This window comes from Paenibacillus sp. FSL R10-2734, from assembly GCF_037963865.1.
Classification (GTDB): domain Bacteria; phylum Bacillota; class Bacilli; order Paenibacillales; family Paenibacillaceae; genus Paenibacillus_AQ.
Window position 1 is genome coordinate 1,211,100 of record NZ_CP150170.1, and the last position, 115,343, is coordinate 1,326,442.

Sequence of the window (115,343 nt, forward strand, 5' to 3'; positions counted from 1 at the left end):
TTACCTTGATCCTTGAAAACTGGATACCGAAACGAATTTGCGTTTTAGAACATCTTTTAGCTAAAACTTGTGTAAACAAGTACGTTAGTTATTAGCTGGAAGCGAAGATTTTCGATTGTGCGAACAAGCGAAACATCGGAGCGAAGGTTAAGCTAATAAGAGCACACGGAGGATGCCTAGGCGCCAGGAGCCGACGAAGGACGTGGCGAACAACGAAACTGCCTCGGGGAGCTGTAAGCAAGCTTTGATCCGGGGGTGTCCGAATGGGGAAACCCAGCTGTGGTAATTCGCAGTTACTCACACCTGAACACATAGGGTGTGTAGAGGCAGACCAGGGGAACTGAAACATCTAAGTACCCTGAGGAAGAGAAAACAATAGTGATTCCGTCAGTAGCGGCGAGCGAACGCGGAACAGCCTAAACCTAAGAGCTTGCTCTTAGGGGTTGTGGGACGTCTCACATGGAGTTACAAAGGAATATGGTAGGTGAAGAGGTCTGGAAAGGCCCGCGATAGAGGTAAAAGCCCTGTAACCTAAACTGTGCTCTCTCCGAGACGGATCCCGAGTAGTGCGGGGCACGTGAAACCCCGTATGAATCCAGCAGGACCATCTGCTAAGGCTAAATACTACCTGGCGACCGATAGTGAAACAGTACCGTGAGGGAAAGGTGAAAAGCACCCCGGAAGGGGAGTGAAATAGAACCTGAAACCGTGTGCTTACAAAAAGTCAGAGCCCTATCTATGGGTGATGGCGTGCCTTTTGTAGAATGAACCGGCGAGTTACGTTTAACATGCAAGGTTAAGTCGAGAAGACGGAGCCGCAGCGAAAGCGAGTCTGAATAGGGCGATTGAGTATGTGGACGTAGACCCGAAACCGTGTGATCTACCCCTGTCCAGGGTGAAGGTGCGGTAACACGCACTGGAGGCCCGAACCCACGTACGTTGAAAAGTGCGGGGATGAGGTGGGGGTAGCGGAGAAATTCCAATCGAACTCGGAGATAGCTGGTTCTCCCCGAAATAGCTTTAGGGCTAGCCTCGGTATAAGAGTAGTGGAGGTAGAGCACTGATTGGTTGCGGGGTCCGCAAGGATTACCAAGATCAGTCAAACTCCGAATGCCATATACTTATTGCCGGGAGTCAGACAGTGAGTGCTAAGATCCATTGTCAAAAGGGAAACAGCCCAGACCATCAGCTAAGGTCCCCAAGTGTGTGTTAAGTGGGAAAGGATGTGGAGTTGCACAGACAACCAGGATGTTGGCTTAGAAGCAGCCACCATTGAAAGAGTGCGTAATAGCTCACTGGTCGAGTGACTCTGCGCCGAAAATGTAACGGGGCTAAACACACCACCGAAGCTATGGCTAGATACGTATGTATCTGGGGTAGGGGAGCGTTGTATGTAGGTTGAAGGTGTACCGTAAGGAGCGCTGGACAGCATACAAGTGAGAATGCCGGTATGAGTAACGAAAAGATCAGTGAGAATCTGATCCGCCGAAAGCCCAAGGTTTCCTGAGGAAGGCTCGTCCGCTCAGGGTAAGTCGGGACCTAAGGCGAGGCCGAAAGGCGTAGTCGAAGGACAACAGTTTGAAATTACTGTACCACCGTAATCCGCTATGAGCGATGGGGTGACGCAGGAGGGTAGTGACGCGGACTGATGGATATGTCCGTCTAAGCAGTGAGGCTGATGTGTAGGCAAATCCGCACATCGTTAAGGCTGGGCTGTGATGGGGAGCGAAAATTGTAGTAGCGAAGGTCATGATCTCACACTGCCAAGAAAAGCCTCTAGCCAGGAGAAGGTGCCCGTACCGCAAACCGACACAGGTAGGCGAGAAGAGAATTCTAAGGCGCGCGGAAGAACTCTCGTTAAGGAACTCGGCAAAATGACCCCGTAACTTCGGGAGAAGGGGTGCCCCGGTAGTGTGAATAGCACGAGGGGGCCGCAGTGAAAAGGCCCAAGCGACTGTTTAGCAAAAACACAGGTCTGTGCGAAGCCGCAAGGCGAAGTATACGGGCTGACGCCTGCCCGGTGCTGGAAGGTTAAGGGGAGTGGTTAGGGGTAACCCGAAGCTATGAACCGAAGCCCCAGTAAACGGCGGCCGTAACTATAACGGTCCTAAGGTAGCGAAATTCCTTGTCAGGTAAATTCTGACCCGCACGAATGGCGTAACGACTTGGGCGCTGTCTCAACGAGAGATCCGGTGAAATTTTAATACCTGTGAAGATGCAGGTTACCCGCGACAAGACGGAAAGACCCCATGGAGCTTTACTGCAGCTTGATATTGAATTTGGGTACGATCTGTACAGGATAGGTGGGAGCCGTAGAAATCGGAGCGCAAGCTTCGGTGGAGGCGCCGTTGGGATACCACCCTGATCGTATCTAGGTTCTAACCTAGTACCGTAAACCGGTACGGGGACCGTGTCAGGCGGGCAGTTTGACTGGGGCGGTCGCCTCCTAAAGAGTAACGGAGGCGTTCCAAGGTTCCCTCAGAATGGTTGGAAATCATTCGAAGAGTGCAAAGGCATAAGGGAGCTTGACTGCGAGACCTACAAGTCGAGCAGGGACGAAAGTCGGACTTAGTGATCCGGTGGTACCGCATGGAAGGGCCATCGCTCAACGGATAAAAGCTACCCTGGGGATAACAGGCTTATCTCCCCCAAGAGTCCACATCGACGGGGAGGTTTGGCACCTCGATGTCGGCTCATCGCATCCTGGGGCTGAAGTAGGTCCCAAGGGTTGGGCTGTTCGCCCATTAAAGCGGTACGCGAGCTGGGTTCAGAACGTCGTGAGACAGTTCGGTCCCTATCTGTCGTGGGCGCAGGAAATTTGAGAGGAGCTGTCCTTAGTACGAGAGGACCGGGATGGACGTACCGCTGGTGCACCAGTTGTTTCGCCAGAAGCATGGCTGGGTAGCTACGTACGGACGGGATAAGCGCTGAAAGCATCTAAGCGTGAAGCCCCCTCAAGATGAGATTTCCCAATTAGTAAGACCCCTTGAAGACGACGAGGTAGATAGGTTGGAGGTGGAAGTGCAGTAATGCATGGAGCTGACCAATACTAATCGGTCGAGGGCTTATCCTATACTTAAATAAAATGCAAATTCAATTCGGATTCAGTTTTCAGGCGATTAAGCCTGTAACACGCTTAGAAATTCATTGTCACTTCTGGTGATGAATGAAATTTCACGCGGCAGCGTCTGTTTCACAGACGCATGTTTGGTGGCGATAGCGGAGGGGTTCCACGCGTACCCATCCCGAACACGACCGTTAAGCCCTCCAGCGCCGATGGTACTTGGACCGAAGGGTCCTGGGAGAGTAGGACGTTGCCAAGCACAATTAGACCACTGTTGAGTAATCGACAGTGGCTTTTTTGCGTCTAATATAGTCTGTGGAGAACTTGTGGATAAATTATTAAATTTGCGGAAAAGTTACGCACATGTGGATAAGAGATTGGAAGGGATTTAATCACTAAATAGTGTGGATTAAATACATAATTATGTGGATCTGTCAACAAAAAACCTAAGTAATACACGGGTTGCTGTGGATATAGCCGGGATTATGTGGATAGAGCTATTGATAAGTGGATAACAATTTTAACTTGGATGGGACAAGATTTCAAGACTATTTTTAAAGCTGCATAAAGCTGTGGATAACTAAAATTAAAGTTATAAATAATGCAATAGATTAGCGCACAATAGATGCTCTTGTTATACTTATCCTAAATGTAATTTTATAAAGGATGAGGTGAGTTTGTGGTAATAAGACAGTTGCGTTCAGAAGAGTTCGATGCAAGCATGAACTTGTCAGAATATGCTTTTCAATACAAGTTAGCTAGTGAAAAGCGGGCAAGTGCTAAGAAAAGTTTCAAGCCAGAACGGGTATGGGGTGCTTTTGAGGATGGGACATTGGAAGCTAAATTGACGATTATTCCTTTCCAAGTATACATACAGGGCAGAGTGGTACCTATGGGTGGAATAGCAGGAGTAGCTACATGGCCAGAGAACCGTAGACAAGGACATGTGGCAAAACTTCTGTCTCATGCGCTGCATACGATGAATGAGGCGGGGCAAACGCTCTCTTTTCTACACCCATTCTTGATTCCGTTTTATCGTAAATTTGGCTGGGAAATTTATTGTGAATTTAAGAAATACTCCATTCCAGTTGCTAAGTTTCCCAAGAAGGTTGAAGTTGAGGGCAAAGTTAAACGGGACATAAAAGACATCGAAGTATTGGATAGCTTATACAATCGATTCGCTGTTAAATATAACGGGACACTTAAGCGCGATTTGGACTGGTGGGAGAACTCTGTTTTAGATGATGAAGGAAAGATTGCAGTGTTTTACTCCAAGAGTGCTGAACCAGAGGGATACGTGCTGTATAAGGTAGAGAACAGAGAACTGGTCATAGATGAATTTGTATTTTTGAACGAACAAGCTCGGCAGGGGCTGTGGACATTTCTGGCGAACCATGATTCGATGGTGACCGGTGCATCGTTAAAGCTGGTGCCTTCGGATGACATGTTACCCTTCTTGCTGCCAGATCCGCGTATAGGACAGGAGAATTATCCTTATTTTATGGGGCGCATTGTTAACGCCAAAGCATTCATTGAAAGTTACGATTTCAGACGCAGTAGCCAGAAGAAGCAGGTTATATATATCGAAGATAAATATGCACCTTGGAATGATGGATTGTGGGAATGGTATATCTCTAATGAGGGATCGGCTACTTTGATACGAATTGAAGGGGAACGGACAGAAGCAGACTTAAGCTGTGACATCGGCACATTGACGGCTTTAATGCTTGGATACAAACGTCCGGTAGAGATGGCTCGTTATGGACATGTGACAGGTCAACAGTCGGCACTCGAATGGTTCGAAGAAATCCTACCGCAAGCACAGACCGCATTATTTGATTATTTCTAGATAAAAATTAGGCTCTCCCCTTCGCAAGATGTTGGGAGAGTTCTTTATTTCCGAATACATTCGCTGAAAAAAGTGAAAAATAAGAGAATCCACTTGGAATTAGCACAAAATATGTTATAATATTAAAAAGTCAAAGAAAGTCAAAGTCAACGCAACGTAATGACATAGATCCGATCTACTGAACGCGTGGAATGATCCACAAATGTTTAAGTTCGATTAAAGATTATTGTCATTATGAATGCAAGCCGCAAGCGATATAATAAAGCTTTAAGCACTGGAGGATGAGTGATGCGCAATATCTCTGATATTATCGAACAATATCTGAAGAATATTTTGCATGAAAGTCCCGAAGGTACGGTGGAAATCCAGCGAAATGACCTGGCGGACCAGTTCTCATGCGTACCGTCACAGATCAATTATGTCATCAGTACACGCTTTACATTAGAAAAAGGTTATGTAGTGGAAAGCAAACGTGGTGGCGGAGGATATATTCGTATACAACGTTTTGAATTGCCACCAAATGTGGCACTGCATGCCCATCTAAACCATACTATAGGTGGCGGGATTGATCAGAACGCTGCTGAAGGGTTGATTTATCAGCTGGAAGAAGCTGGTTTTCTAAGTAAGCGTGAAGCGTGTCTTATGCGCGCTGCTGTTTCTCGGGAATGCCTAACGGTTAAGATTCCATACCGGGATGAGATTCGTGCCAAGATTATGAAGGCGATGTTAATCTCTTTGTTAGGCAAATAATTGTCAATCATAAGGGGGGGGGGCTTTCGCTTATGCAATGCCAGGAATGCGGCGTCAAGCCGGCAACACTCCACTTCACTAAGATCGTGAATGGGGAGAAGACGGAATTTCATATCTGCGAGAGCTGTGCACGGGAGAAGGGTGAACTGATTCCCGGAACGGCTGGGGGATTCTCCATCCACAGTCTGCTGTCAGGACTGCTTGATCTTGAAGGCGCCGGCAAGGAGAAGTCGGCTGCTACAAAGACTACGCAGAGTCTGCAATGCGAGAATTGTGGTATGACATACTCCCAGTTTAGTAAATTAGGCCGTTTTGGCTGTAGCTCCTGTTATAAATATTTTAACAGCGCACTGGACCCGCTTTTTAAGCGAGTACATGGCAGTACCTCACATGTAGGTAAGATTCCAAAACGTGCAGGAGCACAGATTGTGTTTAGACGCCAAATTGATGAACTCAAGCAGGAATTACAGCTAAGTATTGCCCAGGAAGAATTTGAAAAAGCAGCAGAATTGCGGGATCAGATTCGCCGACTTGAAAAAGAAATAGTACAAGAGTAAAGTCTTTGATATATAGGGGGGATATGACATGTCAAGTCTCCGATTTACTGAACAAGCGCTTAGTGATTGGATGCGCTCAGGAGGTAGTCACTCCGAGATTGTAATTAGCAGTCGTATGCGTATTGCCCGTAATCTAGAGCATCTTCCGTTTCCTATGCTCGCTTCCTTAGAGCAATCGGAAGAAGTATTAGAGCTGCTGGCTCCTGTGTTTCATGAGGAAGCAGCTGCAGATTTCGGATCTTTTCAACTCCTAAAGCTTGATGATGTGAATGAACTGGACAAAAAGGTACTGGTTGAGAAGCATCTGATCAGTCCCAACTTGGCTAATGATTCGCGTGGTGCGGCTGTATTATTAAATGAAGATGAGTCGGTCAGCATCATGATTAACGAAGAGGATCACCTGCGAATCCAATGTCTGTTTCCTGGTCTTCAAGTAAGAGAAGCATGGGAACGTGCGACGGCGATCGATGATATATTCGAGGCGACTGTCAATTACGCTTTTGATGATAAAAGAGGATACTTGACCAGTTGTCCCACCAATGTTGGTACTGGGCTCCGTGCCTCGGTAATGCTGCATCTACCAGCACTTGTAATGACTCATCAGATCAATCGGATCCTGTCCGCAGTGAATCAAGTGGGATTGACTGTAAGAGGAATTTACGGTGAGGGTAGCGAAGCAGTAGGGAACATCTTTCAAATTTCAAATCAGATTACCCTCGGTCAAACGGAAAGTGAAATTATAGAGAACCTTCACAGTGTAGTTACCCAGATTATTGAACATGAACGAAATGCACGTGAACGGTTGCTTGTTGATTCTGCACTGAGAATTACGGACCGAGTGAAGCGTTCTTATGGGATCTTATGCTATGCAGCTCTTATGGAGCTTAAAGAATCGGCACAACGGCTGTCTGATGTGAGACTTGGGGTTGACCTTGGCATTCTGGAAGGCCCTTCGATTTCAGTGCTTAATGAACTTAACGTTAAGACACAGCCAGGATTCCTGCAAAAGATGTTCGGTGACGAGTTGAACGCCACTGAAAGAGATATGTATCGGGCGAAATTGCTCCGAGAAACATTGGGAACACAACATTAATATAGATATTTACTATTCATGGAGGTGCAGGAGATATGATGTTTGGAAGATTTACGGAACGCGCACAAAAAGTGCTAGCGCTGGCGCAGGAAGAAGCTGTTCGTTTAGGACACAACAATATTGGCACGGAACATATTTTGCTCGGACTCATTCGTGAAGGAGACGGCATTGCTGCTAAGGCATTAATTGCTTTAGGGCTAGGTCTTGAAAAAATCCAGGACGAAGTGGAGACACTAATTGGTAGAGGCCAAGAACAGCCTACGAACATTGCTTATACTCCTCGCGCTAAAAAAGTAATTGAGTTGTCGATGGACGAAGCTCGCAAGCTGGGTCATACGTATGTCGGCACTGAGCATATTTTGCTTGGACTTATCCGTGAAGGGGAAGGTGTCGCGGCTCGTGTGCTTAATAACCTCGGCATCAGCTTGAACAAAGCTCGTCAACAGGTGTTACAGCTCCTGGGAAGCAGCGAGGCTGCCTCTAGTCATAGTGGAACTCCGGCTAACGTCAGCACACCGACCCTAGATGGTCTTGCGCGCGATTTAACCGCCTATGCTAAAGAGGGCAATCTAGACCCGGTTATCGGCCGTAGCAAGGAAATTGAACGTGTTATTCAGGTGCTGAGTCGCCGGACTAAGAATAACCCGGTACTGATCGGTGAACCTGGGGTTGGTAAAACAGCGATTGCTGAAGGACTTGCACAAAAGATTATCAACAATGAAATCCCAGAAACGCTACGCGACAAACGTGTAATGACGCTCGATATGGGCTCTGTAGTGGCTGGTACGAAATATCGCGGTGAGTTTGAAGACCGCCTCAAGAAAATTATGGATGAGATTCGCCAAGCAGGTAATATCGTGCTCTTTATCGATGAACTTCATACGCTGATCGGTGCTGGTGGCGCGGAAGGTGCGATTGACGCTTCTAACATTCTGAAGCCGGCTTTAGCCCGTGGAGAACTTCAGTGCATAGGCGCGACTACGCTTGACGAATATCGTAAATATATTGAAAAAGATGCAGCCTTGGAGCGTCGTTTCCAACCGATTACGGTGGATCAGCCATCTCCAGAGGAAGCAGTCCAAATTCTATTCGGACTTCGCGATCGTTATGAAGCGCATCACCGTGTGAAGATTACGGATGAAGCCATTGTAGAAGCAGTGAAGCTGTCTGATCGGTACATTCCGGATCGTTTCTTGCCAGATAAAGCGATTGACCTTATCGATGAAGCGGGATCCAAAGTAAGGCTTCACTCTTACACTATTCCGCCAAATCTGAAGGAACTCGAAATGCGCTTGGATGATATCCGCAAGGAGAAAGATTCCGCGGTGCAGAGTCAAGAGTTTGAAAAAGCAGCTGCCCTGCGTGATACAGAACAAAAGATCCGTGAAGAACTTGATACGACGAAGAACCAATGGAAAGAAAAACAGGGTCGCACGGATTCGGAGGTTACGCCTGAAGATATCGCACAGGTCGTAGCTAGCTGGACGGGGATACCTGTAAGCAAGCTGAAGGAAGAGGAGACCGACCGTCTGCTTAACATGGAAGCTCTGCTGCATGAACGAGTGATCGGTCAGGACGAAGCTGTTAAGGCTGTTAGCCGGGCACTACGCCGTGCACGTGCGGGTCTTAAAGATCCGAAACGTCCAATGGGTTCCTTTATCTTCCTCGGTCCTACTGGTGTAGGTAAAACTGAGCTGGCTCGTGCATTGGCTGAAGCCATGTTCGGCGATGAGAATGCGGTCATCCGTATCGATATGTCGGAATACATGGAGAAGCACTCCACGTCCCGTTTAGTCGGAGCTCCCCCTGGATATGTTGGCTATGAAGAAGGTGGCCAATTAACCGAGAAGGTACGCCGTAAACCATATTCTGTAGTGCTGCTTGATGAAATTGAAAAAGCGCACCCAGAAGTGTTCAATATTCTGCTGCAAGTTCTTGAAGATGGTCGTTTGACTGACTCTAAAGGACGTGTAGTCGATTTCCGCAATACATTAATTATTCTGACTTCTAACGTAGGGGCACAGGCAATCAAGAAGAATTCGACACTTGGATTCACAGCTGTGCAAGATGCCGGAGCAGAATACGGTAATATGAAGGGCAAGGTAATGGAAGAGCTCAAGAAGAGCTTCCGTCCTGAGTTCTTGAACCGGATCGACGAAATTATTGTCTTCCACTCCCTTGATGAGAAGCATATTGCTGAAATCGTCACGCTGATGTCTGATGAACTGCGCAAGCGGCTTCGTGAATACGATGTTGATTTCGTGCTCACAGATACAGCGAAGGCTTTCTTAGCTAAGGAAGGATACGACCCTGCCTTTGGTGCACGTCCACTGCGTCGTGCGATTCAGAAGCATATTGAAGATCGTCTCTCTGAGGAACTATTGAGAGGAAATATTCAAAAGGGTGATTCGCTCAACATTGATGAGGTTGGCGGAGAGCTTGTAGTGAAAAAGGTGGATGCTCCTGTAGCACCAATGCTTGAAAAAGAAGTAGGATCCGAATAAAGAAATGGAATAAAAAAAGCTTCCGCTCCTCAGTTTATAGAGGGGCGGAAGCTTTTTTTAACATCGAATAATTCACCGAAATCAGAAGCGGAGTTAATGAACCCTCTGATCCAGAGGATAATGAAATAAGCGGCCGCACGGGTGTTTTTCCGAGCGACCGCTTATTTATTTGAGCTGACCTTAAAGTAATCAATAATTAGGGAAATCCTCCCTGAAATTAACGTGTTTTACTTGATATCATCGATAATTAGGGAAATCCCCCCTAAAATTTTGCGGAAATCGCCCGTTTTGCCTATAATCCATTAGTTTTTAGGGAGAAATTCCGCAATCAGTTCAATGCATGCTTAAAAAGTTCGATAATTAGGGAGGATTTCCCTATTTACACTTATAGTAGCCGCAGTTTTTCCCCATAAGCGCCCTCCTGATATAACCAACGCCCATATCGCCATCGCTCCATCACAATTTCATAGACTGGGTGCAGAAGGTGGGGGAGTTAGGGGTATGAAATCCTGCACAATGTACAACAGTGATTGCCTCGTGCCTCGTACACTCCGATGTTAAGTTAAGTGAAGCTTATTCACCCGCGAGGGTGATTGTGCTCATAGATCAGAATTTATATGCTTGTGCAAATCATTTCTTCTTGTTGCGAAATCCATCTCCTCATTGTTGTAAATTTATCACTTAAAAATATACATTTAGTACAAATTCCGAATGACCTTTCGTTAAGGGGGCAGAAATGGTAAACTTTCATTAGAAGAAAATATCCGCAATTTAAAAGTTCGGACCGTAAGGAGAACAAATGGCTAAACCAAAAACTAAATTTTTTTGCACCGATTGTGGATACGAAACACCAAAATGGTTCGGTAAATGTCCCGGGTGCCAAGCTTGGAACTCCATGGTGGAGGAAACAGAAAGCGTAGTCAAAACACAGGGAATGAATGCCCCTATTTTTCATAGTAAAGAAAAGGCACAATCGATCATAAGTATAGAAAGTGACAAGGAACCGCGCATACTGACAGGTATAGGTGAGCTTAACCGTGTTCTCGGTGGGGGGATCGTGCCAGGATCGCTGGTACTAGTAGGGGGAGACCCAGGAATCGGTAAATCTACGCTCTTATTACAGACATCACATGCTCTGACTACTCAGGGATTGCGAGTACTGTACATTTCGGGCGAAGAATCGGTAAGGCAAACTAAGCTACGTGCGGATCGCCTCGGTGCGTTGTCAGCTGAGCTATATGTACTATGTGAGACGAATATGGAAAGCATAGAAGAAGCGATTGAACAAATTCAGCCGCAATTTCTTGTCATCGATTCGATTCAGACTGTATTTATGCCAGAAGTAACCAGTGCGCCAGGCAGTGTGACCCAGGTTCGGGAATGTACGACAAGATTTATGCGTATCGCTAAGATTCGTGGAATTGCTACAGTTCTCGTCGGGCATGTCACCAAGGAGGGAGCTATTGCAGGCCCACGGATGCTTGAACATATGGTGGATTGTGTGCTGTATTTTGAGGGAGAGCGGCATCATACGTATAGACTTCTACGGGCTGTAAAGAACCGCTTCGGTTCTACGAATGAAATCGGCATTTTCGAAATGGGTGAAGTGGGGCTAACAGAAGTAGAGAATCCTTCTGAACTCTTCTTGTCGGAACGTCCACTCGGCGTAGCCGGATCTACAGTTGTGGCCAGCATGGAAGGAACTAGACCGGTGCTTGTAGAGCTTCAGGCTCTTGTCGCTGCTACTCATTTTCCCTCCCCGCGCCGAGTGTGTACAGGTATGGATCACCAGCGGATGGCACTCATTATCGCTGTACTGGAGAAGCGGATGGGCATGTTCCTGCAGAATCAGGATGCTTACCTTAATGTTGCTGGAGGCGTAAAGCTGGATGAACCGGCGATTGATTTAGCAGTAGCTATTAGTATCGCTTCCAGCTTCCGTGATATTTCAACAAAACCTTACGATGTTTTCTTCGGTGAAGTAGGGCTTACAGGTGAGGTAAGAGGTGTTTCGCGCGCGGAAATGCGTGTAAAGGAAGCCGCTAAGCTAGGCTTCCGGCGGGTGATCATGCCAGAGAAAAGTTTGAAAGGCTGGAAGCACCCGCAAGATATCCAGATTATTGGCGTCAGTACCGTAGCAGATGCACTATCGGTCGCGTTAGATTAGGGGGCACAAGGATTATGAAAGAATATAACCAATTAGAGAATATGAATGATCTGCTCAGACTGGCGGCACCGGGAACACCTTTTCGGGAAGGTCTGGAGAATGTGCTGCGCGCTAAGACGGGAGCACTTATCGTCGTTGGGTATAGTCCTGAGGTGATGGAAGTAGTGGATGGAGGATTCTCCATTAACTGCGATTTTTCACCCAATTATTTATATGAGCTCGCCAAAATGGACGGTGCCATTATTCTTAGCGAGGATTTGAAACGCATTTTGTATGCAAATACACAGCTAATTCCGGATTCCTCCATCTCATCAATCGAGACAGGCATTCGTCACCGGACGGCCGAGCGTGTAGCGAAGCAAACAGGCAAACTGGTCGTTTCCATTTCACAGCGCCGCAATATCATTACTTTGTATCAAGGTTCAATCCGCTATGCTTTAAAAGAAATTGGCTCTATTTTGGCTAAGGCGAACCAAGCGATTCAGACCCTAGAAAAGTACAAAGCGGTTCTTACACAAGGACTGACGAATTTGTCTGCTTCGGAGTATGAGGGAATCGTAACGGTCGCCGAAGTGGTCGGAGTGATTCAGCGGGTAGAGATGGTTCTGCGTATTAAGATGGAGATCAAACGATACATCAATGAACTGGGTAACGAAGGACGCTTAATCAGCATGCAGATGGAAGAACTGGTTGGAAATACAGAGGAAGAAGCATGGCTCCTATACAGAGACTATGCTAAGGAAGAGCAAGAAGATAAAATTCGTGAAATTATTGCCGGTCTCAAACGTATTAGTGATGATGATCTAATGGATGATAACCATATCGCTCGTTTGCTGGGCTATTCTTCTACGGCAATTTCTTCCGAAGAAGTGGTTACACCGCGCGGATATCGTCTGCTTAACAAGATTCCGCGGCTTCCAAATGTGATCATTCATAATCTGGTGGAGCGGTTTGAAATGCTGCCTAATTTGATGTCAGCCAGCATAGCTGAACTGGATGAAGTGGACGGAATTGGGGAGGTGCGGGCTCGCAATATTCAGGATGGGCTCAAACGTTTACAGAAGCAAGTTCTTATTGACAGGCAAATGTAAATAACATACAATCACGTAATATTGGAGCTATTGAAGGCCAATGTGAGAAAATTGAGGTGAAGAAATGATACAAAAATCAATTCCGAGTCTTTTTACCATAGGTAACCTGATGCTCGGGATGTTTGGTATCATGATGGCGTTTGACGGTAAAGTTAGCATGGCCGCTATCATGGTTATTATTGCTATGCTGTTAGACGGATTGGATGGCCGAGTTGCTCGTGCACTTAAATGTGAGAGTGAATTTGGTAAGGAACTGGACTCTTTGTCTGACGTCGTTTCTTTTGGAGTAGCGCCGGCTGTTATTATGTACGTCTCAAGTCTGCATGATTTAAATTCTGCATTAGCCTGGACAGTAACTGCAATTTTCCCAGTGTTTGGTGCATTGCGCCTTGCTCGTTTTAATGTTCACCCAGGGGTTCCTGGTTATTTCATTGGATTGCCAATTCCTGCTGCTGGTGGTGTACTTGCCACATTAGCTCTTTTTAATAAAGATGTTTCCGCTCCGTTTATGATTGTGGCTACATTGCTCTTATCTTATTTGATGGTCAGCACGGTTAAATACCCTAATTTTAAGAAGGTCGGCTTGCCTAAAAAAGTGGTTGTCGGAGCGCCAGTAGTTATTATTGTTGCTGTGGCAGTTGCCGTTGTGTTCCCAGAGCAGATTGCTAAACTTATCTTCGTCTTACTCGGGATTTATGCGTTGTATGGCTTTAAACAAAACATCGATCGATTGACAGCCAGACGCCGTCACCGCCGTAGAAGACGTTCAGAAGATAAGGTGTATCAATCGAAGAATGGTTAAAGCAGTTTCTTATCATAAGATTAAACCAATATAATTACAGCTAAAGGCTTTGTCGTCCAATGAGGATGGCAAAGCCTTTTTGCAATTACAGCACTATTCCAAGTTTATCGTCTTGAAAATTGGAACATACTGGTGAGGTATAGATCATTCAAGGATGAATAAAAAGGAGGTGCGTTAGGTTATGTGGAAAAAAGTGATATTGTCTTTTGCTTTAATATGTGGAGCTTGGTCTGGTTTTTCGCTATACCATGCGCTTGAAAGAGGATTCCCCAAGGGAATGGAAAAGCTAGCTGAAAGTTTGCCTGTAGAGGGAAGCATTTTATTTACGGTGCTGGGTGCCATTATTTTTTTGTTTGCGGGGTCTTTATGCGCGGAATGGGGAGGTTCAAAACTGCGGGAGGCGGTTCTGTATTGTTCGCGTATACCAATGAATGAATTGGCTGCAGGTGCAGCTGGGCTTACAGGGGGGCTTCTGCTATCTCTTCTGTTATATCCTGCGATGATTTGGCTTGGTAAAGCTGGGCAGCTACTGCAGGTACCAGTTACGTTAGCTTTCGGATATATGGGGCTGCGGATCGGTTTGGAGAAAAAAGAGGAGCTTGCTGCACTTTGGACAACTGGGCGCTGGGGACAAGCGGCTGAGCCGGAAGGACGCGGGCTGGAGGAGCATAAAATCCTCGATACTAGCGTTATTATTGATGGTCGGATCGCTGACATTTGTAAAACTGGATTTATTGAAGGAACGATTGTCATACCGGAATTCGTACTAGAGGAGCTCCAGCATATCGCAGATTCCTCGGATCTACTGAAACGGAATCGCGGACGGCGAGGACTTGATATTCTCAATAAAATTCAAAAAGAGCTCGATGTGAAGGTATTGATCTATGAGGGAGATTTTGAAGAAATCTCTGAGGTGGATAGTAAGCTCGTGAAGTTAGCGAAGGTACTGCGAGGTAAAGTAGTTACCAATGACTTCAACTTGAATAAGGTATGCGAATTGCAGGGAGTCTCTGTTCTTAACATTAATGATCTGGCAAATGCCGTGAAGCCCGTAGTGCTGCCTGGTGAGGAAATTGTAGTACAGGTCATCAAGGATGGTAAAGAGCATGGACAAGGCGTAGCCTATTTAGACGATGGAACAATGATCGTTGTGGAAGGCGGGCGGGAATACATCGGGACTACGATGGAGGTTCTGGTCACTAGCGTGCTACAAACTTCGGCTGGACGGATGATATTTGCTAAGCCAAAGCTCTTGGAAAAAGCACAATAAGCAAAGATAAAGTATTCTGCAACTGTCCTATGGGTTGGAAATGCCCGCTAAACACGTTATGATGGGAATATACGTGAAGACAGGAGCTTGAGTAATGTCAAACAGTGTGGGTGTCGTCATTGTGGCGGCAGGCAGAGGAACACGAATGGGGACTGCGGAGAGCAAGCAATATTTGTTGCTGCAGGGTAAACCGATTATCGTCCATACGCTGGAGGTATTTCAGCAGCACGAATTGATTTCCGAAATCGTGCTCGTAACCGGTGAAGAGGATGTTGAGCGCTGCCGGGAATGGATACAGCTCTATAAGCTGGACAAGGTGAAGGCTATAGTGCCTGGTGGATCTGAGCGTCAGCATTCCGTACATAGAGGATTGTTGAAACTTACGACACAGTGGGTAATGGTACATGATGGTGTTCGTCCGTTTGTGCACCCGAATGAAATTGAGGCGTGTTACGGGCGAGCGATGCAGATCGGTGCTTCAGTTCTTGCTGTACCAGTCAAAGATACGATCAAACAGGTGGATAACGAAGGAAAAGTACTGTCTACGCCGGATAGGCGAAGTCTGTGGGCGATTCAAACCCCGCAGACTTTTCGTCTTTCTGAATTGCTGGAAGCCTATGCGGCAGCGGAGCGGGACGGCTTTCTAGGTACCGATGATGCCAGCTTGGCGGAGCGTGCCGGTATTCCGGTTTCTGTGGTGGAGGGAAGCTACAGAAATATTAAGATTACGACGCCAGATGATTTGGATTTTGCAGAATTCACAGAAAGAAACAGGGGAGAGGGACAATCATGATCGCTGTAGGACAAGGATTTGATGTACATCAACTGGTTGAGGGAAGGCCTTGTATTATTGGGGGAGTAACGATTCCTTATGAAAAAGGATTGCTGGGACATTCCGATGCAGACGTACTACTGCACGCTGTTAGTGACGCCATTCTAGGCGCACTTGGACTTGGTGATATTGGCAGACATTTTCCGGACACAGATCCAGCGTTTAAGGACGCGGATAGCTTGAAGTTATTAGAACAAGTGTGGGCGCTTGCTAGCGAGCGTGGTTATAAGCTTGGAAATATCGATTCAACGATTATTGCCCAGAAACCTAAGATGGCACCATACATTCCTCAAATGACGGAGATTATCGCTCGTGCGCTTCACGCGGACCCGTCCAAGGTGAACGTTAAAGCTACCACTACTGAGCAGCTTGGTTTTGCCGGTCGTGGTGAAGGAATTGCCGCACAATCTATTGTCTGTCTACTCCAAGATGTGATATCATCTTGAGATGGTCTAAGTAGTAAACTGAAGTTTAACCATATGAAGCGGAGGGAATATAATGACGGATCAAGTCCGGGTGCGTTATGCACCGAGCCCTACGGGACATTTACATATAGGTAACGCCAGAACGGCGCTGTTTAACTATCTGTTCGCCCGTAATAAAGGCGGTAAATTCATTATCAGAATTGAAGATACAGACGTGAAGCGCAATGTCGCAGGCGGCGAAGAGAGTCAGCTTAAGTATTTAAAATGGCTGGGTATGGAATGGGATGAGAGCGTTGATGTTGGCGGAGAGTACGGACCTTACCGCCAGACTGAACGTCTTGATCTTTATCGTGTATACTGGCAGGATTTGCTGGATAGAGGTCTAGCTTACCGCTGTTATTGCACAGAGGAAGAACTAGAAGCGGAACGTGAAGAACAGACCGCTCGTGGGGAAACCCCTCGTTATTCCGGCAAACACCGTGATCTGACAGAAGAGCAGCGCCTTGCTTTTGAAGCTGAGGGACGGGTAGCCAGCATTCGCTTCCGGGTACCAGAAGATCGTACGTATGCGTTCGATGATATCGTGAAGGGCAACATTTCTTTTGACACGAAGGAAATGGGTGACTTTGTTATTGTGAAGAAGGATGGAATTCCTACTTACAACTTTGCAGTAGCTGTTGATGATCATCTGATGGCTATAACCCATGTATTGCGTGGAGAAGATCATATTTCCAACACTCCGCGTCAGCTTATGATCTTTGAAGCACTCGGTTGGGAACCGCCTTTATTTGGTCACATGACACTTATTGTTGGCGACAACCATAAGAAGCTCAGCAAACGGGATGAATCCGTAATTCAGTTTATCGAGCAGTATGATGAATTGGGTTATTTGCCTGAGGCTTTGGTTAATTTCATTTCTCTCCTAGGCTGGTCGCCAGAGGGTGAAGAAGAAATTTTCAGTAAAGAAGAACTTATTTCTATTTTTGATGCGGACCGTTTGTCCAAAAGCCCCGCTGTTTTTGATAAGAACAAGCTGGCCCATCTGAATAATCATTATATTAAGCATGCTGATCCTAAACGGATCTCTGCACTAGCTATTCCACATCTGCAGAAGGCAGGAAGAATACCGGCCGAACTGACTGAAGAACAGCAAGCTTGGGCTGAAAGCCTTGTGGCACTGTATCAAGAGCAGATGACCTCTGCTTCCGATATCGTGGAACTTTCTGAGCTATTTTTCCGCAGTCATTTGGAATTAGAAACGGAAGCTGCGCAGGTTCTGGCTGAAAGCCAAGTGCCTGAGGTCTTGTCTGCTTTCCTAGCTAAGGTTGAAGCCTGTCAGGATTTCAGCGCTAGCAACATGGCTGTTCTGATTAAAGAGGTGCAGAAGGAAACAGGGCACAAAGGTAAAGCGCTCTTTATGCCAATACGTGTGGCTTTGACCGGACAAACGCACGGACGTGACCTTAATATAACGATTGCTTTGCTCGGCCAAAACCGAGTGATCGAACGTTTGAAATCACAAATTAAGGGAGCTTAGTGTAGGAATACTTGCAACTAAGCCTCTTGTCAGTCCCTTAGCTTTTGCGCTAAGATATAACCATACGATAATAGCTGTGATCAGGAGAAGTACGTCCATTAAAGACAATTGCCAGAGAGAATAACCGAGAAAGGGACACCCTTTCGGGCTGGGAGTTATTCATTTGTCCGGGGCAGAACATGCGCCTGTGAGCTGCACGGTTGAACGATCCTTACGGCTCGTTAGATCGCGCCGGGTACATCGCCGTTAATGATGCCAAGTGGAACGAAGGAACTCTGCCAGTTGTAACAACAGCAGTCCGTTTGATTCGTTCAAGCAGAGTGGAACCGCGGTTAAACGTCTCTGCAGCTTTATGCTGCAGGGGCTTTTTTTGTTGCCGAAGGCGTTTATGCTTGGGAGAGACAGCTACATTATCTTTTCTTATATAACAAACCAAGCAAACACCCACAGCATATGTATGATAAGAATGATGGGCCTGGAGACAATACCTTCCTTGTGGACCTGTAAACAGGAGATAGGGAAGTTAAGAAGAGAGGAACCGTGATGTTTAAGCATATCAAGTCGGACATTCGGGCGGTATTTGATAACGATCCCGCTGCCCGTAGCTGGTTCGAGGTTGTCTTCACATACGCAGGCTTGCACGCCATTTGGGGTCATCGGATTGCCCATTCTTTTTTCAAACGGCGCTGGTATACAATGGCCCGTATGGTTTCACAGTTTAGTAGATTTATGACCGGTGTCGAGATCCATCCTGGAGCGGTCATTGGAAATAGGCTATTTATCGACCATGGTATGGGGATTGTTATTGGAGAAACCTGTGAAATCGGTGATGATGTTATTATCTATCAAGGCGTTACACTTGGGGGAACAGGGAAAGAAAAAGGTAAGCGCCATCCCACAGTTGGCAACAATGTAGTTATTGGTTCTGGTGCGAAGGTATTAGGATCGTTTCGTATCGGCGACAATTCAAATATAGGCTCTAATGCGGTTGTGTTACGTGAGGTTCCGAATAACAGTACGGTAGTTGGAAATCCGGGCCGTGTAGTAAAACGTAACGGTGAACGTGTATCCGATCGCTTGGATCATACCAAGATGCCAGACCCGCTTGTGGATTCACTTCGCTTTCTGCAGAAAGAAATCGAAGAGATCAGAGAGAGGCTTGGCGAAGAAGATAAGCAAAAGACCGCACAACGGCTGGTCGAGACTCAGCAGTATATTGGTGACTACGAAATTTAAGTATATCCGGGTCTTAAGGAATCGGGACAACAGAAAGGGTTGGAATAGGATGGCTTTACAAATTTACAACACAATGACACGCAGCAAGGAGCAGTTTGTGCCCCAGGAGTCGGGCAAAGTGAAAATGTATGTATGTGGTCCAACCGTTTATGGATATATGCATATCGGAAATGCTAGACCTATTATTGTCTTTGATATGGTCCGGAATTATTTGGAGCAACTCGGCAATGAGGTACGGTATGTTACGAACTTCACGGATGTAGATGATAAACTGATACGCAAAGCAGAGGAAATGAAAACTTCAGTAGCAGAGGTTGCGGAGATTTTCATTGAGGCCTATCGTGAGGATCTCGAAGGGCTTGGAGTGAAACCGGCGACATTGAATCCGCGAGTAACAGAAAGTATGGATCTGATCATTGAATTCATTAAAGACCTTGAGGAAAAAGGGTACGCATATGAGAGCGGTGGTGATGTATTCTATCGCACTTCAAAATTTGAAGACTATGGTAAGTTGTCTCGTCAGAATCTAGATGAATTGCAATTTGGTATTCGCGTGGAGGTTGATTCACGTAAAGAGAAACCTGAGGATTTTGTACTGTGGAAAGCAGCGAAGCCAGGAGAAGTGCATTGGCAGAGCCCTTGGGGGGATGGACGCCCGGGTTGGCATATTGAATGCTCAGCCATGGCAAGAGAATTCTTGGGAGACACGATGGACATCCATGGTGGCGGACAGGATTTGCAGTTCCCGCATCATGAATGCGAATGCGCTCAGACAGAAGCTCTGACAGGTAAGCCGCTCTCTAATTACTGGATGCATAATGGATTTATCAACATCGGTGATGAGAAAATGTCAAAATCACTCGGCAACGGTTGGCTTGTAAAAGATATTCGTAAGCAATTTAAAGCGGGAACCATTCGTTATTTCATGCTATCGACACATTACCGTAATCCGTTGAACTTCTCGGTGGATTCGATGACTTCAGCCGAGAAGAGTGCAGAACGGATCTCCCTTGCAGAGAGTAACGTTAAGTACCGTCTTGAACTTGCTGCAGATACTTCTCAAGGTGAGGTTAGCTTAGAGATTAATGATAAGTTGTCTGCAATTGTGGCCAATTTCCATGCTAAAATGCAGGATGACTTTAATACTCCTGATGCGATCACCGCTATGTTCGATTGGGTGAGCCTGGCAAACCATACGCTTGCGAATAACGATGTAGCCCCTGCTAATTTCGCTGCGCTGCTGCAAGCTTTTGGCGAAATGAATGCTGTGCTGCGTTTGACACCTGAGCTTGAAGAAGAAGAGATAGCGAGTGAAGAGGTTGAACGTTTGATCGCGGAGCGGGTTGAAGCGCGTAAGAATAAAAACTGGAGCCGGTCCGATGAGATTCGTGATGAATTAGGTCGCTTGGGCATATTGCTAGAAGATACTCCGCAAGGAATGCGGTGGCGTCGTAAATGAGCGAAGAACGCAAGTTTGATAACGGATGGTTTCCCTACGAGCCTTCCAAACCTGCGCGACTCCTCTCACCAATCGTGCTTGCCTATGTAGGAGATGCTATTTATGAGGTGTCAGTTCGCCAGTATTTAGTATCTCTTCCGAATTTGCGCCCAAACCACTTGCATCGCTCTGCAACAGGACTTGTATCCGCTAAGGCGCAGAGTGCAATTCTGGGGTTTTTGGAGCCAAGTCTCACAGATGAGGAAAAGGATGTCGCCCGTCAGGGGAGAAATGCGAAATCGGGAAGTATTCCTAAGAATGCGGATGTGCTTGAATACCGTCATGCAACTGCTTTTGAGTGCCTGATTGGTTACTTATACTACACAGGCCAACAGGAGAGAATACAAGAAATTGTGCAGAGTGGTATACAGTTTATGTTGAATCAGCAGTGATAAGGCTTTTGTGAAATAGAGAATAGGAGAAGTGAACATGGAAGAAGATTTGAAGACAGAAGAAGAAATATTGGCTGGGAAACATTCAGTGCTTGAGGCGCTTCGTGCGGGTCGTACATTAAATAAAATATGGATTGCAGAAACAGCTCAGAAGCATCTGACAGCACCAATCGTCGCTGAAGCACGCAAAGCGGGGATTGTCATTCAACATGTGGACAAGCGTAAGCTGGATCAACTAGCTCCAGGGGTTCAGCATCAGGGGGTAGTTGCTCAAGCGGCACCTTTTGCTTATGTTGAGGTAGACGATCTACTGGCTGTAGCAGAAGCTAAAGGAGAACCTGCATTCCTGATTTTGCTGGATGAGATCGAAGATCCACATAACCTGGGATCCATTCTGCGGACAGCAGATTGTACTGGAGTGCATGGAGTAATCGTACCTAAACGTCGTTCGGCTCAGATTACTGCTACCGTCTCCAAAACATCGGCGGGTGCCGTGGAATATGTTCCGGTTGCACGGGTCACTAACCTGGGTCAGACCATTGATCGTCTGAAAGAGCAGGGAGTCTGGGTAGTAGGTACGGATGTGGATACAGATCAGAATCTGTTTGGATCTAACATTTTCACAGGACCGGTAGCTGTTGTAATCGGTAATGAGAATAAAGGGATGGGACGTCTGATTCGTGAAAAATGTGATGTATTACTCAAGCTGCCGATGGCCGGAAAGATCAATTCATTAAATGCCTCTGTCGCCGCAGGAGTCATTATGTATGAAGTGGTACGCCTTCGGCAACAGCAGGGATAACTATGGCCGACTGGCGCGATGTGCTGCTTGTGGACGGATATAATATGATCGGTGGCTGGCCGGAACTTGCGGCATTGTCCCAGATTGGTATGCAGGAAGCACGCGACCGCTTGATGGATTTGCTGGCTGATTACCAGGCTTACTCAGGACGACGAGTTATTGCTGTCTTTGATGCATACCGCGTTCCAGGATTGGGACGGTCATTTGTCCAGGGCAAAGTCCAGGTGTTTTTCACGAAGGAAAAAGAAACCGCAGATGAATGCATCGAGCGCCTAGTTGGGGAATTTAGCAACCGGCGCCGGCAGATCTATGTTGCAACTAGTGACTTTGTGGAGCAGCATATTATTTTTGCCCAAGGTGCATTGCGGATTTCTGCAAGAGAACTGCATTTAGAAATTGTAGAGAATCAGAAACAAGTGAAAAAGGCTATCGAACCAGGGAGTATCAGTTCTACACGGCATTCTTTGGGAGACAAACTGCCTCCTGATGTGCGGAGTAAACTGGAAAATTGGCGTAGGCAGTGACAAGTGGGAAGATTTAGGTAATATTTTTATTCCATTTTATGCTATTCTAGATTGTTTTTGGACAAATCCGGTTGACGGTGTAAGGTAACATAATATATACTGATCCTATATTTCGCGAAGTAACGATGTGTCTTGCGTTGCAGCCGGGGGGATTCTTGGTGAGTGTCGACCTCAAGGAAATAATGCTATCTGAGTATGATTTCATAAGTGATGAAGAGATTGTCGAGGCTTTCCGTGGTGGCGACAGTGGCGCATTGGAACACTTAATTAATAAATACCGTAATTTTGTACGTGCTAAGGCCCGCTCTTATTTTTTGATCGGGGCAGACCGTGAAGATATTGTACAAGAAGGAATGATTGGTCTATATAAGGCTATTCGTGACTTTAAAGGTGACAAGCTCTCTTCATTCAAGGCTTTTGCTGAGCTCTGCATTACACGTCAGATTATAACCGCTATAAAGACGGCCACTCGTCAGAAGCATATTCCACTCAATTCTTATGTTTCTTTGGACAAGCCCATTTATGATGAAGATTCCGACCGGACGCTTATGGATGTCATTTGTGGAACTCAGGTTCTTGATCCAGAAGAGCTAATTATCAATCAAGAAGAATTCATTGGACTTGAAGATAAGATGGCGGAGATTTTAAGTGACCTAGAGCGTAAGGTTCTAATGTTATATTTAGACGGACGGTCCTATCAGGAAATTGCTGAAGACCTAAAACGGCATGTGAAGTCTATTGACAACGCTTTACAACGAGTGAAGCGGAAATTAGAAAGATATCTAGAAGTGCGTGACAATTAATGATATAATGTAGACAAGAGGGCTCGTACATCGAGTTCTTTTTTTTAGTCTCATGAAATTGCTCAGGTAGAATTTAGAGCTAACACCATAAATTCCTATTTGAGTCGATTTTAGTTGTTGCCGTTGAGGGTAGGTTTATACACAGTCGGAATACCCCATAATGATAAGGAAGACAGCGAAGTGTGAGGAAGAGATAGACCCAAAGACAGGGTACGGCCATATGACTATAACACCCGAAATTACCCAGTGCAGAACGGAATTCTTTCGTTGACACAGACCTTGACGTTATGCTAAAGTGTTTTAGGTAGGCCTAAATTCGCGGCTTTTTTTAGGATCAATATTTACGTCTTCTAATTATATAGTTAGAAGGACGTCTCGGGAGGTGCACATCATGCGGGTAATTATCACTTTGGCTTGTACAAGTTGCAAACAAAGAAACTATGCGACTACCAAAAACAAGCGAAATCACCCCGACCGCATGGAGATGAAGAAATTTTGCAAGTATTGTAACTCGCAAACTCCTCATCGCGAAACCAGATAGTCTGTGGAGGTGTAGTCGGCATGAAACGTAGTTTCAAGTCTATGTTTTCCTTTTTCACTGAGAGCTGGAGTGAACTCAAAAAAGTTCGCTGGCCAAGTCGTAAAGAATTGACCAACTATACATTGATCGTTCTCGGTACAATTGTAGTTGTCGCTATTTACTTCTGGGTTCTGGACATCGGTATTTCCGCTGTGATTGAAGCGATTATTTAGAGAGGTCCCAGGTGGCTTGATATGGAAAAAAGATGGTATGTCGTTCATACCTATTCTGGGTATGAGAATAAGGTCAAAGCCAATTTGGAGAAGCGCGTTGAGTCCATGGGCATGGAAGACAAAATATTCCGCGTTCTTGTTCCTATGGAAGAAGAAATCGTAAACAAAGACGGTAAGAAAAAAACCGTTATGCGTAAAGTTTACCCGGGTTATGTTTTGGTGGAAATGGTTCAGACTGATGATTCCTGGTATGTTGTCCGCAATACTCCGGGCGTTACTGGATTTGTTGGTTCGACAGGCTCAGGGTCTAAACCAACAGCTTTGCTTCCGGAAGAGGTAGAACAAATTCTGAAGCATATGGGCATGGTTGAACCTAAAGCGAAGATTGATTTCGAAATCAAGGAATCCGTACGTATTATGGTTGGTCCGTTTGCGAATTTTGTGGGTTCCGTGGAAGAAATTTTGGCTGACAAGAGCAAGATCAAAGTGCATGTGAACATGTTTGGACGGGAAACCCCGCTAGAGTTGGATTTCACTCAAGTGGAGAAAATATAACATAAGCTAAGGGTTTCTTGTGGGAGAGCGCTAATGGCGTTCGAAGACCACTATTTTTGCAAGGAGGTGTCACTCATGGCTAAAAAAGTTATTAAAATGGTGAAACTGCAGATTCCTGCAGGGAAAGCGAATCCAGCGCCTCCAGTAGGTCCGGCGTTAGGTCAAGCAGGTGTCAACATCATGGCATTCTGTAAGGAATTTAATGCTCGTACTGCCGACCAGGCTGGCTTGATCATTCCGGTTGAAATTACAGTATTTGAAGACCGTTCCTTTACGTTCATCACTAAAACTCCTCCGGCTGCTGTTCTGCTTCGCATCGCTGCTAAAGTAGAAAAAGGATCCGGCGAACCAAACAAGAAAAAAGTAGCAAAACTCGGCCGCGCTGCGGTTCGTGAAATTGCTGAAACAAAAATGCCCGACCTTAACGCTGCAACTGTAGAAGCTGCAATGCGTATGGTTGAAGGTACTGCTCGCAGTATGGGTATCACAATCGAAGACTAGTAGTTTTCGAAGAATCGGTCATTCGTGACCCGCAAGTATGTGGGAGGAATTTCCGCTAACACCACAAAGGAGGAACATTTTCATGGCTAAACATGGTAAGAAATACCAAGAAGCTGCTAAGCTGATCAACAGCGAAGCGACTTACGAGCCTTCAGAAGCTGTAGAGCTTGTGAAAAAGGCAGCGACTGCAAAATTCGACGAAACCGTTGAAGCAGCAGTTCGTCTGGGTGTAGACCCGCGTAAACAAGACCAAGCAGTTCGTGGTGTTGTTGTCCTGCCTCACGGCACTGGTAAAACACAACGCGTGCTTGTATTTGCAAAAGGTGAAAAAGCGAAAGAGGCAGAAGCTGCTGGCGCTGATTTTGTTGGTGATGCTGATATGATCAACAAAATTCAACAAGGCTGGTTTGAATTTGATGTCTGCGTAGCTACACCTGACATGATGAGTGAAGTCGGTAAACTGGGTCGTCTGCTTGGTGGTAAAGGTCTTATGCCTAACCCTAAAGCTGGCACAGTTACATTTGATGTTACCAAGGCTGTGCAAGAAATCAAAGCCGGTAAAATCGAATACCGTCTCGACAAAGCAGGTCAAATCCACGCGCCAATCGGCAAAGTGTCCTTTGATGCTGCACAATTGAACGATAACCTTAAAGCTCTTATCGACGCTTTGAACCGTGCGAAACCAGCTGCTGCTAAAGGTGTATACCTTAAAGGCATCTCGATTTCTTCCACAATGGGACCTAGCGCTCGTGTGAACACAACCGTCTTCAGATAAATAAAGGTTGACTCTTTGAGTCAATTTTGATAATCTATAACAGTTGTGAAACTTAAGGTATCAATCTTAACCTTGAATATGCTTACCGTAGACAGTAGGTGCCTTAGTGCTTAATTCCCTACCGAGGTGTTGTGATAGAAACAAGAAGTAACGAGCTCGCTCGTACAACTTTCGTTTTATCAAGCCTTCGTGATTCTGCGGAGGCTTTTCTAATGCCTGCGTAGGAGCGGTTGTGCTTTCCTTGGGAAGAACGCCGACACATAAATTTTCAGGAGGTGTATACATTGGCAAATGCAAAAGTAATTCAAGCAAAACAGGATGCGGTTGACGTCGTTACTGCTAAACTGCAAAACAGTCTTTCGACTGTTGTAGCGGACTACCGTGGATTGAACGTTTCCCAAGTGACTGAACTGCGTAAGCAGCTTCGTGAAGCTGGCGTTGAGTTTCAAGTCCTGAAGAACACATTGCTACGTCGCGCAACTGCTGCGGCTGAGTTGAGTGAGTTGGATGCAGTTTTGACTGGTCCAACAGCTATCGCATTCAGTACTACTGATGCAGTAGCTCCAGCTAAAATTTTGAACGATTTCGCCAAGAAAAACGACGCTTTGAAATTGAAAGGCGGCGTAGTAGAAGGTCGTGTCATTGACGCTGACCAACTGAAAGCATTGGCTGAGCTTCCATCCCGCGATGGTTTGCTGTCCATGCTGCTTAGCGTACTTCAAGCTCCAATGCGCAACTTCGCGCTTGCAGTTAAAGCTGTTGCTGAAAAAGAAGAACAAAGCGCGTAAGCCTTTGACTCTTGCAGCATAAATCAATACCACAAACAAATTTAAATTATAAATGGAGGTTCAATCATGAGTAAAGAAGCAATCTTGGAAGCAATTAAAGGCATGAGCGTATTGGAACTGAACGACCTGGTTAAAGCAATTGAAGAAGAATTCGGCGTAACAGCAGCAGCTCCAGTAGCAGCTGGCGGTGCGGTAGCAGCAGTTGCTGAAGAGCAATCCGAATTTGACGTAATTTTGACAGGCGCTGGCGCTTCCAAAATCAACGTTATCAAAATCGTTCGCGAAATCACAGGCCTTGGCTTGAAAGAAGCTAAAGACCTTGTAGACAACGCACCAAAAGCAATCAAAGAAAAAGTAAGCAAAGAAGAAGCCGAAGCTACTAAAGCGAAATTGGAAGAAGCAGGCGCAGCTGTAGAAGTGAAGTAATTCCTTCTATACTGAAAACCCCTTGAACTTGTTCAAGGGGTTTATTTTATAAAAATATAAGAAAGTATAAGTTTCACACTATACTTTATCTTTATATTTCTCTCGCTTGAACGCTTACCGTCCTTATAAGGACACCAAAGGCGTTTATGCTTGATAGAGTTAGTAGGGTTGTGTGAATACAAACTATTAACATAAAGGAAAGGGAGGATAGAGATGTCGCAACATTATTATTCGCAGCAACCGGAAGTGCGTCATGACAGACGTACCATCGACACCGTTCTAAGAGGCAAAAGCTTTCGTTTTACAAGCGATGCGGGTGTGTTCTCTAAAGGAGACATTGATTACGGTAGCCGAGTTCTCATTGAAGCTATGATTATTCCGGACGGTTCGGCAGTGCTTGATGTGGGTTGCGGATATGGACCGATTGGCATAAGTGCAGCATACCTAGCCCCCAAAGGGCAAGTGACGATGATTGATATTAATAGTCGTGCGGTAGAACTTGCGCGTGAGAATGCTCAGAACAATGGAATCCGGAATGTTACGGTAATGGAAAGCGATGTGCTCGGCGCATTGAATGAACAGCAAAAGTTCGATGTGATTCTCACCAATCCTCCGATACGTGCGGGAAAAGCTGTCGTGCATCAGATTTTTGAAGAAGCTTATAATCATTTAAATGAGGGTGGCTTTCTGTGGATTGTAATTCAGAAGAAGCAGGGTGCTCCGTCAGCGGTAGCTAAACTTGTAAGCTTGTTCTCGGAAGTGGAAGAAGTGGGGAAAGATAAGGGTTATCGCATTATTAAAGCTCAAAAATAAAATTCAATAGGTTATTGACATGTGATAGTGATAATGGTATTATTATAAAATGTCAGTATTAAGATAGGCTCCATGTCTTTAGTTTGCTGAAATGTCAAGCGATATATTGTCGCCGGCTAGCGCATGCCGTACGGCAAGTTTTTTGCGAATTGGTTCTCTATGCTCTGGCGTAGCAGGTGCTACGCAGTAATAGATAATAGCGCATAAACTGTTGCTTGGTGACGTATAATATGTACGTTTTGGGCAAATCTACTGGATAAGGAGTATTTTGGTCATGGATAATAGCGCTCTTTTTTCGAAGATTTCGATAAGGGCTTTTCTTTTATTTATGACTGAATCCTTGTAGTATGGTTCCATTATACGGTTCCAAACAAGGGTTCGCAATCAATTTTTAAGTGAGTAGACATGAGGGGTGAGTAAAGTTGGCAGGACATCTTGTTCAGTATGGTCGACGCACTCGGCGGAGCTATGCGAGAATTAACGAGGTACTCGAGGTCCCGAACCTGATCGAGATCCAACAAAAATCGTATGATTGGTTTTTGGAGGAAGGATTACGGGAAATGTTTCAGGACATCTCGCCGATCCAGGATTTCACAGGTAATTTGGTACTAGAGTTCATTGATTACAGCCTGGGTGAACCAAAATATACGGTTGACGACGCTAAAGAGCGGGACGTAACGTATGCGGCTCCTCTGCGTGTAAAGGTGCGGCTCATTAATAAGGAGACCGGTGAGGTCAAAGAGCAGGAAGTGTTCATGGGAGATTTCCCGCTGATGACGGAGACCGGCACTTTTATTATTAACGGTGCGGAACGGGTTATTGTCAGCCAGTTGGTTCGCTCTCCAAGCGTCTATTTCAGCACAAAAGTGGATAAGAACGGCAAAAAAACCTACACCGCCACAGTAATCCCAAACCGCGGAGCGTGGTTGGAACTTGAGACCGACGCTAAGGATATTATGTATGTTCGTATCGATCGTACTCGTAAAATTCCTGTTACCGTACTTTTGCGTGCTCTCGGTTTCGGTAGTGATGCCGAAATTCTGGAATTGCTTGGCAATGATGAATATATTCGCAATACGCTGGATAAAGACAACACGGACTCCACGGAGAAGGCGCTTATTGAAATTTACGAGCGACTCCGTCCGGGCGAACCGCCGACACTTGACAATGCCAAAAGTTTGCTGGTCGCGCGTTTCTTTGATCCAAAACGCTACGACCTAGCTAATGTAGGCCGTTACAAAATTAATAAGAAATTGCACATCAAGAATCGTCTCTTCAATCAGCGTTTGGCACAACCTTTGGTTGATGATTCTACAGGAGAAATTCTGGCTGAATCAGGTCAAATGGTTGACCGCAGACTGCTTGATGAATTGATTCCTTATTTTGAAAAGAATGTTGCCTTTAAAAACTACCGTGTTACTGGTGGTGTTATGGACAGTGAAGATATTCCACTTCAAACGATTGACGTGTTCTCGCCAATTGAAGAAGGTCGGGTTATCAAGCTGATCGCTAACGGCAACATCGATAAGTCTGTTAAGCATATTACTCAAGCTGATATTATATCCTCGATCAGCTACTTTATTAATTTGCTTCACGGAATTGGTAATACCGATGATATTGACCACTTGGGTAACCGTCGTCTGCGTTCTGTAGGTGAACTTCTGCAGAATCAGTTCCGTATCGGTTTGTCCCGTATGGAACGCGTTGTACGTGAAAGAATGTCGATTCAGGATGCTAATGCAATTACGCCGCAGGCTCTGATCAATATTCGTCCAGTTATCGCGTCCATTAAAGAGTTCTTCGGTAGCTCCCAGTTGTCTCAGTTTATGGACCAGACGAACCCACTTGCGGAACTTACGCATAAACGTCGTCTGTCTGCACTAGGACCCGGTGGTTTGACACGTGAGCGCGCGGGATTTGAAGTTCGTGACGTCCATCACAGTCACTACGGTCGGATGTGTCCAATTGAAACACCAGAAGGTCCGAACATCGGATTGATCAACTCCTTGTCCACCTTTGCCCGCATCAATGAATACGGCTTTATTGAAGCTCCGTATCGTTGGGTGGATCCGAAGACAGGTAAGGTAACCGAGCAAATTGATTATCTGACTGCTGATGAAGAAGATAATTATGTAGTTGCTCAGGCTAACGTGTTGATCGAAGAAGATGGCACCTTTAAGGAAGACATGGTAATCGTTCGTTACAACAAAGACTCAGACAACATCACAACGATGCCAAGTAATCGTGTAGATTACATGGATGTTTCGCCTAAACAGGTCGTATCGGTCGCTACGGCGCTCATTCCGTTCCTTGAGAACGATGACTCCAACCGCGCTCTGATGGGATCTAACATGCAGCGTCAAGCTGTTCCGCTTCTAATTCCGAAAGCTCCACTGGTCGGAACAGGAATGGAACATAAATCCGCTAAGGATTCTGGCGTATGTGTTGTTTCCAAGTATGACGGTGTTATCGAACGCTCCTCAGCTAATGAAATTTGGCTGCGCCGTGTTGAGACTGTCGAAGGCAAGGAAGTTAAAGGCGACATCGTTAAATATAAATTACACAAATTTATGCGTTCTAACCAAGGTACCTGTATTAACCAACGTCCTCTAGCTAAAAGAGGGGACATTGTTAAGAAGGGTGATATCCTGGCAGATGGTCCTTCCACAGAAATGGGCGAACTTGCTCTTGGTCGCAACGTAGTCGTTGCGTTCATGACTTGGGAAGGTTACAACTACGAGGATGCGATCCTGTTAAGTGAGAAACTTGTTAAGGAAGATGTATACACTTCGATTCATATCGAGGAATACGAATCCGAAGCTCGTGACACTAAACTGGGACCTGAAGAAATTACACGTGATATTCCGAACGTAGGCGAAGAGGCTCTGCGCAATCTTGATGAGCGTGGAATCATCCGTATCGGTGCGGAAATTAGCGCTGGTGACATTCTGGTTGGTAAGGTTACTCCGAAGGGTGTAACTGAATTGACCGCAGAAGAACGTCTCCTACACGCTATCTTTGGTGAGAAGGCTCGTGAAGTACGGGATACATCCTTACGCGTTCCTCATGGTAGTGATGGTATTATCGTGGACGTTAAAGTATTTACGCGTGAGAACGGTGATGAGCTGCCTCCTGGCGTAAATCAATTGGTTCGTGTCTACATCGCTCAGAAACGTAAGATCTCTGAAGGTGACAAAATGGCCGGACGTCACGGTAACAAGGGTGTCGTTGCTCGTATCCTACCAGAAGAAGATATGCCGTTCCTTCCGGACGGTACGCCAGTTCAGGTTGTTCTTAACCCTCTAGGCGTTCCTTCTCGTATGAACATCGGACAGGTGCTCGAGGTCCATATTGGTATGGCTGCATTGCGTCTGGGTATTCACATTGCAACACCGGTATTCGACGGAGCACGTGAGTATGACGTGTTTGATACGATGGAAGAAGCTGGTATGCAACGCAATGGTAAGACTATATTGTACGATGGTCGGACAGGTGAACGCTTCGAACGTGAAGTTACTGTCGGCGTCATGCATATGATCAAACTGGCGCACATGGTTGATGATAAGATTCATGCCCGTTCAACAGGTCCTTACTCACTAGTTACGCAACAGCCGCTGGGTGGTAAAGCTCAGTTTGGTGGACAGCGTTTCGGGGAGATGGAAGTGTGGGCGCTTGAAGCTTACGGTGCTGCATATACATTGCAAGAAATCTTGACGGTTAAATCCGATGACGTGGTTGGTCGTGTGAAGACTTACGAATCCATCGTCAAAGGTGAGAATGTACCGGAACCAGGTGTTCCTGAATCGTTCAAAGTATTGATCAAAGAACTGCAGTCCCTGGGTATGGATGTTAAGATCCTTAGCGGTGACGAGCAGGAAATTGAGATGAGAGAATTGGATGATGAGGACGAGACGTCAGGCGACAAACTTAGCCTCAATTTGGAAGGCGCAGAAGTCGGAGCAGAATAATCACGTTAGGAACTTTAGTGTTCCATTTTATAAAGGACCGCGCCCTCTTTTGATGTAACAGTCAGAGGGGGGGCAAAGCGGTACTAAATCAGGATTAGGTTAAGGAGGGTTGCTCCTTGTTGGACGTTAACAATTTTGAATTTATGAAAATCGGACTCGCTTCTCCGGAGAAGATTCGTTCATGGTCCCGCGGAGAAGTTAAGAAACCGGAAACCATTAACTATCGTACATTGAAACCGGAAAAAGAGGGTCTTTTCTGCGAGCGTATCTTTGGACCGCAAAAAGACTGGGAATGTCATTGCGGTAAATACAAACGTGTCCGTTATAAGGGCGTAGTCTGCGACCGTTGTGGCGTTGAAGTTACCCGTGCTAAAGTTCGTCGTGAGCGTATGGGTCACATTGAATTGGCTGCTCCGGTATCTCATATCTGGTACTTCAAAGGTATCCCAAGCCGTATGGGTTTGGCGCTGGATATGTCTCCAAGATCTCTTGAAGAGATTATTTACTTCGCTTCGTACGTTGTAACTGACCCAGGTGAAACACCACTGGAGAAGAAACAACTTCTGTCCGAGAAAGAATACCGCAGCTACCGTGAAAAATACGGTTACGGATTCCAAGCCGGCATGGGCGCTGAGGCTGTTAAGAAGCTTCTTCAAGACATCGATATTGAAAAAGAGCTGGAATTCCTCAAAGAAGAACTGCGTACGGCTCAAGGCCAACGTCGTAACCGGGCGATCAAACGTCTGGAAGTCATTGAAGCATTCCGTAACTCAGGCAACAAACCTGATTGGATGATCATGGATGTTCTACCGGTAATTCCTCCGGAGCTTCGTCCAATGGTTCAATTGGATGGTGGCCGTTTTGCTACGTCTGATTTGAATGATCTATATCGTCGCGTTATTAACCGGAACAACCGTCTGAAAAGACTGCTTGATCTCGGTGCTCCTGACATTATCGTGCAGAACGAGAAACGGATGCTACAGGAAGCTGTCGATGCTCTCATCGATAACGGCCGTAGAGGACGTCCGGTAACGGGTCCTGGTAACCGTCCACTTAAATCGCTCAGCCATATGCTGAAAGGTAAACAAGGACGTTTCCGCCAGAACTTGCTCGGTAAACGGGTTGACTATTCTGGACGTTCCGTTATCGTAGTAGGACCGTACCTCAAAATGTATCAGTGCGGACTTCCTAAGAAAATGGCGCTAGAATTGTTCAAGCCTTTTGTCATGAAAGAATTGGTTAACAAGGGCCTTGCCCACAACATAAAGAGCGCGAAACGTAAAGTTGAGCGTGTAAGTCCTGAGGTATGGGATGTACTTGAAGAAGTAATTAGAGAACACCCAGTACTTCTAAACCGCGCACCTACACTTCACCGTCTTGGTATTCAAGCATTTGAACCAATTTTGGTGGAAGGTCATGCTATTCGTCTTCACCCACTCGTATGTACGGCTTATAACGCCGACTTTGACGGTGACCAAATGGCGGTGCACGTTCCTCTGTCCGCAGAAGCTCAAGCGGAAGCACGTATTCTCATGCTTGCATCCGGTAATATCTTGAACCCTAAAGACGGAAAGCCGGTTGTAACACCTTCCCAGGATATGGTCCTTGGTACTTTCTACCTGACTATGGACAACAAGGAAGAAAAGGGTACTGGTATGATTCTGCGTACCGTAAATGAAGCTGTATCAGCTTACCAACGCGGAACTGCAGGTCTTCATGCTCGTGTGGCTATTCCAGTTAAAGCACTAGGCAAAACTTGCTTTACGGAAAAACAACAAGGTGCAATGTTGATTACTACAGTCGGTAAAATTATCTTTAACGAAATTTACCCAAGTAGTTTCCCTTATATCAATGAGGCGACTAAGACTAACTTGCTGCATGGCACGCCAGAGAAATACTTTATCTATGAAAAAGGCGCAGATATTCGCGAGTTGATTGAATCCGCTCCAGAAGCCAGCGCTGTAGGTAAAGAATATCTGGGTCTGATTATCGCTCGTTGCTTTGAAACTTATCACACAACCAAAACCTCTATGATTTTGGATAAAATTAAACAACTCGGCTTTACTTATTCCACACGTTCTGGTGTTACTGTAGCCGTGTCGGATGTTATCGTGCCTGAGGAAAAAGTTACGATCTTGAAAGAGTCCGAAGCTAAGGTTGATGTGGTAGCTAACCAATATCGCCGTGGTCTGATCACCAATGACGAGCGGTACGACCGTGTTATTGAGATCTGGTCGAAGACTAAGGATGATCTTACGAACATCCTGCTTAAATCGATGGATCGTTTCAACTCTATCATGCTCATGGTTGACTCTAAGGCGCGTGGTAACAAATCGCAGATCACTCAGCTGGGTGGTATGCGTGGTCTGATGGCAACACCATCGGGTCGGATTTTCGAATTGCCAATTAAAGCGAACTTCCGTGAAGGTCTTACGGTCTTGGAGTACTTTATCTCCACTCACGGAGCGCGTAAAGGTCTTGCCGATACCGCACTTCGTACTGCTGACTCAGGTTACTTGACTCGTCGTCTCGTTGACGTGGCGCAGGACGTTATCGTCCGTGAAGAAGATTGCGGAACGGATAAAGGGTTCACAGTTAGTCGTATTCAGGATGGTAAAGAGGTTATCGAGGATCTGTATGACCGTATTGAAGGTCGTTACTGCTTCGAAACTGTTCGTCATCCAGAAACGAACGAAATCATTGTTCACCGGAACGATTTGATTGACTCTGATAAAGCAGAGGCGATTGTAAACGCTGGTGTAACTAAGCTGCAAATTCGTTCTGTACTCAGCTGCCGTGCTCGTCACGGTGTTTGTAAGAAGTGCTACGGACGTAACTTGGCAACTGGTAAACACGTTGAGATCGGTGAAGCAGTTGGTATTATCGCCGCACAATCCATCGGTGAACCAGGAACCCAGCTTACAATGCGTACGTTCCATACCGGCGGTGTTGCCGGTGATGACATCACGCAAGGTTTGCCGCGTATTCAGGAGTTGTTTGAAGCCCGTAACCCTAAAGGTCAGGCTACAATCAGTGAGATCGATGGTGTAATCAAGGAAATCCGTGAAACTAAGGACCGTCGCGAAATCGAGGTTCAAGGCGAAGCAGAATCCAAGACTTATTCCATTACTTATGGATCACGTCTACGTGTCAGCGAAGGCCAAGAGATTGAAGCTGGCGATGAGTTGACAGACGGTTCGATTGACCCTAAAGAAATGCTGCGTATCAAAGGGATCCGTGGGGTACAAAACTACATTCTGCAAGAAGTTCAGCGTGTATATCGTAACCAGGGCGTTGAGATCAATGATAAGCACATTGAAGTAATGATCAAACAAATGCTTCGGAAGATCCGTATCATTGACGCGGGCGACACAAGTCTGCTACCAGGCGCGTTTGCGGATATTCATGAATACGAAGCTGCTAACAAGGAAGCCATCTTGTCTGGTAAAGAGCCTGCAGTTGCTAAACCGGTTCTACTCGGTATTACTAAGGCGTCTCTTGAGACAGATTCCTTCTTGTCTGCTGCTTCTTTCCAAGAAACTACTCGTGTCTTAACAGATGCTGCTATCAAAGGCAAAGTAGATAAGTTGCTTGGACTTAAAGAAAATGTTATTATCGGTAAGTTGATTCCTGCAGGTACTGGCATGAATCGCTACCGTAATGTTAAACTTAGTGATCCAAATGCAGAAAGCGCACTTGAGTCTTTAGAGACGGTTCCTGCTGAATAAATTAGCAATCATAGTAGTGTACTCGTGTCATACCTATTCATAGATGTGACACGAATATCTGCTGTGTATAATATTTATAAAATTTATTGCTGAATTTCTTGACACCATCTATTGATAATGCTAAAATGTCTAAGGTGCGTGAGTAGCCATGTTATCCTTGTTCATTGGAGGTAATGATAATGACTGATGATAGAGGACTACAGGATGCTCAGGTCAAGATCGGTACCAAACAAACCGTCAAGGCGGTAGAGTTGGGCCAAGCTGCAGAAGTCTATGTGGCAGAGGACGGAGATCAAAGGCTTACTTCCAGGATAGTTATGCTTTGTAACAAACAAGGTGTTAAGATCACATATGTGGATACAATGCTAAATTTGGGCAAGGCCTGCGGAATTGAAGTTGGCGCTGCGATGGCAGCCGTCTTAAAACAATAGCTACGGAAATGTTTTTGTACTGGGGTGAACTCCAGCGGCAAGAACTTTTCATTTGTCTTTTTATGAACCGCCTGGGTCTGTGGGCTTAGAGTTCTTAAATCGGCTATCATTTCAGGAAGGGGGTGGCAACAACATGCCAACAATTAACCAATTGGTTCGTAAAGGCCGTCAAGCCAAAATCGAAAAATCTAAATCTCCCGCTCTTCAAAAAGGGTATAACGCCCTCAAGCGTGAGGCTACAAATTTGAGCGCTCCGCAAAAACGCGGTGTGTGCACTCGTGTAGGCACAATGACTCCACGTAAACCAAACTCAGCGCTTCGTAAATATGCCCGTGTTCGTTTGACGAACCGTCTCGAGGTAACAGCTTATATCCCGGGTATCGGACATAACTTACAAGAGCACAGTGTTGTATTACTTCGCGGAGGTAAAGTAAAGGACCTTGCAGGGGTTCGTTACCATATCGTTCGTGGTGCATTGGATACAGCAGGTGTAGCTAACCGGATGCAAGCTCGTTCTAAGTACGGTGCAAAACGTCCTAAAGCTAAGAAGTAAGAAAAAATACTAGAATATTAAACATTTAAGAAAGGGGGATATCCATGCCACGCAAAGGTCCAGTTACTAAGAGAGACGTATTGCCAGATCCGTTGTATAATAGCAAGTTGGTTACTCGTTTGATTAACCGCATTATGCTGGGTGGTAAAAGAGGTGTCGCTCAAAGCATTCTGTACAATTCATTCAAATTGATTGAAGAACGTACGGGTAAAGATCCGATGGAAGTTTTCGAAGCTGCCATCAAAAATATCATGCCGGTATTGGAAGTTAAAGCTCGTCGTGTCGGCGGTGCTAACTATCAAGTACCTATCGAGGTTAAACCAGAGAGACGTACTGCTCTGGGATTACGTTGGCTCGTAAACTACTCTCGCAACCGCGGTGAGAAGACGATGGAAGAGCGTTTGGCGGCTGAGATCATCGACGCTTCCAACAACACAGGCGCTTCTGTTAAGAAACGTGAAGATACACACAAAATGGCTGAAGCAAACAAAGCGTTTGCTCACTACCGTTGGTAGGATAAAGGTCATTCAAATAACTTATTTTTTGAAGGGAGATCCATTTCATGGCTAGAGAGTTCTCCTTAAAAAATACACGTAATATCGGGATCATGGCGCATATTGATGCTGGTAAAACAACTACCACAGAGCGGATTCTTTTCTACACAGGCCGTACGCACAAAATCGGTGAAGTTCACGAGGGTGCTGCTACAATGGACTGGATGGAGCAAGAACAAGAGCGCGGAATCACGATTACGTCCGCTGCTACAACTGCTGCGTGGAAAGGTCACCGCATCAATATCATTGATACCCCAGGACACGTTGACTTCACTGTTGAAGTTGAACGTTCCCTGCGTGTATTGGATGGGGCAGTTGGTGTATTTAGTGCAAAAGAGGGCGTTGAGCCTCAGTCTGAAACCGTATGGAGACAGGCTGACCGTTATAACGTTCCCCGGATTGCATATGTAAACAAAATGGACATTATCGGTGCGGATTTCCTTAACGTAATCGAAACTATGCGTGATCGTCTTCAAGCCAATGCAGTTGCTATTCAATTGCCAATCGGTGCAGAGAGTGATTTCACTGGTATTATCGACCTAGTTGAGCAAAAAGCACACATGTTCAGAGATGATCTGGGCCAAAACATCGAAGTAACGGATATTCCGGAAGAATATTTGGCCAAAGTTGAGGAGCTGCGTCTCGAGTTGATCGAGAAAGTTGCTGAACTTGATGAAGATCTGACTATGAAGTACCTGGAAGGCGAAGAAATTACAGTTCCGGAAATTAAAGCTGCACTGCGCAAAGGCGTAGTTGAAGTTAAATTGTTCCCTGTAATTGTTGGATCCTCCTACCGTAACAAAGGGATTCAGCTTATGCTGGATGCTGTTATTGATTACTTGCCATCTCCTCTTGACGTTCCAGCAATCACTGGACATCTTGATGATGGAACTGAAGCAGTTCGTCATTCTTCGGATGAAGAACCGTTTGCAGCTTTGGCATTTAAAATCATGACTGACCCTTATGTAGGTAAACTTACGTTCTTCCGTGTATACTCTGGCGTTCTAGAGTCCGGATCTTACGTAGTTAATGCTACTAAGAACAAGCGTGAACGTATTGGTCGTATCCTTCAAATGCATGCTAACAGCCGTCAAGAGATTTCCATCGTGTATTCTGGCGACATCGCTGCAGCAGTTGGTTTGAAAGACACCAGTACAGGTGATACACTGTGTGATGAGAAGCATCCAGTAATTCTGGAATCAATGAACTTCCCTGATCCAGTTATCGAAATCGCTGTTGAACCAAAAACAAAAGCTGACCAAGATAAATTGGGCGTTGCTCTCGGTAAGTTGACTGAAGAGGATCCAACTCTTCGTGCTCATACTGATGAAGAAACAGGCCAAACTATCCTGGCTGGTATGGGTGAACTTCACTTGGACATCATCATCGACCGTATGCGTCGTGAGTTCAAAGTAGAAACCAATGTGGGTAAACCACAGGTTGCTTACCGCGAAACGTTCAAGGCACCTGCTCGCGTTGAAGGTAAATTTGTACGCCAATCTGGTGGTCGTGGTCAATACGGTCACGTATGGGTTGAATTTGAACCCCTCGAGCCAGGTACTGGTAGCAAATTCGAAAGTAAAGTAGTGGGTGGCTCGGTTCCTAGAGAGTACATCGCTCCTGCACTTGCGGGTATCGAAGAACAAATGAAAAACGGCGTACTTGCAGGCTTCCCGCTTGTAGACGTTAAAGCTACCATCGTTGATGGTTCTTACCATGATGTCGATTCCAACGAAATGGCATTTAAAATTGCTGGATCGATGGCACTTAAAGCAGCTAAAGACAAGTGTAAACCTGTCCTGCTTGAGCCAATCATGAAAGTAGAAGTAACTGTTCCTGAGGAATATATGGGTGATGTTATGGGTATGCTGAACTCCCGCCGTGGCCGTATCGAAGGTATGGATTCCCGTGGTGGAGCGCAAATTATTCGTGCTAAGGTGCCTCTTTCCGAAATGTTCGGATACTCTACAACTCTTCGTTCTGGTACTCAAGGACGTGGCGTATTCTCAATGGAGCTTTCTCACTATGAAGAAGTTCCTAAATCCATTGCGGAAGAGATCGCTGCTAAGAACAAAGGCGGAGAATAATTACTAGATTTAACTTGTCGTCCGGGTATAATCACTCAGTCAACTAAGATAAACATATATGCGGGCGACTCAAAATATAAGGAACCCCACATTAAGGAGGAACTGTTCAAATGGCAAAGGCAAAGTTTGAACGTAACAAACCGCACGTTAACATCGGTACTATTGGTCACGTCGACCATGGTAAAACGACTCTGACTGCTGCAATCACTACTGTATTGTCCAAAACTTACGGTGGCGCAGCTATCGCATTCGATCAAATCGACAAAGCTCCTGAAGAACGCGAACGTGGTATCACAATCTCTACTTCCCACGTTGAATATGAAACTCCTAACCGTCACTACGCTCACGTAGACTGCCCTGGTCACGCCGACTATGTTAAAAACATGATCACTGGCGCAGCGCAAATGGACGGAGCTATCCTGGTTGTATCCGCAGCTGATGGCCCTATGCCACAAACTCGCGAGCACATCCTGTTGTCCCGTCAAGTAGGCGTTCCTTACATCGTTGTCTTCTTGAACAAATGCGACATGGTTGAAGACGAAGAGTTGTTGGAATTGGTTGAAATGGAAGTTCGTGACTTGCTGAGCGAGTATGACTTCCCAGGCGACGATACTCCAATCATCCGTGGTTCTGCTCGTGAAGCTCTGCAAAACCCTGATGGCGACTATGCTAAAAAAATCATTGAAATGTTTGAAACAATCGATGAGTATATTCCACTTCCTGAGCGTCAAACTGACAAGCCTTTCTTGATGCCTGTCGAAGATGTATTCTCCATCACTGGCCGCGGTACTGTGGCAACTGGTCGCGTAGAACGCGGAACAGTTAAAGTCGGAGAAGAAATCGAAATCGTTGGTATTCACGAAGATACTAAGAAATCCGTAGTTACGGGCGTAGAAATGTTCCGTAAATTGCTGGATTCCGCTCAAGCGGGCGACAACATCGGAGCTTTGCTTCGTGGTGTAGACCGTAACATGATCGAGCGTGGCCAAGTATTGGCTAAGCCGAACTCTGTTAAACCACACACTGAGTTCACTGCTCAAATCTACGTTTTGACTAAAGAAGAAGGCGGACGTCACAAACCATTCTTTACTGGTTACCGTCCACAGTTCTACTTCCGTACAACTGACGTAACTGGCATCATCAACTTGCCAGAAGGTACTGAAATGGTTATGCCTGGTGACAACATCACTGTAACTGTTTCCTTGATCTCCCCTATCGCTATTGAAGAAGGTACTAAATTCTCCATTCGCGAAGGTGGACGTACAGTTGGAGCAGGTAGCGTAGCTTCCATCCAAAAATAAATTCGTTTCTATCTGCGGGTAGACTCTGAATCATAGTGCCCCGGATTCTTCTTGCGGAGAATCCGGGGCTTTTTGTGTTCTCAAACAATTATTTACATTTCGACATTATATGATGAATAAAACGCATGAATATGAGAAAATTCTACAAATTTCAACAAAAAACTACGATAAATTGTTTACAATTTTAATAATCATAGAGTAAAATGATAGGAAGTATTATTGTAAAATAATAGGAATTTAGGGAGGGTGATTAATATGCGGAAATGTCCTTTTTCATTCATGCACGCTTTAACATCACGTAATAATAATGAGGATTCTCACACCCCTAATTTCAAAGAAATTAAACATCAGAATAAGCTTAATGAGGATGTATTTCATACTCTTGAGGGTCATGGTGAGCTCAATGAGCAAATGAAAATGATTGATCTAACTGAATCAGATTTGAAGCTACTACGTAGGGTGAAGCCTATTGTTGAACAGAATATAGACTATATTACTGATCAATTCTACAATTCAGTATTAGGTGTGAATAAACTTGAAGCCATAATATTGGAGCATAGTAGTATAGAAAGATTGAAAACAACCCTCCGTGAGCATATCATTGAAATATTTGATGGCAAGGTTGATGATGAATACATAGCAAAGCGACTGAAGATTGCTAATATTCATAAAAGAGTAGGACTTGAACCTAAGTGGTACTTGTCCGCTTTTCAAAATCTTCAGAACGTATTTATACATGTTATCTATAATGAAACACATGATGACAATGCACGCCTACAAGTAGTTCAGACCGTGACGAAGTTGCTTAACCTTGAGCAACAACTTGTCCTTGAGGAATACGAGAAGGAGAACGTCAAAGAGAAAGAACAACAGTACTTATTGGTTAAAAATGAATTAAAGCAGAAAATTGCTGAATTCAGTAGTGAGTTAATAGATTTTAGCATCGACACTAATGCTGCTGTGAAGCAGCTAGTAGCCAGTAGCAATGAAGTGAATAGAACATTCCAACATACAGCTTCATCCGCTCTAGAGTCACAGGGGTTGGCTACAGATGGTCATGAGCATTTGGACAACCTGACAGGGCAAATAAATCTTATATATCAAAGCACTAGTGAAATGGAACACTCAGTTCACGAATTAAGCAATTCCTCTAAACAAATCCAAAAGATCGTAAACTCCGTTAAGGATATTGCGGATCAAACTAAAATTCTCTCTCTTAATGCAACGATAGAAGCCGCCAGGGCCGGAGAGCATGGTAGAGGGTTTAGTGTAGTTGCCCAAGAAGTTAGTCGATTGGCAGAGGATACGAAGAATACTGTAATTCAGATCGTAGAACTAACTAATAAATCAGGAAATCTCACACAGCAGGTCGTTGAGGAGATTCGTAAGGTACAGGAGTTAACCAAGAGTGGGAAGCTTCAATCTGTCGAGACTAGTCTTTTGTTTACCGATATTGTAGAGGCCATGAGAAGTAGTACAGAGGAGATTGTTATAGTAGAAGAAGAAATAAGAACATTGATTCAAACTATAGAGGGAATTGGGTCAGCAACAGCGCAGACAGCAGAGTCAGCTGAGTTTTTCAGGTCTGCCACTGAGAATCTTTAACCTATATAATAGTAATAAAGCAGCGAATGAAAAAAATATGCGTTGTTTTGTTATTTTAGCTTGCAATACTGCTGCCTATTATATATAATAATAAATGTTGTTCTGAGACGTTGCGATGATGTGAGAGGTTACTGACACACCCGGCCCCTTTGCCATGGGGACGAGGTCAGAAAATTTTCACGGAGTATGTCCGATACCAAATTGGGCGATAGAAGGAGGGACTAAAATGGCAAAGCAAAAAATTCGTATTCGCTTGAAAGCATACGACCACAGAATTCTTGATCAATCCGCTGAGAAGATTGTTGAAACAGCAAAACGTTCGGGTGCAGGTGTATCCGGGCCGATTCCGTTACCAACTGAGAAGCAAATCATTACTATTCTCCGTGCGGTACACAAGTACAAGGATTCCCGTGAACAGTTTGAACAACGGACTCACAAACGTTTGATCGATATTGTGAACCCAACACCACAAACTGTAGACGCCTTGATGCGCTTGGATCTACCGTCCGGTGTAGATATCGAAATCAAATTGTAATTCTATTATTAGTAACTTAGGAAAAGAAAAGAGGTGTCAACATTGAAAGGTATCTTAGGAAAAAAACTCGGTATGACTCAAGTGTTTACTCCAGAAGGTAACGTAATTCCAGTTACTGTTATCGAAGCAGGACCTTGTGTAGTACTGCAAAAGAAAGACCTGAATATCGACGGATATGAAGCAGTGCAATTGGGCTTTTCTGATAAAAAAGAAAGTCGCTCCAATAAGCCTGAACAGGGTCACGCCAAAAAGGCAAATGCAACACCTAAGCGCTACGTTCGCGAAATTCGCGGTGTTGATCTCGGGTCTCTCGAGGTTGGACAAGAGCTGAAGGCTGATATCTTTGCTGAGGGCGAATTTGTTGACGTAACTGGTACATCTAAAGGTAAAGGTTTCCAAGGTAACATCAAACGTTGGGGACAAAGCCGCGGACCAATGGCACACGGATCGCGTTACCACAGAAGACCAGGTTCCATGGGTTCTATCCAAGCTAACCGTGTTCCTAAGGGCAAACGCCTTCCAGGACATATGGGTCACACGACTATTACGGTTCAAAAGCTTGAAATTATCAAGGTTGATGTTGAACGTAACGTATTGCTGATTAAAGGCGCTATCCCAGGTCCTAAAAACAGCTTCGTGAAAGTTAAACAAACCGTTAAGAAATAATTACCTAAGAAAGGAGGAACATGAAATGCCAAAAGTAACACTTTTTAATATTAGTGGCAACGAAGTTGGTGAAGTAGAACTTAGCGACACAGTATTCGGTATTGAACCGAATGAGCACGTTCTACATGAAGCTGCGCTTATGCAAAGAGCTTCCCTTCGTCGTGGTACACACAAAGTAAAAGGACGTTCTGAAGTTCGTGGCGGTGGACGTAAACCTTGGAAACAAAAAGGTACAGGTCGCGCTCGTCAAGGCTCCATTCGTTCTCCACAATGGAAAGGCGGCGGCGTTGTCTTCGGACCAACACCACGTAGCTATTCCTGGAAATTGCCTAAGAAGGTTCGTCGTTTGGCGATCAAATCCGCTTTGTCCTCGAAAGTACTCGAGAATGACATTATCGTATTGGATAGCTTGACAATGAATGCTCCGAAAACGAAAGAATTCGCAGCAATCTTGAACAACCTGAAAGTGGATCGCAAGGCGTTGATCGTAGCTACTAGCTATGATGATAACGTAGCACTTTCCGCTCGTAACATCCCTGGGGTGAAATTCGTAGCGGCTGACGGCATTAATGTTCTTGACGTACTGACGTACGACAAACTGATCATCACTAAAGAAGCAGTTCTGAAGGTAGAGGAGGTGTTCGCGTAATGAAAGATCCTCGTGATATTATCAAACGTCCGGTGATTACGGAACGTACTTCCGACTACATGAGCGAAATGAAATACGCTTTTGAAGTGGATATCCGTGCTAACAAAACCGAAATCAAAAAAGCTGTCGAGGCTATTTTCAAAGTAAAAGTAACGAATGTGAACACAATGCGCGTACCTGGCAAACTGAAACGTTATGGTAAATATTCTGGTTACACTCCAGAATGGAAAAAAGCCATCGTTAAGCTTAGCCCGGACAGCAAGCCGCTTGAATTTTTTGAAGCGGTAGAATAATACTCTTAAAGTAAGGAGGAAACTATAGTGCCAATCAAAAAGTACAAACCGACCTCTCCGGCAAGACGCCATATGTCTGTGTCTACGTTTGAAGAAATTACAACAAACCAGCCAGAGAAATCGTTGCTTTCTCCGCTGTTCAAACATGCGGGACGCAACAACCAAGGTAAAATTACGGTTCGTCACCATGGCGGCGGACACAAACGTAAATACCGTATTATCGACTTCAAGCGGACTAAAGACGGCATACCAGGTAGCGTTGCTACAATCGAGTATGACCCGAACCGTACATCTAATATTGCTTTGATCCACTATGCTGATGGAGAGAAACGTTACATCATCGCTCCTAAAGGCCTTAAAGTTGGGGATAAAGTAGAGTCTGGCCCAACAGCCGACATCAAAATTGGTAACAGTCTTGCACTGGAGAACATCCCAGTGGGTACAGTTATCCACAACATTGAGTTGAAACCAGGTAAAGGCGGACAATTGGTTCGTGCTGCTGGTACAGAAGCTCAATTGCTTGGTAAAGAAGAAAAATACTGTTCCGTTCGTTTGTCATCCGGTGAGGTTCGTAAGATCCTTAGCGTATGCCGTGCAACTATCGGTTCCGTAGGTAACGAAGATCATGAATTGATCAAAATCGGTAAAGCTGGACGTAGTCGCTGGCTCGGCCGTCGCCCTGAAGTACGCGGTGTAGTAATGAACCCGAACGATCACCCACACGGTGGTGGTGAAGGCCGCGCTCCAATCGGACGTAAATCGCCTATGTCTCCATGGGGTAAACCAACCCTTGGTTACAAAACGCGTAAGAAAAACAAGGCATCTGATAAATATATCGTTCGCCGCCGCACGAAATAAGACGCTTCTGGCAAGTTATAAAGCGCGAAGCGTCGATTCGCGGTTTGAAGAAACGGATGAAGGGAGGATTCACACATGGGTCGCAGTTTAAAGAAGGGGCCGTTTATCGATGGCTACCTGCTTAAAAAAGTTGAGGAACTGAACGAGGCTGAGAAAAAGGTTGTAGTTAAAACTTGGTCCCGTCGCTCAACCATTTTCCCTCAGTTTATCGGACATACGTTTGGTGTATATGACGGCCGTAAACACGTGCCTGTATACGTAACAGAAGATATGGTAGGTCACAAGTTGGGCGAGTTCGCGCCAACACGTACTTACAAAGGCCACGCGGGTGACGATAAGAAAACAAGAAGATAATAATAAGGTCTCTGTTTGAAAGGAGGGTAAACAATGGAAGCAAAAGCACATGCAAGATCGGTGCGGATTTCCGCTCGTAAAGCGAAGTTGGTTGTTGACTTGATTCGCGGAAAGCAAGTGGGGGAAGCAATTGCAATTCTTCGCCACACTCCGAAATCCGCTTCTCCGGTTGTTGAGAAGTTGCTTAATTCGGCAATTGCGAATGCTGAGCATAACTATTCTTTGGACGTGAACAGTTTGTTCGTTAGCGAAGTTTTCGTTAACCAAGGTCCTACTATGAAACGTTTCCGTCCGCGCGCCATGGGTCGCGCAAGCCGGATCAATAAACGCACGAGCCACATTACACTGGTGGTATCTGAGAAATAAGGAGGGATAACACGTGGGTCAAAAGGTAAATCCAATAGGACTCCGAATCGGTATTATTCGCGATTGGGAATCTAAATGGTATGCAGGGAAAGATTTCGGTACTCTTCTGATGGAAGACGTCAAAATCCGGGAATACCTTAAAGGTAAGTTGAAGGATTCCGCTGTTTCCCATATCGAGATCGAAAGAGCGGCTAACCGCGTGAACGTTACAATTCATACTGCTAAACCAGGTATGGTTATTGGTAAAGGCGGAGCAGAAGTAGAAGTACTTCGCAGCGCAGTTACTGCAATCGCTGGTGGCAAAAAAGTACACATCAACATCAATGAAATCAAGCACCCTGAATTGGATGCAATTCTTGTAGCTGAGAGCATTGCTCAACAATTGGAACGTCGTGTATCGTTCCGTCGTGCACTCAAACAAGCGATTCAAAGAACTATGCGTTCTGGCGCAAAAGGGATTAAAACTCAAGTAGGCGGACGTCTTGGCGGAGCCGAGATTGCTCGTTCAGAAGGTTATAGCGAAGGAACAGTTCCACTTCATACGCTTCGTGCCGATATCGATTACGGAACGGCTGAAGCACATACAACTTACGGTCTTATCGGCGTAAAAGTATGGATCTACCGTGGAGAAGTTCTTCCCCCAGCTAAGAAACAAGCTGCTCAGGAAGGAGGCAACTAATCATGTTGGTACCAAAACGCGTAAAACACCGCAAGCAACAACGCGGACACATGAAGGGTATGGCTAAAGGCGGTACTGAATTGAACTTCGGCGAATTCGGCCTGGTTGCATTAGAACCGTCTTGGATCACTAACCGTCAGATCGAAGCTGCTCGTATCGCAATGACACGTTATATCAAACGTGGCGGTCAAGTTTGGATCAAGATTTTCCCAGATAAGCCTATTACTCAAAAGCCTCTCGAGGTTCGTATGGGTAGTGGTAAAGGTAACGTTGAGAAATGGGTAGCCGTAGTTAAACCGGGCAAGATTATGTTCGAACTCGGAGGCGTGTCGGAAGAGATCGCTCGTGAAGCAATGCGTCTTGCCGCTCACAAGCTGCCTGTTAAGACTAAGTTTGTGAAACGTGAAGAATTGGGTGGTGAAGCAAATGAAAGCTAATGAACTTCGCAACTTAACCACTGCTGAGATTGAACAGAAGATCGCTGGATTCAAAGAGGAACTTTTTAATCTCCGTTTCCAATTGGCAACTGGCCAACTGGACAACCCAACTCGGATTCGTGACGTGCGTAAGGAAATAGCTCGTGCTAAAACCGTAATCCATCAAAGAGTGCTTGGGATTAGTTAAGTGAGACGGATCTCAGATCCGTATTCAGGAAGGAGGCTAACTAATGAGCGAAGAACGTAATGCACGTAAAGTGCTAATCGGTAAAGTTGTCAGTGATAAAATGGATAAAACCATCGTAGTCGCTGTTGAAACCTATAAGAAGCACACTTTGTACCACAAACGCATCAAGTCTACGAATAAATTCAAAGCACATGATGAGGGAAACGTGGCGAAGATTGGCGATACCGTAAAACTCATGGAAACTCGTCCGTTGTCCAAGGACAAACGTTGGAGACTAGTTGAAGTGGTTGAAAAAGCGGTTATCATCTAAGATAATCAAAAGAGTTTTTCCGGAAGGAGGAAATTATAATGATTCAACCATTTACACGCTTGCATGTGGCTGACAACTCTGGTGCGAAGGAACTGATGTGTATCCGCGTACTGGGTGGTACTGGACGCCGTACAGCAGCAATCGGTGATTTGATCGTTTGTTCCGTTAAACAAGCAACACCAGGCGGCGTTGTCAAAAAAGGTGATGTTGTTAGAGCGGTAGTTGTTCGTACGAAACGTTCCGTTCGTCGTAAAGATGGATCTTACATCGCATTCGACGAAAATGCAGCTGTTGTTGTTAAAGACGACAGAAGCCCTCGTGGAACACGTATCTTTGGACCAGTTGCTCGCGAACTTCGCGATAAAGACTACATGAAGATCGTTTCCTTGGCACCGGAAGTTATCTAAAATATCCCCAAAAAGTGACGTGTTGCTCTGAGGTTAATGCCGAATACTTTTCGGGGGCCCCAAAGACCTGCACGAGCCTAAAGGTTAGTTATAGGAGGTGTAATAAATGCCTAGAGTGAAAAAAGTTCTGGAATCCCATAACAATAAACTGCACGTGAAGAAAGATGACGTGGTGCTTGTGATTAGTGGTAAAGACAAAGGCAAAAAAGGCCGTGTCATCGCTGCTTATCCTCGTGAAAACCGCGTTCTGGTAGAAGGCGTCAATATGGTGAAGAAACACCAAAAGCCGAACCAGCTGAATCCACAGGGTGGAATTATTGAGCAGGAAGCTTCGATTCATGTGTCCAACGTAATGCACATCGATCCGAAGTCCGGTAAAGTAACCCGTATCGGTTACAAAGTATTGGAAAACGGTAAAAAAGTTCGGATTGCAAAACGATCTGGAGAGATTATCGACTAATCTAGCCCTTAAGAAAGGAGGTTAAATCTTCATGGCAGCAAGAATGAAAGAACGTTATCTTAACGAAATTACACCTGCTTTGATGCAGAAGTTTAACTATACAACTGTTATGCAAGTGCCTAAGATCGAGAAGGTTGTCATCAACATGGGTGTGGGTGACGCTGTTCAAAACTCCAAAGTACTTGACGCTGCAGTTAATGACATGCAGTTGATCGCTGGTCAAAAACCAGTAATCACTAAAGCTAAAAAATCCATCGCTGGTTTCAAACTACGCGAAAATATGCCGATTGGGGTTAAAGTAACACTGCGCGGCGAGCGTATGTATTACTTCTTGGACAAATTGTTCAACGTAACGCTTCCACGCGTACGTGACTTCCGTGGTGTTTCCTCTAAAGCCTTTGATGGCCGTGGTAACTACACACTGGGTCTTAAAGAACAATTGATCTTCCCCGAGATCGAATATGACAAAGTGGATAAAGTCCGCGGTATGGACATCGTTATTGTAACGACTGCTAAGACGGATGAGGAATCCCGCGAGCTGCTGGGTCAGCTGGGAATGCCTTTCGCAAAATAAAGTCGGTTAATCCATTTTCTCCGAAAATGTTTAGGAGGTGTCAGGCTAAGTGGCAAAAACTTCGATGAAAGTTAAACAACAACGTACGCCTAAGTTTAAAGTACGTGCATATACACGTTGCGAACGTTGTGGTCGTCCACATTCGGTATTGCAAAAGTTCAAAATTTGCAGAATTTGTTTCCGTGAATTAGCTTATAAAGGCCAGATCCCTGGCGTGAAAAAAGCAAGTTGGTAAGAAGTTTATAAACGGGAAGGAGGTTTACACACATGACTATGTCTGATCCTATTGCAGATATGCTTACTCGTATTCGTAACGCTAACATTGTGCGTCACGAAACGGTAGAAATGCCTGCTTCTACTATGAAGAAACAAATCGCTGACATTTTGAAGCGTGAAGGTTTCATCCGCGATGCGGAATTCGTTGAAGATAGCAAACAAGGGATTATCCGTATCTTCTTGAAATACGGCCCTAACCAAGAGCGTGTTATTTCTGGTTTGAAAAGAATCAGTAAACCAGGCCTTCGCGTATACACGAAGAGCAATGAAGTGCCTCGTGTACTCGGTGGTCTAGGAATCGCGATCATCTCCACATCTAAGGGAGTTATGACCGACAAAGAAGCTCGTCAATCAAAATCTGGCGGAGAAGTTGTCTGCTACATTTGGTAATAAACGTCACAAGATAAGGAGGTGCAACACATGTCTCGTATTGGTCGTAAACCAATCGCAGTACCTAGCGGTGTAGATGTCACTTTGGACAACGCCGTTATTACAGTAAAAGGTCCAAAAGGTTCTTTGACTCGTGAGCTTCATAAAGACATGAAGGTTACAGTTGAAAATAACGAAATTACCGTTGTTCGTCCGTCGGATAACAAATTGCATCGTTCACTTCACGGCACAACCCGCTCCGTTGTCAACAACATGGTAGCAGGCGTGACTGAAGGTTTCTCGAAATCTCTGGAATTGGTTGGGGTCGGATATCGTGCAAGCAAATCCGGAGATAAAATCGTTCTGAACGTTGGTTACTCCCACCCGGTTGAAATTACACCGGAAGCAGGTATCGAGTTCGAAGTTCCTGCGAACACGAAGATCATCGTTAGAGGTATCGATAAAGAACGCGTTGGCGCATACGCTGCTAAAATTCGTTCCGTTCGTGAGCCAGAACCGTATAAAGGTAAAGGTATCAAATATGAAGGCGAGCGTATCATCCGCAAAGAAGGTAAAGCTGGTAAGAAGAAATAACCAGTTTGAACTTAATTGTAAGATACCCCGTGCATCTTAAAGTGAAGCTGTTTACGGCAAACTGAAGGGAGTGAAAGGGAAGTCATGATTACAAAAGAAGATAAAAACAAGGCTCGTCTCAAAAGACACCTGCGTGTTCGTAAGAAGATCCAGGGAACTACTGAGCGTCCACGTTTGAACGTATTCCGTTCTTCGAAACACATCTACGCTCAACTGATCGATGATGTTAAAGGGGTTACTATCGTATCCGCTTCTACACTTGATAAAGAACTGAGCGCTAACATCGGTAATGGCGGCAGCGTTGAAGCTGCAGCGAAAGTTGGCCAATTGGTCGCTGAGCGCGCTAAAGAAAAAGGCTATGCAGTGGTCGTATTCGACCGCGGAGGTTACTTGTACCATGGACGGATTCAAGCATTGGCTGACGCAGCTCGTGAAGCTGGTCTTGAATTCTAGAATAATTCTTAAAAGGAGGTTAACGACTTGCGTGTAGATCCGAACAGTTTAGAACTGACAGAAAGAGTTGTACACATTAACCGTGTAGCAAAAGTTGTAAAAGGCGGACGCCGTTTCAGCTTTAGTGCACTCGTTGTTGTGGGCGATGGCAATGGCTACGTTGGTGCTGGAATCGGTAAAGCCGGCGAAGTTCCGGATGCCATCCGTAAAGGCATTGAAGACGCCAAGAAAAACCTGATTCACATTCCAATCGTAGGAACTTCGATTCCCCATCTCGTTACTGGCCACTTCGGCGCAGGACGCGTGTTGCTGAAACCAGCATCAGAGGGTACTGGCGTTATCGCTGGCGGTCCAGTTCGTGCGGTATTGGAATTGGCAGGCGTTGGCGACATTTTGACAAAATCACTGGGTTCTTCGAATTCCATGAATATGGTCAATGCAACTTTGGAGGGACTTTCCCGTCTGAAACGCATTGAAGAGGTCGCGAAACTTCGCGGCAAATCTGTCGAAGAATTGCGCGGTTAAGGAGGGGAACGTCAATGGCAAAATTGCAAATTACCCTCGTACGTAGTGTAATCGGACGTCCAGAAACACAACGTGTTACTGTTAAGACGCTCGGCCTGCGTAAACTCAACACGACAGTGGTTCACAATGACAGTCCTGCAATTCGCGGAATGATCAATAAAGTGAGTCACTTGCTATCTGTAACTGAAATTGAAGGCTAATCGCCTCGCATAAATTAACAAACATAAGGAGGTGCAAACGATGAAGTTACATGAACTTGCTCCGGCTCCTGGTTCCCGAAAAGAACGCAATCGCGTTGGTCGTGGACCAAGTAGCGGAAATGGTAAAACTTCCGGTCGCGGTCACAAAGGTCAAAACTCACGTTCTGGCGGTGGTGTTCGTCCGGGCTTCGAGGGTGGACAAAATCCGCTCTATCGTCGTCTGCCTAAACGTGGTTTCACTAATCCTACCCGTAAAGAGTATGCGATTGTGAACCTTGATGATCTGAATAGCTTTGCAGAAGGAACTGAAGTGACTCCGCAGTTGTTACTTGAAACTGGTGTTGTCAAGAATTCCAAAAGCGGCATTAAGATTCTCGGCAATGGTGAGTTAACCGTTAAATTGACTGTACAAGCAAATAAGTTCTCTCAATCTGCGGTAGAGAAAATCGAGGCTGCCGGCGGTAAAACCGAGGTGATCTAATGTTCAAGACGCTTAAGAATATCTGGCATGTGGAAGATTTGCGCAAAAAGATCCTGTTTACCTTGTTCATTCTGATTATCTACCGTATCGGTTCGTTTGTACCGGTTCCTGGTGTGAACAAAGATGTACTGGAAACAGCAAATCAGAGCGGTGACGCTTTGATGGGACTTTTGAACACCTTCTCGGGCGGAGCGCTCAAAAACTTCTCGATATTTGCGATTAGTATTTATCCGTACATTACAGCATCCATCATCGTGCAATTGCTGTCGATGGATGTTGTTCCTAAGTTTGCTGAATGGGCTAAACAAGGGGAGCACGGTAAAAAACAACTAGCGCAAATCACTCGTTATGGTACTGTGATTTTGGCCCTGATCCAAGGTTTTGCTACGTCGATAGGGTTTAACCGGATTTATGGAACTCAAATGATGCCGAATGCGACATTTGCTGACTACTTGCTGGTTGCCATTATCTTGACGGCTGGTACTTCTTTCCTGATGTGGCTTGGTGAACAGATTACCGAAAAGGGAATTGGGAACGGGATTTCGATCCTGATTTTTGCGGGAATCGTCTCCGCCATTCCGGGATATATCACGAGTACGGCTAACTCAAACTTTATTCAGCCGGACCAAGTGTTCCTGAATATTCTTAAAGTCGTTATTGTGCTGATTGTGATTTTGGCGATTGTGGTGGGGGTTATCTTTGTACAACAAGGTATTCGTAAGATTCCTGTACAATATGCCAAACGCGTAGTCGGCAACAAAATGTACGGTGGACAGAATACACATATCCCGCTCAAGATTAATGCGGCAGGTGTAATTCCAGTTATCTTCGCCGTTTCACTGCTTCAGTTTCCAATTGTAATCTCGAGCTTCTGGTCAACCCATGAATGGGCTAAATGGATTTCCAATAATCTTGCTCATGATAAGCCGCTCGGTATGGTTCTTTACGTGGTCATGATCATCGGATTTACGTTCTTCTATACGTTTGTTCAGATGAACCCGCAGCAAATGGCTGATAACATGAAGAAGAATGGCGGATATATTCCAGGAATACGTCCAGGTAAAGCTACAGAAAAATATTTAACCAGAGTGATGTCTCGGCTAACGATGTCCGGCGCACTATTCCTGGCAGTAATATCTGTATTACCTGTATTCTTTGGCTCCCTTTCCGGATTGCCTCGTGAGGTTCAGATTGGTGGTACTTCACTGCTAATCGTAATCGGAGTGGCATTGGATACAATGAAGCAGATCGAAAGCTCATTGATCAAACGCCATTACAAAGGCTTCATCAATAAATAGGCGATAGGTTCCGGTGAAGCTTAAGATTGTTACTTCCCGGCACCTATTGTGCTGTTTCTTGCTTGGTGGCGAACTTTTGGGGGGAGAGAGAAATCGTGAACATTTTATTCATGGGCCCTCCTGGGGCAGGCAAGGGAACACAAGCGGCAGAAATCATTAAAGAGTTTGGTATTCCTCATATTTCGACAGGAGATGCTTTCCGTTTGGCAATCAAACAGGAGACTCCAGTAGGATTGAAGGCCAAATCATTTATTGATCAAGGTTTGCTTGTGCCAGATGATGTGACCATTGGTATAGTTGAAGAACGGCTGCAGCAGTCCGATTGCGAAAAAGGATTTCTATTGGATGGTTTTCCAAGAACTCTTTCGCAAGCGGAAGCGCTGGATGATATTCTTAGCCGCTTGAATACATCTTTGGATCATGTCATCAACTTGAATGTTGACCGTGGACTGTTGATGGCGCGTCTTACTGGACGTCGTATCTGCACTGTTTGCGGGGCATCCTACCATTTAATCTTCAACCCGCCGAAGCAAGATGGCATTTGCGACATTGATGGCGGTGAGTTGTATCAACGTCCGGATGACAACGAAGAAAGTGTAGGCAAGCGTCTGGATGAGTATGATAATAAAACAGCGCCGTTGCTTGCGTTTTATGATAATAAAGGTCTTTTGCGTCAGGTAAATGGGGAAAACGAAATCAACGTCGTTTCTTCTGAAATCGTATCTTTATTGCGAGGTTAACGTAATGATCATTTGTAAATCCGAACAGGAACTTGCCTTTATGAGGGAAGCTGGTCGAATTGTTGCCGAGAGTCATCGTCTTATTGCTGAGGCCATTGAGCCTGGCATTACAACGGGTGATCTCGACAGAATCGCCGATCAATACATTCGCAGTCAAGGTGCTGTGCCGTCTTTCAAAGGCTACAACGGTTTTCCTGCCAGCATTTGCGCTTCAGTCAACGAACAATTAGTGCATGGATTTCCAGGTAAACGCAAACTGATCGAAGGCGATATTGTAACGCTGGATATCGGTGCAGAGTACCGCGGTTATCACGGTGATTCCGCCTGGACCTACGGTGTGGGCAGCATTTCCGAAGAGGCTCAGCGTTTGCTGGACGTTACGGAAGGCTCCTTGTACGCGGGACTGGCGTTAGTTAAGCCGGATGTGCGCTTGTTTACAATCTCCCATGCTATCCAGCAATACATCGAAGAGGCTGGTTTCTCAGTCGTACGTGAGTATGTTGGTCATGGCATTGGGGCAAAACTGCATGAAGAACCGCAAATTCCGAATTATGGCATAGCGGACCGCGGACCACGTCTGAAACCGGGTATGGTACTCGCGATTGAGCCGATGGTAAACGTAGGAAAGAGACATGTCAGAACGCTGGAAGATAACTGGACTGTCGTTACGGTTGATGGCTCGCTATGTGCTCATTTTGAGCATACAGTAGCAGTTACTCCGGACGGCATGGAAATTTTCACAAAACTGAATGCGTAGGTGATCTCCACTTGAATACTGTGAGCAGCCCGCAGGTTGGTCAATTAGTGAGAATTCTCAAAGGCAAAGATGCCGGAGAGGCAGCCGTTGTTATCGCAGTTGTTGATAGCAGATTTGTATACATTGCAGATGGAGACAAACGTAAGTTTGATGGGCCAAAGAAGAAGAATATTCTTCATCTTGAGCTCATACCCTTCATCAGCAGTGAGGTTGTGAACAGTTTGGAAGAAACTGGGCGGGTAACAAACGGAAAGCTGCGTTACGCAGTCATGAAGTATTCTGGACCCACCGGAATAAGTGCTGATGAGAAAGGAGACTAACTGTGGCTAAGGAAGATGTCATTGAAGTAGAAGGTACTGTCCTTGAACCGTTGCCAAATGCAACGTTTAAGGTTGAGCTTGAGAACGGTCATCAAATACTTGCCCATGTATCCGGTAAATTGCGGATGCACTTTATCCGTATTTTGACCGGAGACAAAGTGGTCGTGCAGTTATCGCCTTATGATTTATCAAAAGGTCGTATAACTTACCGTAAATAGATGGGAACTACGAAAAAAGTTTTGCTTCGCAAAACTTTGAGGAGGTAATTAACATGAAGGTAAGACCTTCTGTAAAGCCCATTTGCGAGAAATGTAAAGTAATCCGCCGCAAAGGGACTGTTATGGTGATTTGCGAAAATCCGAAACACAAACAAAAACAAGGTTAAGAAGGGGGTGTAGCGTAAAATGGCTCGTATAGCTGGAGTGGATTTGCCACGTGACAAACGCGTTGAGATCGCCTTGACTTATATTTTCGGAATCGGTAAAACGACTTCTCAGAAAATTCTTAATGAAACAGGCATTAGCGCTAATACACGTGTCCGTGATTTGACGGAAGATGAAGTCAGCAAACTGCGTGAAACGATCGACAAAACGGTTAAGGTTGAAGGTGACCTGCGTCGTGAAATTTCCTTAAATATTAAACGTCTTACTGAGATCGGCTGTTACCGCGGTGTTCGTCACCGTCGTGGATTGCCTGTTCGCGGTCAACGTACTAAAACCAATGCCCGTACCCGGAAAGGCCCGCGTCGTACGGTAGCAAACAAGAAGAAATAATAAGGGGGGATAAGAGACAATGGCTAAACCGAAAAAAGTCGTACGTACTAAACGTCGCGACCGTAAAAATATCGAATCCGGCGTGGCACATATTCGTTCCACGTTCAATAACACCATCGTTACCATCACAGATCCTCACGGAAATGCAATTTCCTGGGCAAGCTCCGGCGGCCAAGGATTTAAAGGTTCCCGTAAGTCGACTCCATTCGCAGCGCAAATGGCAGCTGAATCAGCAGCTAAAGCAGCTATGGAGCACGGCATGAAGTCGGTTGAGGTTATGGTTAAAGGACCGGGCGCGGGCCGCGAAGCAGCCATCCGTTCCCTTCAAGCTGCAGGGCTTGAAGTTAACCTTATTAAAGACGTAACTCCGGTTCCTCACAATGGATGCCGTCCGCCGAAACGTCGTCGCGTATAGTGAAATCAGTATTGTGAATGTGGTATAATTCTGACACATCTGCTAATAATAGGTGTTTAGGCATACTACATGATGCACCTGATGGGGTGACAGTTTCATATAGGAGCGACGTTGAAGGAGGGGTAAACTCGTGATAGAAATCGAAAAGCCGAAGATTGAGACCGTAGAAGCTAATGATGAAGGTACCTATGGGAAATTCGTAGTTGAACCGTTGGAACGTGGGTATGGCACGACTCTGGGGAATTCGCTTCGCCGGATATTGCTTTCTTCGCTTCCAGGAGCCGCAGTGACTTCGGTCCAAATTGACGGCGTTCTGCATGAGTTCTCGACCGTTCCAGGCGTAATGGAAGATGTGACGGAGATCATTCTGAACCTTAAAGCCTTGTCCCTGAAGATTCATTCAGACGAGGAAAAAGTGTTTGAGATTGATGCCGAAGGGGAAGGCATCGTTACCGCAGGTGATATCCGTGCGGACAGCGATGTTGAGATCCTGAATCCGGATCTTCACATTGCAACGCTGGGACCTGGTGCGAGACTTCACATGCGTATTTTTGCAGGGCGTGGTCGCGGCTACGTCCAAGCGGATCGGAACAAACGCGACGATCAGCCAATTGGTGTTATCCCGGTTGACTCCATCTACACTCCTATTTCACGCGTTAACTACGGCATAGACAATACACGTGTTGGTCAAGTGACCAACTACGACAAATTGACGCTTGAAATTTGGACAGATGGCAGTATTAGACCGGAAGAGGCTGTAAGCCTCGGAGCCAAAATTTTGAACGAGCACCTCGTACTGTTCGTAGGTCTTACGGACGAAGCGAAAGACGCCGAAATTATGGTTGAAAAAGAAGAAGACAAAAAAGAAAAAGTACTTGAGATGACAATCGAAGAGCTTGATCTTTCTGTTCGTTCCTACAACTGCCTCAAACGTGCTGGTATTAATACCGTACAAGAGCTTACCACGAAGACTGAAGAAGATATGATGAAGGTGCGTAACCTTGGTCGTAAATCTTTGGAAGAAGTTCAGGAAAAGCTTGAGGAACTTGGTTTGGGTCTCCGTACAGAAGAATAGCTACAGATTGCTTTAGTAAAGGAGGGAAAACACAATGGCATACCAAAAATTGGGCCGTGATTCCAGTGCGCGTAAAGCGTTATTTCGCGACATGGTAACGGATCTGTTTTTATACGAGCGCATCCAAACAACGGAAGCTAAAGCGAAAGAAGTTCGTTCTATCGCTGAAAAGTTGATCACTAAAGCTAAAAAAGGTGATCTTCATGCTCGTCGTCAAGTAGCTGCATTTGTTCGCCGCGAGACTGTTGATGGTGAACAAGATGCAATTCAAAAATTGTTCTCTGACATTGCTCCTCGTTACACAGAGCGTCCAGGTGGATACACTCGTATCCTGAAACTGGGACCTCGTCGTGGCGACGCTGCGCCTATGGTCTATCTTGAATTAGTAGATCGCGCGTAGTATCACAAGTATTGATTTCCGATGATTCCCTTTCATCCGGCCCTCTTTGGAGTAAAGATGGGGGAAATATCAGCGTTATTGTGCTGCAGAGGCGCAAGACTCTGCTGTACCAATAACCGTGGGAATCACCTTGGTTCAATTGAAGGAGCTCCCGCAGGGGCTCTTTTTTTTGAAGTAATGGAGTGAAGTGTTAATGGATGCCGTCCTTCTAGGGACGGCAAAGCCATTTCTTCCTCTCGATTAAGATCAGACAGTGCTTCGATCGACGTTTCTGCTGAACGGTTTAAAAAGGAGAACGGAATGCGTAATCTATTGATGAAGGTCAATTATGACGGAACAAATTATGATGGCTTTCAGACCCAGCCTCAGGGCAATACGATTCAGGATCGGCTGGAGCAAGCGATACTTCATCTGACTGGTGAGGAGCTTAAGATTACTGCTTCTGGCCGCACAGATGCCGGAGTACACGCCTATGGTCAGCCTTTTAACTTTACGACCTCCTCTCGAATCCCACTTGAACGTTGGTGTCTGGCGCTTAATGCCCGGCTGCCACAAGATATCGTGGTTACTGAGGCTAGGGAAGTACCGCTGACGTTTCACTCTCGTAGAGGAGCTAAGCGTAAAACTTACCGATACACGATTAATGGCAACAGGTTTCCAGATCCGTTTCAGCGGCGCTGGCAGCTTCATCATCCGGTGAAGTTGGACATTCCTGCTATGCAGCAAGGCTTAACGCATATTTTAGGGACACATGACTTCACTTCGTTTGCTTCACGTCGGTCTACTAAGACATCTCATGTACGGACGATCTTTGAAGCTCATATGGAAGTAGACCGCAGCATGTGCCGACCCTCTACTTTAGATCAGGGAGTGATCCAAACTTTTATAACGGGTAGTGGATTTCTTCAGCATATGGTTCGCATTATTATGGGGACTTTGATCCATGTGGGGGAAGGTAAAATACATGCTGATGATGTTGCTGAGATATTGGCAGCATGTGATCGTTCTGCTGCTGGTCCGACAGCTATGGCCAAGGGGTTGGCTTTGTGGAGTGTAGAATATGACGAGTCTGAAAGTGAACCTTTTTTTCTATAAATTTCTTCCTAAATAATAGGCTGAATGTTTAAAAATCACTTGCACTTGTTATGTTTATACTGTAATATAAAAGTTGTGTTTTCTTGATGGCTATCCCACAGCCCCGATCAAGGAAATGCCAAAAAAATGCTTTGCTTAACTCACATAATTGTAATTCAATGAGAAACAAGATATACGAAACAGAAGATTTTCGTACGAGAACAAGGAGGAAACATTCATGCGTACCACCTATATGGCGAAGCCGAACGAAGTTGAACGCAATTGGCACATTATTGATGCCGAAGGCAAAACACTCGGTCGTTTGGCCAGCGAAGCCGCTGCTTTGATCCGTGGCAAACACAAACCGCAATTCACTCCACACGTTGATACAGGAGATTTCGTTATCGTAATCAACGCTGAGAAAATTCACTTGACCGGTAAGAAATTGCAAAACAAGAAATACTACCGTCACTCGATGCACCCAGGTGGCTTGAAAGTTACTAATGCTGAAACTTTGCTGAATACTAAACCAGAACGCGTAATTGAATTCGCTGTTCATGGTATGATTCCTAAGACTCGTCAAGGGGACCACATGAAGCTGAGATTGAAAGTATATGCAGGCGCTGAGCATCCACATGCAGCACAAAAACCTGAAGTTTACGAACTTCGCGGATAAGAATAGAGGAGGACAGTTTCATGGCACAAGTACAATACTATGGGACAGGTCGTCGTAAACATTCGGTAGCACGTGTTCGCCTTGTACCGGGTGAAGGACGCATTGTCATTAACAAACGTGAGATGGACGAATATTTCGGTGTGGAAACACTGAAAATGATCGTAAAACAACCTTTGAACCTGACTGAAACACTAGGCAACTACGATGTAATCGTTCTTGCACATGGTGGCGGCATTTCCGGTCAAGCTGGAGCAATTCGTCACGGTATCTCCCGTGCATTGCTTAAAGTTGACCCTGAATATCGCGGTGCGCTTAAGAAAGCCGGCTTCCTGACTCGTGACCCACGTATGAAGGAACGTAAGAAATACGGCTTGAAGGCAGCACGTCGTGCGCCTCAGTTCTCGAAACGTTAATATTTATCAAATTCAACCCTTGGCCTTTATGGTCGAGGGTTTTATTTTTTTATAAGCCCTTTCGAATAAGAAATGAGCTTTTTTTGCATCCATTTACTAATTTTGAGGGATGAAACTCATTGACTTCCTCAGTAAAAGTTATATACTATTTCATATAGAAATAGTTGGTTTTATTACTTCTTTTACCTCATTTATTCATACGATTAATATTTTGGATGGAGGAATACCTTAATGAACCTGCTCGAGAAAGAAGATTTGATCAGAATAAAGGCCGAAGAATTAGAAAGTGCTTCACCCGAGGAAATTATCCGCTGGGCAGTAGAAACATTTCCTAACATTACTTTTGCCTGCAGCTTTGGTGCCGAAGATGTAGTGCTTGTTGATATGCTTCACAAAGTTAGTCCATCTACTGACGTCTTTTATCTCGATACAGATTATCATTTCAAGGAAACCTACGAAACCAGAGATTTGATGGCAGACAAATACGGATTAGAGTTTGTACGTGTGTCTCCACAAATCACAACGCAGGAGCAAGCACTTCAATACGGTGAAACATTATGGACAGTTGATCCTAACCAATGCTGTGGAATTCGTAAAGTAGAACCTTTGACTCGTATTCTATCTCAATATGAGGCTTGGATTACTGGAATTCGTCGTGACCAAGCGCCTACCCGTGCAAATTCTAAAAAGGTTGAGTATGATTATAAATTTGGTTTAGTGAAGTTTAATCCTATTGCGGATTGGACGACTGAGGATGTATGGAACTATATTCGTGAAAATGACGTAATCTATAACCCTCTACATGATCGTAATTATCCAAGTATCGGCTGTGAGCAATGTACTCGTCAGGTTATGCCTGGTGAAGATCCTCGTGCAGGACGTTGGTCTGGATCAGAGAAGACAGAGTGCGGATTGCACAAGTAAGATATATCCCTGTGGGAACATAGAAGGAGAGACTAAGATGACTTCAATACGTCCGCATGGCGGAACTTTGGTTAACCGTGTAGTAGAGGGTACTGAAAGAGAAGAACTGCTTCAACTCGCCCGTGACAACAAGTCAATTACAGTGAACACTTGGACTTTATCCGATTTGGATCTTATCGCTGTAGGTGCATTTTCGCCACTGACTGGCTTTTTAAAAGAGCAAGACTATCATTCAGTAGTAAAAAGCATGCGTTTAGCAGATGGCACAGTGTGGAGTATTCCAATAACACTTGCTGTAGAAGATGATGTGGCAGCCGGATTATCTATTGGGGATAAAGTTTCTCTAATCGGTGAAGATGACGGGAAGATTTATGGTTTATTAGATATTGAGAGTATTTATACTGTTGATCAAGCGATTGAAGCGCAGAATGTATTCAAAACAACAGACCCTGAACATCCAGGCGTGAGCAAGCTGTTGGCCCGTCCAGCAACCTATGTTGGAGGACCGATTACTGTCTTGAACCGTCCACAGCCTGAGAAGTTCGGAGAATTTTATTTTGATCCTGCGGATACACGTAAAATATTTGCTGACAAGGGCTGGAGAACGGTTGTAGGCTTTCAGACACGCAATCCGGTCCATCGTGCGCATGAATACATTCAGAAGTGTGCTATGGAGGTTGTAGACGCTCTATTCCTGAATCCGCTTGTTGGTGAGACGAAGTCAGATGATGTACCGGCAAATGTACGGATGAAGAGCTACCTAGCGCTTTTGGAGAACTATTATCCTGAAGATCGTACTTTTCTTGGTGTTTTCCCGGCGGCGATGCGTTATGCAGGCCCTAGAGAAGCGATTTTCCATGCCATGGTTCGCAAAAATTACGGCTGCACCCATTTCATCGTCGGACGTGACCATGCTGGTGTAGGTGATTACTACGGTACTTACGAGGCACAGGAAATTTTCTCGAATTTTAGTGTGGAGGAGCTTGATATTACTCCATTATTTTTTGAACATAGCTTCTTCTGTAAAAAATGCGGAAATATGGCTTCAAGTAAAACATGCCCTCATCCTAGCAACGATCATATGACGTTGTCGGGTACGAAGGTACGGGCTTTACTCCGTGATGGACAATGTCCACCGCCTGAATTCACGCGGCCTGAGGTTGCGCAGATTCTGATAGAAGGTATGACTCAAGAAGTAACAGCTTAATCATTGTCAGCTAGTACTATTTGACCTTCTTGTCCCATATAGATGAGTATTATCTATTGGGACGAGGGGGTCTTTGTTATGTCTGGCCGAAAGCAGAGTAAGGTCTCGGTCTGGATCTCATGGAGCAGTATCAAAAAAAGTATGCTTGGCGCGACACTGCTAGCCATAATGATCGGAATTATAGCGTATGACATGCCTACCGCTAAAACATTAAATTATTGGAGTCTGCCCTTGTCAGGAAAAGTTATTGCTCTCGATGCAGGACATGGTGGAGCTGACGGAGGAGCGGTTAGCCGGGAAGGGTTAATTGAGAAAGACATTAATCTCGCGGTATCGCTTTATTTACGTGATTATCTGCAGCAGGCAGGGGCTATTGTAGTAATGACTCGTGAGGGTGATTATGATTTGGCTCAGGAAGGCACTAAGGGCTATTCTAAGCGCAAGACTGAAGATCTTAAGCAAAGAGTAAGAAGCATTGAAGAGAAAGGCGCAGACCTTTTTATAAGCGTTCATATGAACAGTGTACCTTCAAACCGTTGGAGTGGTGCGCAGACCTTTTACTATCCCAATCACAAGGATAATAAAGCTATTGCGGAGTTTGTGCAGAGCGAACTGAAGACTACGCTGGAGAATACAGATCGTGTGGCTAAAACAGTGAATACTGTATATCTGCTAAAAGCATTGAAAATACCAGCGGTGCTTGTAGAAGTCGGTTTCTTATCGCACCCGCAGGAATCAGCTCTGCTTGGAAATGATGTCTATCAGCGTAAGGTAGCGACTAGCATTTATCGTGGCATTCTTCGGTATGCCTCCGAGTAGTCAGGACTACTCATGGGGAGACAGGTAATGATATAATAGACAAAAACTCCGGATGATTTCTCAACCGGAAAGGAAACAGAGGTGCTTCCCATGCTGACTAAGGAACAAATTCAGGAAATACTGCAGCCATTAACAGACTCTGAAACTGGAAAAAGCCTTGTGGAACTACAGCTGATCCGTGACATTATGATTAAAGAAGATCGTATTTCTTTATCTATCATATGTCTGAATCCTGAAGAGCAAAGTCGCATGGATCTAGAACAACAGGTTCGTGAATTGCTTGAAGCGGGTGGGGCTCCTAATGTACATATCCGGCTTCGTAATGCAACCGATTATGAACGTGCTAACCTTCGCGGAGAGAGCGCTGAGGAAGTTGTTGATGAGCCTGGGAAACTTAAAGGACATGCTGCGGGCCTTGATGACCATGAATTAATTAGCGAGAGCTCTGGTGTGAACTTTATCGCCGTGGCCAGCGGCAAAGGTGGAGTTGGTAAATCTACAGTAACGGTGAACTTGGCCGTAGCCCTTGCGAGAAAAGGTAAAAAGGTTGGTCTTGTCGATGCCGATATTTATGGTTTCAGCATTCCCGATATGATGGGGATCGAAGAGGGGCCGGTTGTTGAAGAAGGAACTATTATTCCTGTGGAACGTTTCGGAGTGAAGGTCATGTCTATGGGCTTCTTTATCCGTGAGAATAGTCCGGTTATTTGGCGGGGGCCTATGCTTGGAAAGATGCTGCGCCAGTTCTTCAATGATGTCGGTTGGGGTGAGCTTGATTATATGCTGCTTGATCTTCCTCCAGGCACAGGTGATGTGGCGCTTGATGTGCATCAGATGCTGCCCCACAGCAAGGAGATCATAGTTACGACACCTCACGCTACAGCAGCGTTTGTGGCGGCTAGAGCGGGCTCTATGGCTCTGCAGACAGATCATGAGATTATTGGAGTCATTGAGAATATGGCTTATTATGAGTGTACAGACTGTGGTAAGAAAGATTATATTTTTGGCAGAGGTGGAGGAGCAAGGCTTGCAGAGACGCTTCATACGGAGCTTCTTGCACAAATTCCACTAGGTGCACCGGATAATCATATTTCTGAACCGGATTTCTCACCTTCTGTATACAAAGAAGAGACACCGACAGCACTATTGTTTGCCGAAATCGCTGATAAACTAATTGCAAAATATGAGCACTAATTCTTGTGTATGAAAAAGAGGCCTTATCCCACACGTTTGAGTGGGATAAGGCCTCTTTTTTTACGTACTGAAAGTATATATTTGGGGCCCCCGTAAAGTACCTGAGTACGCTTCGTAGCAAATCTCCACATTGTGGGGATATTTTAAGAACTTGAATCACCGCCGCTACCACCGCCACCGCTTTCCTGTGTGTCGCCACCTTCGCTGCCTTTATCTTTTTTCTCCTTTGGCTCAAGTTCTTCTTGTACGACTTTTTTAAGTAAAGTCAATACTTCCATACGGAATAATGGGTTTTGCATAGATTCCTGCATGGTCTTCATGGATTGCTTACGGTAATCAGGTGTTTTGGTGAGATTTAGAAACATGGTCATCATTTCTGGAGACTTCATAATTTCTTCGACTGATTTCTGGTAAGTGGGATCCTTAATTAGCTGAAGGTGTAGCTCCTTGCTTTGCGATTGAATCGCTTTAGCAAAATCACCCGCGAACTTGGGATCCGTCATTATTTTCTCAATTTCCTTTTGATATTCCGGTGCAGTGAGGGTATCCTTAACAGCGGTTTTAATCTCCTCTGTTGTTTGAAGAGGCATCATCTTCATGCTCATTCCACTGCTGCCACCAGAGCTGGAACTTGATAATGATTCCTCAACCGCTTTCTTTCCATCTTCGCTTTTTAATATATCAATAACCATGGTCTTCATTTCTTTATAACTGCCCTGTCCGGAAGAAGAACTGCTCTGCTCACCTCCGCAAGCCGTTAAGGCCATTACAAAGCCCAATGCCAAACCCACAGAACTGATAAATCTCCATTTCATTGGCGCTGCCCTCCTTTATAGGATTCTCCAGATGTATTATGCCGCATTAGAACACATTTATGTTCTGGGTGTAATGGTGTTTTGTCGGTATCCTTGGTAAAATAAATCTGACAAGGGGAGGTGAATTGGCTGAGTATAAAAAAATGGTTTCATTTATTTTGGACTACCCTCCTTATAGGAGCGGGTGGGGCTGTAATCGCTGGTCTGGCACTGCAATTCGTGAATGGTACGATTGATTTCAAAAGTGTAGGGGATTTCTTTTTATACCCGCTGATTCTGCTTGGTTACGGAATGCTTGTAAGCGTTTATTCGCAACTTGGTTTTTTTGCCTATTTGATTTTGAATTATATGGGCAACGGGGTTTTTCCACAAAAGGTTTGGAAATACATACAACTAGTGCTTTCTGTGCTCGCATTGCTTGAACTGATTTTTTTGCGTACCGTCGTTGGCGGAGATAGAAATGTTATGTCTGATCTAATATTAGGAATCGTTATTTTGCTAGCAGCTATTATTGTGTCTTATTTCAAAGTGAAAAGTACAAACAGCTCTGCTTTGATTCCAACCCTCTTTTTTATGACAGCTATATCAATTGTGGAAGTGATCGGCGTGCTCCGTATAGGTGTCGATAGTGCGACCGTATTTATTGTTGTTCCGCTTATCGCTTGTAATGCATTCCAAATTTTGATGCTTCACCGTATTCTGAAACCGGCAGCCGGATAATGAATGGGGAAGGCACTAAACAATGAACCCCGTGCTCTGATCTCAGAAGACGGGTTTTTTGCTTTAACTGTATCTTAAAGATTAAAATCTGTTTACGGAGGTTAATCTTAAAGAACGTAATGCTCTAAAACTAGGCGTATGCTTCCGAAGCGTGTTTTGTACGTAGTTCTTCAATGATGCATATGCTTTACAAAACTAAGTGAATGCTTCCGAAGTGAGTTTTGTACGAAGTAATACAAGTGTAGTAACGCTCACAAAACTTTTAGGAGGGGAATATATGGACATCAAGCGCTATATGATAAAAGACACAAATGAAATCCGGCTTAACAAGCTGGATCCAGACGACACAGGCATTTTTAAATCCAAAAAAGAAGCAGAAGCCAAAACAGAGCAGCTCAAAACACGCTTGGCAGAGCTACAAGATATTTTGTTTGCTCAGAAAAAGCATTCGCTGCTTGTAATTCTGCAAGGAATGGATTCCAGCGGTAAGGATGGAACGGTTAAGCATATTTTTTCAGGCATCAATCCACAAGGATTCATTGTTACCAGCTTCAAGAAACCTTCTCTAGAGGAAGAGGCTCACGATTTTTTATGGAGGGTTCACCAGAAGACACCCCCTAAGGGCTATATCTCTGCATTTAATCGCTCGCACTATGAAGATGTATTGGTACCGCGGGTACATGGGGGATTAAAAAAGGATGATTTCAAGCGCCGCTTTCGTTACATACGGCAGTTCGAGGAAATGCTAGTGGAAGAGGGAACTACAGTTATTAAGCTTTTTCTGCATATTTCTAAAGAGAAGCAGTTAAAGAAAATCAAAGAACGACTTGAAGATCCCAAAAAACACTGGAAATTCGATGCAAGTGATCTCCAGGAGCGGGAGTATTGGGAGGATTACCAAGAAGCATATGAAGATGTTTTCAAGGAAACTAGTATAGATAAAGCACCCTGGTATTGGATACCCGCCAATCATCAATGGTACCGCAACTATTTGGCCTTATCCATCGTTGTAAAGACACTGGAGAGTCTGGATCTGAGTTATCCGAAGCTGAATACCCCCACACCCGACATATCGGAACTCATTTCTCCACGTCATTAATACTTTGGAAAGATCAACAATTATTACGGCACCAGAGATTGTGAAATGTGCTCTATAGCCCGGCCGCGTCCTCGATGGCATTACTAAGTGAAGCTGAGTCGCGGACCTCTTTACCTTCGGCGTTGCTTTGACTAATTAGCTCAGAGACGGTAACGAACTCATAACCTTGACTCCGAAGCTCGTCGATAATGAGCGGAAGTGCTTCATGCGTTTGTTTGCAGGAATCACTGGCATGTAGAAGGACGATATCACCAGGATGCGCTTTTGTTGTCACACGCTTCACGATATTGTCTACGCCGATGTTCTTCCAGTCCAGAGAGTCTGTGTCCCATTGAATGACCTTGTATCCGAGATCGCTGGCAACCTGAAGGACTCTTTTGTCAAAATCTCCATTAGGCATACGAATCAAATTAGGCTCAGTGCCTGTTAATTCGGTAAGTACGGTGTGAGCCGTTGAGATCTGTGTACGAATTTCTTCGTTGCTTAGTGTGCTGTAATTGACATGTTTATGACCATGACTACCAATTTCGAAACCTGCATTCTTGATGTTGGTTACAATCTCCGGGTGAGTCTTACTCCATGGTGAAGACAGGAAGAAGGTGGCTTTGTCCACTTTCTTGTCTTCAAGTACCTTCAAAATCGGTTCGGGTCTTTTCTCCCCCCAGCTAATATCGAAGGTCAGGGCAATCAGCTTCTTCTCTGTTGGTACACTGTAGATCGCAGAAGGTCCAGATTCGGAAAAAACAGTTATGTTACCCCTCTCGACATAGACAACTCCAGCAGCAAGAAGCACAGCGGCGAAGATATAGATAAATCGTTTAATCTTTTTGCCGCTGAATACATAAAAAGAATTCATAATGACAGCGCTCCTCTCCCATGCGAAATGCTTGTATGTTCTAAATGTATGCTCGTACCGCACGGTTATGACCTAAGATACAAAGATCACAATTTCAGGAGGTATTTATGTTGTCGTTCTTCACATTTGTTAAAGATCTAAAAACGATTCGTAAGGCTTTATTGTTGTCCTGTCTGCTCTTCGCAGTAGGAGCGGTTATAGGCTGGGTAGCAACGAGTAGTCTTGAAAAGCTATTGGTTCAGCAATTGGAGGGGCTCAGCGAAATCAGCGGTAACCTTAGAGATTCTTCTAATCCGCAATGGAGCTTCTTTGTTTTTATATTTTTGAATAATAGCATCAAGGGTGTTCTTATCATATTTTTAGGGGCGTTGTTCGGTATACTGCCAGCCATATTCTTATTTATTAACGGAGCGGTTATCGGCTATTTGATTCATTTATCAGCGCTGCAAGGACAGGACTTGTTCGAACTAATAGTAAAAGGACTGCTGCCTCATGGGATTATAGAGATTCCAGCGATCATTATTGCTTGTGCATTTGGACTGCAGTTCGGCGGAAAAGTACTTTCAAGTATATTTCGTTTATTCACTAAAAAAGAGGACAGAGGTGTAGATTGGTCTTCGTTTACGCGTCAGACACTTACAGCATCCATTTGGACAGTAATCCTCCTATTTGTTGCAGCCATTATTGAAAGCACAATAACTTTCTCTCTTTTATCATAAAACTTCCGGAAATGGAGCATAACATTAAAACCATTCATCCAAGGATTGCCTAAAGATCAGAGGTATATAATCGTGACGAAGCCATAAAGGGAATTTTTAATAATTATGGTTATAAAAAGAGTACTCCGGTTAATCTAGTGTAAGAGGATCTTAAGGCAGCTTTCTCCATGAGATGGACTAACTAATTATGTACAAGGGTTTTGTGGTTTTAGTGAATGTGTTACTTGCAACTTCATGAAGGAGGCCAAGCATATGTTGGGAATGTTGTTTAACGAGAAAGAATGCAAGGAACTGGATTATGTTTTGCGAAAAGAACTTGATGAGATGCTGTTAGATTTGAGCGATCAGCGCTTGGACCAAAATATCAGGCATGCCATCGCCAATAGATATAAGACTGTATTTCGAATGTACGCTCGTTTTGCTCCTCAGAAAGAGCTTTCCAAGTATGCATGGGGCGGACGTTCTTCTCAGTATAAACACTGAGGATGGGTGGTAAATGCAAGAGTCTTATATGAATTTAAGATTATTTAATAAAATAGCTTGACTAAAAAGGAGTGCTCATGATAAATTATATCTCGCGCTCCTTTTGCTTGTGTAAAAGGGAAGCGGAAGGCGAGTGAAATTGAAAAAAACATTTTTCAAAAAAAAGACTTGCCAAACAGCGAAACACTGTGATATATTATAAAGGTCGCCGCTGACAAACAACGACGACGAAATAAGAGACATTGATCTTTGAAAACTGAACAACGAGTGAGTGGGAAATCACGAAAGTGATATCCAAAATTAGAGAATTAATTTTCTCGTCAGATGTTTCAAAATGAGCATATCGCTCTTTTCAATACTAATTGGAGAGTTTGATCCTGGCTCAGGACGAACGCTGGCGGCGTGCCTAATACATGCAAGTCGAGCGGAGTTATTTTGAAAGCTTGCTTTCAAAATAACTTAGCGGCGGACGGGTGAGTAACACGTAGGCAACCTGCCCTTCAGACTGGGATAACTACCGGAAACGGTAGCTAATACCGGATAATTTCTTTTTTCTCCTGAAGAAAGAATGAAAGACGGAGCAATCTGTCACTGAGGGATGGGCCTGCGGCGCATTAGCTAGTTGGTGGGGTAACGGCCCACCAAGGCGACGATGCGTAGCCGACCTGAGAGGGTGAACGGCCACACTGGGACTGAGACACGGCCCAGACTCCTACGGGAGGCAGCAGTAGGGAATCTTCCGCAATGGACGAAAGTCTGACGGAGCAACGCCGCGTGAGTGATGAAGGTTTTCGGATCGTAAAGCTCTGTTGCCAGGGAAGAACGTCCGGTAGAGTAACTGCTATCGGAGTGACGGTACCTGAGAAGAAAGCCCCGGCTAACTACGTGCCAGCAGCCGCGGTAATACGTAGGGGGCAAGCGTTGTCCGGAATTATTGGGCGTAAAGCGCGCGCAGGCGGTCATTTAAGTCTGGTGTTTAAACCTTGGGCTCAACCTAAGGTCGCACTGGAAACTGGGTGACTTGAGTACAGAAGAGGAAAGTGGAATTCCACGTGTAGCGGTGAAATGCGTAGATATGTGGAGGAACACCAGTGGCGAAGGCGACTTTCTGGGCTGTAACTGACGCTGAGGCGCGAAAGCGTGGGGAGCAAACAGGATTAGATACCCTGGTAGTCCACGCCGTAAACGATGAGTGCTAGGTGTTAGGGGTTTCGATACCCTTGGTGCCGAAGTTAACACAGTAAGCACTCCGCCTGGGGAGTACGGTCGCAAGACTGAAACTCAAAGGAATTGACGGGGACCCGCACAAGCAGTGGAGTATGTGGTTTAATTCGAAGCAACGCGAAGAACCTTACCAGGTCTTGACATCCCTCTGAATCCACTAGAGATAGTGGCGGCCTTCGGGACAGAGGAGACAGGTGGTGCATGGTTGTCGTCAGCTCGTGTCGTGAGATGTTGGGTTAAGTCCCGCAACGAGCGCAACCCTTAACTTTAGTTGCCAGCAGGTAATGCTGGGCACTCTAGAGTGACTGCCGGTGACAAACCGGAGGAAGGTGGGGATGACGTCAAATCATCATGCCCCTTATGACCTGGGCTACACACGTACTACAATGGCCGGTACAACGGGAAGCGAAACCGCGAGGTGAAGCCAATCCCATCAAAGCCGGTCTCAGTTCGGATTGCAGGCTGCAACTCGCCTGCATGAAGTCGGAATTGCTAGTAATCGCGGATCAGCATGCCGCGGTGAATACGTTCCCGGGTCTTGTACACACCGCCCGTCACACCACGAGAGTTTACAACACCCGAAGTCGGTGGGGTAACCCGCAAGGGAGCCAGCCGCCGAAGGTGGGGTAGATGATTGGGGTGAAGTCGTAACAAGGTAGCCGTATCGGAAGGTGCGGCTGGATCACCTCCTTTCTATGGAGAATCGTTCTCTGCAATGAGGACATTCAAATCGGAAGCTAAGCTTCCTCAATAGAACCCTCGGGTTCGAACACTCACTCGTGTTCAGTTTTGAAAGAGCAAGTCTCTTTCATATGCGTTTGGTGGCGATAGCGGAGGGGTTCCACACGTACCCATCCCGAACACGACCGTTAAGCCCTCCAGCGCCGATGGTACTTGGACCGAAGGGTCCTGGGAGAGTAGGACGCCGCCAAGCGGACAACCTTATTTGGTTGATTCACAATGTTATATATGTTATATGGGCTTTTAGCTCAGTTGGTTAGAGCGCACCTCTGATAAGGGTGAGGTCGGTGGTTCGAGTCCACCAAGGCCCACCATATAACTTTATAAAGTACGAGGCCTCCGAAAAGTAATCGGAATAAGCTTCGAAGCTAGACTTCACTTTTTGGAGTGAATTATATGGGGCCATAGCTCAGCTGGGAGAGCGCCTGCCTTGCAAGCAGGAGGTCAGCGGTTCGATCCCGCTTGGCTCCACCATAATTTTTAAAATTCAATACCTTTTTTAAACATTGATCCTTGAAAACTGGATACCGAAACGAATTTGCGTTTTAGAACATCTTTTAAGCTGAACTTGTGTAAACAAGTTTAAATTAATAGTGATGCTAAGTGAAGATTTTCGATTGTGCGAACAAGCGAAACATCGGAACGATGGTTAAGCTAATAAGAGCACACGGAGGATGCCTAGGCGCCAGGAGCCGACGAAGGACGTGGCGAACAACGAAACTGCCTCGGGGAGCTGTAAGCAAGCTTTGATCCGGGGGTGTCCGAATGGGGAAACCCAGCTGTGGTAATTCGCAGTTACTCACACCTGAACACATAGGGTGTGTAGAGGCAGACCAGGGGAACTGAAACATCTAAGTACCCTGAGGAAGAGAAAACAATAGTGATTCCGTCAGTAGCGGCGAGCGAACGCGGAACAGCCTAAACCTAAGAGCTTGCTCTTAGGGGTTGTGGGACGTCTCACATGGAGTTACAAAGGAATATGGTAGGTGAAGAGGTCTGGAAAGGCCCGCGATAGAGGTAAAAGCCCTGTAACCTAAACTGTGTTCTCTCCGAGACGGATCCCGAGTAGTGCGGGGCACGTGAAACCCCGTATGAATCCAGCAGGACCATCTGCTAAGGCTAAATACTACCTGGCGACCGATAGTGAAACAGTACCGTGAGGGAAAGGTGAAAAGCACCCCGGAAGGGGAGTGAAATAGAACCTGAAACCGTGTGCTTACAAAAAGTCAGAGCCCTATTAATGGGTGATGGCGTGCCTTTTGTAGAATGAACCGGCGAGTTACGTTTAACATGCAAGGTTAAGTCGAGAAGACGGAGCCGCAGCGAAAGCGAGTCTGAATAGGGCGATTTAGTATGTGGACGTAGACCCGAAACCGTGTGATCTACCCCTGTCCAGGGTGAAGGTGCGGTAACACGCACTGGAGGCCCGAACCCACGTACGTTGAAAAGTGCGGGGATGAGGTGGGGGTAGCGGAGAAATTCCAATCGAACTCGGAGATAGCTGGTTCTCCCCGAAATAGCTTTAGGGCTAGCCTCGGTATAAGAGTAGTGGAGGTAGAGCACTGATTGGTTGCGGGGTCCGCAAGGATTACCAAGATCAGTCAAACTCCGAATGCCATATACTTATTGCCGGGAGTCAGACAGTGAGTGCTAAGATCCATTGTCAAAAGGGAAACAGCCCAGACCATCAGCTAAGGTCCCCAAGTGTGTGTTAAGTGGGAAAGGATGTGGAGTTGCACAGACAACCAGGATGTTGGCTTAGAAGCAGCCACCATTGAAAGAGTGCGTAATAGCTCACTGGTCGAGTGACTCTGCGCCGAAAATGTAACGGGGCTAAACACACCACCGAAGCTATGGCTAGATACGTATGTATCTGGGGTAGGGGAGCGTTGTATGTGGGTTGAAGGTGTACCGTAAGGAGCGCTGGACAGCATACAAGTGAGAATGCCGGTATGAGTAACGAAAAGATCAGTGAGAATCTGATCCGCCGAAAGCCCAAGGTTTCCTGAGGAAGGCTCGTCCGCTCAGGGTAAGTCGGGACCTAAGGCGAGGCCGAAAGGCGTAGTCGAAGGACAACAGTTTGAAATTACTGTACCACCGTAATCCGCTATGAGCGATGGGGTGACGCAGGAGGGTAGTGACGCGGACTGATGGATATGTCCGTCTAAGCAGTGAGGCTGATGTGTAGGCAAATCCGCACATCGATAAGGCTGGGCTGTGATGGGGAGCGAAAATTGTAGTAGCGAAGGTCATGATCTCACACTGCCAAGAAAAGCCTCTAGCCAGGAGAAGGTGCCCGTACCGCAAACCGACACAGGTAGGCGAGAAGAGAATTCTAAGGCGCGCGGAAGAACTCTCGTTAAGGAACTCGGCAAAATGACCCCGTAACTTCGGGAGAAGGGGTGCCCCGGTAGTGTGAATAGCACGAGGGGGCCGCAGTGAAAAGGCCCAAGCGACTGTTTAGCAAAAACACAGGTCTGTGCGAAGCCGCAAGGCGAAGTATACGGGCTGACGCCTGCCCGGTGCTGGAAGGTTAAGGGGAGTGGTTAGGGGTAACCCGAAGCTATGAACCGAAGCCCCAGTAAACGGCGGCCGTAACTATAACGGTCCTAAGGTAGCGAAATTCCTTGTCAGGTAAATTCTGACCCGCACGAATGGCGTAACGACTTGGGCGCTGTCTCAACGAGAGATCCGGTGAAATTTTAATACCTGTGAAGATGCAGGTTACCCGCGACAAGACGGAAAGACCCCATGGAGCTTTACTGCAGCTTGATATTGAATTTGGGTACGATCTGTACAGGATAGGTGGGAGCCGTAGAAATCGGAGCGCAAGCTTCGGTGGAGGCGCCGTTGGGATACCACCCTGATCGTATCTAGGTTCTAACCTAGTACCGTAATCCGGTACGGGGACCGTGTCAGGCGGGCAGTTTGACTGGGGCGGTCGCCTCCTAAAGAGTAACGGAGGCGTTCCAAGGTTCCCTCAGAATGGTTGGAAATCATTCGAAGAGTGCAAAGGCATAAGGGAGCTTGACTGCGAGACCTACAAGTCGAGCAGGGACGAAAGTCGGACTTAGTGATCCGGTGGTACCGCATGGAAGGGCCATCGCTCAACGGATAAAAGCTACCCTGGGGATAACAGGCTTATCTCCCCCAAGAGTCCACATCGACGGGGAGGTTTGGCACCTCGATGTCGGCTCATCGCATCCTGGGGCTGAAGTAGGTCCCAAGGGTTGGGCTGTTCGCCCATTAAAGCGGTACGCGAGCTGGGTTCAGAACGTCGTGAGACAGTTCGGTCCCTATCTGTCGTGGGCGCAGGAAATTTGAGAGGAGCTGTCCTTAGTACGAGAGGACCGGGATGGACGTACCGCTGGTGCACCAGTTGTTTCGCCAGAAGCATGGCTGGGTAGCTACGTACGGACGGGATAAGCGCTGAAAGCATCTAAGCGTGAAGCCCCCCTCAAGATGAGATTTCCCAATTAGTAAGACCCCTTGAAGACGACGAGGTAGATAGGTTGGAGGTGGAAGTGCAGTAATGCATGGAGCTGACCAATACTAATCGGTCGAGGGCTTATCCTATACTTAAAACGCAAATTCAATTCGGATTCAGTTTTCAGGCGATTAAGCCTGAGCATTTACGCTGTAAATGCCCGTTTGGTGGCGATAGCGGAGGGGTTCCACGCGTACCCATCCCGAACACGACCGTTAAGCCCTCCAGCGCCGATGGTACTTGGACCGAAGGGTCCTGGGAGAGTAGGACGTTGCCAAGCGGATATTCCCTGATAGCTCAGTTGGTAGAGCACTCGACTGTTAATCGAGTTGTCACAGGTTCGAGTCCTGTTCGGGGAGCCATGCTCTCATAGCTCAGCAGGTAGAGTGCTTCCATGGTAAGGAAGAGGTCACCGGTTCGAATCCGGTTGAGAGCTCCACAGATTTGCAAGGCCCGTTGGTCAAGGGGTTAAGACACCTCCCTTTCACGGAGGTAACATGGGTTCGAATCCCATACGGGTCACCAACTTTTACTTGTACTTACCCTTAGAGGGTCCCATAGATATGGAGGCTTAGCTCAGCTGGGAGAGCATCTGCCTTACAAGCAGAGGGTCGGGGGTTCGATCCCCTCAGCCTCCACCATAATCTTCCTGAGAGATTATGGGCAGCATAGAGTTACCATCAGTGGGGATTAGCCAAGCGGTAAGGCAACGGACTTTGACTCCGTCATGCATAGGTTCAAATCCTATATCCCCAGCCAAGTGCGAGCCATTAGCTCAGCTGGTAGAGCACCTGACTTTTAATCAGGGTGTCGAAGGTTCGAATCCTTCATGGCTCACTTTTATTATTACATGCGCGTGTGGCGGAATGGCAGACGCACCAGACTTAGGATCTGGCGTTTCACGACGTGGGGGTTCAAGTCCCTTCACGCGCACCATATTTTGCGGAAGTGGCTCAGCGGTAGAGCATCGCCTTGCCAAGGCGAGGGTCGCGGGTTCGATTCCCGTCTTCCGCTCCATATTTTTTGCGCCCTTAGCTCAGCTGGATAGAGCGTTTGACTACGAATCAAAAGGCCGGGAGTTCGAATCTCTCAGGGCGCGCCATTTTTTTATTAAGCAATTATAGTATTCTTACGGGATGTAGCTCAGCTTGGTAGAGCACCTGGTTTGGGACCAGGGGGTCGCATGTTCAAATCGTGTCATCCCGATTTTCACCTTTGCGGGTGTAGTTCAATGGTAGAACTTCAGCCTTCCAAGCTGATAGCGTGGGTTCGATTCCCATCACCCGCTCCATAAATTTATAGTAACGGGATGTAGCTCAGCTTGGTAGAGCACCTGGTTTGGGACCAGGGGGTCGCATGTTCAAATCGTGTCATCCCGATACTCAGCTTAATCGCTCTTAGAAAGCTCTTACTTCGGTAAGAGCTTTTTTTGTATTATAAAATTATACTTTATGTAATCAAACTATTGGAAATGCACTAACTAGAGGACGATTTTAATAGATAGATTGTACGATATACAACAGAACTACAAATCAGCTCGTGTTTTAAAACTTCTGTTGCACAACTTACAGCGACCATATCAGAACGAAACATTACGGACCAGTTACTCATCTGTATCGGACTCAGATGCAGCTGTTTACGTATTTTGAGGCTTTTGGGGAGATTTGCGGACTCGAGAGACGTTAATCATCATAATCAGGGGCGATATCGTATGTTTTCAGTCCATTAAAGTCACTGGAGTCCGATAGCATCCCAGAATAGCGCAATTATTGAAAATAAGAGCTCTGGTGTCCGAACGCATTGCTGAGTAGTTTTGTTGTTGATATTAGTGATACTTACTGGGTAGATGACCGTGGTCGAGCAAGAAAGCCAAGCGAATATGAGGCCTTATTTGCGTGATTTTGATGACATGAAAAACTTAAGTGTATTCTATACAGTTATTTCGTATGAAAAAGTGAGAATTTCAATTTTAAGTGTATTCTATACAATTAAGTACCAGGGAAAACCCCAATAAGGCAATATTTCAAGAGAATAAGTGTACGAAATACAGTTATATGTATTTGAGAGTTAGTTGAAGAAGTATAGTTGCACAAAATACAGCTAAATGCTTCAGTGTGTTGATTCAGCCAGACCACCAAGCGACAGTCTATCATTCACCCGCTCGCTACTCACCGGACATCAAGCCCCGGATTACCATCAACCGCATCACCCTACTCTAGATTCCCATACACCCGCTAATCATACAGACATAAATGGCACATTAGGTCTCGTAAAATATTCGTCTATCAATCACGGCGGCAATCTACTGCTCATGCTCAGTTTTTTCTATCATTCTTCCAAAAGAAATTGAACTTCTGGTGGAATGCCAATCCGCAGATAATAACTCTTCCATGATTCCTCTTGCTCAGGATTGCTACCTGTGGATAGTAGCTTTACAGCAAAGACATTAGCTTGACGTTCAAGCTTCCCAGGTGAGAAATAAGAGCTTTCCTCCAGAAAAAAACGGTTGATCCCCTTATGAAGGCGATCATGTCCTAATTCATGCGCACAAACGAAGCGCTGCCACTCAACTGGCAACTCATTATGAATGACGATAAATCTTCTTCTTAGTTTTCGGTAATATAATCCCTTAGTGCCTGTCCCAAGGTTCATGAAACGAATGTGAATACCTAGCGCTGAGGCCAGCTCGAACGGGCAGTTAGTTTTATATTTTTTAATCAGATTATTGATCAGTTCATCCATATTCTTCACCTGCAGCATGTTAGTGTAGTTATTAAGTGTTGTTGGATTTATTTCTCTTGTTCATCTGTTTGGCTTCCCAGAATAAGCCGGTCAGTACATCTTTTATCCTCTGCTTGTCTTCCTTGTCTAATGGAATCCCATCAAACATCAGCTCTCCATCATCCTCTAGCATCTTTCGGAAGTCCCGCTTATCCTTACTCGTAGCCCATTCTGGGACAACCTCTTCGCTCGGAAGGGCCTGTTCCTGCAAATACCCGGCTTGATCCATTAGCTCCTCGTACGGCACGCCTGTAGCCTCTGCTATTTTGCGTAATGTAGTTGGCTTAGGAACTCCTCTTAATCCATTCTCAATCCGTGAAATCTGTGATCCGCTAATCCCCGCTGCTGCTGCCAATTGATTAATGGTAAGTCCCTTCGTTTCGCGAAGTTGCTTCATGTATTCCCCAAATTGCTGTTTCATCTCAACCACTCCTTATAGACTGAAGCTTATGATATTAATATAAGCTAATTATGCCAATTGGTAAACAACAAAGAACATATTATTGCCAAAAGGCAAGATAAACGGTGGATTTATACTTTATTTCGCCCAAAACAGACTAAAATGGGGTTTTACGAGATTGGTAAAGAAGTGGTATATTATAGAAAAATACGAACAGAATACGAACACTTTTTATTTTAGCACATTGCTTAGGAAACTTCCGCAACTTTAATATCATTCTGTCAAACCTAAAGGAGTGCATATAATGATGAACTTATCCGCTTTACCAGAGTTGGACCGTCGCCGAACCCAGGTCGCTATAGAGAGCATGTTGGAGAAGTACCGTATTTTTAAGACCGTTACATTTGAAGCTAAGGAAGCCAGTACTACTTATTCTTATACAGAAAGATTTCATGGTCCTACGAATACTGTTACTGATCAGACTGCTGCGATAGCTTCTTATAATGTGGATATACCGGCTGCTAGAAGGGCTTTTTGTTCGGCGATAGACACTGTGGTAGAGAGACTCGATACGAGGGAGCAGCAATTAGTAAGAGAGCGTTATATGAAAAGAGACGAAACGTACGATTATACGATTTACAATCATGTGTTTGATCCACCGGTAAGTAAGGATACTTACGTGAAGATACGCTCGAAGGCTTTTTACAAGATGGCTTTGGCTTTAACAGATCTCGGTCTACTATCCCTTAACACCTTAATAACAGCACCTAGAGTGAAGAAAGAGAAGATTAGTATTACCTAAGTGATATAGATGGTTATAAAAGACTGTATCATCCGAGTGGATGATACGGTCTTTTTTTATTGATTTTATGATCCTCCGAAAAACCGCTCTATACCATCCCAAAGCTAGCTTAAACCTCGTCGGTATACCGTCTCTGCAAGGCAAATAGGGGTGTATATTTATAACATGGCAAATGAAGCAAAAAGAACACCGCAAGAGCATGAATGCTCTGCTAATCGTTCCGCCCAAGTGGTGATGAGAACAAATCTAGCGGTGAAAGATTCTTTTGGCATTAGCCTAGTGTAGAAGGGATATTATCCAGCATCGGATGGTATCCTTTTTTGTTCTTAAATCTAGTAGAGGGGGTGTCTTCTTAATGTTAATGCAATTGAAGGTTAACACCATCAAAGATCGGCGAACCGCCGCAGTTCAGAAAGGAATGGAGTGATGTCGGTACAACAATTACGAGAACACATTACGAGTGCGCTGGAGCGGTATTTTCCAGATGTTCCTGTGTATGTGGATGGGGAGAAACCTCAGACGGCTTATTTTTATCCTGGACTGATCTCAGCGACACTGGATCGGCAGCGGGAAGGCAGATATTTAGCGGTCTATCGCTTTGGTATCCGTTATGAACAAGGAAGCCTGCTAGAGGCCGAAAGAATGGCTGATGAGTTAAGTGAAGCAATGGCAGGGATGGAGCAAGATGGCGGTTCTTTTCGTGTAGTTAGGCAAGCCTGGGAAGCTGGGGGAGAGGGGCATGGTCCTCTTTTTACAACGGACTACATGGTGTATTTGCAAAGTGAGAAGCCTGCCCCCTTTAAGATGGGCCAAATGATAGGAGGAGAAAGATTGAAATGAGCACAAAGGTGAGTAATGGAGATCGTTTTGGTAAAGAGCAGATTGTGAATTCATCGCTGTTTACGGCTAAGGAAAAGGATGTACTGAACGTTATTTTGCAGGATGACAAAAGCTATACGATCGAAGAATCGAAGCAATCTATGGGATTGTTTATTAATAAGGAGGTTTTGAACTAATGGCAGGCGGAACATGGACAACTCAAAACAAGGTGCGCCCCGGGGTGTACGTAAATGTAGCATCGAATCAAGGTGCCATCGGCAAAATGGGAGAACGCGGGATTACTGCTTTGGCACTTGCCTTATCTTGGGGAGAACCTGGAGTGATGATGAAGATTACCCCGCAGGACGATGTAAATAAGCTGCTAGGTTATGATTTGGAGCATCTATCATTGCTGCCAGTACGTGAAGCGCTGAAACGGGCAGGAACTTTGCTGCTCTATCGATTGAATGAAGGAGTTAAAGCGGCGGTAACTAATAGCGGCCTCCAGGTAACTGCTAAATATGGTGGTGTACGCGGAAACGATCTTTCAGTTGTTATTGAGAAGAATATTGAGAATAATGCTCTTTTTGATGTGAAGACACTGCTTAATGGAACTGAAATGAACAAACAAACGGTTGGAACGGCTGAAGAGTTAGTCGCCAACGATTATGTTCAATTCCAGAAAAATGGAGCAGAAGGCTTGATGCTAACCGCAGGGATGCCGCTTATTGGTGGAGCTAATGGTACGGTTACAAACGGCGCGCACAGCGATTTCTTATCTGCTCTTGAGGTACTTGAGTTCCAGACGGTTGGATTAGTATCGCAGGATAGTACGCTTAAGGCGCTGTATAGCTCTTGGGTAAGACGACTGCGGGATACAGAAGGGAAGAAAGTACAGGCTGTACTATCGGATTATGCAACTGCGGGTCATGAAGGTGTGATCAGCGTGAAGAATGGGGTAGTGCTAAGCGACGGTACTACGATTGATAACAACAATGCCGTTGCTTGGGTGGCAGGCGCTACGGCTGCTGCTGCGGTGAATCAATCGCTGACTTATCAGGGATATGACGACTCGGTTGATGCTGATGTGCGGCTTAGCCATTCTGAGACGACAGCAGCTTTGCTGCAAGGTGAACTGCTCTTTACTTACAGTGGAGGGCGTGCTGTGGTGGAACAGGATATTAACACGTTTACGGCATTTTCTCCGGACAAAGGCAAAGCGTTCTCCAAAAATCGAGTGCTCCGCGTGCTGGATGGAATTGCGAATGATCTAAAGCGTATTTTTGAAAACTACTATATTGGTAAGGTAGCAAATAATGAAGATGGACGAGCTTTGTTCTGGTCACAGTGTGCGACTTATATGAATGATCTGCAGGATATGGGTGCAATTGAAGGCTTTAACGCGCAGACAGATGTTGTCGTTGTGGCAGGTGCTGATAGCGATAGCATTGTGCTCGACGTGGCTGTGAAGCCGGTAGATTCCGTAGAAAAAGTATATATGAAAGTGAAGGTGGTTTAAGATGGCATTTTTGAAAGCTAGCGATACGATTTCCGGCCAGGAGGGCCGTGCGTATGCCGTGATTGGTACGCAAACTGAAGAGATGTTCTATGTGAAAACACTTGAAGCTACGGTAGAAAAAACAAAGGCAGAAGTGAAGACACTCGGCCGCCGGGGAGTTCAGCATAAAGCGACTGGATGGTCGGGCAGCGGTTCGATGACGATTTTTTATATGACTAGTCGTTTCCGTCAGATGATGCTCGATTATATGAATACAGGTGTCGATCAGTATTTCGATATTGAGGTTACGAACGAAGATCCATCGTCCAGCGTGGGCGCGCAACGTATTATTTTAAAAGGCGTGAACCTTGATAGTGTCATCATGGCCTCTCTGGATACAGAATCAGATGCGCTGGAAGAAGAAGTGAGCTTTACGTTTGAGGATGTGCAGATTGTGCAGGCTTTTGGAGCTCCGGCAGGCTCCGGAAATTAATAAAGGCAACTAGATAGGAGCAAGTAAGGCCCGGGCGTGCAGGTGAGCGGCGGGTCTCTTCTCTGTCTAATTAGTATTAGTAGTACTAGAAGAAACTAAATCATTTTAGGAGGAAGACAATGAGTGAATTAAGTTTGTTTTTTGCGCAAAATGTAGCATGTGACACGACCGAGGAGTTTGTGGTATCGCAGCGTTTTAAGGATAAGGAAGGTAATGCAGTTGCTTGGAAGCTGCGCAGCATGAACGAAGATGAGAATCAGGAATGCCGTAAAGCGGCTACCCGTAAAGTCAAAGGCAAGAACGGAGTATATACCTCCGAGATTGAACCGAACGATTATATGGCTAAGCTTATGACCTCAAGTGTAGTGCATCCGGATCTAAAAAATGCCGAGCTACAGCGTTCATATGGTGTTCTTGGTGCTGAGACACTGTTGCGTAAAATGCTGCTTCCGGGTGAATTCGCGGCACTTGGTGAACGGGTGCAAGCTCTGAATGGCTTCGGCACAGATATGAACGAGCTGGTGGATGAAGTAAAAAACTAATCAACGAGGGCGACAGCGAAGCCAACTTGGCTTACTACGCCCTCCACGAGCTGCACATTTTACCGCATGAGCTGATGAAGCTGTCTTCACGTGAACGTGCCGCAATTTATGCGATGATCGCTGTTCGGGTGGAGAAGGAGAAGCGGGATCAGGCACGGAGTAAGGCGAGGAAGAGATGAGGGGGTGAATGAATGGCAGGTATGCAAAACAATATAGCTGGAATCCAGCAAGTCTCCAACCAATGGATCAATGATATAACCAATCAAATTACAACTCAGGTTTCTGCAAATATTTCAAATTCCTTTTCCGCAACCTTGAACCGAATCAGTATGAAAATAGTCAATAAACCCGTGTACAACATCACTAACAATTACAGTGCAGCTTATACCAGAATTCAAGCTTCTATTGGAGGTGCGGTACAGGCTCAGGAGAAACTAAACGACGCGGCAGAACAAGGAGCAGCGGGTGCTGAACAGCAGGCGGGTACATGGGAAAAGATTACCGGTGCTTTTGGGAAAGCCAAGGGTGTGCTGGAAAAAGTTAAAGGAGTTATGGAAAAAGTGCTTGCGCCTGCGGCCGAACAGCAAAAGTGGGAAGATCTTTTTAAAGTAAAAACCGGAAATGCTGATGTTGGGGTGGCTATGTTTGATAAATTCAAGAAGAGAGCACTAGAAACCGGGCAGGATGTAAATAAGTCCATGGAAAGTGTCTTGTCGTTTTATCCTAAAACTCAAAATACGGATCAGCTAGATAAGCTCATGGATTATTCCACAAGGCTCAGTATGATGTCTCCGGAGGGGAAAGATATTGGTGATACTTCATCGGCGATTACTTCTGCTTTTGATGGCGATTCTAGTGATCTAGCATCATTACTTCAAGTAGATAAAGAAGCGCTTGGTGGTCTTGATTTAGTGGCTGGGACAGGCAATATGGAAGCCTTTTTAAGTACTTTGGGAAATATTATGACAACGTCAGGGATGACGAGTGATTCGCTACAAACCATGATGGATTCACCCGTTAATCAATGGCAAGCTCTTCTTGGAAACTATAACAACTCTCTGGCTGGTATGGGAGAAGGCGCTCTTGCGGCATTGTCACCACTATTAGGCATTCTTAACCAGGCATTTTCAGATGGAAGCTTTCAGCCAATTATCGATGGGATAGCGATTGGACTGGCGATACTTGCACAAGTATTCTCGCAGGTCGTACAAGGTGCATTGTATCTCTGGAGTGTTCTTAGCAACCCTGTTGTTTTGCCGATTGTTTTGGGTGTTGTTGCTGGAGTTATTGCCTTAGCAATCGCGATGAATGCCTCAACAATTGCAACTAGAATTTCATCTATTGCTACCGGAATTGCTACCGCAGCCCAAGGCATTTTCAACGCTGTGATGAGTGCAAATCCAATTGCACTTGTAATAGGGCTTATAGTTGCACTTATAGTAGCATTTTTAGGGATTGTGGCAGCCCTTCAGCCAGTGAGGGACTTTTTGGCGAATATGTTCAGGGGACTGGGGCAGCTCGTTGCAGAATTTGTGGGCTTTGTTATCGATCTTTGGACCGGATTTGTTAATGGTATCATTGGCGCTGTGAACTTTTTGCTAGATAGTATAAATAAAGTAGTTGGAGCTGTTGGCAAATTTATTGGTATAGAGTCGGAGATCAATCTTCATATTGAAGAGGTTGATAGCAGTCAATTCAAAAAGGATTTGCAAATGGATATTGGAGCTTCTTTTAATGCAGGGGCAGAAAACATCCAAAATTTTGATATTAATGCGTTGAAAGAAAAATTGAATATAGGAGGGAATACGAGTAATGAGAACACGTTAAATCAGTGGAATACTACCCATTCAGGGGATTTGTCAAAACCTTTGCCAACGCCTACCGTACCTGAAATTGCAGTAGTTCCTTCGATGAATACACCTTCAGCTACGGGTTCTTTTCAAAATGCAGGAACTCCAGGTAATCTAAACACCGTAAACCGCGTGAAGCAACTCGACTCCATCAACGACACCGTAGATATCTCCAGCGATGATCTGAAAATGCTGCGTGAGCTGGCGGAGATTCAGGCGATCCAGAATTTTGTGCAGCTGACGCCGACGGTGCAGGTAACAACTGGAAATATCAACAATGCTGGAGACATTGATACGATTATCAACAAGATCGGGCAAAAGCTGAACGAAGAGTTTGTCTCTACAGCGCAGGGGGTGTATACGTAACGTGGAAGAGTACGGGATTTTTCTTGGTTTTAATAATCAGGCGGAAGCATTCCGGCTACCAGTCAACCCGGAGACCTTAGAGATTAAGGAGAGCGGGGATGGAAAAAGTTATACCATTATCGATCTGGGTGAGATCAACACGATTGCTTATCCGAAGCTTACGGAGATTACCATTGAAAGTATCTTTCCGGCACAAAGGTATCCGTTCGTATTGGTGCAAGAGGACGGGCTGAAGAGACCTTTTGAATATGTGGAGCTGATTAAGAAGTGGATGACGAGTCGTAGGCCTATTCGCTTTGTGTTCTCCGGGGTGAGCTATGCTGATGATTTGAAAAAAGCTGATGGGAAGCTAAACGACGCGAAGAAATGGTTAAAGGAATCATCGACTAGTGAGGATAAATCCATAGAAATTGATTTTGGTGTGAATATGGCTATGAGTATCGAAGGCTTCAGTTGGAAGCTCAGTGCGGGTACGTCAGGGGATATTGAATATTCGTTGTCTCTCAAAAAGTATGTTTTCTATCAGGCGGTAGCTGTAAAAGTCGTCAAGGATGAAGTGAAAGTAGTGCAGAAGCGAGCGAATGAAACTCCCAAACCTACTACGTATACCCTGAAATCTGGAGACAGCCTATGGAAAGTTGCAAAAGAAAAGCTTGGGGATGGCGATAGGTGTTGGGAGATCCAAAAACTTAATGGCATTAAAGATAGTGAGCTGAGGAAGCTTCCGATCGGTAAGGTCATTAAGCTGCCGTAGGAGGATGTTATGGAACTGCTCGTGAAGAATAAGGAAGGTAATATATGGGATATATCTGGCATCGTCTCCGATATTTCTTGGAAAACGGCCCGCTCAGGAAAACCGGCAACGCTAGAGTTAACACTTGTGGACAGTGGAATCTATCAGCATCCCAAGTTCGGAATCAGCAACGGTGATATTATTCAGTTCAGTAAAGATAATGTGGATGTATTCTACGGATTTGTGTTCAGTATTGATACAGGCTCGGATCAGGAGATTAAGCTGACTGCCTATGATCAGATGCGTTATTTGCTGGGCAATGGTAGTTATGTTTTACAGGATGTTACGGCTAGTGACGTCATCAAGAAAATCACAAAGGATTACGGACTGCAGACAGGTGTACTGGAGGAGACGGAGTACCGCATTCCCTCTTTAATCGAAGATAACAAAAAACTGATGGACATCATTATGGGAGCGATCGGTAGTGAGCTTCAGTATAAGGGGCGTCTGATGGCTTTTTACGATGATTTTGGCAAGCTTACACTGCGTAAACCGGATTCTATGCTGCTTAATCTGGTGCTGGGAGCGGGGCATTATCTGTACGATTATTCGCTCAAAAAAAGTATTGATGAAGATACGTACAACACCATTTTTCTATACAAGGATAATGAGAAGTCTGGTAAGCGTGATTTCTTTCCGGTTAGCGATAAGGACAATGTGAAACGCTGGGGTATCCTGCACTTGTATCAGAAGGCTGATGATAAGGCGAATGTGGCACAAATTCAGGAGAAAGCAAATAATCTGCTGAAAATGCACAACCGTGAAAAGCTTAGTCTCTCCGTACAGGCGATTGGTGATATGCGCGTAAGGGCTGGTAATTTCATTTATGTCCTGCTCGATGAATTTAAGACTCAGGTATTTCTGGTGGACCAATGCAGTCATAAGATTTCCGGTGGGGAGCACACGATGTCCCTCGATATTAAGGTGGTGTAGAGATGATGTTGGATATTATTAAAAAAGCAAGTCTAGGAGCCGTGGGAAATACAAATCCTGTGGCTTTTTCTTATGGGACGGTAACGGAGGCAGCTCCTTTGCAGATCCAGGTGGATCAGCGGTTTATTTTATCGGGAAATGCGTTAGTGCTGCCTGAATCGGTAATGGAAAGTAAGATCGAGCTAGATGGTAGAGAAGTAATAGTGCGTCGAGGACTTGCCTCTGGTGATCGGGTTCTGATGGTTCGAATGCAGGGCGGACAAAGCTATATTGTTCTGGATCGGCTGGTGAGTCCGATATGATTCCTGCGATTGGAAAAGCTGGACCGATAACTGCCCTTCTTGAAGACGAGGTCAATCTTGAGCGTGGGGAAAGCCCCAGCCTAACATACCGAATGGATTGGGAGAGAAAAAGGATTACAGGCCAAACGGATGGTCTAGAAGCAGTTCAACAGGCGGCGTCCAAAATTTTAAGAACGGTTAGATTTGAACATCTGATTTACAGTTCGGATTATGGCACAGAGTGGCAGCTGGTGCTTGGCAAGGATCGGTTGCTTGTTAGAGCTGAAATTAGACGTATCGTTAGTGAGGCTTTGCTTCAGGATGAACGAATCCTTAGCTTAGAAAATATTGAGATTTCTTTTAACGGAGATAATCTAACTTTTGACTGTAAGGTGGTCACACGTTATGGGAATTTTCAGCTGAGAAAGGAGTGGAATGAGGATGTATGAGGATCAGACGTATGAGGCTCTTTTGGAGCGGATGCTGGACCGGGTTCCGTCAGGTCTGGATAAACGCGAGGGTAGCATCATATATGACGCGCTGGCACCGGCAGCAGCAGAGTTAGCGCAGATGTATATCGAGCTGGATGTGAATAATAATCTGTATTTTGCAGATACAGCGACCGGTGAATACTTGGAACGAAGTATCTCCTGGTCAGGAATTGTTAGGCGAGAAGCGAGCAAGGCGCAGCTGAAGGGGATTTTTTATAAAGCGGATGGAGGATTTGTGGATGTTCCACTCGGTAGCCGCTTTTCTCTCGATATGCTGAATTATATGGCTGTGGAGAAGCTATCACCTGGAGTGTATCGGCTAGAAAGTGAAACCGCTGGAGAAGAAGGGAATCGATATTTTGGTTCTTTGCTGCCAGTGGATTATATTTCAGACCTCGCGCGCGGAGAAATAGCTTCTCTTCTGATCCCTGGGGAGAACGCCGAAACGGATGAATCGCTACGCCAGCGTTATTTGGATTCTGCCAGACGCCCAGCTACTAGCGGTAATAAATATCACTATATGGAGTGGGCGATGCAGGTTGCGGGGGTGGGAGGTGCGCGTGTTTTTCCATTATGGAATGGTCCTAAGACGGTGAAGGTGATTATCGTAGATGCTGAGAAACGTCCTGCTTCTGAGCTGCTGGTGACTAAGGTTCAGCATTACATTGATCCGGTCGCTGGAGCGGGCGAAGGGCAAGCCCCCGTAGGTGCAGTTGTAACTGTAGCGTCGGCAACGGGCAAAGGTATCAGTATAAGTGCAAAAGTAACCCTTGCTTCAGGCTATGCGCTGCAAGCTGTAAATGAAGAATTCAAGGCGATTCTTGAGAGTTATCGTAAGGAGAAGGCTTTTTCAGCAACCTATATTAGCCAGTCTGTAATCGGTGCACTATTGCTAGCTACTGAGGGTGTTGCGGATTACAGTGAGCTGAAGCTGAACGGTGGAGCGGGCAACGTAATGTTGAACGAAGAAGAAGTACCGTTGTTCGGCAATGTTTTACTGGAGGTGTAGCATGGGGTATCCAGAGCAAATTGATATTTTTCAAGAAAAGCTTAATAAAAAAGCAAATGGTAGCAGCTATGTTATCGAAGAGAGATTATCGCTTGTAAATGGTATGTACAGTGGTGTGCTTGCGCATGACAACATTAATAATCAGACCATCGCCGTGTACACGGGGTCACAGTATTCCGGGATTGAGTTACGCAATTTCACTGTGTCTTTTCCGGATGAGGCGCCATGGCGGCGGTTGATTAAGATTTTTGCCGATGTGCCAGAGGTATATGTGACTTACGAAACTCCCGGGGATACAGTTGAAGCAGAGGATATTAATGGTTTGCAGGGGAGTCTTACAGCTGTCCAAAGTGAACTAGAGCGTTATAAGAATAAGGGCCAGATTGACGGAGGATCTTTTAGAAGAGAGGTGTAAAATGGCACAGACTATACAAATAAAGCGGGGAACAAAGGCTGAGCTAACGAGTTATGGAGTTTTGAGGGCGGGCGAGCTTGGTTTTTGCACGGACACTAAGGAAGTTTATATTGGTGACGGCACGTCCAATTCCATGGTCGGCAGGGCGCTGTCAGGGCCAGAAGCCTCGCGTCCGGTTGCAGGAGCCGTTGGTCGTTTGTATTACGTGACTACGGGTTCGAATAGCGGATATTTATATTTTGATGATGGGGTAGCTTGGCGGCGGGTGAATTCGCAGAAGCTTAGCGATCTGACAGGTACAATCGACGATATCGCCGATGGAGCAACTTATGCGAAGGTGCTTAAAGCGGATATTAGTGCGGGGCATATCAACAAAGTATCGGATGGCACGAACGTAAAGACCGCGGCTGAGATTAAGACTCATATTGATGATGTGACCAAGCACCGGACGATCAATGATGCCGGGACTACGATTACAGATTTGTGGTCAGCGCAAAAGATTAAAAATGAAATTGAGCTGGCCAAGCATAACATCGAACCGCAAGCGTCGGTAAAAGATCAGAACCTGCTGGCTCCACCAGCCAGTCCAGTTGAGGGTGATCGATACATTATTCCAGCGGGAGCAACCGGGGCATGGGCGGGGAAAACGAATCAAATCGTGGAGTACCAATCTGCTGCTTGGGTATTTTATGTTCCTGCCGTAGGCTGGACTGCTTACGTCGATGATGAGCAGAAGATTTATAGCTGGAACGGTAGCGCATGGGTGCGCACAGGTGGTGCGTTACAGACTATTACCGCTGGTAACGGGCTAATCGGCGGCGGTCAGGCCGATGCTGTGACGCTGAATATTGGTGCAGGTAATGGGATCACGGTTACTGCAGACGCGATTACAGTGACGGCTGGAAAAGGTATCACTGTAGATGGAGCCGGTGTAGCTGTAAGTGTGGATGGAAGTAGCATCATTTATGATGCAGCGAATGGCAATAAACTTACCGTAGCCAGTATTGATGGCGGAACATTCTAGGGGGCGGGACAATGGCTTTAAAGACATTGATTCAAATTCGCCGTGGATTGGAAAGCGCGATTGGAGCACTAGCTATTGGTGAGCTTGGCTACTGTACAGACACTGGCAAGCTATACATTGGCTCTGCTGCAGGGAATGTCTTGCTTGTTGCGGCGCAAAGTACCGGGGATATGCTGAAAAGCATTTACGATACGAATAACAATGGCAAGGTGGATTTTGCGCAACAAGCGGATAGTGTAGCTTGGGCGGGGGTAGCGGGTAAACCAGCGGTATTCCCTCCGGCGGCGCATACACATGATTATTTGCCCAAAGGCCCCCTAACCTGGAATCAACTGAAGGGGGTGTAGAGGATGAGTTACGCCAGCTCTTTATACAGCGAATTGCAATATTCCGCAGATAAAGATTCGAACCATCCGGGTGAAGTCGAGGCGCCTGATCTAATGCAGTATTTACCGGACTATTATAAGGATGTCCGCGAAATGGAGAAGCTTCAGGAGACCATCGGGCTAGAAATTGGTGGACTGAAGATAGGCACTATAGATGTACTGGATCAGGCATTTGTTGAAACGGCAACGGTAAGTCTTGGACGTTGGGAGGCTGAGCTTGGACTAAATATCGATTCATCCAAGTCATATGCCACGCGCCGAGAGATGATTAAGGCGAAGCTGCGAGGAAACGGGACGACAACACCGGAGATGATCCAGCGGACGGCGTCCGCTTTTTCAGGTGGAGTGGTCGAAGTTAAGGAAGTGCCTGATGAGTATCGTTTTGAGATTCATTTTGTGAGTACGCTGGGCATTCCTCCGAATATGGCAGGGTTAATTCAAATTATTGAAGAGATTAAGCCCGCGCATTTAGCTTATGAATTTGTGTTCAGCTATACGTGGTGGGACTCCGTTAAAGCTTTGACCTGGGAGAATGCTCACAGTAAGACATGGAACGAATTAAGAACTTATAGATAGGAGAGTGACACATGCAAACCACAGGGAATTTGGGCTTAAAAAAGCCAGAGGGAACAGATATTGTTGATATTGCCGATTTAAATGGGAATATGGACATCTTGGACAATGCCGTTACTGGCAAGGTGGATAAAGTTACTGGGAAACAGCTGTCCACGAACGATTACACCACGGTAGAGAAAACGAAGCTGGCGGGGGTTGCTACGGGAGCAACGAACTATACTCACCCAGCTACCCATCCACCAGCTATTATTGCTCAAGACGCTAGTAATCGGTTTGTTACTGATGCTGAAAAAACGGCGTGGAATGCTAAAGCCGGTACAGCCGTAGCTACAACTGCTATGAATGGCTTGATGTCTGCTGCGGACAAGACACTACTGAATAACAACACTGGATTCGGTACTACGGCTGGTACAGCCACCGCATATACCGTTACTCTTAGCCCGACACCTACTGCGCTGATAGCAGGACTTAAATTTAGTTTCAAAACACATATTGCTGGCGGAGCTAATCCTACACTCAATCCTAATACTTTAGGGGCCAAAGCAATCAAGAAACCCAATGGAAATGGGGCAACACTTGCCCTGAACGGAGTTTACACGGTTGTATATGATGGCACGGCTTTTATCTTACAGGGTGAAGGGGGTGAGTATGGTACAGCCGTAGCAGCGGACGTAATAGCGGGTAAGACGATAGGGACAGAGGGCGGACTAATTGATGGCGCGATAGTACAAAGAGGTGCTATGGACGGATACACTAATTCCGTTAGTGCAGCATGGGCATCGGGTGGTGGATGCTGGGTCCGAATACCAGCAGGAGCATATTTGAAAACTACGGCGGTAGGAAACCCCGAAATACGAGTCACTGATCCTAACGTTGTTCCTGCAAATTGGCTACGAGGGGTATCAATGTTTGGGCAGGATGGCACGATAGTCAATAGATCTGTGGAGAATAATCACTCTCCGTCAAATTCTGCTGAAGCGTGGGTGACAGGCGAGGTGTTTTTAATGCCTCAAGCAGGTTATTACAACGGTTCTACTTGGGTAAAGACCGCGTTTCCCACGCTCATACCTAGTAACGTACGTGCGGGTGTACCCATAGGGACTCTCATTGGTACGCTACAGCCTACCCAGTCTGCAAGAGGCACTACTTACGGCCCCGGTTCAATCACTATTACAGGGCTAAGTTTTACTCCAAAAGTATTCACCTTTTCTTACAACGAAGCTAGCACAACTGGATGGACTAATGTGACTGGTTTTTGGGTTGATGATGCTATAACTATAAGAGGCAATATATATGGTGTTACAGTGGGCGGCAGCAGTATATCGGTTACTTTTACACCTACTGCGGGCGGTATTACCGTAACTAATTCATATAATCAGATTGTAGCTCAAGAATATAAATGGGTGGCTTGGGGCTAAGAGAGGGAGTGAATATAATGCAAATAGGCAGAAAAATTTATTATGATAACGCCACAGGTAACGTATTAGTTGATACCGGAGAGCGTTCCGGCGATGTGGTGGAGACAACACAGGCGCAAGATTTCGCCGCCTTTGCAGCACTAGCCGAGCGGGTACCAGAGACAGTTGGCGTTATTGCGTTAGAATATGGAGAACACGCGCATGACTTCGCAGAGTGTAACGGCTACCGGGTAGATGTAAAAACGGGAAAGCTGAAGTTTAGCTATCCAGATCCTAACGTTGATCCAGTCGAGCCGCAGGAGCCGCAATACATCGGCCTTTGACTAAACAGGTGGAAACGCTACAGGTTGACAATGCGGGGTTGTTGCTAGAGTTAGCACAAGTGCAAGCAAGGCAGGACCAGGCTGACATGCTCCTAATGATTGTGCAAGGAGGTGCAGCTTAATGAACTGGTATGTGACGATTAAACGTTATTATATGGCAGGATATTATACAACCGATCAGGTACAAATTTTTGTCACCGCTAAGAAAATCACTACTGAACAAGCTATAGAGATTATTGGAGATAGCGCCACTTACAGGCGTTTTTATTTTGCCCTCGTATCTGTTACGAGGGCTGTTTTATTTATCACTTTAGAAGGGGGCTGTTATATGACCATTGTGGGAGTGAATTCAGGAGGAGGCGATGCTGAAGCAGCGCCCATTGAGCACCGTTTAGAAGATGTTGAAAATAGACTGGTAGTCATCCAAGACGAAATCTTTAGATTTGGAACGGAAAATCTAAGTTTTAGTAATGAGCTTCTAATATTAAAAGAAAAACAATCACGCCATGAGGAAGATGTGAAGCAAATTAAACAATCGACGGTGGAAATGAAAATTCAATTTAACGAGATTATGAGGCGGTGGGACACGTTAGATTCGCGAGTGTTCCAGCTATTGCAACAATCTCAGACGGACAGTAAGAGCGAACGAAAAGTGTTTATCGATTTACTTAAATACGTTCTGGCGGGAACTATTTTTGCTATTATTGCCTTTTTATTTAAAGGAGGGGTATAGATGCTCACTTTGTCCCAAATCAAAAATAAATCAGCCCTACGACTAACCAACCTTCACCCCGTAGTCCGTTCCGCTGCTACTGCTCTTATCGAACGCTGTTACAAGCTTAATATCCCCATTCTCATCACGCAGGGTCTTCGCACAATTGCCGAGCAAGATGCTCTTTACGCACAAGGACGCACCAAGCCTGGAGCGATTGTTACTAATGCGCGTGGTGGGTATAGCTACCACAATTATGGATTAGCTGTAGATTTTGCTCTTTTGCTACCGAATGGATCGAGTGTGTCATGGGATATGCGCCGGGACGACAATAACAATCAGATTGCAGATTGGCAGGAGGTAGTTAAAGAGGCCAAGGCACTTGGGTTCGAATGGGGTGGGGATTGGACTAGCTTCAAGGACTACCCACATTTTCAAATGGCGTTTGGGTTAACACTTACACAGTTACGAGCAGGGGCCAAGCCCTCAACATCCGCAGTGGAGGCAGCGTACAAGATTTTTAATCGAAAGGAGGCGGAAGACTTGAAGGGTGACGTTATTGCCATTGTAAAGGTTAACGGGGTTAAGGTTGCAGATGGAGTGCCTGAAAAAGGCATCACTTACGTGCCAGTACGTGTTATTGCAGAAGCACTAGGCGCTCAGGTAGGTTATGATTCCGTAACTCGAACGGTTGAGATTACAAGTACACACTAAGGAGGAATGGATGATGGAAGCTGGAAATCTTTTAGATGATGTGATGGCGTTTGCTTCTATATTAGCTGTTTTCGTATTGGCACTGGTTCAATTGGTCAAAAATAGTATCAACATCCCGCGGAATGCGGTCCCGATTATCGGACTATTGATAGGTTTGCTCATTGGTGCGGCAGCGTATCCTTTTTCCGAACTCGATTTAGTTCTTCGCCTGTGGGCTGGAGGACTTGCAGGGTTGTCTGCAACGGGGTTGTTTGAGCTAGCTTTTAAATATCGCCCGGGAACGACGAAAGAGTAAATGGATAATAGGTTCGAATCATAGAAAAGGGCTGTTCCAAAAAGTCTGAATAGACCTAAGGAAGAGCCCGATTTTCTCCAATTGAGATTACATAGTTAAGCTTCAGAACGAAAGCGTACTTCCAGGCAGCAAAGAGTACAGCCCAGTAAAACCTTCTCCTTCTAATATAGAAGTAACATGATCGATATGAGGTTTGGGGGCATGAACGAGAACCGTCCGGTGGCTGGGAACTGTTTGGAGCATTTTTCGAATGTCCGGTAAGCCTTGGTGGACTTTATAGCGTATGAGTGAGATTGAACAGTGTATATCGCTAGATTCTTCTATCTTAGATTGTTTAACAAGATGATGTCCAAAGCTTCCGGCCGCCAAATGTCCCGTAAAAATCACATGGTTGTCAGGAGAAGCAGAGAGCTGGTGAAAGTACGCTTGCGCTTTTGTCGACTGCATCATCCCGTCATTCGTAAATATGATTGCGCCCTTGAGAATTAACAATGCCTTTGCGCGTTCGTCTGAATTAGATACAATGCACAAGTTCTTTCTATTAAAAAGCGCATCTACGCGCAGAAGAGCATACTCTTTCAGCCAATCTGTCTTGCCGCTTAACGCTCTTAAAGGTGCCATGAGCTCTTCTTCGACGATCAGTGGATTATCTGGGAAACACTCGCTTGCCCATACGATCAATTCCTGGCTTCTGCCATGGGTAGGCACTGGAAGGAGGACTGATCCCCCTTTTTGCAGGGTGTTACAAATCGTTGACTCTAATTGCTGTAACTTTATAAGCTGCTCATCAGGATCCGCGCCATAAGCGGCATCGACAATGGATAAATCGACGACTTCTTTAGCCCCGGCTTCCATAATCGTGGGTGAATCTGCTATGAGCAGCTGCGACTCCCGCGTATAATCCCCCGAGAAAAATACGGATTTGCCCTCCAATTCGAGGATCAACCAAACCGAACCTGCTAAATGTCCGCTTCGCCCCCATTGTATTCGAAGATTAGGTGCAATCCTCAGCCAAGTCTGAGGGGGGATATGCTCCTCCAAATACATGAACTGAATAGATTGCTTATCTATTTCTCCATAAGGTAGTGATGCGGACTGAGCAACCACGTATTTATCCCATGCATCGAAATAATCGGGAAGCTGTTTAACGGTAGCTTTCGTTGTCCATACCTTACCTGAATATCCGTACTTATATAGTAGGGGAAGTGCTATGGAATGATCCTCATGCGCATGGGACAGAAACACTGCCTGCAAATGGGGGATGATGTCTGTATCTAGCAGGGGGTATTCACCTGGACCTTCTTTTTTGACACCACAATCGAGTAGAATACCAGATTGCCCATCTTTGTTCTGCAAAAGATAGGAGGAACGGCCATGCTCTCCGGCCCCTCCCCAAATTGTTAGTGTGCTCATCGTTGTCTCCGCTTTCTATCTGGGCTTAAATATTCTAATACTAGTAGCAATATAGTGGTAACGCCGACAGAGATCACTGCCATGGCCATCCCCATCGCTACAGCACCTTGTTCAAACTGGGCAAAAATATAGGTTGCCGATGTCTGCATTGAAGGTGGAAGAATGAGTAAGGAGGCTACCAGTTCCCGATTGGAAATGGTGAAGGTCATCATCCAGCCAGCCACCATCCCCGGAAGGATGAGAGGGAGCAGGATACGGCGGAACACATAAAGCTTGCTCCCACCGAATACTTGTCCCGCTTGCATGAGGGAAGAATCGATCTGCCCATAGCTCGCTTTTACATACTGAACAGTATAAGGAAGAAAAAGTACGACATAGGTTAGTACAACCATCCAATAGGTATTATAGAGCGGGATAGGCATCCAGCGAGCATTCCATAGCAGGATTAACCCTACTACAATTACAATTCCAGGGACCGTGTTCGGGAGCAAACTGAACAGATCTGTAATTTTTTGCTTGAATGTAGCCCCTTTTCCTACGGTTAAGGCAAACCAAGTTCCAAGAATAACAGCGATACTGGAAGCGATGATAGCTAATGTGAAGCTATTCAATAAGGCCTCAAGACCTTGAGAACCTGGTGATAGCAGCTCTGCATAATGTTTTAAGGTTAAATTGCTCCAAGATACGCCTTCTCCTCGCAGCTTCAATAATGAGGCTGTTATGATTGAGAAATAAGGAATGCCGATGGACGCGAGAAGTAATAGAACAACATACCCCCAGCTAAGAACTCCTACAATTCCTGTGCTTTTATAACGTTTAGTGCGTGTTCCTTTTCCGCCAATTAGGCGATAGGAGTAGCGGCTGCTAATTAGAGTTTGGATATACCACATGACGAGACAAACTCCGAGCAGCAAGGAAGCCAGTGAAGTAGCCTTTCCAAAATCTATTGGCCAACTAGAGATGTACTTATGGATCTCAGAGGTCAGAACGTAAAAGCCGATCCTACGACCAAAGGTCGCAGGGGTACCAAATTCGGCAATCGTTTTGACGAAGATGAGAAGAGCTCCAAGCCCATAGCTGGATAACAGCAAGGGAATGATTACTCTTTTAAATCTGTAAAAGAACGGAGCGCCATGAACAGAGGCTGCTTCCTCCAGATTGCCCCCGATCTGCAAAAGCGCATTGCGCAGCAGTAAATACAGGAAGGGGAATAGGTGCAGGCTCATGATCAGCACCATCCCTCCATAGCTAAAGAAATACGGAGTCAGCACGGAGGATGCAGGCAGAAGCTGCTCCATATACCCACCCGTCTGCATAAACAACATCCAGCCCATTGAACCAATGTAAGGCGGCGTCATAAAAGGGATTAGTAGTACAACATCGAGCCAATTATGATGCCCTAAGTCCGTCTTAGCCATAATCCAGGCCAAAGGTAGTGCAAATAGCGTAGTTAGTAGAATAACGCTTACCCCGAGTCCGATAGAATTCAGCAGTACCTCTACCAGATCATGACTACCCATAATAGTTCGTAGTGGCGCGGCTATATCCAGCTGCTCATTCGGATAGATACTGGTCCAGAAGATGAGCAGGAGTGGCAGCAGTACGAGCACTGTAAGTATAAATAAAGCAAGACCGCCGCTCACCCATTTAAATGAGCGTAAAGAGTTAATATTCATTACGCTTATTTAAAAATTTGTGTGAAGGTCGTGGAAACTTCATCGCTATGTTCGTTCATCCATTCCCATTTCACATCAAATGTCTTAATTTCTTCGAGATTCGCACGATTCTCTGCTTTCACATCGGTTCTGCCTGGCAATAAGTAGGCTTTGGCTACAAGGGCTTGGGCTTCATCAGATAGAAGATAGTCGATAAAAGCCTTGGCGTTATCTACATTCGGGCTTGTCTTAATAATCGCGGCTGGACGTGGGCTGATTACCGTTCCTTCGGCAGGATAAACGATATCCACTGGTTCTCCTGCAGCTTTTGCTTTATAAGCCATATAATCTACGCCTGCGGCAACTACGGATTTGGCTCCGGTAATTACGGGGTCGAGTGCTTCCTGATTGGCGCCCGCCATCGCTACTTCATTGCTTTTGTATTGTTTAAAAAGATCCCAGCCGCTGTCCCCTTTAGCGCTTAAATATCCAGTTATGAAATCTAGAGCCGAACCTGAAAGCGAAGGATCGGGAATGTTGACGGTTCCTTTCCATTCGGCTCTGGTGAGGTCATCCCATGAGGTCGGAGGGGTGCTTACTTTTTTGGTATTGTAGACAATCCCTAGTGCGGATGCGCTGTAACTGAAATAATTACCATCTGCTGTGTCTGACCAATCGCTAACGAGCTTATCTGCATTAACCGCCTCTTTATATGGAAGCAATAATCCGTCGTTCTTCATCCCTTGCATGGACGGAAGAGAGGCGAGGACAACAACATCAACCACCGGATTGGATTTTTCTGCTTCCATACGGGCTAATATTTTTCCAGTAGTGCCTTGGAACATTTCGACCTTTACACCAGTTTTGGCTTCAAAGCCTTCTTTAATTTTAGTGGCCAGACCTTCAGGGCCTGCACTGTAGACGACAAGATTGCCACTCAGAGCTTTCTCTGTTGGTTGTGGTGCTTCCGTTTGAGCTGTAGTGTTAGCGTTTGAAGTTGGATTGCTAGCGTTAGCTGCAGATGTGTTAGAGGAGCTACAGCCGGCCAAACTTGCACCGATTATAGTTGTTAGAAGAAGTGCGCTAAGTCCTTTAGTGTTATTTATTTGTTTCAATGTGATTGCCTCCCTAATATTTTTGTGTGCATCTTGCTGCATGGAACAGCATCATAAGGAGCTGTTCCATGCAGTGGACGCTTAATTCAGGTGATGGATCTGGTGCTCAGAAGCGTAGAGCTGGATTGTTTCTCCAACAGGTAGACGTTGATCATGATAAGCTGTCCAAGCAGTTCGGTTCTCCATGTCCAGAATGACCTCATAGCGATCACCCATATAGCTCACATGTCGAATAATCCCTTTAAAAGGAAGAGAGGAAGCATCCTCCCGAGTCCAACGTAAATGTTCTGGACGAAGCATTTGCTTATCAGGAACGATCCAGTTGGATTTTCCAATAAAGTGGGCTACAAAAGGATGACTTGGTTTTCGATAAATCTCCTCAGGAGAGCCTGCTTGTAAAATAACTCCACCTTGCATCACAACGACTTCATCTGACATAGACATCGCCTCGGTTTGATCATGGGTAACATACAGAGCGGTAATGCCCATGTTCCTCACTAAGGAGGTTAACTCCAGCCTCATTTCATCTCGCAAGACCGCATCCAGTGCACTTAAAGGCTCATCGAACAATACGAGTTGGGGCCTAGTAACTACGGCTCTGGCAAAAGCAACCCGTTGCTGTTGTCCACCGGACAGCTGATGGGGAAAGCGGAGCTCCAAGCCTTCCAGCTTTACGGATCGAAGCGCTTGCTGAACCCTAATCCGTAGATCCTTCTTCTGCTTAGAGGCACGAAGTCCGAAGGCAACATTCTCAAAGACAGTTAGATGCGGCCAGAGTGCGAAATCTTGAAAGACCATGCCAAAGTTGCGGCTATGAATGGGGCGACTAATTCTGTTACTGCCTGAGAAAATAAACTCCTCATCCAATAGGATTTCTCCCGCATCCGGTGTTTCCAGCCCAGCAATCAGACGGAGTAGTGTTGTCTTTCCACAACCTGAAGGACCGAGTAATGTCGTAAAGCTTCCAGCGGGAATCTTCAGATCTGCAGCCTTTAAGGCATGCACATCTCCGAACTTCTTTTCCAATCTGTGGATTGTAATTTCCTTCATCTCTATCGACCTGCCTGTTCTTAAGCTTGTTCTTAGTGTAAAGGAAAACAATTCCCGCTATATTTGCTGAATGTAACTGTGAGATTAACTTTTTTGCCGATTTATTTTAACATTCATAGAATTCTTCTATGTTACCGTTTAGTAAATAGGCGAGGGAGTGGAAAATAATGAACCTTAACTTAATCAAGCTGGAAATCGTGGAACTGCTCAATAAACATAAAAAAATAACCACAGTCGCCGATAAACTCGGACTGAAGCAGCCCACTGTTACGTACCATTTGAAGAATTTAGAGCAGCAATTGGGAGAGAAGTTATTTGAATCCAGAATGGATAAAATGATTCTTACGGAGAGCGGCAAAGCGTTCCTTCATTATGCGATTAAAATAAATGCACTTGCTGCTGAAGCGGAGCGGGTTGTAAAAGAGTTCAGTCAGGCGGGTCGGGGAACGCTTAAGATTGGCGCCAGTTACGTTCCAGCTACTTATATTCTTCCGAAAATATTGGGGTTGTTTGGAGAACAACATCCGGGGATTACGATCTCTTTATCGGTTAAGCCTTCACCAGTGATCAAAGAAATGCTTGCCAGTCATGAGATTGACCTTGGTATTTTGTCTACAGAATCTTTTTATCTACCTGATCTGCATACTCAAGCCTTGTGCGAAGACGAACTTGTTCTTGTTTTTGCACCCTCCCATGAATTTGCTAGTTTTTCTAATTTAAACCCAGCTATGATTGCTTCAGCGAGTTTTATATTACATGACAAGGAATCAAGTACACGCCAACTGACGGATAAATGGTTTGAGCGTGAGGGGAATGAACCTAGAACCTATATTCTACTGGATTCACTAGAGGCAATTAAGCAATCGCTTATGAGTGGAAAGTACGTTTCTTTTATATCGCGACTTGCTGTGGAAGACGAGGTAGCCAGAGGAAGATTGCTAATACGCACCATTCCAGATTATAATTTTCAAAGACATATTTATTATTCATATAACCGCGATCGTCATTATTCTCCGCTAATTGGCCTGTTTATCGATCAGATTCGCATGATCCGTATTTAAATACACATAATGAAGGCATGCTAGAGACATTATATATTAGAAAGAATACATAAAATATAAGGACTGTATAAATTGAGAAATTGGTGTATAATCTTAGATACTGTGTCGCTTTACAGCACAAAAAAGTTGGAGATTTTCACACGGTTTTATTGTATGATATGAGGAAAGCTTTAATAGACGATATTTAGACAGACAATAATTAACACATTGATCCGGAAGAGAATGGGGGGAGCAGCATGACCGAACTTACGACTACCGTCAGCAAAAGCAACTCTAACAATCTGCTGCGACGGGACGTACGGTTCTTGGGGAACATTTTAGGAGAGGTCTTGGTTCACCAAGGCGGTAACGAATTGCTAGAGATCGTGGAGAAGATTCGCGAAACCAGTAAATCGCTGCGCTCACTATTTTTACCTGAACTGCACAGTGAATTTAAGGAGTTAATCAATTCTTTGGATCCGGAGAACCGTCATCAGGTAATAAGAGCGTTCGCCATTTATTTTCAGCTCGTGAATATTGCCGAACAGAACCACCGGATTCGCCGTAAACGTGACTATGAACGTTCAGCTGGGGAGACAGTCCAACCCGGTTCTATAGAAAGCGCGATTAAAGAGCTTCGTGAACGTGATTTCTCTCATGAGGAAGTTAACGAGATTATTGCAGGATTATCTCTGGAGCTTGTAATGACGGCACATCCAACGGAAGCTATGCGCCGTGCGATTCTCGATATTCATAAGCGGATATCTGATGATGTTATGGGTCTGGATAACCCTACCTTAACCTTCCGGGAGCGTGAACAGCTCCGTGAGAAGTTATTAAATGAAGTGATTACGCTATGGCAAACGGATGAACTGCGTGACCGCAAGCCTACAGTACTCGATGAAGTGCGTAATGGGATGTACTATTTCCACGAGACTATTTTCCATGTATTGCCGGACGTTTATCAAGAACTTGAACGTTGTCTAAGCAAGTACTACCCAGGACAGAACTGGCATGTGCCAACGTACTTACGTTTTGGTTCATGGATTGGCGGAGACCGTGATGGTAACCCTTCGGTGACTTCAACCGTTACCTCACAGACGTTACGTATGCAGCGTAAGCTGGCGATTCGGGAATATCAGCGGATTATGCGTGAACTCATGAAATATCTAAGCTTTAGCACAAGTATTGTTAAAGTGACGCCTGAGCTAAAAGAATCCATTGAAGCTGATCGCGAGATCATTAATCTTGGCAAAATGGAAGAATGGCGCAATGATAACGAGCCTTACCGTATTAAACTTAGTTATATGATCTCCAAGACACAAAATGTTATGGATGATGAGAAAAAAGGCTCACCGGAGCGTTATGCTTCACCTCAAGAATTCATCGATGATTTGAACGTGATTGACCGCAGTTTACGGCATCATTATGCCGATTATGTGGCCGACACTTATATTAAGAAATTGATCCGCCAAGTGGAGCTGTTCGGTTTCCATACGGCGACACTTGATGTGCGTCAGCACAGTCAAGAACATGAGAATGCTATGACTGAAATTCTGGCGAAGATGAACATTACGCCGGATTACTCCAAACTGACTGAGAATGAAAAGATTGAGCTGCTGGAGAAACTTCTGAATGATCCACGGCCGATCACATCTTCTTATCAGACGTATAGTGAAGGCACGGAGGAATGTCTTGCCGTGTACCGGACGATCTTCGCTTCGCAGGAAGAGTACGGCAAACAATGTATCACCAGTTACCTGATCAGTATGGCAGAAGCGGCAAGCGACATTCTGGAGGTTATGGTCTTCTCTAAAGAGGTAGGACTATTCCGCAAAGATAATGACGGTACAGTCGTATGTACGCTGCAAGCTGTGCCACTTTTTGAAACGATTGATGATTTGCATGAAGCACCGCAAATTATGAATAGATTGCTCAGCATGCCTATCTACCGCGATGCGGTAAGAGCAATGAATGATTTGCAGGAAATCATGCTTGGATATTCGGATAGTAACAAAGATGGCGGCGTGGTTACTGCTAACTGGGAACTACGTGTTGCATTGAAAGAGATTACAGCTACAGCCGATAAGTTCGGAATCAAGCTGAAGTTCTTCCACGGTCGTGGTGGAGCGCTCGGCCGTGGAGGCATGCCGCTTAACCGCAGCATTCTTGCTCAGCCAGCCTCGACGATTGGCGGCGGCATTAAGATCACCGAGCAGGGAGAGGTTATCTCCTCCCGTTATTCGATGCAAGGGATTGCTTACCGCAGTCTAGAGCAAGCGACATCTGCGCTTGTGACTGCAGCGATCAATGCGAGAATTCCACAAGCGGATCTATATGAAGAGAAGTGGGATGAGATTGTTGCCCGTATCTCTGAAGTTTCGCTTCACAAATATCAGGATTTGATATTCCGTGATCCGGACTTCCTGACTTACTTCAAAGAGTCAACACCTCTGCCTGAGGTTGGAGAGTTAAATATTGGTTCACGTCCTTCTAAACGGAAGAACAGTGACCGCTTTGAAGACTTGCGTGCAATTCCGTGGGTATTTGCATGGACGCAAAGCCGTTATTTGCTTCCAGCCTGGTATGCTGCTGGAACCGGACTGCAGAGTTTCTATGAGGGTAAGGAAGAGAATCTGAAGATTATGCAGCATATGTATGAGAACTTCTCATTCTTTACTACACTGATAGATACGCTGCAAATGGCTATTTCAAAAGCGGACTTGATCATTGCTAAGGAATACGCCGGCATGGGCAAGAACGAGGAAGCCCGTCAGCGGATCTTCGGCCAGATTGAAGAAGAATTCAAGCTGACCTCTGAGCTGATCCTGAAGATTACAGGCCAGCAGGATATTCTGGATAACGTCCCTGTGATTCAGGAGTCGATCAGACTCCGTAATCCTTACGTTGATCCACTTAGCTACCTGCAGGTTCAATTGCTATCTGAGCTTAGAGCGCTCCGTGAAGTCGATGGAGACGATAGCGAATTGCTGCGCGAAGTATTGCTTACCATCAACGGCATTGCCGCTGGTCTTCGGAATACCGGCTGATCCCTTGAATCAGCATATTTATTACTTATAAAAGTCCGCCCATCGGGGCGGACTTTTTGTGCTTGTATAGGAAATTATGCACGGTCATCATCTGTCCAAGAGACTCCATAGAAGCATCATAGACCGAGAAATAGCGATGCACTGTGGCACACGAGTTATGGACTTTGCCAGAATTGCCAGAAATGAGTGCAAAGGATGCATGAAAGGAGTGGCGGAGCCCGTTGTTTATCTACTTCTGTATAGGAGTACTGTCTGCTCGCACACATAAACTTTTTAATGTTTTTATTTCTCTGCTTCAGGGTCAATCCGCTGACTATAGGGAATTATTACCGTGAAATCCTCTACCCACTGGAGTTCTTACTCGCCAAATCACCGAAAACGCTGCGGACAGTACAACAATGTCTGCTCTGTATGCGACAAATTTAAACTAACAGAACCCTATACAACCGACGGGGTGATTTTGTGCCTAATACGAGCTGCATTGCTCATAAACTAAATATTGTGCTGCGAAGTGAATCTTTTGTCCTTGAAAAATTGTAAAAATATTGTGGTGATGTCCCAATATTGATCTTTCTTGCACCTACCCAAGTAACCGAGATGTAATCGGGGGTAAATAGTGTGGCACTTATTATTCAGGTGATGGAGCAGCGTAGAGAATTTTTGGAACTGTAGGAGCGAATGCGTTCGCCTTTATTGGCAGATTTCTACCGCGAACAGCGGTTTAAATCAGGAAATCTGACAATAACAGCGACCGGAAGTCCGAATATTTCTCGAAGTTGCACTGAATCACATATCCAAGTTGTCCAATTTTTAACTCAGTTTACAGAGAAGGTTACAATACAATCCTTGATTTTTACACAAACTTGAATTACGATTTAATTGCTTGTACCGTGGATATTTGAGAATAAATACCAAGGGCGGCAAGTCTGGGGGAGTTAACAGGTGGAGAATTTGGAAGGCAGATTGACAAAGCTCGCCTTAAAAGGCGACCAAAGGGCATTTGCCGAGCTTGTGGAACTATATAAAGACAAAATATATCATTTGGCGTACCGAATGCTGAACAATCGTCATGAGGCGGAGGATATTGTTCAGGAGACTTTTTTGCGTGTGTATAGAAACTTGGATCGTTATGATGATAAACAGAAGTTCTCTACCTGGATTTATCGGATTGGAACGAACCTCTGTATTGATAGATTACGCAAACGGAAACCGACCTATTCGCTCGATGCAGAAATGAACGATCAGGAGGGCCTTGACGGCTATTCGTTGATTCCAAGTGATAATGTGACACCGGAGACCGAACTGTTGCTCTCAGAGACGCAGGGACTAATCTACGAGGCCATTGACAGTTTGCCTGTGAAATACAGGTCTGTGATGATTCTTAGATATCTGCAGGATTTATCGCTTCAGGAGATAAGTGATGTGCTGGATATGCCTGTAACCACGATTAAGACGCGTGTTCACCGAGGTCGTGAATTTTTGCGTAAAAAATTAGGCCCGAAAATGTAAAAAAGATTTTTTTTAATGAAACATCTTTTGGAGAGCGACGTATGTAAGTTAAGCAAGTCTTATGTGTCCTGACCCTTTGTCTTAGGATAATTAAATAGCACTCATGAAAGGATTGGCTCCTATGGAATGCAAACTGGCCGTCTCTATGATGCACGACTACTTGGATGACGACTTGCCCGATCAGCAGCAGAGGGAGTTGAAGGAGCATCTTCTATCCTGTCCAGATTGCCGTGCAAAGTTTAAAGAATTAGAACAGACAGATATGTTGATGTTCTCCCTTATGCATCAGAATCCTGTTGCCTCAGATGATCTTGTGAGCCGGATAATGAGTTCATTGCCAAAGTCCAAGAAAGAAAAGGCTTTTATTACCTGGATCAAGAGACACCCTGCACTTACAGCGGCATCCCTGTTTCTTGTCGTAATGCTGATGAGCTCCGTAACTTTTTGGAGTCCAGATAGACAGCTTGTAGTTAGAGGTGCAGATCTGGATCAAGTGGTTATCAAAGGGGATACCGTAATTGTACCTTCCGGCAAGATTATTACCGGTGATCTTACCATAGAGAATGGTAAAGCACAGGTATATGGGGAAGTGAACGGCAACGTAACAGTCATTGACGGCTCTCTTTATCAGGCTTCAACAGCTCATATTTCTGGGCAAGTCAAAAGCATAGACCAAGCGGTAAGTTGGTTCTGGTATAAAGTGACGAACATGTTCTCTGAAGTTGCCTACCGTTAATGCGGGCAGTGGTTACCTTGAGCTGGAATATTATTTTGCGCCTCTTTTTCCGGAAAGATGGCGCTTTTTTGTTGCCTCAAGCTAAAACGCCTTCGGCGTCCTTTTTAAGGACGGTAAGCGTTTATGCGAGAATTATAAGGTTAAAATATATCGTGAAACTTATATTTTCTTATAATTTAAATTAGAATATTTAGAAAATGAGTGACGGAGTAAACTTGCAACTGGAGCCCGAACGTTATAACCTAGATATGATACAGCTCTAACAGACATTTTACATAAACCCAGCTAATATGAAATGACGGGGGTTTTAGGCAATGAGTTATTTTACAGACTTAACATGGAAAGATTCCATTAAAGATATAGTTGATATCCTGATCGTCAGCTACATTATTTATAAAGTGCTTAATATGGTGCGCGGGACTCGAGCGATTCAGCTGCTGAAGGGGATCTTAGTACTGGTTTTGATTTGGGCTTTAAGCACAATCCTAGACCTCTATACGCTCAAATGGCTAATGAATCAAATGTTTACGTTCGGGGTGCTGGCGGTCTTTATCATCTTTCAGCCGGAACTACGAAGAGGGCTGGAACAGATTGGACGAGGTAGATTTTTCGGACGGGTTGGGGAAAGTGATGAAGAGTTAAGTAAATTAATCGGCGAAGTGATTAAAGCCGTGAATTATTTATCACATAGAAAAATAGGGGCGTTAATCGTATTTGAACGGGAGACGGGTCTTAATGAATATACAGAGTCCGGTATCCCGATGCGTTCCCTAGTTAGCTCTGAGCTGCTGATAAACATCTTTATTCCCAATACACCGCTGCATGACGGAGCTCTTATTATGCAGGGTAACCAGATCGCTGCGGCTGCCTGTTACTTACCGTTGTCTGAGAATCCCTTTATCAGTAAAGAGCTGGGGACTCGACACCGCGCAGCTATAGGGATTAGTGAAGTTGCGGACTCGGTGTCTGTCATTGTCTCGGAGGAGACAGGACAGATTTCTCTGGCCATCAATGGTCAGATCGTGAGGGATATTAAAGAAGAATCCATGATTTCGAAGCTCCATCAAGAGCTGAGTGTAAGTTCATCGCTGAAGGAGAAAGGTTCAACTTTCTGGAAACGGAAGGGGGACAAGAATCATGGATAAGTGGATGAGCAATAACAATTTCAATAAGATTATTGCCCTTGCGTTTGGGATCATACTATTTACAATGGTTCGTATCGATACTGCACCTGTTGGGCAAACCACGGTCGATACTAAAACGAAAATTATTGAGAATGTAAAGATCGAAGAGATCGGTTTAGATAAAGATAAATATGTACTGGAATACAAGGATGTAGATAGTGTCACTATGGAGGTTAAGGGGAAGAACTCTGATATCTCCTTTCAGTTCTCGGACGACTATAAGGTGACTCTTGACCTAAGTAAGGTTGAGCCTGGAGATAATACGTTGCCACTTTCTTATTCATTACCTAGAGGTGTAACGCTCGTCAGAATGACTCCTAAAGAGGTTAACGTGCATATAGAGCTGCGAAATACAAAGTTTTTTCCCATAACATTAGTTACCAAGGGAGAGCCAGCAGAGGGTTATCAATTGGGTACCCCGGTTTTGCAGCCTACGGATACTGTTGAGGTTACGCTACCTGATAATGAGTTAAGCAAAGTGGTGAAGGTACAAGGCACCATTGAGCTAAATGGCGAGAATGAAACCTTTAAAGAGAAGAAATTGAAGCTGCATGCTTATGATAATGAAGGAAAAGAAGTGAAGGACGCGGTAATTGAACCTGCTACCGTATCGGTGGAATTGCCAATTACCTTACCTTTTAAGACCGTGCCGCTGGATATCGGCTTTACCGGACAACTTCCGGATTCTCTCGTGTTATCGAATGTGACACCTGAGCTGGAATCAGTCGTGGTATATGGTCAAGCCAATGCATTAGCTGCACTATCTACTTATGAAGCAAGTATTAATCTTAGCGCGATAGATTCTGCAGGAACGAAACAGTTGAAGGTAGAACTGAAACCCCCAGCTGGAACTGAGAAAGTCATGCCTGAAACCGTAAACGTTTCATTAACGATCTCAGAAATTGCCGAACGGACGGTTGAAGCGGTACCCATCAAGTTACAGGGTGTGGGTGATGGGCTAGAGGGAAGTATTGTTAATCCGGCAAGTAAGGATATAGCCCTCACCTTAACGGGGGCACCCAATTTGCTAAATCAATTAGATAAGAATGATATAAGTGTTGTGGCTGATGTGACTGGCCTTACTGCGGGGACTCACGAGGTTTCTTTGCGGGTATCACTACCTAAGTTCATTGCACTGGCTAATTCAGGCGTACCTCTTACGATAACTGTGCAGCTGCTATCACCTGCAACGCCGGTGCCTACACCTCAGCCAGATACGGGTAGTGTAACAACTACTCCTGAGCCAAGCTCTGAACCTGTTATAGGCGATGAGGAGGCCACTGAGAAGCCTACCCATAGCGGAGAGGCTGGAGGTACAGCAACGCCTGTTCCAACGGATAGTAGTCCTGAGAATAACGGCACAGCAAACACAAGTACAAATTCAGAAAATCCTGTGGGTACAGGGGGAACGTAGCCTTGTATTGAAATACGTCTTTTAGGATATGTCCCAAAGGTACACCAAAATAGTAATCAAATCATATGATAGTACATTAAGCTAACGTAGCGTATTCAAAGGAGAAAAATAATGGGGAAGTATTTTGGAACTGACGGTGTGCGGGGAGTAGCGAACCGTGAATTAACTGCAGAAATGGCTTATAGCATTGGCCGCTGCGGAGGATATGTACTAGCGGGTAACGTGCATAAACCAAAGGTTGTCATCGGAATGGACACACGTATTTCCGGTCCTTTGCTTGAAGCAGCTCTTATCGCTGGTTTGCTGTCTATTGGGGCAGATGTAATCCGTATAGGTGTAGTGAGTACACCTGCTGTTGCCTATATCACGAGATTATTAAAAGCAGATGCAGGGGTTATGATTTCGGCATCACACAATCCGGTTGAAGATAATGGCATTAAGTTCTTTGGTGGAGATGGTTTCAAGCTTACGGATGAAACAGAACTGCGTATTGAAGAGCTTATGGATGCTGAGGTAGATGAATTGCCACGTCCTATCGGTTCAGGTTTAGGTATGGTTACGGTTGATAACGACGCGAAGTACCTCTATCTAGAATATTTGAAGACTACCATTTCTCAGGATTTCAAGGGAATCAAGGTTGTACTCGACTGTGCTCACGGCGCAGCGTATGAACTTGCACCAAGATTATTCAGAGAGCTTGGCGCTGAGGTTATTTCTATTGGAGCCGAGCCTGATGGATTGAACATTAATGCTGGATTTGGTTCGACACATCCAGAGACTTTGCGTGAGGAAGTATTGCGTCAAGGAGCGGATTTGGGACTTGCTTTTGACGGAGATGCTGACCGATTGATTGCGATCGACAATAAAGGTGATGAAGTTGACGGAGACTTTATCCTCTGCATTTGTGGGGATGCAATGAACCGTGCTGGCAAGCTGAAAGATAGTACGATTGTATCAACGGTTATGAGCAATATCGGATTCTACAAAGCTACCGAGAAATTATCTCTGAACACTGCTAAAACAGCTGTAGGTGATCGGTATGTGATGGAAGAAATGCGTCGTGGCGGTTTTAATCTGGGTGGAGAACAGTCTGGACATGTTATCTTCCTTGACTATAATACAACAGGTGATGGTATTCTAACGGCTATCCAACTGGTTGATACGCTTAAAGCTTCAGGTAAGCAGCTTAGTGAAGTTAAGAGCATGATGACGAAATACCCACAGGTGCTGGTCAATGTTCGTGTACAAGATAAGACCAATTATCCTAACAACCAGGCTATCGAAGCAGCTATCGCTGAAGTAGAAGGCAAGCTAGGCGACAATGGCCGTGTGCTTGTACGTCCGTCGGGTACGGAGTCTCTTATCCGCGTTATGGCAGAGGGACCTGATAAGGCAGATCTAGATCTTTATGTGAATCAAATTGTAGAAGTTGTTCAACGCGAGTTGGTATAATCCATTACTATAACTATATGGCCGGTGTAGTGAGCGAGAACAATTCGGACTCGGTACACCGGTGTTATTATTTTTTTGGATGGATCGTCAGAACATGGATTTGTGAAAATTAGGTTGGTGCAGCATTGCCAAAGTAGTGTAAGGTGCATATAATAGATTAAGTGTCATTCTAGAAGGAAAGCGGGGATTGTGAGGTTTGTAATAGCAAGCGCCAGAGCTTGGTCGAGCGCGGGGGAGAAGGGAAAGCTGCTACATGGTTATGTAGACAAGAGCTTGAACGGATCACGGCAGACGTAAGCTGACGAGGTGGAGGTGTTCGAAATGTTCGGCGGGGACCTCCCGGTGATGCACCAGAGCCGTAAATGGAGACGGAAAATGGAAGGGCGACCTTTCACACAACGTTTTCATGGGTGCATAAGAAATATAAAATTCATGTGTGCGCGCATCGTAAAGAAACACGATAGTTCTGCCACGGCAGAGAAGAAGGCTGTGCATTTCATGAACATAAGATGTAAGTGACAGTTTATTTTGTTGATCCAAAATACAACAGAATATTTGCTTTTTCTCAAAAACATGCCGCACGGCACGTTTCTTTCCTTATGCCGCCACATTACGATAACTCGGACGGGGGAAATAATAATGTGTGGTATTGTAGGATATATTGGTAATCAGAATTCGCAGGGGATCTTGGTTGAAGGGTTGAAGAAGCTGGAGTATCGGGGATATGATTCCGCTGGTATTGCTGTATTCACTGGGGAAGGACTGCAAGTAGTGAAAGCACAAGGCCGTTTGGCGAATCTGCAGTCGAAGCTGGAAGGCAGCCCACTGGCAGGTAGCGCAGGTATCGGACACACACGCTGGGCAACTCACGGTAAACCATCCGATGAGAATTCCCATCCACATACGGATAACAGCATGAAGTTCTCGGTCGTTCACAACGGTATTGTCGAAAACTATTTGGATCTGAAAGAAGAGCTGATCGCTGGCGGATGCCACTTTGTCTCCGAAACAGATACAGAAGTTATTTCACATCTGATTGCTCGCGAATATGACGGAGATATCGTAAAAGCTGTACAAAAAGCGATTACCTTCATGCGCGGTGCCTTTGCATTAGGCGTCCTGACTGAATATGAACCAGATAAATTGGTGGCTGTGCGTCAAGCAAGTCCACTCATTATCGGTCTTGGCGAAGGGGAAAACTTTATCGGGTCAGATATTCCTGCACTGCTTGAATATACCCGTAACGTATATATTTTGAACGACGGCGAAATGGCAGTCTTGACAAGAGATGCTGTCGAACTGATGACGATTGAAGGCAACTTTATTTCTCGGGAAATGATTACTGTCGATTGGGATGCAGTTACCGCAGAAAAAGGCGGCTACGAGCATTTCATGTTGAAAGAAATCCACGAGCAGCCAAAGGCTTACCGCGACACTATGCGTGGTCGTATTAATGCCGAAGGCAACAAGGTTGTTTTGCCAGAGTTGAGCATGACGGAAGAACAAATCAAGAACATCCGTAACATCCAAGTCGTTGCTTGCGGAACAGCATACAACGCTGGTGTTGTAGGACGTACTATGATTGAATCTCTAGTTCGTATACCAGTAGAGAATGACATTGCTTCGGAATATCGTTACCGTTCACCAATCGTGACTCCAGAAACATTGGTTATCGTTGTCAGCCAATCCGGTGAGACTGCAGATACATTGGCAGCTCTGCGTGAAGCGCAAGCTAATGGTGCACATGTACTAGCAATCACTAACGTAGTGGGTAGCTCTATTGCTCGCGAAGCGAATGATGTGTTGGTAACGTTGGCAGGTCCAGAAATTGCCGTAGCTTCGACCAAAGCCTACACTTCACAATTGGTTGCATTCGGATTGTTTGCTCTTTACCTGGCTGAAGTTCGTGGTACACAAACCGAAGCACAAGTGGCTAAGATTCTAGCAGCTATGCAAGCTCTACCAGAGCAAGTAGAAGAGATCCTGGCTCAAAAAGAAGCAATCAAAGGTTATGCAGAACAAATTTCTGAGCACAAGAACCTGTTCTTCATTGGCCGCGGCGTAGACTACGCAGTTGCTCAAGAAGGATCCTTGAAGCTGAAAGAAATTTCTTATATTCACTCCGAAGCTTATGCTGCAGGTGAATTGAAACACGGTACATTGGCTCTAATCGAAGAAGGCGTTCCGGTTATTGCCCTGGCAACTCAGGAAGCTGTACTTGAGAAGACCGTCAGCAACATCAAAGAAGTGAAAGCTCGCGGCGCAGACGTGCTTGCGATCACTCACCAAGAGCATTTGACTGATCTGCTTAGATCAGTGGATCAAGTGTTTGTTATTCCTAAGACATTGCCAATGCTGACAGCAGCGTTGTCCGTAGTGCCTCTGCAATTATTGTCTTATTATGCTTCTCTTGCGCTGGGTCATGATGTGGATAAACCACGTAACTTGGCGAAGAGTGTTACTGTAGAGTAGGTTGTTAGGGAAAGGAAGTTTGTTGTTCGGTGACATAAAAGTCCTGAACCAATAAAATCATGAACCAATGGTCAGTCCTGATGATGCAACTAGTCATCGGGACTTTTTTTGTTCAAAAGGGAAAATAAGGCCCGAGGGTTTTTGAGAAGTTTTTCTCATTAGCTTCCGGGCTGTTTGGTGTATTCAGAAATACCATGATTAAGATATAAACTTGTGTATTCATATGGGGGTCAGTTAATAAACAGTTCATATTCATCTTCTATAATCATTTTCTGTAAGGTACATGCACGAAACAAATCATAAAGTGAAGAGGTTATTATTATGAAAATGAAAAAGTACGGAAAAAATTTAGGGCGTATCGCATCCGTAGGCGTGTTGAGTTTCTCTATTTTGCTTACTAATGGATTGGCAGTTCATGCAGCGGCAGCAACAACAACGAAAGCACCAACCGTAAGTCCCTGGTCTGGTAAGACATTAAATGAGGGGGACAAATACGGAATCTTCCCACTCGGATGGTATACAGATGGTACGATCCTCAATGCTATTACACCAGATAAATTCACTACCTTAATTGAGGCGACAGCTAAAAAGCTAGATCAGCTTGGTTTCAACAAAAAGGATGCTTCTTTAACGATTAAACCAGAAAAAGAAATTACGAGAAAGTTCGTTATTAATTCGTTATATAAGCTTTTGGATAACTACGATTTACCTGTCACCATCAATATGAAAGCTACAGATGCAGTAGAATTTATGAGTAAGCAAGGGATTGTAAAGGGAACAAACGCAGGCCTTGAACTAGAAAAGCCGATTACGGAAGAGCAAGCAGTTGTGATGGCAACGAGAATGGTTGAGTTCGCATACGATACAGCTGATGCAGGAGCGAAAGGCCTTTTCTGGAAAGTAACGAAAGGCAACAATACGTTGTACTTGCTTGGTTCAGTTCATGAAGGATCGACAGACATGTATCCTATGACTAAAAAGGTCCGGGATGCATTCGATGCATCGAAAGATCTGTATGTGGAAGCGGATATTATTAACGGAGATATGAGCTACTATCTGAACAATATTAAATATTCAGATGGAACGATACTGAAAGATCATGTATCTGCTGAAACGTATACGAAGCTACAAAACTTGCTTACAAAAATGAAGGTTCCAACAAATGCATTTGATCAATATAAACCGTTTATTATTAACAACCAACTATCTTCCTTAGCGGATAAGACAAGCCCTGAAGAACAAGCGATAAAAACGAACACGGGTGTTGAACGTTATTTCATCACAAAGGCTAACTCTATGAATAAACCTGTCCATGAGCTTGAAGGCTTAAAGAAACAAACAGAATTGTTCGTTAATGCATCGGATGCTGATCAAGAAAAAGATTTGAATGAAATGTTGGATATGATTAACTCTGGTAAAGGTAAAGAAGATGATTCTCAGCAATTAGAGCAAATGAAGAAGTATTGGATTGAAGGCAACTTGGAAGCTACTTCGAAGTTGATGAATTCTCAATCACTAAGTGATGAACCTATTTCCCGCGATAAGGATATGTCGGATAAACTAGCTGCATTGCTTGAGCAAGAAGGACAGCATACCTCCTTTGTTGTCGTAGGATCGGCTCACTTTGTCGTCAATGGTATGACTTTAGATTTACTTAAATCTAAAGGCTATGACATTCAATTCTTACAGTGATTTAAAGATGTACAAAAACCCGGAAGGTCGAGAGCGTCAATTCTCGATCTTTCAGGTTTTTTTGCCCAATGATCATATACTTTGAAAAATCTCATTTTGCAGAAAGGTTAGCATCCGTCATTTGTTAATTCTCCATTTCAGTGTATGTTGAAATTGCGATGTGAAAAATTGTGGGCTAAAATGATTTTAGCTAAGATAGGAACAAGTTGCTTCTGAAATGTTTGAAAAATAAAGTCAACTTGAACTCAATGTCCGAATTCAGGCTATCTTTGTTTTCTCGGAGGTTTGCTTACATACCGATTGTGTATATATTTAAGAAGAAGTAAACAAACTACGCCTGAACAAAAGGCGATATTTGAGGAGTGAACGAGATGGAAGTTTTCGCAGAATATTTAGCGCAAATTGATAACCCACAACATCGTGAGCGAATGGAAGAGGTTTTGACTTGGGTATCAAGGAAATTCACAGATTTAAAACCAAAAGTTGCGTGGAATCAGCCCATGTTCACCGATCACGACACATATATTATTGGCTTTAGCGTATCCAAACATCATATAGCTGTTGCGCCTGAAATTGCAGGGATTAATCATTTTACTGATGCAATTGTGCAGGCTGGCTATGATTACACCAAGCAGTTGATGCGTATCCGGTGGGATCATCCAGTTGATTATTCATTACTTGAGAAAATGATCGAGTTTAATATTTTGGATAAGGCAGACTGTTCAACTTTTTGGCGGAAATAAAAAAAAGATAACCACTAATTGAAACGAACGACAGCATTCGGTCTACTTGTTCACGAAATTGCCAAACTCGATTATGAAGCAGCTATGCAATCTTTTTCTACATTTATTAATGAAGAGTTCCTCACGTAAACACAGATTGTGTTTCTTCGTAAGGTCATTGATTATTTCGCAGAGTAGAGCGTTATTCTAGTAGCTGAGAAACCTTTTGTCTACCAAATTATTGTATTAGTTACAGAATTCATATATAGGCGAAGCCAATAATTTGAAGTAATAAAAGGCATCCATTTATTTATTTCAAATCTACTTTATGCAATTTGTGAAAATTGACTTAGTTTGTGAGCCTATATTATAATTATCATATTAATAGTTTCTGACAATATATGGAAACTATGTACGCCTGCAAATTCTACAATTTAATTATTGGCACACTAACTGAAAGGTTAGGTCGCAAAGCTTTGGAGTCTACTGGTTACTAACCTATGACCGTCCGGTTGCAATGAGCGTGAATATTGCAGTCGGGCTTTTTTGTGCTCTTCAGGAGCTAAAAAATAAACTCATAGGAGGTAGACATGCTTGGAAGAGGTTTAAGAGTAATAGTTACGTGGTTAATTGTAGTTTCTTTTCTTGTTGGTTTTATTCCTATTACATCACAAGTGAGCGCTGATCCAGATCCGAATAATCTTAAATGGCCTGATGCAGGTGCAGTGAATCTGACGAAGACGGCTGTGCCAACTAAGACGCAAGGGGAATGGGAAGTAACCCTGACCGTAGAAGGAAAGAATATACAGTCCACTACGGATGTGGTTTTGGTTATTGATAAATCTGGGAGTATGGCGTATAACGGTCCTGGTACTACTGGTGGTAAATCGTATGGGAAATCGCCTGATAACAGCAAAATGACGAAAGCGAAAGCAGCTGCGAACCAATTCGTGGATTCACTGCTTCAACCAAATTCGACAACGAGAGTTGCAGTGATATCGTTCTCAGATGTTGCAAACAAGATATCGGATTTTACGGATGTAAACAATAAAGATGCGTTAAATACAGCAATCAATAATATATCCCCTAATGGAGGTACGAATATTCAAGCGGGGATCCATCAAGCTAGTGAACTGCTGAAGAACAGTTCGGCTAACAATAAATTTATTGTCCTCTTGAGTGATGGACAACCAACATATAGTTTTAAGGCAAAACATGCTGGGAACTATACTTTTCCATCAGGTAGTACATTCACAAAATCATTGAAGGATTTTGATTATAGTACTCGTGGTCGTATTGGGTCAGGAGGCAATTATACTTTCAGTTCTTATACAGTTGATGGAGTCCAAGTCAAAGACAATGGCATTGGTACTGTATCAGAGGCGAAATTAGCTCAAGATCAGGATATTCATATGTATTCAATTGGACTTGATGTGGCTAATGATCCAATTGCAACAAACGTTCTGACTTACACCCAAGATAAGGGGTATATCGCATCGAGCGGCGCTGATTTGAAAGCTGTATTCAATGAATTATCGAGTAAGATTGCTTATGCAGCGCAGAACGCGAAAGTCACAGATCCTATGGGACTAATGTTCAATAATATCACTACTCATCCGAAAGTTTCACAAGGTGTAGCAAACTGGGATTCTGTAACTGATACGATTCAGTGGGATATCGGCAATATTATCGAAGGTACCCCAGCAACAATGAGTTACATTGTGAAATGGGATTCTAATCAGAAATCGGACCCTAATAATTTGTATCCGACAAATGGCACTACAACGATGAATTATACGGATGTGTACGGTAATCCTGCTTCCAAAAATTTCGAAGTACCAAAAGTAACCTTTGGAAAAGGGTCAATATTAATTAAAGGGTATCGAGTCAATGCGGCCGGTGAGCCAATCAACGATAATAATGTCCGCGTTGATCGACCTGATCAGGCTGCTCTTTTATACAGTGACCCGTTCAAACAAAAT

Annotated in this window: 118 protein-coding genes, 14 tRNA genes, 6 rRNA genes, 1 riboswitch and 1 other annotated feature (1 of these 140 only partly in view); of the genes, 130 read left to right on the forward strand and 8 right to left on the reverse strand. The window is 45.1% G+C overall.

Annotated features, from left to right (window positions below; all coding sequences use genetic code 11):
- The first annotated feature begins 145 nt into the window (after positions 1-145).
- The 74 genes from NSS67_RS05375 to NSS67_RS05740 all read left to right on the forward strand — a co-directional run bounded on the left by NSS67_RS05375 (position 146) and on the right by NSS67_RS05740 (position 63,792).
- A 23S ribosomal RNA gene (locus tag NSS67_RS05375) occupies positions 146-3,073 on the forward strand.
- Between the two features lie 133 nt (positions 3,074-3,206).
- Positions 3,207-3,323: ribosomal RNA gene (gene rrf / locus NSS67_RS05380) — 5S ribosomal RNA — on the forward strand.
- A 420-nt stretch (positions 3,324-3,743) separates the two neighbouring features.
- Positions 3,744-4,913, forward strand: a complete 1,170-nt coding sequence (locus tag NSS67_RS05385) for a GNAT family N-acetyltransferase (RefSeq protein ID WP_339318662.1) — start codon at positions 3,744-3,746, stop codon at positions 4,911-4,913.
- A gap of 288 nt (positions 4,914-5,201) precedes the next feature.
- The gene (locus NSS67_RS05390) at positions 5,202-5,663 is read left to right on the forward strand and encodes a CtsR family transcriptional regulator (RefSeq protein ID WP_042131251.1); all 462 of its coding nucleotides are present in this window, start codon (positions 5,202-5,204) and stop codon (positions 5,661-5,663) included.
- Between the two features lie 32 nt (positions 5,664-5,695).
- Positions 5,696-6,220, forward strand: coding sequence for a UvrB/UvrC motif-containing protein (locus NSS67_RS05395; protein ID WP_339318663.1), 525 nt, complete (start codon positions 5,696-5,698; stop codon positions 6,218-6,220).
- Between the two features lie 28 nt (positions 6,221-6,248).
- Positions 6,249-7,313: a protein arginine kinase gene (locus NSS67_RS05400; protein ID WP_339318664.1), complete on the forward strand. Its 1,065-nt coding sequence runs from the start codon at positions 6,249-6,251 to the stop codon at positions 7,311-7,313.
- Positions 7,314-7,348: 35 nt separating this feature from the next.
- A complete protein-coding gene (clpC, locus tag NSS67_RS05405) occupies positions 7,349-9,817 on the forward strand; it encodes an ATP-dependent protease ATP-binding subunit ClpC (RefSeq protein ID WP_339318665.1) in 2,469 nt (822 codons plus the stop codon).
- Between the two features lie 799 nt (positions 9,818-10,616).
- Complete coding sequence (gene radA, locus NSS67_RS05410; RefSeq protein WP_339318666.1) at positions 10,617-11,984, forward strand: DNA repair protein RadA; 1,368 nt, start codon at positions 10,617-10,619, stop codon at positions 11,982-11,984.
- Positions 11,985-11,998: 14 nt separating this feature from the next.
- Positions 11,999-13,075, forward strand: a complete 1,077-nt coding sequence (gene disA, locus NSS67_RS05415; protein WP_339318667.1) for a DNA integrity scanning diadenylate cyclase DisA — start codon at positions 11,999-12,001, stop codon at positions 13,073-13,075.
- 64 nt (positions 13,076-13,139) lie between these two features.
- Positions 13,140-13,877: a CDP-diacylglycerol--serine O-phosphatidyltransferase gene (gene pssA / locus NSS67_RS05420; protein WP_339318668.1), complete on the forward strand. Its 738-nt coding sequence runs from the start codon at positions 13,140-13,142 to the stop codon at positions 13,875-13,877.
- Between the two features lie 181 nt (positions 13,878-14,058).
- Entirely contained in the window at positions 14,059-15,147 is a 1,089-nt protein-coding gene (locus NSS67_RS05425) for a PIN/TRAM domain-containing protein (protein WP_339318669.1), read from the forward strand.
- Positions 15,148-15,241: 94 nt separating this feature from the next.
- Complete coding sequence (gene ispD / locus NSS67_RS05430) at positions 15,242-15,940, forward strand: 2-C-methyl-D-erythritol 4-phosphate cytidylyltransferase (protein ID WP_339318670.1); 699 nt, start codon at positions 15,242-15,244, stop codon at positions 15,938-15,940.
- Complete coding sequence (ispF, locus tag NSS67_RS05435) at positions 15,937-16,425, forward strand: 2-C-methyl-D-erythritol 2,4-cyclodiphosphate synthase (RefSeq protein WP_042131242.1); 489 nt, start codon at positions 15,937-15,939, stop codon at positions 16,423-16,425. Before ispD ends, ispF begins: the two co-directional genes overlap by 4 nt.
- A gap of 52 nt (positions 16,426-16,477) precedes the next feature.
- A complete protein-coding gene (gene gltX, locus NSS67_RS05440) occupies positions 16,478-17,941 on the forward strand; it encodes a glutamate--tRNA ligase (RefSeq protein ID WP_339318671.1) in 1,464 nt (487 codons plus the stop codon).
- A 543-nt stretch (positions 17,942-18,484) separates the two neighbouring features.
- The gene (gene cysE / locus NSS67_RS05445) at positions 18,485-19,177 is read left to right on the forward strand and encodes a serine O-acetyltransferase (RefSeq protein WP_339318672.1); all 693 of its coding nucleotides are present in this window, start codon (positions 18,485-18,487) and stop codon (positions 19,175-19,177) included.
- A gap of 49 nt (positions 19,178-19,226) precedes the next feature.
- Positions 19,227-20,636, forward strand: a complete 1,410-nt coding sequence (gene cysS / locus NSS67_RS05450; protein ID WP_339318673.1) for a cysteine--tRNA ligase — start codon at positions 19,227-19,229, stop codon at positions 20,634-20,636.
- Positions 20,633-21,067: a Mini-ribonuclease 3 gene (locus tag NSS67_RS05455; RefSeq protein WP_339318674.1), complete on the forward strand. Its 435-nt coding sequence runs from the start codon at positions 20,633-20,635 to the stop codon at positions 21,065-21,067. Before cysS ends, NSS67_RS05455 begins: the two co-directional genes overlap by 4 nt.
- Before the next feature lie 37 nt (positions 21,068-21,104).
- Positions 21,105-21,869, forward strand: coding sequence for a 23S rRNA (guanosine(2251)-2'-O)-methyltransferase RlmB (rlmB, locus tag NSS67_RS05460; protein ID WP_339318675.1), 765 nt, complete (start codon positions 21,105-21,107; stop codon positions 21,867-21,869).
- Positions 21,870-21,871: 2 nt separating this feature from the next.
- Positions 21,872-22,393 (forward strand): NYN domain-containing protein, encoded by a 522-nt coding sequence (locus NSS67_RS05465; RefSeq protein ID WP_339318676.1) that lies wholly within the window; start codon positions 21,872-21,874, stop codon positions 22,391-22,393.
- A gap of 158 nt (positions 22,394-22,551) precedes the next feature.
- Complete coding sequence (sigH, locus tag NSS67_RS05470; protein ID WP_094877205.1) at positions 22,552-23,196, forward strand: RNA polymerase sporulation sigma factor SigH; 645 nt, start codon at positions 22,552-22,554, stop codon at positions 23,194-23,196.
- Between the two features lie 391 nt (positions 23,197-23,587).
- Positions 23,588-23,737 (forward strand): 50S ribosomal protein L33, encoded by a 150-nt coding sequence (gene rpmG, locus NSS67_RS05475; protein ID WP_076099620.1) that lies wholly within the window; start codon positions 23,588-23,590, stop codon positions 23,735-23,737.
- Positions 23,738-23,757: 20 nt separating this feature from the next.
- Entirely contained in the window at positions 23,758-23,949 is a 192-nt protein-coding gene (gene secE / locus NSS67_RS05480; protein WP_036680497.1) for a preprotein translocase subunit SecE, read from the forward strand.
- 21 nt (positions 23,950-23,970) lie between these two features.
- Positions 23,971-24,504 carry a transcription termination/antitermination protein NusG gene (gene nusG, locus NSS67_RS05485; RefSeq protein WP_036680499.1) on the forward strand — a complete coding sequence of 178 codons (534 nt, stop codon included), beginning with the start codon at positions 23,971-23,973 and terminating at the stop codon, positions 24,502-24,504.
- 75 nt (positions 24,505-24,579) lie between these two features.
- The gene (gene rplK / locus NSS67_RS05490) at positions 24,580-25,005 is read left to right on the forward strand and encodes a 50S ribosomal protein L11 (RefSeq protein WP_339318677.1); all 426 of its coding nucleotides are present in this window, start codon (positions 24,580-24,582) and stop codon (positions 25,003-25,005) included.
- Positions 25,006-25,087: 82 nt separating this feature from the next.
- Positions 25,088-25,780 carry a 50S ribosomal protein L1 gene (gene rplA, locus NSS67_RS05495; protein ID WP_339318678.1) on the forward strand — a complete coding sequence of 231 codons (693 nt, stop codon included), beginning with the start codon at positions 25,088-25,090 and terminating at the stop codon, positions 25,778-25,780.
- 67 nt (positions 25,781-25,847) lie between these two features.
- Positions 25,848-26,000: a sequence feature (ribosomal protein L10 leader region), on the forward strand.
- A gap of 64 nt (positions 26,001-26,064) precedes the next feature.
- Entirely contained in the window at positions 26,065-26,568 is a 504-nt protein-coding gene (rplJ, locus tag NSS67_RS05500) for a 50S ribosomal protein L10 (RefSeq protein ID WP_339318679.1), read from the forward strand.
- A gap of 66 nt (positions 26,569-26,634) precedes the next feature.
- Positions 26,635-26,994: a 50S ribosomal protein L7/L12 gene (gene rplL, locus NSS67_RS05505; RefSeq protein ID WP_042131233.1), complete on the forward strand. Its 360-nt coding sequence runs from the start codon at positions 26,635-26,637 to the stop codon at positions 26,992-26,994.
- Between the two features lie 213 nt (positions 26,995-27,207).
- Positions 27,208-27,807 (forward strand): class I SAM-dependent methyltransferase, encoded by a 600-nt coding sequence (locus NSS67_RS05510; RefSeq protein WP_339318680.1) that lies wholly within the window; start codon positions 27,208-27,210, stop codon positions 27,805-27,807.
- A gap of 422 nt (positions 27,808-28,229) precedes the next feature.
- Positions 28,230-31,775, forward strand: a complete 3,546-nt coding sequence (gene rpoB / locus NSS67_RS05515) for a DNA-directed RNA polymerase subunit beta (RefSeq protein ID WP_339318681.1) — start codon at positions 28,230-28,232, stop codon at positions 31,773-31,775.
- Positions 31,776-31,891: 116 nt separating this feature from the next.
- Positions 31,892-35,503 carry a DNA-directed RNA polymerase subunit beta' gene (rpoC, locus tag NSS67_RS05520; protein WP_339318682.1) on the forward strand — a complete coding sequence of 1,204 codons (3,612 nt, stop codon included), beginning with the start codon at positions 31,892-31,894 and terminating at the stop codon, positions 35,501-35,503.
- 179 nt (positions 35,504-35,682) lie between these two features.
- On the forward strand, positions 35,683-35,934 hold the full coding sequence (locus NSS67_RS05525; protein ID WP_042131229.1) for a ribosomal L7Ae/L30e/S12e/Gadd45 family protein: 252 nt from the start codon (positions 35,683-35,685) through the stop codon (positions 35,932-35,934).
- 133 nt (positions 35,935-36,067) lie between these two features.
- Positions 36,068-36,487 (forward strand): 30S ribosomal protein S12, encoded by a 420-nt coding sequence (gene rpsL / locus NSS67_RS05530; RefSeq protein WP_036680518.1) that lies wholly within the window; start codon positions 36,068-36,070, stop codon positions 36,485-36,487.
- A gap of 44 nt (positions 36,488-36,531) precedes the next feature.
- Positions 36,532-37,002: a 30S ribosomal protein S7 gene (rpsG, locus tag NSS67_RS05535; RefSeq protein WP_036680520.1), complete on the forward strand. Its 471-nt coding sequence runs from the start codon at positions 36,532-36,534 to the stop codon at positions 37,000-37,002.
- 47 nt (positions 37,003-37,049) lie between these two features.
- Positions 37,050-39,128 carry an elongation factor G gene (gene fusA, locus NSS67_RS05540; protein WP_339318683.1) on the forward strand — a complete coding sequence of 693 codons (2,079 nt, stop codon included), beginning with the start codon at positions 37,050-37,052 and terminating at the stop codon, positions 39,126-39,128.
- A 110-nt stretch (positions 39,129-39,238) separates the two neighbouring features.
- The gene (gene tuf / locus NSS67_RS05545; RefSeq protein WP_060625835.1) at positions 39,239-40,429 is read left to right on the forward strand and encodes an elongation factor Tu; all 1,191 of its coding nucleotides are present in this window, start codon (positions 39,239-39,241) and stop codon (positions 40,427-40,429) included.
- A 279-nt stretch (positions 40,430-40,708) separates the two neighbouring features.
- Positions 40,709-42,034, forward strand: a complete 1,326-nt coding sequence (locus tag NSS67_RS05550) for a globin-coupled sensor protein (protein WP_339318684.1) — start codon at positions 40,709-40,711, stop codon at positions 42,032-42,034.
- 226 nt (positions 42,035-42,260) lie between these two features.
- Positions 42,261-42,569: a 30S ribosomal protein S10 gene (gene rpsJ, locus NSS67_RS05555; protein ID WP_017692074.1), complete on the forward strand. Its 309-nt coding sequence runs from the start codon at positions 42,261-42,263 to the stop codon at positions 42,567-42,569.
- Positions 42,570-42,611: 42 nt separating this feature from the next.
- The gene (rplC, locus tag NSS67_RS05560; protein ID WP_339318685.1) at positions 42,612-43,235 is read left to right on the forward strand and encodes a 50S ribosomal protein L3; all 624 of its coding nucleotides are present in this window, start codon (positions 42,612-42,614) and stop codon (positions 43,233-43,235) included.
- Between the two features lie 25 nt (positions 43,236-43,260).
- The gene (gene rplD, locus NSS67_RS05565; RefSeq protein ID WP_036680536.1) at positions 43,261-43,884 is read left to right on the forward strand and encodes a 50S ribosomal protein L4; all 624 of its coding nucleotides are present in this window, start codon (positions 43,261-43,263) and stop codon (positions 43,882-43,884) included.
- A complete protein-coding gene (rplW, locus tag NSS67_RS05570) occupies positions 43,884-44,177 on the forward strand; it encodes a 50S ribosomal protein L23 (protein WP_036680537.1) in 294 nt (97 codons plus the stop codon). The genes rplD and rplW overlap by 1 nt, the downstream gene beginning before the upstream one ends.
- A 27-nt stretch (positions 44,178-44,204) precedes the next feature.
- Positions 44,205-45,035: a 50S ribosomal protein L2 gene (gene rplB, locus NSS67_RS05575; RefSeq protein ID WP_042192171.1), complete on the forward strand. Its 831-nt coding sequence runs from the start codon at positions 44,205-44,207 to the stop codon at positions 45,033-45,035.
- A gap of 75 nt (positions 45,036-45,110) precedes the next feature.
- Entirely contained in the window at positions 45,111-45,389 is a 279-nt protein-coding gene (rpsS, locus tag NSS67_RS05580; protein WP_036652940.1) for a 30S ribosomal protein S19, read from the forward strand.
- A gap of 33 nt (positions 45,390-45,422) precedes the next feature.
- The gene (gene rplV / locus NSS67_RS05585) at positions 45,423-45,755 is read left to right on the forward strand and encodes a 50S ribosomal protein L22 (protein ID WP_036680546.1); all 333 of its coding nucleotides are present in this window, start codon (positions 45,423-45,425) and stop codon (positions 45,753-45,755) included.
- Positions 45,756-45,768: 13 nt separating this feature from the next.
- Positions 45,769-46,434 (forward strand): 30S ribosomal protein S3, encoded by a 666-nt coding sequence (rpsC, locus tag NSS67_RS05590; protein WP_042192169.1) that lies wholly within the window; start codon positions 45,769-45,771, stop codon positions 46,432-46,434.
- A gap of 2 nt (positions 46,435-46,436) precedes the next feature.
- Complete coding sequence (rplP, locus tag NSS67_RS05595; protein WP_036680552.1) at positions 46,437-46,871, forward strand: 50S ribosomal protein L16; 435 nt, start codon at positions 46,437-46,439, stop codon at positions 46,869-46,871.
- On the forward strand, positions 46,861-47,058 hold the full coding sequence (gene rpmC, locus NSS67_RS05600) for a 50S ribosomal protein L29 (RefSeq protein WP_019908232.1): 198 nt from the start codon (positions 46,861-46,863) through the stop codon (positions 47,056-47,058). The genes rplP and rpmC overlap by 11 nt, the downstream gene beginning before the upstream one ends.
- Positions 47,059-47,101: 43 nt before the next feature.
- Entirely contained in the window at positions 47,102-47,368 is a 267-nt protein-coding gene (gene rpsQ, locus NSS67_RS05605; RefSeq protein WP_339318686.1) for a 30S ribosomal protein S17, read from the forward strand.
- Positions 47,369-47,406: 38 nt separating this feature from the next.
- On the forward strand, positions 47,407-47,775 hold the full coding sequence (rplN, locus tag NSS67_RS05610; protein ID WP_036680556.1) for a 50S ribosomal protein L14: 369 nt from the start codon (positions 47,407-47,409) through the stop codon (positions 47,773-47,775).
- Between the two features lie 106 nt (positions 47,776-47,881).
- Positions 47,882-48,235, forward strand: a complete 354-nt coding sequence (gene rplX, locus NSS67_RS05615) for a 50S ribosomal protein L24 (RefSeq protein ID WP_313639619.1) — start codon at positions 47,882-47,884, stop codon at positions 48,233-48,235.
- A gap of 31 nt (positions 48,236-48,266) precedes the next feature.
- Entirely contained in the window at positions 48,267-48,809 is a 543-nt protein-coding gene (gene rplE, locus NSS67_RS05620) for a 50S ribosomal protein L5 (protein ID WP_313639618.1), read from the forward strand.
- 49 nt (positions 48,810-48,858) lie between these two features.
- Positions 48,859-49,044 (forward strand): type Z 30S ribosomal protein S14, encoded by a 186-nt coding sequence (locus NSS67_RS05625; RefSeq protein ID WP_013312154.1) that lies wholly within the window; start codon positions 48,859-48,861, stop codon positions 49,042-49,044.
- Positions 49,045-49,076: 32 nt separating this feature from the next.
- Entirely contained in the window at positions 49,077-49,475 is a 399-nt protein-coding gene (gene rpsH / locus NSS67_RS05630) for a 30S ribosomal protein S8 (RefSeq protein WP_036680560.1), read from the forward strand.
- A gap of 30 nt (positions 49,476-49,505) precedes the next feature.
- The gene (gene rplF / locus NSS67_RS05635) at positions 49,506-50,048 is read left to right on the forward strand and encodes a 50S ribosomal protein L6 (protein WP_283909220.1); all 543 of its coding nucleotides are present in this window, start codon (positions 49,506-49,508) and stop codon (positions 50,046-50,048) included.
- 84 nt (positions 50,049-50,132) lie between these two features.
- Positions 50,133-50,501, forward strand: a complete 369-nt coding sequence (gene rplR / locus NSS67_RS05640; protein ID WP_042131220.1) for a 50S ribosomal protein L18 — start codon at positions 50,133-50,135, stop codon at positions 50,499-50,501.
- Positions 50,502-50,528: 27 nt separating this feature from the next.
- Complete coding sequence (gene rpsE / locus NSS67_RS05645) at positions 50,529-51,026, forward strand: 30S ribosomal protein S5 (RefSeq protein WP_036652980.1); 498 nt, start codon at positions 50,529-50,531, stop codon at positions 51,024-51,026.
- 14 nt (positions 51,027-51,040) lie between these two features.
- Positions 51,041-51,226 (forward strand): 50S ribosomal protein L30, encoded by a 186-nt coding sequence (rpmD, locus tag NSS67_RS05650; RefSeq protein WP_036680567.1) that lies wholly within the window; start codon positions 51,041-51,043, stop codon positions 51,224-51,226.
- Positions 51,227-51,266: 40 nt separating this feature from the next.
- Positions 51,267-51,707, forward strand: coding sequence for a 50S ribosomal protein L15 (gene rplO / locus NSS67_RS05655; protein WP_339318687.1), 441 nt, complete (start codon positions 51,267-51,269; stop codon positions 51,705-51,707).
- Entirely contained in the window at positions 51,707-53,005 is a 1,299-nt protein-coding gene (secY, locus tag NSS67_RS05660; protein WP_339318688.1) for a preprotein translocase subunit SecY, read from the forward strand. Before rplO ends, secY begins: the two co-directional genes overlap by 1 nt.
- Positions 53,006-53,100: 95 nt before the next feature.
- The gene (locus NSS67_RS05665) at positions 53,101-53,745 is read left to right on the forward strand and encodes an adenylate kinase (RefSeq protein ID WP_339318689.1); all 645 of its coding nucleotides are present in this window, start codon (positions 53,101-53,103) and stop codon (positions 53,743-53,745) included.
- A 4-nt stretch (positions 53,746-53,749) separates the two neighbouring features.
- A complete protein-coding gene (gene map / locus NSS67_RS05670) occupies positions 53,750-54,502 on the forward strand; it encodes a type I methionyl aminopeptidase (RefSeq protein ID WP_042192159.1) in 753 nt (250 codons plus the stop codon).
- Positions 54,503-54,513: 11 nt separating this feature from the next.
- Entirely contained in the window at positions 54,514-54,822 is a 309-nt protein-coding gene (locus tag NSS67_RS05675; RefSeq protein WP_339318690.1) for a KOW domain-containing RNA-binding protein, read from the forward strand.
- 2 nt (positions 54,823-54,824) lie between these two features.
- Positions 54,825-55,040: a translation initiation factor IF-1 gene (gene infA / locus NSS67_RS05680; RefSeq protein ID WP_036652996.1), complete on the forward strand. Its 216-nt coding sequence runs from the start codon at positions 54,825-54,827 to the stop codon at positions 55,038-55,040.
- Positions 55,041-55,093: 53 nt separating this feature from the next.
- Positions 55,094-55,207 carry a 50S ribosomal protein L36 gene (gene rpmJ / locus NSS67_RS05685; protein WP_003322638.1) on the forward strand — a complete coding sequence of 38 codons (114 nt, stop codon included), beginning with the start codon at positions 55,094-55,096 and terminating at the stop codon, positions 55,205-55,207.
- A gap of 19 nt (positions 55,208-55,226) precedes the next feature.
- The gene (gene rpsM, locus NSS67_RS05690; RefSeq protein WP_036680583.1) at positions 55,227-55,595 is read left to right on the forward strand and encodes a 30S ribosomal protein S13; all 369 of its coding nucleotides are present in this window, start codon (positions 55,227-55,229) and stop codon (positions 55,593-55,595) included.
- A gap of 19 nt (positions 55,596-55,614) precedes the next feature.
- Positions 55,615-56,010: a 30S ribosomal protein S11 gene (rpsK, locus tag NSS67_RS05695; protein WP_019908251.1), complete on the forward strand. Its 396-nt coding sequence runs from the start codon at positions 55,615-55,617 to the stop codon at positions 56,008-56,010.
- 130 nt (positions 56,011-56,140) lie between these two features.
- Entirely contained in the window at positions 56,141-57,085 is a 945-nt protein-coding gene (locus NSS67_RS05700) for a DNA-directed RNA polymerase subunit alpha (RefSeq protein ID WP_036680585.1), read from the forward strand.
- A 34-nt stretch (positions 57,086-57,119) separates the two neighbouring features.
- A complete protein-coding gene (gene rplQ, locus NSS67_RS05705) occupies positions 57,120-57,485 on the forward strand; it encodes a 50S ribosomal protein L17 (protein ID WP_019908254.1) in 366 nt (121 codons plus the stop codon).
- Positions 57,486-57,785: 300 nt separating this feature from the next.
- Entirely contained in the window at positions 57,786-58,580 is a 795-nt protein-coding gene (truA, locus tag NSS67_RS05710; RefSeq protein WP_339318691.1) for a tRNA pseudouridine(38-40) synthase TruA, read from the forward strand.
- A 217-nt stretch (positions 58,581-58,797) separates the two neighbouring features.
- Positions 58,798-59,235, forward strand: coding sequence for a 50S ribosomal protein L13 (gene rplM / locus NSS67_RS05715; protein WP_036680589.1), 438 nt, complete (start codon positions 58,798-58,800; stop codon positions 59,233-59,235).
- 20 nt (positions 59,236-59,255) lie between these two features.
- Positions 59,256-59,648: a 30S ribosomal protein S9 gene (rpsI, locus tag NSS67_RS05720; RefSeq protein ID WP_025706574.1), complete on the forward strand. Its 393-nt coding sequence runs from the start codon at positions 59,256-59,258 to the stop codon at positions 59,646-59,648.
- Between the two features lie 231 nt (positions 59,649-59,879).
- On the forward strand, positions 59,880-60,572 hold the full coding sequence (locus NSS67_RS05725; RefSeq protein ID WP_339318692.1) for a phosphoadenylyl-sulfate reductase: 693 nt from the start codon (positions 59,880-59,882) through the stop codon (positions 60,570-60,572).
- Positions 60,573-60,609: 37 nt separating this feature from the next.
- Positions 60,610-61,779, forward strand: coding sequence for a sulfate adenylyltransferase (sat, locus tag NSS67_RS05730; protein WP_339318693.1), 1,170 nt, complete (start codon positions 60,610-60,612; stop codon positions 61,777-61,779).
- Positions 61,780-61,857: 78 nt separating this feature from the next.
- Positions 61,858-62,598 (forward strand): N-acetylmuramoyl-L-alanine amidase CwlD, encoded by a 741-nt coding sequence (gene cwlD / locus NSS67_RS05735; protein WP_339318694.1) that lies wholly within the window; start codon positions 61,858-61,860, stop codon positions 62,596-62,598.
- A 90-nt stretch (positions 62,599-62,688) separates the two neighbouring features.
- Positions 62,689-63,792 carry an Mrp/NBP35 family ATP-binding protein gene (locus NSS67_RS05740; protein WP_339318695.1) on the forward strand — a complete coding sequence of 368 codons (1,104 nt, stop codon included), beginning with the start codon at positions 62,689-62,691 and terminating at the stop codon, positions 63,790-63,792.
- Between the two features lie 143 nt (positions 63,793-63,935).
- Here NSS67_RS05740 and gerD read toward each other — a convergent pair whose 3' ends face one another.
- Entirely contained in the window at positions 63,936-64,607 is a 672-nt protein-coding gene (gene gerD, locus NSS67_RS05745; RefSeq protein ID WP_339318696.1) for a spore germination lipoprotein GerD, read from the reverse strand.
- A gap of 129 nt (positions 64,608-64,736) precedes the next feature.
- On the opposite strand from gerD, the gene NSS67_RS05750 reads away from it, so the two are divergent.
- Positions 64,737-65,327, forward strand: coding sequence for a KinB-signaling pathway activation protein (locus NSS67_RS05750; protein ID WP_339320508.1), 591 nt, complete (start codon positions 64,737-64,739; stop codon positions 65,325-65,327).
- Positions 65,328-65,604: 277 nt separating this feature from the next.
- Positions 65,605-66,426 carry a PPK2 family polyphosphate kinase gene (locus NSS67_RS05755; RefSeq protein WP_339318697.1) on the forward strand — a complete coding sequence of 274 codons (822 nt, stop codon included), beginning with the start codon at positions 65,605-65,607 and terminating at the stop codon, positions 66,424-66,426.
- A gap of 52 nt (positions 66,427-66,478) precedes the next feature.
- Here the strand turns inward: NSS67_RS05755 and pdaB are convergent, their stop codons facing one another.
- On the reverse strand, positions 66,479-67,282 hold the full coding sequence (gene pdaB, locus NSS67_RS05760; RefSeq protein ID WP_339318698.1) for a polysaccharide deacetylase family sporulation protein PdaB: 804 nt from the start codon (positions 67,280-67,282) through the stop codon (positions 66,479-66,481).
- Between the two features lie 107 nt (positions 67,283-67,389).
- On the opposite strand from pdaB, the gene NSS67_RS05765 reads away from it, so the two are divergent.
- The 20 genes from NSS67_RS05765 (at position 67,390) to NSS67_RS05860 (ending at position 75,315) form a co-directional block, all read left to right on the forward strand.
- Positions 67,390-68,001 (forward strand): stage II sporulation protein M, encoded by a 612-nt coding sequence (locus NSS67_RS05765; RefSeq protein ID WP_339318699.1) that lies wholly within the window; start codon positions 67,390-67,392, stop codon positions 67,999-68,001.
- A 252-nt stretch (positions 68,002-68,253) separates the two neighbouring features.
- A complete protein-coding gene (locus NSS67_RS05770; RefSeq protein ID WP_036680631.1) occupies positions 68,254-68,484 on the forward strand; it encodes a hypothetical protein in 231 nt (76 codons plus the stop codon).
- 359 nt (positions 68,485-68,843) lie between these two features.
- Positions 68,844-70,401, forward strand: a 16S ribosomal RNA gene (locus NSS67_RS05775).
- 124 nt (positions 70,402-70,525) lie between these two features.
- A 5S ribosomal RNA gene (gene rrf, locus NSS67_RS05780) occupies positions 70,526-70,642 on the forward strand.
- 44 nt (positions 70,643-70,686) lie between these two features.
- Positions 70,687-70,763 (forward strand) — tRNA-Ile (locus NSS67_RS05785).
- Positions 70,764-70,847: 84 nt separating this feature from the next.
- A tRNA-Ala gene (locus NSS67_RS05790) sits at positions 70,848-70,923 on the forward strand.
- A 173-nt stretch (positions 70,924-71,096) separates the two neighbouring features.
- Positions 71,097-74,025 (forward strand): 23S ribosomal RNA (locus NSS67_RS05795).
- Positions 74,026-74,099: 74 nt separating this feature from the next.
- Positions 74,100-74,216 (forward strand): 5S ribosomal RNA (gene rrf, locus NSS67_RS05800).
- The 16S, 23S and 5S rRNA genes sit together here with 14 tRNA genes alongside, the layout of an rRNA operon.
- A gap of 6 nt (positions 74,217-74,222) precedes the next feature.
- Positions 74,223-74,298 (forward strand) — tRNA-Asn (locus NSS67_RS05805).
- A 1-nt stretch (position 74,299) separates the two neighbouring features.
- A tRNA-Thr gene (locus NSS67_RS05810) sits at positions 74,300-74,375 on the forward strand.
- 11 nt (positions 74,376-74,386) lie between these two features.
- Positions 74,387-74,461, forward strand: a tRNA-Glu gene (locus tag NSS67_RS05815).
- Positions 74,462-74,501: 40 nt separating this feature from the next.
- Positions 74,502-74,577 (forward strand) — tRNA-Val (locus NSS67_RS05820).
- A gap of 43 nt (positions 74,578-74,620) precedes the next feature.
- Positions 74,621-74,695 (forward strand) — tRNA-Gln (locus tag NSS67_RS05825).
- 5 nt (positions 74,696-74,700) lie between these two features.
- Positions 74,701-74,773: transfer RNA gene (locus tag NSS67_RS05830), tRNA-Lys, on the forward strand.
- Between the two features lie 15 nt (positions 74,774-74,788).
- Positions 74,789-74,872: transfer RNA gene (locus NSS67_RS05835), tRNA-Leu, on the forward strand.
- 6 nt (positions 74,873-74,878) lie between these two features.
- A tRNA-Gly gene (locus tag NSS67_RS05840) sits at positions 74,879-74,953 on the forward strand.
- Between the two features lie 8 nt (positions 74,954-74,961).
- Positions 74,962-75,038: transfer RNA gene (locus tag NSS67_RS05845), tRNA-Arg, on the forward strand.
- Positions 75,039-75,068: 30 nt separating this feature from the next.
- Positions 75,069-75,142 (forward strand) — tRNA-Pro (locus NSS67_RS05850).
- An 11-nt stretch (positions 75,143-75,153) separates the two neighbouring features.
- Positions 75,154-75,227: transfer RNA gene (locus NSS67_RS05855), tRNA-Gly, on the forward strand.
- Between the two features lie 14 nt (positions 75,228-75,241).
- Positions 75,242-75,315, forward strand: a tRNA-Pro gene (locus NSS67_RS05860).
- A gap of 949 nt (positions 75,316-76,264) precedes the next feature.
- Here NSS67_RS05860 and NSS67_RS05865 read toward each other — a convergent pair.
- Positions 76,265-76,678 (reverse strand): ImmA/IrrE family metallo-endopeptidase, encoded by a 414-nt coding sequence (locus tag NSS67_RS05865; RefSeq protein ID WP_042132516.1) that lies wholly within the window; start codon positions 76,676-76,678, stop codon positions 76,265-76,267.
- Between the two features lie 31 nt (positions 76,679-76,709).
- On the reverse strand, positions 76,710-77,138 hold the full coding sequence (locus NSS67_RS05870; protein ID WP_339318700.1) for a helix-turn-helix domain-containing protein: 429 nt from the start codon (positions 77,136-77,138) through the stop codon (positions 76,710-76,712).
- Positions 77,139-77,421: 283 nt separating this feature from the next.
- On the opposite strand from NSS67_RS05870, the gene NSS67_RS05875 reads away from it, so the two are divergent.
- The 23 genes from NSS67_RS05875 (at position 77,422) to NSS67_RS05985 (ending at position 92,857) form a co-directional block, all read left to right on the forward strand.
- Complete coding sequence (locus tag NSS67_RS05875) at positions 77,422-77,919, forward strand: ArpU family phage packaging/lysis transcriptional regulator (protein WP_339318701.1); 498 nt, start codon at positions 77,422-77,424, stop codon at positions 77,917-77,919.
- 426 nt (positions 77,920-78,345) lie between these two features.
- Positions 78,346-78,759, forward strand: coding sequence for a DUF6838 family protein (locus tag NSS67_RS05880; protein ID WP_339318702.1), 414 nt, complete (start codon positions 78,346-78,348; stop codon positions 78,757-78,759).
- Positions 78,756-78,935 (forward strand): hypothetical protein, encoded by a 180-nt coding sequence (locus tag NSS67_RS05885; protein WP_339318703.1) that lies wholly within the window; start codon positions 78,756-78,758, stop codon positions 78,933-78,935. Before NSS67_RS05880 ends, NSS67_RS05885 begins: the two co-directional genes overlap by 4 nt.
- Positions 78,935-80,257 carry a phage tail sheath family protein gene (locus NSS67_RS05890; protein WP_339318704.1) on the forward strand — a complete coding sequence of 441 codons (1,323 nt, stop codon included), beginning with the start codon at positions 78,935-78,937 and terminating at the stop codon, positions 80,255-80,257. The genes NSS67_RS05885 and NSS67_RS05890 overlap by 1 nt, the downstream gene beginning before the upstream one ends.
- A gap of 1 nt (position 80,258) precedes the next feature.
- Positions 80,259-80,729, forward strand: a complete 471-nt coding sequence (locus tag NSS67_RS05895; RefSeq protein WP_283909203.1) for a phage tail tube protein — start codon at positions 80,259-80,261, stop codon at positions 80,727-80,729.
- A gap of 119 nt (positions 80,730-80,848) precedes the next feature.
- Positions 80,849-81,271 carry a phage portal protein gene (locus NSS67_RS05900; protein ID WP_042131197.1) on the forward strand — a complete coding sequence of 141 codons (423 nt, stop codon included), beginning with the start codon at positions 80,849-80,851 and terminating at the stop codon, positions 81,269-81,271.
- A gap of 26 nt (positions 81,272-81,297) precedes the next feature.
- On the forward strand, positions 81,298-81,450 hold the full coding sequence (locus tag NSS67_RS05905) for a hypothetical protein (protein WP_197071250.1): 153 nt from the start codon (positions 81,298-81,300) through the stop codon (positions 81,448-81,450).
- A gap of 12 nt (positions 81,451-81,462) precedes the next feature.
- Complete coding sequence (locus NSS67_RS05910; RefSeq protein WP_339318705.1) at positions 81,463-83,487, forward strand: hypothetical protein; 2,025 nt, start codon at positions 81,463-81,465, stop codon at positions 83,485-83,487.
- A 1-nt stretch (position 83,488) separates the two neighbouring features.
- Entirely contained in the window at positions 83,489-84,241 is a 753-nt protein-coding gene (locus NSS67_RS05915; protein WP_339318706.1) for a LysM peptidoglycan-binding domain-containing protein, read from the forward strand.
- 9 nt (positions 84,242-84,250) lie between these two features.
- Entirely contained in the window at positions 84,251-85,213 is a 963-nt protein-coding gene (locus NSS67_RS05920; RefSeq protein WP_339318707.1) for a hypothetical protein, read from the forward strand.
- A gap of 5 nt (positions 85,214-85,218) precedes the next feature.
- On the forward strand, positions 85,219-85,515 hold the full coding sequence (locus tag NSS67_RS05925; protein ID WP_339320509.1) for a DUF2577 domain-containing protein: 297 nt from the start codon (positions 85,219-85,221) through the stop codon (positions 85,513-85,515).
- Entirely contained in the window at positions 85,512-85,943 is a 432-nt protein-coding gene (locus NSS67_RS05930) for a DUF2634 domain-containing protein (RefSeq protein ID WP_339318708.1), read from the forward strand. Before NSS67_RS05925 ends, NSS67_RS05930 begins: the two co-directional genes overlap by 4 nt.
- Positions 85,936-86,994: a baseplate J/gp47 family protein gene (locus NSS67_RS05935; RefSeq protein WP_339318709.1), complete on the forward strand. Its 1,059-nt coding sequence runs from the start codon at positions 85,936-85,938 to the stop codon at positions 86,992-86,994. The genes NSS67_RS05930 and NSS67_RS05935 overlap by 8 nt, the downstream gene beginning before the upstream one ends.
- 1 nt (position 86,995) lies before the next feature.
- Positions 86,996-87,409, forward strand: a complete 414-nt coding sequence (locus NSS67_RS05940; protein ID WP_339318710.1) for a phosphoglucomutase — start codon at positions 86,996-86,998, stop codon at positions 87,407-87,409.
- 1 nt (position 87,410) lies between these two features.
- Positions 87,411-88,433: a DUF2793 domain-containing protein gene (locus NSS67_RS05945; protein ID WP_339318711.1), complete on the forward strand. Its 1,023-nt coding sequence runs from the start codon at positions 87,411-87,413 to the stop codon at positions 88,431-88,433.
- 11 nt (positions 88,434-88,444) lie between these two features.
- The gene (locus NSS67_RS05950) at positions 88,445-88,780 is read left to right on the forward strand and encodes a hypothetical protein (protein ID WP_082651214.1); all 336 of its coding nucleotides are present in this window, start codon (positions 88,445-88,447) and stop codon (positions 88,778-88,780) included.
- A 3-nt stretch (positions 88,781-88,783) separates the two neighbouring features.
- Positions 88,784-89,395 (forward strand): putative phage tail protein, encoded by a 612-nt coding sequence (locus NSS67_RS05955; RefSeq protein WP_339318712.1) that lies wholly within the window; start codon positions 88,784-88,786, stop codon positions 89,393-89,395.
- A gap of 11 nt (positions 89,396-89,406) precedes the next feature.
- Positions 89,407-90,813 carry a hypothetical protein gene (locus NSS67_RS05960; protein WP_339318713.1) on the forward strand — a complete coding sequence of 469 codons (1,407 nt, stop codon included), beginning with the start codon at positions 89,407-89,409 and terminating at the stop codon, positions 90,811-90,813.
- 17 nt (positions 90,814-90,830) lie between these two features.
- Positions 90,831-91,136: a hypothetical protein gene (locus NSS67_RS05965; protein ID WP_339318714.1), complete on the forward strand. Its 306-nt coding sequence runs from the start codon at positions 90,831-90,833 to the stop codon at positions 91,134-91,136.
- Positions 91,133-91,258, forward strand: coding sequence for a hypothetical protein (locus NSS67_RS05970; protein WP_339318715.1), 126 nt, complete (start codon positions 91,133-91,135; stop codon positions 91,256-91,258). Before NSS67_RS05965 ends, NSS67_RS05970 begins: the two co-directional genes overlap by 4 nt.
- Positions 91,258-91,869 carry an XkdX family protein gene (locus tag NSS67_RS05975; protein WP_339318716.1) on the forward strand — a complete coding sequence of 204 codons (612 nt, stop codon included), beginning with the start codon at positions 91,258-91,260 and terminating at the stop codon, positions 91,867-91,869. The genes NSS67_RS05970 and NSS67_RS05975 overlap by 1 nt, the downstream gene beginning before the upstream one ends.
- Positions 91,870-92,562 carry a M15 family metallopeptidase gene (locus NSS67_RS05980; RefSeq protein ID WP_339318717.1) on the forward strand — a complete coding sequence of 231 codons (693 nt, stop codon included), beginning with the start codon at positions 91,870-91,872 and terminating at the stop codon, positions 92,560-92,562. It abuts the gene before it with no gap.
- Positions 92,563-92,575: 13 nt separating this feature from the next.
- Positions 92,576-92,857 carry a holin gene (locus NSS67_RS05985; RefSeq protein WP_339320510.1) on the forward strand — a complete coding sequence of 94 codons (282 nt, stop codon included), beginning with the start codon at positions 92,576-92,578 and terminating at the stop codon, positions 92,855-92,857.
- 102 nt (positions 92,858-92,959) lie between these two features.
- Here the strand turns inward: NSS67_RS05985 and NSS67_RS05990 are convergent, their stop codons facing one another.
- The 4 genes from NSS67_RS05990 to NSS67_RS06005 all read right to left on the reverse strand — a co-directional run bounded on the left by NSS67_RS05990 (position 92,960) and on the right by NSS67_RS06005 (position 98,090).
- Positions 92,960-94,270: an MBL fold metallo-hydrolase gene (locus NSS67_RS05990; RefSeq protein ID WP_339318718.1), complete on the reverse strand. Its 1,311-nt coding sequence runs from the start codon at positions 94,268-94,270 to the stop codon at positions 92,960-92,962.
- Positions 94,267-95,946, reverse strand: coding sequence for an iron ABC transporter permease (locus NSS67_RS05995; protein WP_339318719.1), 1,680 nt, complete (start codon positions 95,944-95,946; stop codon positions 94,267-94,269). The genes NSS67_RS05990 and NSS67_RS05995 overlap by 4 nt, the downstream gene beginning before the upstream one ends.
- Before the next feature lie 5 nt (positions 95,947-95,951).
- Complete coding sequence (locus NSS67_RS06000) at positions 95,952-97,031, reverse strand: ABC transporter substrate-binding protein (protein ID WP_339320511.1); 1,080 nt, start codon at positions 97,029-97,031, stop codon at positions 95,952-95,954.
- Between the two features lie 90 nt (positions 97,032-97,121).
- Entirely contained in the window at positions 97,122-98,090 is a 969-nt protein-coding gene (locus NSS67_RS06005; protein ID WP_339318720.1) for an ABC transporter ATP-binding protein, read from the reverse strand.
- 167 nt (positions 98,091-98,257) lie between these two features.
- On the opposite strand from NSS67_RS06005, the gene NSS67_RS06010 reads away from it, so the two are divergent.
- The 11 genes from NSS67_RS06010 to NSS67_RS06060 all read left to right on the forward strand — a co-directional run.
- Entirely contained in the window at positions 98,258-99,151 is an 894-nt protein-coding gene (locus NSS67_RS06010; protein ID WP_339318721.1) for a LysR family transcriptional regulator, read from the forward strand.
- 236 nt (positions 99,152-99,387) lie between these two features.
- Positions 99,388-102,180 (forward strand): phosphoenolpyruvate carboxylase, encoded by a 2,793-nt coding sequence (gene ppc / locus NSS67_RS06015; RefSeq protein WP_339318722.1) that lies wholly within the window; start codon positions 99,388-99,390, stop codon positions 102,178-102,180.
- A gap of 942 nt (positions 102,181-103,122) precedes the next feature.
- Positions 103,123-103,689: an RNA polymerase sigma factor SigW gene (gene sigW / locus NSS67_RS06020; protein WP_036681288.1), complete on the forward strand. Its 567-nt coding sequence runs from the start codon at positions 103,123-103,125 to the stop codon at positions 103,687-103,689.
- A 121-nt stretch (positions 103,690-103,810) separates the two neighbouring features.
- Positions 103,811-104,425: a zf-HC2 domain-containing protein gene (locus NSS67_RS06025; protein WP_339318723.1), complete on the forward strand. Its 615-nt coding sequence runs from the start codon at positions 103,811-103,813 to the stop codon at positions 104,423-104,425.
- Positions 104,426-104,739: 314 nt separating this feature from the next.
- Positions 104,740-105,570 carry a diadenylate cyclase CdaA gene (cdaA, locus tag NSS67_RS06030; protein ID WP_339318724.1) on the forward strand — a complete coding sequence of 277 codons (831 nt, stop codon included), beginning with the start codon at positions 104,740-104,742 and terminating at the stop codon, positions 105,568-105,570.
- A complete protein-coding gene (locus NSS67_RS06035; RefSeq protein WP_339318725.1) occupies positions 105,563-107,023 on the forward strand; it encodes a CdaR family protein in 1,461 nt (486 codons plus the stop codon). Before cdaA ends, NSS67_RS06035 begins: the two co-directional genes overlap by 8 nt.
- Positions 107,024-107,134: 111 nt before the next feature.
- Positions 107,135-108,475, forward strand: a complete 1,341-nt coding sequence (gene glmM, locus NSS67_RS06040) for a phosphoglucosamine mutase (protein ID WP_339318726.1) — start codon at positions 107,135-107,137, stop codon at positions 108,473-108,475.
- 639 nt (positions 108,476-109,114) lie between these two features.
- Positions 109,115-110,947 carry a glutamine--fructose-6-phosphate transaminase (isomerizing) gene (gene glmS / locus NSS67_RS06045; protein ID WP_339318727.1) on the forward strand — a complete coding sequence of 611 codons (1,833 nt, stop codon included), beginning with the start codon at positions 109,115-109,117 and terminating at the stop codon, positions 110,945-110,947.
- A 321-nt stretch (positions 110,948-111,268) separates the two neighbouring features.
- Positions 111,269-112,639, forward strand: coding sequence for a TraB/GumN family protein (locus NSS67_RS06050; protein ID WP_339318728.1), 1,371 nt, complete (start codon positions 111,269-111,271; stop codon positions 112,637-112,639).
- 371 nt (positions 112,640-113,010) lie between these two features.
- The gene (locus NSS67_RS06055) at positions 113,011-113,382 is read left to right on the forward strand and encodes an iron chaperone (protein ID WP_339318729.1); all 372 of its coding nucleotides are present in this window, start codon (positions 113,011-113,013) and stop codon (positions 113,380-113,382) included.
- 412 nt (positions 113,383-113,794) lie between these two features.
- A riboswitch (cyclic di-GMP riboswitch) is annotated at positions 113,795-113,881 on the forward strand.
- A 70-nt stretch (positions 113,882-113,951) separates the two neighbouring features.
- A protein-coding gene (locus tag NSS67_RS06060; RefSeq protein ID WP_339318730.1) for a MucBP domain-containing protein crosses the window boundary here: on the forward strand, positions 113,952-115,343 show its 5' end (the start). 5,052 nt of this gene lie beyond the right edge of the window; 1,392 of the gene's 6,444 nt are visible here — the first part of the coding sequence; the start codon lies at positions 113,952-113,954; the stop codon falls past the right edge of the window.

Coding starts and splice junctions, on each gene's coding strand:
- NSS67_RS05390 (WP_042131251.1), top strand. CDS start 5,202: ATGCGCAATATCTCTGATATTATCGAACAATATCTGAAGAATATTTTG.
- NSS67_RS05395 (WP_339318663.1), top strand. CDS start 5,696: ATGCAATGCCAGGAATGCGGCGTCAAGCCGGCAACACTCCACTTCACT.
- NSS67_RS05400 (WP_339318664.1), top strand. CDS start 6,249: ATGTCAAGTCTCCGATTTACTGAACAAGCGCTTAGTGATTGGATGCGC.
- clpC (WP_339318665.1), top strand. CDS start 7,349: ATGATGTTTGGAAGATTTACGGAACGCGCACAAAAAGTGCTAGCGCTG.
- radA (WP_339318666.1), top strand. CDS start 10,617: ATGGCTAAACCAAAAACTAAATTTTTTTGCACCGATTGTGGATACGAA.
- disA (WP_339318667.1), top strand. CDS start 11,999: ATGAAAGAATATAACCAATTAGAGAATATGAATGATCTGCTCAGACTG.
- pssA (WP_339318668.1), top strand. CDS start 13,140: ATGATACAAAAATCAATTCCGAGTCTTTTTACCATAGGTAACCTGATG.
- NSS67_RS05425 (WP_339318669.1), top strand. CDS start 14,059: ATGTGGAAAAAAGTGATATTGTCTTTTGCTTTAATATGTGGAGCTTGG.
- ispD (WP_339318670.1), top strand. CDS start 15,242: ATGTCAAACAGTGTGGGTGTCGTCATTGTGGCGGCAGGCAGAGGAACA.
- ispF (WP_042131242.1), top strand. CDS start 15,937: ATGATCGCTGTAGGACAAGGATTTGATGTACATCAACTGGTTGAGGGA.
- gltX (WP_339318671.1), top strand. CDS start 16,478: ATGACGGATCAAGTCCGGGTGCGTTATGCACCGAGCCCTACGGGACAT.
- cysE (WP_339318672.1), top strand. CDS start 18,485: ATGTTTAAGCATATCAAGTCGGACATTCGGGCGGTATTTGATAACGAT.
- cysS (WP_339318673.1), top strand. CDS start 19,227: ATGGCTTTACAAATTTACAACACAATGACACGCAGCAAGGAGCAGTTT.
- NSS67_RS05455 (WP_339318674.1), top strand. CDS start 20,633: ATGAGCGAAGAACGCAAGTTTGATAACGGATGGTTTCCCTACGAGCCT.
- rlmB (WP_339318675.1), top strand. CDS start 21,105: ATGGAAGAAGATTTGAAGACAGAAGAAGAAATATTGGCTGGGAAACAT.
- NSS67_RS05465 (WP_339318676.1), top strand. CDS start 21,872: ATGGCCGACTGGCGCGATGTGCTGCTTGTGGACGGATATAATATGATC.
- rpmG (WP_076099620.1), top strand. CDS start 23,588: ATGCGGGTAATTATCACTTTGGCTTGTACAAGTTGCAAACAAAGAAAC.
- secE (WP_036680497.1), top strand. CDS start 23,758: ATGAAACGTAGTTTCAAGTCTATGTTTTCCTTTTTCACTGAGAGCTGG.
- nusG (WP_036680499.1), top strand. CDS start 23,971: ATGGAAAAAAGATGGTATGTCGTTCATACCTATTCTGGGTATGAGAAT.
- rplK (WP_339318677.1), top strand. CDS start 24,580: ATGGCTAAAAAAGTTATTAAAATGGTGAAACTGCAGATTCCTGCAGGG.
- rplA (WP_339318678.1), top strand. CDS start 25,088: ATGGCTAAACATGGTAAGAAATACCAAGAAGCTGCTAAGCTGATCAAC.
- rplL (WP_042131233.1), top strand. CDS start 26,635: ATGAGTAAAGAAGCAATCTTGGAAGCAATTAAAGGCATGAGCGTATTG.
- NSS67_RS05510 (WP_339318680.1), top strand. CDS start 27,208: ATGTCGCAACATTATTATTCGCAGCAACCGGAAGTGCGTCATGACAGA.
- NSS67_RS05525 (WP_042131229.1), top strand. CDS start 35,683: ATGACTGATGATAGAGGACTACAGGATGCTCAGGTCAAGATCGGTACC.
- rpsL (WP_036680518.1), top strand. CDS start 36,068: ATGCCAACAATTAACCAATTGGTTCGTAAAGGCCGTCAAGCCAAAATC.
- rpsG (WP_036680520.1), top strand. CDS start 36,532: ATGCCACGCAAAGGTCCAGTTACTAAGAGAGACGTATTGCCAGATCCG.
- fusA (WP_339318683.1), top strand. CDS start 37,050: ATGGCTAGAGAGTTCTCCTTAAAAAATACACGTAATATCGGGATCATG.
- tuf (WP_060625835.1), top strand. CDS start 39,239: ATGGCAAAGGCAAAGTTTGAACGTAACAAACCGCACGTTAACATCGGT.
- NSS67_RS05550 (WP_339318684.1), top strand. CDS start 40,709: ATGCACGCTTTAACATCACGTAATAATAATGAGGATTCTCACACCCCT.
- rpsJ (WP_017692074.1), top strand. CDS start 42,261: ATGGCAAAGCAAAAAATTCGTATTCGCTTGAAAGCATACGACCACAGA.
- rplD (WP_036680536.1), top strand. CDS start 43,261: ATGCCAAAAGTAACACTTTTTAATATTAGTGGCAACGAAGTTGGTGAA.
- rplW (WP_036680537.1), top strand. CDS start 43,884: ATGAAAGATCCTCGTGATATTATCAAACGTCCGGTGATTACGGAACGT.
- rpsS (WP_036652940.1), top strand. CDS start 45,111: ATGGGTCGCAGTTTAAAGAAGGGGCCGTTTATCGATGGCTACCTGCTT.
- rplV (WP_036680546.1), top strand. CDS start 45,423: ATGGAAGCAAAAGCACATGCAAGATCGGTGCGGATTTCCGCTCGTAAA.
- rplP (WP_036680552.1), top strand. CDS start 46,437: ATGTTGGTACCAAAACGCGTAAAACACCGCAAGCAACAACGCGGACAC.
- rpmC (WP_019908232.1), top strand. CDS start 46,861: ATGAAAGCTAATGAACTTCGCAACTTAACCACTGCTGAGATTGAACAG.
- rpsQ (WP_339318686.1), top strand. CDS start 47,102: ATGAGCGAAGAACGTAATGCACGTAAAGTGCTAATCGGTAAAGTTGTC.
- rplN (WP_036680556.1), top strand. CDS start 47,407: ATGATTCAACCATTTACACGCTTGCATGTGGCTGACAACTCTGGTGCG.
- rplX (WP_313639619.1), top strand. CDS start 47,882: ATGCCTAGAGTGAAAAAAGTTCTGGAATCCCATAACAATAAACTGCAC.
- rplE (WP_313639618.1), top strand. CDS start 48,267: ATGGCAGCAAGAATGAAAGAACGTTATCTTAACGAAATTACACCTGCT.
- rpsH (WP_036680560.1), top strand. CDS start 49,077: ATGACTATGTCTGATCCTATTGCAGATATGCTTACTCGTATTCGTAAC.
- rplF (WP_283909220.1), top strand. CDS start 49,506: ATGTCTCGTATTGGTCGTAAACCAATCGCAGTACCTAGCGGTGTAGAT.
- rplR (WP_042131220.1), top strand. CDS start 50,133: ATGATTACAAAAGAAGATAAAAACAAGGCTCGTCTCAAAAGACACCTG.
- rpmD (WP_036680567.1), top strand. CDS start 51,041: ATGGCAAAATTGCAAATTACCCTCGTACGTAGTGTAATCGGACGTCCA.
- rplO (WP_339318687.1), top strand. CDS start 51,267: ATGAAGTTACATGAACTTGCTCCGGCTCCTGGTTCCCGAAAAGAACGC.
- secY (WP_339318688.1), top strand. CDS start 51,707: ATGTTCAAGACGCTTAAGAATATCTGGCATGTGGAAGATTTGCGCAAA.
- map (WP_042192159.1), top strand. CDS start 53,750: ATGATCATTTGTAAATCCGAACAGGAACTTGCCTTTATGAGGGAAGCT.
- rpmJ (WP_003322638.1), top strand. CDS start 55,094: ATGAAGGTAAGACCTTCTGTAAAGCCCATTTGCGAGAAATGTAAAGTA.
- rpsM (WP_036680583.1), top strand. CDS start 55,227: ATGGCTCGTATAGCTGGAGTGGATTTGCCACGTGACAAACGCGTTGAG.
- rpsK (WP_019908251.1), top strand. CDS start 55,615: ATGGCTAAACCGAAAAAAGTCGTACGTACTAAACGTCGCGACCGTAAA.
- rplQ (WP_019908254.1), top strand. CDS start 57,120: ATGGCATACCAAAAATTGGGCCGTGATTCCAGTGCGCGTAAAGCGTTA.
- truA (WP_339318691.1), top strand. CDS start 57,786: ATGCGTAATCTATTGATGAAGGTCAATTATGACGGAACAAATTATGAT.
- rplM (WP_036680589.1), top strand. CDS start 58,798: ATGCGTACCACCTATATGGCGAAGCCGAACGAAGTTGAACGCAATTGG.
- rpsI (WP_025706574.1), top strand. CDS start 59,256: ATGGCACAAGTACAATACTATGGGACAGGTCGTCGTAAACATTCGGTA.
- NSS67_RS05725 (WP_339318692.1), top strand. CDS start 59,880: ATGAACCTGCTCGAGAAAGAAGATTTGATCAGAATAAAGGCCGAAGAA.
- sat (WP_339318693.1), top strand. CDS start 60,610: ATGACTTCAATACGTCCGCATGGCGGAACTTTGGTTAACCGTGTAGTA.
- cwlD (WP_339318694.1), top strand. CDS start 61,858: ATGTCTGGCCGAAAGCAGAGTAAGGTCTCGGTCTGGATCTCATGGAGC.
- NSS67_RS05740 (WP_339318695.1), top strand. CDS start 62,689: ATGCTGACTAAGGAACAAATTCAGGAAATACTGCAGCCATTAACAGAC.
- gerD (WP_339318696.1), bottom strand. CDS start 64,607: ATGAAATGGAGATTTATCAGTTCTGTGGGTTTGGCATTGGGCTTTGTA.
- NSS67_RS05755 (WP_339318697.1), top strand. CDS start 65,605: ATGGACATCAAGCGCTATATGATAAAAGACACAAATGAAATCCGGCTT.
- pdaB (WP_339318698.1), bottom strand. CDS start 67,282: ATGAATTCTTTTTATGTATTCAGCGGCAAAAAGATTAAACGATTTATC.
- NSS67_RS05765 (WP_339318699.1), top strand. CDS start 67,390: ATGTTGTCGTTCTTCACATTTGTTAAAGATCTAAAAACGATTCGTAAG.
- NSS67_RS05770 (WP_036680631.1), top strand. CDS start 68,254: ATGTTGGGAATGTTGTTTAACGAGAAAGAATGCAAGGAACTGGATTAT.
- NSS67_RS05865 (WP_042132516.1), bottom strand. CDS start 76,678: ATGGATGAACTGATCAATAATCTGATTAAAAAATATAAAACTAACTGC.
- NSS67_RS05870 (WP_339318700.1), bottom strand. CDS start 77,138: ATGAAACAGCAATTTGGGGAATACATGAAGCAACTTCGCGAAACGAAG.
- NSS67_RS05875 (WP_339318701.1), top strand. CDS start 77,422: ATGATGAACTTATCCGCTTTACCAGAGTTGGACCGTCGCCGAACCCAG.
- NSS67_RS05880 (WP_339318702.1), top strand. CDS start 78,346: ATGTCGGTACAACAATTACGAGAACACATTACGAGTGCGCTGGAGCGG.
- NSS67_RS05885 (WP_339318703.1), top strand. CDS start 78,756: ATGAGCACAAAGGTGAGTAATGGAGATCGTTTTGGTAAAGAGCAGATT.
- NSS67_RS05890 (WP_339318704.1), top strand. CDS start 78,935: ATGGCAGGCGGAACATGGACAACTCAAAACAAGGTGCGCCCCGGGGTG.
- NSS67_RS05895 (WP_283909203.1), top strand. CDS start 80,259: ATGGCATTTTTGAAAGCTAGCGATACGATTTCCGGCCAGGAGGGCCGT.
- NSS67_RS05900 (WP_042131197.1), top strand. CDS start 80,849: ATGAGTGAATTAAGTTTGTTTTTTGCGCAAAATGTAGCATGTGACACG.
- NSS67_RS05910 (WP_339318705.1), top strand. CDS start 81,463: ATGGCAGGTATGCAAAACAATATAGCTGGAATCCAGCAAGTCTCCAAC.
- NSS67_RS05920 (WP_339318707.1), top strand. CDS start 84,251: ATGGAACTGCTCGTGAAGAATAAGGAAGGTAATATATGGGATATATCT.
- NSS67_RS05925 (WP_339320509.1), top strand. CDS start 85,219: ATGTTGGATATTATTAAAAAAGCAAGTCTAGGAGCCGTGGGAAATACA.
- NSS67_RS05930 (WP_339318708.1), top strand. CDS start 85,512: ATGATTCCTGCGATTGGAAAAGCTGGACCGATAACTGCCCTTCTTGAA.
- NSS67_RS05935 (WP_339318709.1), top strand. CDS start 85,936: ATGTATGAGGATCAGACGTATGAGGCTCTTTTGGAGCGGATGCTGGAC.
- NSS67_RS05940 (WP_339318710.1), top strand. CDS start 86,996: ATGGGGTATCCAGAGCAAATTGATATTTTTCAAGAAAAGCTTAATAAA.
- NSS67_RS05945 (WP_339318711.1), top strand. CDS start 87,411: ATGGCACAGACTATACAAATAAAGCGGGGAACAAAGGCTGAGCTAACG.
- NSS67_RS05950 (WP_082651214.1), top strand. CDS start 88,445: ATGGCTTTAAAGACATTGATTCAAATTCGCCGTGGATTGGAAAGCGCG.
- NSS67_RS05955 (WP_339318712.1), top strand. CDS start 88,784: ATGAGTTACGCCAGCTCTTTATACAGCGAATTGCAATATTCCGCAGAT.
- NSS67_RS05960 (WP_339318713.1), top strand. CDS start 89,407: ATGCAAACCACAGGGAATTTGGGCTTAAAAAAGCCAGAGGGAACAGAT.
- NSS67_RS05965 (WP_339318714.1), top strand. CDS start 90,831: ATGCAAATAGGCAGAAAAATTTATTATGATAACGCCACAGGTAACGTA.
- NSS67_RS05975 (WP_339318716.1), top strand. CDS start 91,258: ATGAACTGGTATGTGACGATTAAACGTTATTATATGGCAGGATATTAT.
- NSS67_RS05980 (WP_339318717.1), top strand. CDS start 91,870: ATGCTCACTTTGTCCCAAATCAAAAATAAATCAGCCCTACGACTAACC.
- NSS67_RS05985 (WP_339320510.1), top strand. CDS start 92,576: ATGGAAGCTGGAAATCTTTTAGATGATGTGATGGCGTTTGCTTCTATA.
- NSS67_RS05990 (WP_339318718.1), bottom strand. CDS start 94,270: ATGAGCACACTAACAATTTGGGGAGGGGCCGGAGAGCATGGCCGTTCC.
- NSS67_RS05995 (WP_339318719.1), bottom strand. CDS start 95,946: ATGAATATTAACTCTTTACGCTCATTTAAATGGGTGAGCGGCGGTCTT.
- NSS67_RS06005 (WP_339318720.1), bottom strand. CDS start 98,090: ATGAAGGAAATTACAATCCACAGATTGGAAAAGAAGTTCGGAGATGTG.
- NSS67_RS06010 (WP_339318721.1), top strand. CDS start 98,258: ATGAACCTTAACTTAATCAAGCTGGAAATCGTGGAACTGCTCAATAAA.
- ppc (WP_339318722.1), top strand. CDS start 99,388: ATGACCGAACTTACGACTACCGTCAGCAAAAGCAACTCTAACAATCTG.
- NSS67_RS06025 (WP_339318723.1), top strand. CDS start 103,811: ATGGAATGCAAACTGGCCGTCTCTATGATGCACGACTACTTGGATGAC.
- cdaA (WP_339318724.1), top strand. CDS start 104,740: ATGAGTTATTTTACAGACTTAACATGGAAAGATTCCATTAAAGATATA.
- NSS67_RS06035 (WP_339318725.1), top strand. CDS start 105,563: ATGGATAAGTGGATGAGCAATAACAATTTCAATAAGATTATTGCCCTT.
- glmM (WP_339318726.1), top strand. CDS start 107,135: ATGGGGAAGTATTTTGGAACTGACGGTGTGCGGGGAGTAGCGAACCGT.
- glmS (WP_339318727.1), top strand. CDS start 109,115: ATGTGTGGTATTGTAGGATATATTGGTAATCAGAATTCGCAGGGGATC.
- NSS67_RS06050 (WP_339318728.1), top strand. CDS start 111,269: ATGAAAATGAAAAAGTACGGAAAAAATTTAGGGCGTATCGCATCCGTA.
- NSS67_RS06055 (WP_339318729.1), top strand. CDS start 113,011: ATGGAAGTTTTCGCAGAATATTTAGCGCAAATTGATAACCCACAACAT.